Origin of the sequence: Ensifer sp. ENS08 (assembly GCF_014852195.1) — a bacterium.
Taxonomy (GTDB): Bacteria; Pseudomonadota; Alphaproteobacteria; order Rhizobiales; family Rhizobiaceae; genus Ensifer; species Ensifer adhaerens.
Window position 1 is genome coordinate 114,038 of sequence record NZ_JACVBF010000011.1, and the last position, 103,104, is coordinate 217,141.

Sequence of the window (103,104 nt, forward strand, 5' to 3'; positions counted from 1 at the left end):
TTCCCATGCCGATTTCGGCCACTCGCTACTGCCCGCGGATGCCGACATGCTGTCGCTTGCCGCCGCCGCCCGTGTCGAGCAGCAGCTTGCGCGCCGCCCCGACCATCGGCCGACGCCGCTTCATGCCTTGCCCGCATTGGCGGACGAACTCGGTATTGCGGGCGTCTTCGTCAAGGACGAAGGCCATCGCCTGGGTCTCGGCAGTTTCAAGGCGCTTGGCGGTTCCTATGCGGTGATCCGGCTGGTGGTCGAGGAGGCGGAACGGCGTCTCGGTCGCAGCATCGATCTCGACGATCTCGACCGGCCAGAGGTTCGGGCAATTGCCGCCGCCCAGACCTTCGGCTGCGCCACCGATGGCAATCACGGCCGCTCGGTTGCCATGGGCGCCCGGCTTGTCGGCGCGAAAGCGGTGATCTTCGTGCACGGAGGCGTCAGCGAAACGCGCATCGAGGCGATCGCGGCCTATGGCGCGGAGATCGTCCGCGTTGCCGGGACCTACGACGATTCCGTCCGGGAGGCCGCGCGGGTCTGTGACGAAAATGGCTGGACCGTCGTCTCGGACACCACCTGGCCGGGCTACGAATACATTCCCGGCCTGGTGATGCAGGGCTACACGGCGCTGCTGAGCGAGGCGCTGCGGCAGATGGAAGAGCCTCCGACGCATGTGTTCGTGCAGGCGGGCGTTGGCGGCATTGCGGCGGCGACCGCGGGGCATCTGGCGCTACGTTATGGCGCGGAGCGTCCACGTTTCGTCGTCGTCGATCCGGCGCGCGCCGCCTGCCTCTACGAAAGCGCCAGAGCCGGACATCCGGTCAAGGTGGCGCATGGCGAGCCGACGATCATGGCGATGCTCGAATGCTACGAGCCGTCGCTTGTCGCCTGGCGTATCCTGTCCCGCGTCGCCGATGCCTTCATGACCGTCGACGAGGAGGATGCCGTTTCGGTGATGAACCGGCTTGCGCGGCCGACAGGCTCTGACCCGGCGATCGTGTCCGGCGAAAGCGGCGGCGTCGGCCTGGCCGGGCTGCTTTCGGTTGCCCGCGATCCAGCGCTGCGGGAAACGCTCGGACTGACCGCGCAGTCGCGCGTCTTCGTCATCAATACCGAGGGTGCGACGGACCCAGAGCGTTATGCTGCCTTGGTCGGCCTGTCGCCCGAGACCGTCGCCAACACATCGAACGAAAGAGGATGACCATGGCGGGAATGGATTTTGACCGGCTTGTGAAGGACATGACCGCCTGGCGCCGCGACCTGCACGCGCACCCGGAATTCGGTTTCGAGGAACAACGCACCTCATCCTTCGTTGCGGCAAAGCTCAGGGAATTCGGGCTCGACGAGGTGGTGGAAGGTGTCGGTGGTACCGGCGTCGTCGGTCGGCTGAAACGCGGCAGCGGCAACCGCGCCATAGCGCTTCGGGCCGACATGGATGCGCTGCGGATACCGGAACAGGGAGAGCTTCCCTATCGCTCGACGAAGCCCGGCACCATGCATGCCTGCGGCCATGACGGTCACACGGCCATGCTGCTTGGCGCCGCCAAGATGCTCGCCGAAGACGGCGGCTTCGATGGTACCGCATGCTTTATCTTCCAGCCGGCCGAGGAGTGGGGCAAGGGCGCGCTGGCGATGCTCGACGACGGACTGATGGAACGTTTTCCCTTCGACGAAATCTACGGCCTGCACAACATGCCGGGGCTGCCGGTCGGCCGTTTCGAAACCCGCGTCGGCGCCATCATGTCGGCGGAGGACAATTTCGAGATCGTGCTCAAAGGCGTCGGCGGGCACGCGGCGCGGCCGCACTGGGGCAACGAGACGCTGGTCGCCGCCTGCGCCACCGTCGTCAATCTGCAGACGATCGTGTCGCGCCGCCTCTCGCCGACGGATATCGGTGTCGTTTCGGTCACCGAGCTTTTGACCGACGGCACGCGCAACGCGCTGCCCGGTCTCGCCCGCATCCTCGGCGATGCCCGCAGCTTCCGCCCGGAGGTCAGCGCCAAGATCGAAGCGGAGATGCGGGTGATCGCCAAGGGTACGGCGGATGCCTATGGCTGCGAGGTCGAGGTCAACTACACGCGCGAGTTCGTGCCACTGATCAATGACCCGGCCTTGACCGGCCACGCCTTTGCCGCAGCAGAAACGGTGTTCGGGACCGGGAATGTCGCAACGGCCGCCGAGCCGATGACCGGCTCGGAGGATTTCGCACGCTTCCTTGAGCACGTTCCGGGCTGCTTCGTCTTCATCGGCAATGGCGAGACATCGGCGCCGCTGCACAATCCGCGTTACGACTTCAACGACGACGCCCTGATCTTCGGCGCGCGTTATCACGCCGAGATTATCCGGCAGAGACTGGCGTTGGCTGATAGCCGGCCATGAACCAAAATCCGCATGAAAGCAGGAATAACATGTCATTTCCTTCCATCGACGCCGCGCGCCTCTTCGGGCGCATCCGCGAGCTTGGCGAAATCGGTCGCGATGCAGAAGGGCGACTGACCCGGCTGGCCGGCTCCGACAACGACAAGGCCGGCCGCAACCGCCTCGTCGCCTGGATCGAGGCGGCGGGCCTCGATGTGGCCGTGGATCAGATTGGTAACATCTTCGGCATCTGGCGCAGCGAGGAAAACAGCGGCGAAGCGCCGATCATGCTCGGCTCGCACATCGATACGGTCATCAATGCCGGCATCTATGACGGATGTTACGGCGTACTCGCCGCGCTCGAAGTAATCGAGACGCTGAAGGACCGTGGCGTGACGCCGGCCCGACCGATCGTCGTTGCCGCCTTTACCAATGAGGAGGGCGTGCGTTTTGCGCCCGACATGCTCGGCTCGCTCGTCTATGCCGGCGGCCTGCCGCTGGACGCAGCGCTCGCGACCATCGGCACGGATGGCTCGTCGCTGGGCGAGGAACTCGAGCGGATTGGCTATGCCGGCAACATCGAGCCGGGGTTCCTCAAGCCCCACGCCTATGTCGAGCTCCATATCGAGCAGGGGCCGGTGCTGCAGCGCGAGGGCTTTTCGATCGGTGCCGTCGAGAACCTGCAGGGCATTTCCTGGCAGCGCGTGACGATCGATGGCGTCGCCAACCATGCCGGCACCACGCCGATGGCAATGCGTTCCGACGCCGGTCTCGCGGCCGCGCGTGTCGGCCTCTTCCTGCGCGAGCATATTGCCCGGTCGAACGCGCCGAGTGTCGCGACCATTGGCACCATGCGTTTCGAGCCCGACGCGATCAACGTCATCCCATCGCGTGCCGCCTTCACCGTCGATCTGCGCGATCCGGACGAGGATCGGCTGCAGGCGCTCGAAGCGGCGCTTGCGGACTTTCTGGTGCGCATCGGCGCGGAAGAGGGGGTAACGATCTCGGTCGAGCGGCTGGCACGCTTCCAGCCCGTCGCCTTCGATCAGGGCATCGTCGCAGCGGTCGAGGCTTCGGCGAAGGCGCGAGGCCTCAAGAGCCGGCGCATGACTTCGGGCGCCGGTCATGACGCCCAGATGATCGCCCGCATCGCGCCGACGGCGATGATCTTCGTTCCGAGCCGCGACGGCATCAGCCATAATCCGCGCGAACACACGGAGCCGGATGATCTGGTCGCCGGCGCCAACGTGCTGCTCGATGTGGTCGAGCGGATGGTGAGTGGTCGCTAGAGGGCTATAGGGCTATAGGGACGTTGCGCGTTCGTTGATCGAACGGGATCGATAGCGCGCCTCCCGCTGCTCCGTCATGCCAGGGCTTGGCCCAAGCATCCAGGCGCAGACGCTTCTATGTCTGCGATAAACAGCACACGGCATCCTTCGGCGCGACGAAGCAGACATCTCTTCAGGGCTCTGTTCTGGTGTGACCCGCGCTTTTGCGGGATCCCGCATCGCTCTTCTGCCGGGTGGAAGACTCTGGCCCGCTCCCCTCGGGAGGCTCTTCCGGTGTCCGGCGAAAAAGATTGAGGAAACTGCTGCCGCCGTACCATACGCTGCCGGTTGGTCCGTAATCCCGCCCGTCGCGCGAAGAGGATGAGTGGCGCTCGCTGTCTCCGCCGCTCAGGCCGCTTCCGTCGATGACGCCGCCTCCACCGCCAGCCCCGGTCCCGCCGGGCTCGCCGCCCACGCCGCTACCATCGCCGGAGCCCCAATCGCCGCCACCCTCTGTGCCGTTGCTTCCGCCGCTCCCGACGTTTTCGCTACCTTGGTCGCTGCCGCCCGCGGCACCTTCACCATTCGTGCCGCCGGCATCGGCGTCGTCCGCATGGGCAGCGGAAATCCAGGAAAGGCCCCCGGCAAAGCCCCGGTCACCGTTGAGGCGCGGCAGATCTCCGCCGAATGCTGCAAGGGCTCCTATGGACAAGGCCGTCAGTCTCAACAGGCATGTCCTCAAGTCATTCTCCTTGTGCAAACGGCGTTCTTGCGTCGTCCTGCAGGACTTTTGCGCGGGTACAGTTCGGCTGCCCGCTGCGAATGAATTTCGCCGACAGCGACTTTTGCGTGCGCCTTGCATATCGTTCAATCGATGTGGGGACAAGCAATTGGGGGGACGGGCGACACGGAGCGCAAGGTGCGGGCCTCTGGCGGCGGCCACGACATACAGATGATCGCCCTCATCGCTGAGGCGTCGCGAGAGGGACAGAGGACGTTGCATGTTTGTTGATTGAACGGGGTCGTTGGCGCGCCTCCCACCCTCCGTCATGCTCGGCTCAAGCCCAAGCATGACGGAGGAGGAGAGCCTTGGCGATCGCCGCTTCCGCTTCCGAGGCGGGAGGCGGAGCCCTGAGTGAACTGAAGGGGCCGTGACTGGCCCCTTCAACGAGTCTCTGTCGTCTACTCGGCCGCGCCAGCCGCCCCTTCCACCGGCATATAGAGGTCGCCGCCCTCGCGGTATTTCGCGGCCATTGCCTCCAGGCCTTCCTTCTGCGCTTCTGCGCGGATGTCGTGCGAGATCCGCATCGAGCAGAATTTCGGGCCGCACATGGAGCAGAAATGCGCGACCTTGTGCGCTTCCTTCGGCAGTGTCTCGTCGTGGAAGTTACGGGCCGTCTCCGGGTCGAGTGAGAGGTTGAACTGGTCCTCCCAGCGGAATTCGAAGCGCGCGCGCGATAGCGCGTCGTCGCGCACCTGGGCGGCCGGATGGCCCTTGGCGAGATCGGCGGCATGGGCGGCGATCTTGTAGGTGATGACGCCGACCTTGACGTCGTTGCGATCGGGAAGACCGAGATGCTCCTTCGGCGTGACGTAGCAGAGCATGGCGGTGCCGAACCAGCCGATCATCGCCGCGCCGATGCCCGACGTGATGTGGTCGTAGCCGGGCGCAATGTCCGTCGTCAGCGGTCCGAGTGTGTAGAACGGCGCCTCGCCGCAGACGGCGAGTTGCTTGTCCATGTTCTCCTTGATCTTGTGCATCGGCACGTGGCCGGGGCCTTCGATCATCACCTGACAATCCTTGGCCCAGGCGATCTTGGTGAGCTCGCCGAGCGTTTCGAGTTCGGCGAATTGTGCCGCGTCGTTGGCATCGGCGATCGAGCCGGGGCGCAGGCCGTCGCCGAGCGAGAAGGAGACGTCATAGGCGCGGCAGATGTCGCAGATTTCCTCGAAATGCTCGTAAAGGAAGCTCTCGCGATGGTGATGCAGACACCACTTGGCCATGATCGAGCCGCCGCGCGAAACGATGCCGGTGACGCGATCGACGGTGAGCGGGATGTAGTGCAGCCGGACGCCGGCATGGATGGTGAAATAGTCGACGCCCTGTTCAGCCTGCTCGATCAGCGTGTCGCGATAGACTTCCCAGGTGAGGTCCTCGGCAATGCCGTTGACCTTTTCCAGCGCCTGGTAAAGCGGCACGGTGCCGATCGGAACCGGTGAGTTGCGGATGATCCATTCGCGGATGTTGTGGATGTTGCGGCCGGTCGAAAGGTCCATGACGGTGTCGGCGCCCCAGCGCGTCGCCCAGACCATCTTTTCGACCTCTTCCGCCATCGACGAGGTGACGGCGGAGTTGCCGATATTGGCGTTGATCTTCACCAGAAAGTTCCGGCCGATGATCATCGGCTCGGATTCCGGGTGGTTGATGTTGGCAGGCAGGATCGCCCGGCCGCTGGCGATTTCCTGGCGCACGAATTCGGGTGTCACGTGATCGGGGATGTGGGCGCCGAAGCTTTCGCCGTCCCGGACCTTCGCACGCGCCGCGTCGCGGCCGAGATTTTCGCGGATCGCCACGAACTCCATTTCCGGCGTGATGATGCCGGCGCGGGCATAGGCAAGCTGGGTCACCGCGCGGCCGCCCGTGGCCTTCAGCGGCGCATGCTGGAACGGGAAGGTCGGTGTCAGCCTGTCGCCGCTCACAAAGCCGTTGTCCTCGGGGCGGACCACGCGTCCCTCATAGGTTTCGACATCGCCGCGGTCGACGATCCAGTTGCGGCGCAGCCGCGGCAGGCCGTCCTCGATGCGGATCTCGGCGTCGTCGGCGGTGTAGGCGCCGGAGGAATCATAGACCGTAACCGGTTGCTCGCCCGACGTCGGGTGGAGCGCAATCTCGCGCATCGGCACGCGGATATCCGGATGAAGCACGCCCGGCTTGTGGATCTTGCGGGAGGCGGGAAGCGGTCCTTGCGTGACCGTGAGGGCTGCGGGTTTGGTGGCAATATTCATGACAAGGCTCCAAGTTTGCAATTGGAGACCCAGTTCTGATGCCGGAAGGATGAAAGACGCTCCGCCAGATGCTGGACGCACGGAATCCTGGCTTCGATATCTGCACCGTCCCTACGCCAGTATGAACTGGATCAGGTTCAACGGGTCACTGCGCCACAGCCGGCAATCCGGCCATCCAGCAGAATCTCAGCCCCTTGCGGGACCCCCCTGGTGAATGCCTAGATCATAGCCATCGATCGGCCCGGGTCGTCAAGCGTGAATTCGCCTGCCGACAAAGATGCACCTATTGCATGTGTTTGCGGATTCGGATTTGACGCTAGCGGCCGGCCTTTTCCGGTGCGGCCCGCTCGGCGTAATCGGCACGGTTGATGCCGTGGCGCTGGAGCTTATCGTAGAAGGTCTTGCGCGGAATGCCGAGCGCCTCGATCGTCGCCTTGACGTCGCCGCGCTGAGCCCGCAACACCTCTTTCAGGATCTCCGCCTCGTAGCGTTCGAGCCGTTCCGGGAGCGCAAATCCAGACTGTTCGGCGGGCGCAATCGGCTGTCCCAGCGGACCTTCGACACCAAGCGCCACGCGTTCTGCAAAGTGCGAGAGCTCGCGCACATTGCCCGGCCAGGCATGCGTCATCAGATGTCTCTGCACGGCCGATGTGACCACAGGCGCGTCGCGCTTGAAGCGCTCGGCCGCCCGGGTCAGGAAGTGCGAGAAGAGCAGCGGGATATCGTCTCGGCGTTCGCGCAGCGGCGGGATCGACAGCGTTACGACATTCAATCTAAAGTAGAGGTCTTCCCGGAAATCGCCGCGCTGCGCCGGGTCGCCAAGATCGATTTTGGCAGCCGCGATGACGCGGATATCGACCGGACGAACCTGGTTGGTGCCAAGCGGCGTGATTTCGCGCGCTTCCAGAACGCGCAGCATCTTCACCTGAGTCGCCGGTGGCATCGCCTCGATCTCGTCGAGGAACAGCGTGCCGCCGCTCGCATGCTCGATCCGGCCGATGCGCTTCTTCAAGGCGCCGGTGAAGGCGCCCTGTTCGTGGCCGAAGAGTTCGCTTTCGATCACCGTTTCGGGCAGCGCCCCGCAATTCAGCGCCACGAAGTTGCCGTTGCGGCGTCGGCTCCAATTGTGGAGCAGCGTCGCCACCACCTCCTTGCCGCTGCCCGTCTCGCCGGCGACGAGCACGTCGACATCGGTATCGGCAATGTGCCGGATCGTCTGGCGCAAACGTTCCATGACCGGCGTCTGGCCGATCAGCGGCAGGTTGTCGCCGGCCGTCTCGGCGGCCCGTTTCAGCGCGCGGTTTTCCATCACGAGCCGGCGTTTTTCCAGCGCGCGATGCACGCTCTGCACCAGCCGGTCGGCGGCAAAGGGTTTGGGGATGAAGTCGTAGACGCCATCCTGCAGCGCCTGCACTGCCATCGGGATATCGCCATGGCCGGTCACCAGGATCACCGGCAGATCCGCGTCGAAAGCTTCGATGCGGCGGAAGAAGGCGAGGCCGTCGATGCCCGGCATGCGGATATCGCTGACGACGACGCCGTCGAAATTCGCATCCAGCGTCTTCAACGCTTCGGCAGCGCTGGCAAAAGGGGTAACGGCGAGGCCGGCGAGTTCCAGCGTCTGCGTCATCGCCTTTCGCAGATGGTTGTCGTCGTCGACGAGATAGACGGTCGGCTGCATCGCTCAGGCCCTCTTCAGGCGAACCGTGAAGACGGTGCCCCTGTCGCTGGTTTCGACGGTGATATCGCCGCCATAGTCGGCGACGATCTCCTTGGAGATGGCAAGGCCGAGGCCGAGCCCTTCATCCTTCGAGGTGTTGAACGGCGTGAACAGATCCTCGTGGATGTGCAGGGGAATGCCTGGGCCGTTATCGGCAACGACGAGCAAAACCGTCCCGGAGGGACCGTCCTCGCAGCGCACGCGGATCTCGGCGCCGCTGCGCGTGCCGAGCGCTTCCAGGGCATTTTGCAAAAGGTTGATCAGCACCTGCTCGAGCCGGATGCGGCTGCCGAGGACGCTGAGGCCATTTTCCGGCAGGTCGATGACGATCGCATCCATGCGGCCGGCAAAGCGGCTGCGCAGCAACATCATCGCCCCCTCGATCACGTCGCGCATGGGCGTCGGCTCGGCGACGAAGCGGCCCTTGCGAGCGAAGCTTCTGAGTTCGTCGGTGATGGTGCCGACCCGATCGGTCAGTTCGGCGATGCTGACAAGGTTCTCGACCGCGGTCTGCTGCTGGCCGCGTTCGAGGAAGGTGCGGGCGTTGTCGGCATAGGCGCGGATGGTCGCGACCGGCTGGTTGATCTCGTGGGCGACGCCGGCCGCCACCTGGCCAAGGATCGCCAGCCGGTTCGCCTGAACCAGTTCCTGCTGCACCGCCTGCAGCTTCTCGCCAGTACGCCGGTGGTCGGCGATCTCCGTTTCGAGATGATCGCGGGCAAGGCTGAGGTCATGTGTGCGCTCCGCCACGCGGGTCTCCAGCTCGTCGCGCGCGGCGCGATCGCGCGCAGACACCAGTGCCAGCGTCTGGCGGCGGCGCAGGAGGACCGCGGTAAAAGCGAGCAGCGGTGCGAGGAGGGCCAGGGCAATCAGCCGGGCCTCGCGGGTTGCCGCCGAGATCGCGCCATCGAGCGGTGCTAGCTGCTCCAGCCGCCAGCTGGTGGTCGGAACCATGGTTTCGACCCGGAGGAACCGACGTTCGCTTTCGCCCGGCAACAGTGCGCGCAACTCGCTGGAGCCATCGCTGGTCGGCTCGATGTCGCGGAAGGGCAGCGGCAGCAGCGAGGCATCGCCAAATTGCAGGCTGTCGCGGATGGCGGCGACGCGGTCGCGTGGAATTGTTCTGGTCGTCATGAAGCGCCAGGAGGGGAAGCTGGTGATCAGCACGATGCCGCGCCGGTCGGTGACGTAGACCGGCTTGCCGGAGGCGAGCCATTCGGCTTCCACATCGTCGAATTCGAGCTTGGCGACGACGACGCCGATCGGGCCGTCAGGACCCTGGACCCGACGCGAAATGTAGAGGCCCGGCCGCTTGCTGACGTTGCCCATGGCGAAATGCTCGGCCTTGCCGTCGCGCATCGCCATGCGGAAATATTCGCGGAAGGCATAGTCGTTGCCAACGAAACTCGTCGGCTCGCGCCAGTTGCTGGCAGCGACGGCGACGCCATCGGGGCCGATCACGTAGATGACAGCGGCGTCCGTGTTGGTCGCCAGCGCCTGCAGCTTCTCGTTCAGCCGTTGCAGCGCCTCTGTGCCGCGGGTCGAAAGGGCTGCCATCACCTCGACATCGTCGGCCAGCACCAGCGGCGTCGAGCGTTGGCGTTCGAGTACGGCGCGCAGCAGCGAGGCCTTCAGATTGGCATCGATCCGGCTTTGGGCATCGACAGTTTCGAGCGCCTGGCTTCGGCCGTACTCGCCGGCAAGCAGGAGCGCGGCGACAAGCAGCGCGACGGCAAGGCCGGCAAAGACCAGCCAGGTGCGGCGCATCGACTGGTCGAGATCTGCCAGATTGAGGGGGGCGGACAGGGCGTTGAACATGGCCCAATTGTGCATTTTTTCGCTCAGTCTTCCAGATGGCTTGTGCGGAAATCCGCTCAACTCTTTGTGCGCACCGAGCCGCCTGCACAAAACATCCTCATCAATTCAAAGGCTTGGTTCCTGCCGCGGCCAACTGGCACGACCGTTGCAAATGACATCCTCATGACAGCCCGCGCTGTCGCGCATCGGAAATTGACCCGGGAGGCCCGGCATGACGCCGGACTGGGTCCAGTGGAGGATCTCATGATTATCGAACAATCCGCGGAACCGCGCGGCAAGACACCTTTCTATCGCCATCTCTATGTCCAGGTTCTGGTGGCGATCGCCGCCGGCATCCTGCTCGGCCATTTCTATCCGTCGCTCGGCACCGAGCTGAAGCCGCTCGGCGACGCCTTCATCCGTCTCGTCAAGATGATCATCGCGCCGGTCATCTTCCTGACAGTCGCGACCGGCATCGCCGGCATGACCGATCTTGCCAAGGTCGGCCGCGTCGCCGGCAAGGCGATGATCTATTTCCTGACCTTCTCGACGCTCGCGCTGATCATCGGCCTGATCGTCGCCAATGTCGTCCAGCCGGGCGCCGGCATGCACATCGATCCGGCCTCGCTCGACGTCAAGGCGGTGACCACCTATGCCGAAAAGGCGCATGAGCAGACGATCACCGGCTTCCTGATGGGCATCATCCCGACGACGCTCGTCGGCGCCTTTGCCGATGGCGACATCCTGCAGGTGTTGTTCATCTCCGTGCTCTTCGGTCTGTCGCTTGCCATGGTCGGCAAGAAGGCAGAGCCCGTCGTCGACTTCCTGCACGCGCTGACGCTGCCGGTCTTCAAGCTCGTCGGCATCCTGATGAAGGCCGCCCCGATCGGCGCCTTTGGCGCGATGGCGTTTACCATCGGCAAATACGGCGTCGGCTCGATCGCCAACCTGGCGATGCTGATCGGCACCTTCTACATCACGTCCTTCCTCTTCGTGTTCGTCGTTCTTGGCGCGGTCGCCCGCTACAATGGCTTCTCGATCGTTGCGCTGATCCGTTACATCAAGGAAGAACTGCTCCTGGTGCTCGGCACGTCCTCGTCGGAAGCCGCTCTTCCGGGTCTGATGAGCAAGATGGAAAAGGCCGGCTGCAAGCGCTCGGTCGTTGGTCTGGTCATCCCGACCGGCTATTCCTTCAACCTCGACGGCACCAACATCTACATGACGCTGGCCGCGCTCTTCATCGCCCAGGCGATGGATATCCCGCTGTCGCTCGGCGATCAGGTGCTGCTGCTTCTCGTCGCGATGTTGAGCTCCAAGGGTGCTGCCGGCATCACCGGCGCCGGTTTCATCACGCTGGCTGCGACGCTTTCGGTCGTCCCGGCGGTGCCGGTCGCCGGCATGGCGCTGATCCTCGGCATCGACCGCTTCATGTCGGAATGCCGCGCGCTCACCAACTTCGTCGGCAATGCGGTCGCCACGATCGTCGTTGCGAAGTGGGAAGGCGAACTGGATGAAGCGCAGATGGCCGCGGTCCTTGGCGGCCGTGCGCCGGAGGCGCTGCCGCAGCCGGCCTTGCAGCCGGCGGAATGAGTTTGCCTCCCAAGGCATGACTGCAAAAAAGCAGTCCGAACGCGGTCCGTGGCAACACGGGCCGCGTCGTCGTTTGCGGCTATTGGCCGCTCAGCGTCATCTTCGATGTGTCCGGCGCGCCAGCGTTCAAGAAGCCGATGAACTCCCGGAGCATCGGCACCCGACGCGGACGGAAGCTCTCCTCCGTCGTGCTGATATCGACGATGCGGTCGACGCGGAACTTGCGGTAACCTTCTCGAAGGCAGCACCAGGCGAGAAGCACCAGAACCCGTTCCAGATAGACGATGGCAAGCGGCAAAACCTGCCGGTCGGTCCGCTGCCCCAAGGCATCCACATAGCCGATGATGACGGCGCGTTCCTGCCAGGAGGCTTCGCGCAGCAGGGAGACATCGACGGTTGGCGGCCCTCTCCTGTCGAAGCGATAGACCTGCGAGACTGCATGAAGCGCCTGGCGTTGCAACCGATCGGGCAGTGTCGCCGTTATCTTGGAAAGGACGGCGCGTGCCGCCGCGGCAAGATCCGGCTCGCCCATGTGCTGCACCTCGGCAAGGCCGAGCACCAGCGCCTCGATCTCCAGGCGGGTAAAGGTTTGCGGCGGCAAGGCGATATCCTCCGTCAGCCGGTAGCCGAAGCCGCGCTCGCCATCGATGACGGCGCCGGCGGCGCGCAGGCTGTCGATGTCCCGATAGAGCGAGCGCAACGACACGCCGGTTTCCTCGGCAAGGCGGGCCGCCGTTACCGGGGAGGGGAGTGTGCGCAGCGCCTGGAGCAGGCAGAACAGACGATCACTACGGGCCATGGATGAAAGATAGACGAACCCTACTGACGAAAACTGGCAGTTGGCCGACTGTATAAGATCCGCATCGCCAAACGCAACCGAGGATCCAGACTATGCTGACACTCTTTCACGCCCCGCGCTCGCGCTCGTCGCGCATCATCACCCTGCTTCGCGAACTCGATGCTCTCGACAAGGTGGAAGTCGAGATCGTCGACATCACTCGCGGTGACGGCAGCGGTCGAAAGGATCCGGCGAACCCGCACCCGGAGGGTAAGGTGCCGCTGCTCGTTCATGACGGTGTGGTGCTCTGGGAAACCATTGCGATCATCCAATACCTGACCGACCTCTTCCCGGAAAAGGGGATGGCGCCGCATGCTGGCGATCCGCAGCGTGGCCGTTATCTCAGCTGGCTTGCCTGGTATGCCGGTGTGGTCGAGCCGGTGCTGATCGCGCAAGCCGCGGGGGTTTCGCATCCCTATTTCGACGCCACCTTCCGCGGCCCGACAGAGATGGCGGCACGCCTGGAAGACGCGTTGAAGGACAGTCCGTATCTGATGGGCGAGCACTACTCGGCGGCCGACCTGCTCTTGCATTCGCCCTTCGCCTGGTATCCCGCGGCAACGCCGGATAGCGCCGTCATCAAGGACTGGGTCGAGCGCTGTGGCGCGCGGCCGTCGCTACAATGGACCGCGGATTTCGATGCCCGGGTGGCAGCGGTAGCCTGACGGCGCCGGCAACGCGCCAACTCCGCCCCGGTTCCGGTCCGAAGGGGGCATGGTGGCCCAAGGCTATTTTCGCTTGAGATTGATCTCGCTCGTGACGATCCGCTTGCCGGAAGCGGGATCGACGTCGATCGTCTTCAACTGCATCCCGTTGGTGCCGACCTTGCGTAAGGTCAGGTCGGCACTGCGGTCGCCATTGACTTCCTTCGCCCATCGAATGGTGAGGTTGATCGCATCGCCGCGTCGTGTGCCGTTGAGCCCGGCGCGGCCGCCGCGGGGGCCGAGATAGGAGCCGCTATAGGTGGACCCGGTAAAGCGCAGCTTCGCGTCGATGGATCGCGAGATCAGCAGCATGCCGCGGCAGACGCCCTCCATCGATAGAGCGGCGTCGCTCGCCTTGGAACTGAAGTTGCAGGAAATGTTCATCGGAGACATGTGGGCACGGATGCGCACCGTTCCGGTGCCTGCCCAGTTGCCGCCGAGGGTCTTCAAGAACGCGCCCTCGTCTGCCCGTGAGGCACTCGTGGACGGCAAGATGAGTGCGGCCATCAGGAGCCATCGCCACATGCCTTGCACCTCCCATTTGCGTGGATGCTGCAACACCCCGTTGCCGCACATGAGCGTCAACGCAACATGTGGCGGCGAAGTTCCTCATTGGCTTCATTATCTGGCCGGATCTTACGATCGATCAACAATCGGGCACGCATCCGGGTAGCCATCAAAATGTGATCGCTGGCGCTGTTTTATCAGATTTGCCTGCACGTGCGCTGCTGTTTTCAATTTCCCGTATTAACGTTGATCTCTGAAACAGCGTCTCGTCGTCCCCATCCGTAAAAACGGGTAAAGACTTCGTTACCTTGTAAGTATAGACCTCGATCTGCGCTGTCTGTCCGATTTAGTTATTGGCCACCGGGGCGGGAGGGGGACTGGTTTATGTTCGGTGCTACGCGCTTTTTGCCTTTTTCAACCGATCCGGGTGCCCGGGTCCGCCTAAAGGCACCCGTCAGCCACCGGTTCATTTCACGCGGTCGCAAGCAACGAACAGCGGTTACGCTGTCTGGAGACTGCCCGTGACGGCGCGATCCGAATGTGTCCGATCCCCGGACGGCGAAATGCCGTTCACGCCTGCGCGGCTCGTCGGCGATCCGCTCTTTGGGGAGGCGTTGCGTCAGGCGGCCCTTCATATGGTTGCGATCCATGACGCCGCTCCGCGCATCGTGCGCTACACCGCCAGCCTGAGAAAATGGCTGCTCACCCAGGCCATCCTGACGCTGCATTTCGAGCGTCTGACCGACCCATCCCGCCCCGAACTGACGGCGGCAAGGCTGATCGACTTTATCGCCGGCAACAACGTAGCCAGCAAGAACACGGCAGCGGCGCACCTGGCCGAGATGCGCAACTATCGACTGCTTCTCGATGCGGAACAGGGCGGTGACAAGCGGATCAGGCCCCTGATCCTTTCCGATGTCGCCGAGGGCCTGATCCGGCAGTGGTTCGAGGGGCACCTTTCGTCGCTCGACAGGCTCGACGAGGGGACAAGGCTGGCGCAGTCGCAAACCGAGCCGACCTTGATGCATCATGCGCTCCCGCGTGCGATGCGGCGGCTCATCGCGGATCGCGCCTGGTGCGAGCCACCCGAAAGCATCGCCGCTTTCGTCTCGACGGAGTCAGGCAGCAACATCCTGCACGACCTGGTGGCGCGGCTGCCGACGGGCGTCCTGCCCGATCAGCGGATTTGGATCGGGCCCCTGAAGCCAGGTGAGATCTCCAGCCGCTACATCATCTCGCGCACCCATGCGCAGAGGGTTTTCGCGCGTGCCGGTGATCTCGGCGTTCTCGGCTGGGAGAGTTCCGGCAGCCGCGGTCCGCTCTGGATTTCGCGTGACCTGGTCGACGATTACCGCCATTGGCAAGCGGTCAAGTTTGCCGCACTCGATGAAGCCTTCGCCTGGGCAGCGTTGCAGGCAAGGTGAACGGCGGGCGCGGCCTGAGCGCGTGCAGATTGCTGCTTGCGACGCGTGCCGGTCGGCTGTCGCTTTCAGCAGGTGCTGACCCGCCCATGACGCTGGACGTGCGGCAGCAAGAAGCGGGACGGAAATCGGACCGCAGCCTGCCTACAGACTGTGCAGAACCTGCGTCGCCTTCACCGCGGCAGACGCCCGGTTCTCGACGCCGAGCTTCACATAGATCTGCTCCAGATGCTTGGTGACCGTGCGCGCGCTCAAGCCGAGGATCTCGCCGATGTCGCGGTTCGCCTTGCCCTTGGCGATCCACAGCAGCACCTCCGATTCCCTTGGGGTCAATGCGAAGTGCTGGCGCAACACCGCATCGTCGGAGCGGCGGTTTTCGGCGGTGAGGCGGAAGAGATGTTCATTCGGGCCGATCGAGCCGAGGAAGGATATCTGCAGGGACGACTGCTCGGGCTGGTCGAGCGTGAAGGTGCCGTCGTCGGGCGCTCCGGTGCGCAGGCGGTTTGCCATCCAGCCCGCGATGCGCCGGGTGACGATCGCCATGCCATCGTCGCGGCCGGTTGCGGCGTTGACGAGACGCGTCGCCTGCGGCGTCGACCAGCAGACGCTTCCGTCGCTGCGCACCGCGAGCAGATGGCGGCCGGCCGCGTCAAGTGCGACCCGTGCGCTCTGGGCCGAACGCGCGTTCGAGAGATGGACGCGAATGCGCGCCCTCAGCTCATCGATGTTGATCGGCTTGGTCAGATAGTCGACGCCGCCGGCCTCGAGCGCACGCACCACATGTTCGGTCTCGGTCAGCCCGGTCATGAACAGCACCGGCGTCTGGCCGACGGCGGCGTTGCCCTTGAGGCGTCGGCAGGTCTCGAAGCCATCGATCCCGGGCATGACGGCATCGAGCAGAATGACGTCGGGCGTGATGCGCTCGGCGATCGAAAGGGCGGCGCTGCCGGAGGTCGCGATCAGCACGGAAAAGCCGGATTGCTCCAGCGCTTCCGTCAAGAAACCAAGCGCCTCCGGGGAATCGTCGACGAGAAGCACGATGTCGCGGCGGTCGTTGGCCTCAGCCATGGGCGTCGTCTCCGTTGGCTGCGTTGTTCTTGAGGAAAGCGTCGTAGCCCGAGAGGTCGAAGGCCTGCACATAGGCGCGGGCGGCCTCAGCGAAGGGCTGGTGTTCGGGCTGCAGGGCAATCTCCGTCAGTTTGGCTTCGATGCCCCTGACATAGCCGATCTCTCCAAGGCGGATCAGCTCTTCCACGTGATAGGCGTCGGGGCGCGTCAACGGTTCGGCCGCCGGCGACGGGTGTGCTTGCTTCTCCTCTCCCTCGTGAACCCAAGTGAGGCCAAGGTGCACGGCGAGCTTGTCGGCGAGTTGCCCGACGGGGAAGGGCTTGGCGAGCGTGTCGTTGTGGCCGCGGAATGCTCCGGTCGCCGAGCCATCGCCGATATTGGCCGAAAGCATGATGATCGGCGCGATCTGCCCGCCCTGGCGCAGCCGCTCGACAAGCTCCCAGCCGCTCATGCCCGGCATCGAGATATCGATCAGGAAGAGGTCGGCGCCGAGGTCTTGAAGCAGCGCCAGACAATCGGCTCCGGACGCGGCCGTCAGCACCGTGAAGTCCATCGGCACGAGGATCTCGCGCATGAGGTCGCGATGGTCGGCATTGTCGTCGACGATGACGATGGTGCGGCGCGGGCCGAGATAGGAGGTGATACGGCGCGGGGCTGCGGGAGGTAGCGGACGATCTACCGCCGACAGCATCAGCCGGACGCGGAAGGTGGTGCCTTGCCCAGGCGTGCTGGTGACTGCGATTTCGCCGCCGAGCGTCTGCGTCAGGAGCCGCGTGATCGTCAGGCCGAGGCCGAGGCCCGGCATACTACCGAGATGTTCGGCCTCGCCGCGCTGGAACGGATCGAAGATGCGCGGCAAATCCTTGTCGGCAATGCCGCGGCCGCTGTCGGCAATCGTGAAGGTCGCCACCTGGCTGCGATAGGCGACATCCAGGCGGATGCCGCCACGCTCGGTGAACTTCAATGCGTTGGATAGGAGATTGACGAGGATCTGCCGCAGGCGCTTTTCGTCGGTCTTCACATGGCGTGGCAGGCCGCTAGCGCGCTCGTGCTCGAAGCTGATGCCCTTGGCCAATGCCTGCGGCCGAAACATTTCGACGATCTGGTCGAGGAAATCGTGAATGTTGATCTCATTGGAATAGACCTGCAGCTTGCCGGCCTCGATCTTCGAGATATCCAAGAGGCCGTCAATCAGGCCGGAAAGATGGTCGGCGCTGCGCTTGATCACCTTGATCGCGCCCTGACGCGCCGGGGGGATCGTCTCGTCGCGCTCCAGAACCTGGGCGTAGCCGAGCACGGCGTTGAGAGGCGTGCGAAGCTCATGGCTGAGGCCGACGACATAGCGGCTCTTGGCGCGGTTGGCTGCTTCCGCTGTTTCCTTTGCCTGCTGGAGTGCGGCGTCGGTCTTCTTGTGGGCGGCGATTTCCTTCAGAAGCAGGGTGTTCTGGCGCGAGGATTCTTCTTCGGCGACGACGCGGCTGTCATGGGCGAGCACGTAAAACCAGGAGACGATACCAGCGAGCACGGCAAAGACGAAGAAGACGACGGCGACCGTGCGCTCGACGACCGCAGCGATCTCGGGAGATGTGCCGGCGGTCTGGTGGGCGATCATCGCGAGGATGAGGCCGATGCCGGCGATCGACAGCACCGCAGAGATCGCGTAGCGGCCGAGCCGCGTCGCGAGCTTTTCCGTGACGGTGCGTGGAAGCAACGTGGTCGCGACGGTCGCGACCTGGGCGTTGAAGCGGGCCTTCGGCTTGCACATGTCGTGGCAGCGGCTGTCGAGCGAGCAGCAGAGCGAGCAGATCGGCGCTGCATAGGCGGGGCACCAGGCCATGTCCTCCGGCTCGAACGGATGCTCGCAGATCGAGCAGGTGATGTCCATCCGGTTGGCCCAGCTCCTGCGCGGCTTGCGCGCGAGATAGAACTTGCCGTCGGTGCCCCAGGCAATCAGCGGCGAGGCGATGAAGGCGACGACCAGCGCGATGTATGGCGCGAGCGAGGCGGCAATCTCGCCGAAGGCACCGAAATGCGCTGTCAGCGCCACGGTCGCCGAGATCGCCATCGCGCCGAGACCCACAGGGTTGATGTCGTAGAGATGGGCGCGCTTGAACTCGATGCCGGGAGGCGACAGGCCGAGCGGCTTGTTGACGAAAAGATCGGCCGAAATCGTGCAAAGCCAGGCCATGGCGATAATCGAGAAGACGCCAAGCGTTTCTTCAAGCAGCCGATAGATGCCGAGCTCCATCAAAAGGAGCGCGATCGCTACGTTGAAGACCAGCCAGACGACGCGGCCCGGGTGGCTGTGGGTCAATCGTGAAAAGAAGTTCGACCAGGCGAGCGACCCGGCATAGGCGTTCATGACGTTGATCTTCAACTGCGACACGACGACGAAGGCGACCATCAGGAGAAGTGCTGCCGTATCGGAGGGGATCATGTAGCCGAAGGCGGTGTAGTACATCTGCGCCGGATCGGCGGCTTTGGTCGAAGGCACACCGGCAGAAAGCGCCAGCACCACCAGGAACGAGCCGGCGAGCAGTTTGGGCGCGCCGACGATCACCCAGCCGGAACCGGCGAGAAAGACGGCGATGCGGTGGTGCAGCTTGCGCTGTCCGTCCGGCGGCAGGAAGCGCAGGAAGTCGACCTGTTCGCCGATCTGCGCCATCAGCGCGAAGATGACGGCAGAGGCCGCACCGAATTCGACGAGGTCAAAAGGCGCGAAGGTACCCGGAGGACCCGAGGCGTGATGCATGCCCGCATAGGCGAGCCAGGCGCCGACCTTCTCCCAATCGGCAAAGGCGATGAAGACGAAGGGCAGGACGTTGAGCACGATCCAGAACGGCTGCGTGATCAACTGGAACTTGCTGATCAGCCGCACGCCATGGGTGACGAGCGGGATCACGACGACGGCGCTCAGGATGTAGCCGATCCAGAGCGGTATGCCGAGCGCCAGTTCGAGTGCGCCCGACATGATCGAGGCCTCGATCGCAAAGAGGATGAAGGTGAAGCTGGCATAAATCAGCGAGGTCACCGTCGAGCCGATATAGCCGAAGCTGGCGCCGCGGGTGAGCAGATCGATGTCGACACCGTGGCGGATCGCATAGCGGCTGATCGGCAGGCCCACGGTCAGGATCATCAGGCTGGCGACGACGATCGCAACGATCGCATTGGTGGTGCCATAGGACATGGTGATGGCGCCACCGATCGCTTCCAGCGCCAGAAAGGAGATCGCGCCGATGGCGGTCTGGGAAATGCGTTCGGAAGAGAAGCGCCGGGCGCTCTTGGCGGTGAAGCGCAGCGCATAGTCTTCAAGCGTCTGGTTGGCGACCCAACGATTGTATTCCCGCCGGACGGGAATGATGCGCTGGCGTGCCGCCATGGGGGTCCTAACGTGCTGTCGCGGTAGTCTCTGCCTTTTTTCTTAGCACGGAAATTTTCTGCTTAAAATTGCTGCAATCGTAAAATGTGTCGGTAAAGCGGAAAATATGAGCGTGCCAAAATCGGATGCCCCATACTTTGAGAATGAGATCAGTTGCGGAGTGCAGCGGCCGTCAGTTGGGCCGGCAATAGATCGGATTGCTGATGGCCCGGCGGATCGTCTGTTTCGAGAGATCGTCCTCCGAGAGCGCCCAGGGCAAATTTTTGCCGTGGAGGGCCTCCCGGAATGTCTCGACGATCGCGCTCCGGTTGGCGGCCGCGGCGATTTCGGTCCGCAGGAACCGATCGGGCGAACCGGCATAGTGGGCGGTCCAGTCGTCAGCTTCGATGGTCTCTTCACCGACGATGCCGGAAGCGTCTAGCCACAGCAGCCGGTCGCCCTGGGCGCCGCGAGCCAAGGCCTCTGCGGTCACTGGGCCAACCACGGTCGATCCCATCGGTTGGCCGTTGGCGATCAGTTCGAGATGCGGGCCGGTGGGGCTTTCCGTCACGTAGCCGTGGCCCGATCTCATCGTGGCGAGCACGGCGTCTTCGGAGAGTTCATTGAGCCAGAGCACCGTCGTCGGGCGGGCGAGCACCAGCGGTCCCTCCGGCAATAGCCGCGCCGGTTGGTGGAAGTCGCTGCCGCCGATGGCGGAGATCTTCAGGCCCGAGGCGAGGCGCTGCTGGTAGCGCTCGAGCGACACCCAGTTCCAGGCGAGCCAATGGGATTGCCAGACCTCCATGCAGTCGATCTCAGGCAGTTCGTAGTCCCAGGGGATGGTCGGCTTGTCGTGGTTGACCGAGAGCAGGCCGCCGCGCTCATGCACCATGCTCGCGAGCGTGCGGGCATGCTCCGGCTTCGTCATGCGAAAATCGACCCAATCGTCGACGCCGAAGACATTGGCGTGGCCGACGGCGGTGGTGATTTCCATGGCGCGGATGAAGATGAGGTCGGCGGAGGAATGCGGATGGAAGTAGCGCCGCTGGGTGATGGTGTTGTGGTCGGCGACCGCAAGAAAATCGAGACCCGCCTGTTTGGCGGCGGCGTGCAGCAGTTCGGGCGAGCCAGCCGCATCCGAGTGGAAGGTGTGGCAGTGCAGATCGCCGCGATACCATCCGGACTGTTTGCGCACGGGGAACGTTCTTTCCGGCTGCGGCACGATGGAGCGCGGGCTTCTGTCGAAATCGACCGTCACGCTGACCTCGGCGCCTTCTTCGGGGATCTTGTAGAGGCCGAGCATCACCTTCCACTGGCCGGGCGGCATCTCGCCGTGAATGTAGCCGGGCGTGGCGTCGTCGGTAGCGATGAAGAAACGGTCACGCGCGCCACCGCTCCAGCCGCGAAAACCCTGGGCGGTCGGATACTCGGTCGCCCGCGGATCAAGCGCGCCGAGATCGATGATGCATGCCTCTGACTTCGGATAGCTGAGCGTCGCGTCGATGCGCGTTACACCTTCGGGCACCTCGAAGGGCAGATAGAAATAGGGATCGGCCGCCTGATGCTTACGGGTGATGCGCACGGCAAATTCCTGCATGGCGGCCTCAGCGTTCGTCTGCCGCGGGAATGCGGGCGCTGCTGTCATCGAAGAGGGTGATGTGCCTGGCGTCGAAGGCGAGATGGACTGAGGTTCCGACCTTGATCTCGTCGTCGGTGAAGATGCGCGCGGTGACGCGACCGTTGTCGCCGCGCTCCAACGTGACGAGGCTCTCCGGCCCCATGTTCTCGTTGGCGAAGAGTTCGCCGGAAACCACGTTCAGGTCGCCTGCGGCCGCGATACGCAAATGTTCGGGGCGGACACCGAGTGTCATCCTGGCTGATTTCGCCGCCTTGGCGATGGCGTCGGTGAGCGCGATCGGTGCGAGCTTCAGGCCATCGGCGCGCAGGTGCAGGGCGCCATCGCCGATGGATGCTTCGACGGGGACGAGGTTCATCGGCGGATTGCCGACGAAGTTGGCGACGAAGGTCGTTGCGGGCCGGCGGTAAATCTCGATCGGCGGCGCGAACTGCACGATCCGGCCCTTGTCCATGACGGCGATGCGGGTTGCGAGCGCCATGGCTTCGGCCTGGTCGTGCGTGACATAGACGGCGGTCATGCCCATGTCGCGCTGCAGGTGGTTGAGGAAGCCGCGCGCTTCGAGCCGCAGCTTGGCATCGAGGTTCGAAAGCGGTTCGTCGAAAAGATAGACCTCGCTCGGATAGACGAGCGCACGTGCCAGCGACGTGCGCTGCTGCTGGCCGCCGGAGATCTGGCTCGGCAGCCGCTTCATCAGGTCGCCGATCTTGAGGACGTCGGCCACTTCCTTGGCGCGGGCGTGGCGCTTGGTCTCCTGCTCGCCGCGCACCTTCAAGGGATAGGCGATGTTGTCGGCGATGTTCATGTGCGGGTAGAGCGCATAGTCCTGAAAGACCATGGAGATGCCGCGGTCCTTCGGATGCAGGTAGGTGACGTCGCGACCGCCGATCATCACCCGGCCAGAGGTTGGCGTTTCGAGACCCGCGATCATGCGCAGGCTCGTCGTCTTGCCGCAGCCCGACGGGCCGAGCAGGCAGATGAATTCGCCGTCGGCGATCTGGAAGCTGATGTCGGGCACGGCGACGAACGCGCCGAAGGTCTTGGAAATGTTCTGGAATTCGACAGAGGCCATGACGGGTTTCCGATTACGACTTGATGCCACCAAAGAACCGGAAACCGAATTTCCAATTCACGAAGAGATAGAGGGCGATGACCGGCAGCGAATAGATCAGCGAATAGGCGGCCAGCAGCGTGACGATCGGCGTGCCGGCCTCCGAATAGAAGGAGTAGATCGCGACGGATGCCGGCATCAGCTTGTCGCTGCGCAACAGGATGAAGGGGATGAGGAAGCTGCCCCAGATGTTGACGAAGGCCCAGACGACAACCACGACGATGCCCGGCCGGATGACCGGCAGCGCCACATCGAAGAACGCCTGGAGCGGAGAGGCGCCGGCGACCATCGCGCTCTCCTCATAGGAGCGCGGGATGGCGTCGATGAAATCACGAAGAATGAACATCGCCGTCGGCAACAGCCCGCCGGCAAAGACGAGAATGACGGCAAGATGGGTGTCGATCAGGCCTGCCGCGGAGATGATGAGGAAAATCGGCACCATCGCCGCCGAGCCTGAAACGACCGACGAGAAGAGCAGCAGGATATAGGTGACGGCGCCTTTGCCCGGGATCGGCGAGCGCGAGAGGGCATAGGCCGCAAGCGTCGCCGCCGCGCCGACCAGCACCACGCCGCCCGCCGCCTGGATGAGGCTGTTCAGCAGCGCCTGCATCGCGAAGGTGTTCTGGAAGACGGTGGCAAAATTAGAAAGCGTGAAGGGTGAGGGGATGGCAAGGCCGAGTTCGGCACGGGCATTGAAGGGCGCAAAGATGAACCAGACGAGCGGCAGTGCGAAGATCGTGCCGAGGAAGGTGGCGGCGGCGGCAAAGATCGCGCGCCGCACGAAGATGTTCTGAGTCTTCTGCATCATTCCGCCTCCACCGGCTTCTTGTGGGCAAGGCGAAGATAGACGAGCGCGAAGGCGAGATTGATCAGCATGATGACCACGCCGACGGCAGCGCCCTTGCCGAACTCGAAATCCTTGAACGCGATGCGGTAGGTGTAAATCGACAGGATCTCGGTGCGATAGGACGGCCCGCCATGGGTGAGCAGGAACGGCGTGAAGACGTTGAAGGTCCACATGGTGATGAGGATGAGGTCGGTGACGACATGGCCGCGGATCAGCGGCAGCGCGATGTCGCGCAGCTTCTGCCACGAGGTGGCGCCGGCGACATCGGCTGCCTGGAAGTAACTCGGCGGGATCGACTGGAAGGCCGAGTTGAACAGCATCATCGAGAAGGCGGCGCCCCGCCAGGTGTTGAAAGACACGATCACCCAGAACGGTTGTTGCAGCAGCCAGTCGCCCGGCGGCAGACCGAGGCCGCGCAGGATCATGTTGAGCGTGCCGTTGTCATAGTCGAGGAAGGCGAACCAGGCAAAGCCGATCACCACCTCCGGCAGGATCCAGGCGGCGATGACCGCGGTCTGCAGGAAGGATTTGAGCGTCGGCGTGACCGTCTGGCTGAGCCAGGCGAGCAGCAGCCCGAGCAGCGCCTGGCCGATCAGCGCCGAGAGCAGCACGAACTGGATCGTCAGGATCAGCGAAAACCCGAACTGGCCGCGGGTAAAGAAGGTCGCCGGATTGAAGAGCGCGAAATAGTTCTGCAGGCCGACGAAATCGGGGTCGACGGCCGTGCGGCCGAGCAGTGTGCGGTTGGTGAAGGAAACGAAAATCACCCAGAAGAAGGGAACGATGACGAAGACCCCGACGAGGGCCGTGGCCGGTGCCAGAAAAAGCGCGCCGGCGCGCGTCGAAAGCAGGGAGAATTTCTTCATGCGCGTTTCATGCCCATATCCTGGATCGGGAGCCCGGCCACGGATGGCAGCCGGGCGCTCTGTCGTTGGATCGAAGCGGGATGAGGGCACCGTTGCGGCCACATCCCGCATTGGCTTTAGAGCGTGCTGACGGTGTTTTCTTCGCCGACGATGGCGATGACGGCCGCCTTGTACTGGGCCATCGCGTCCTCAGGCGAGAGCTCGCCGGAAACGACGCTTTCGGTCATGCGCTGGATCTCGGTCGAGACCTTGTTGTAATTGGCGTCGTTCGGACGGGCCGTGGTGATCGGCAGCAGCGTCGTTGCCGTTTCCGTCAGGAACGGCGAGTTCGGGATCGCCACGTCGTCGCGGATGCGGATGGCGGGCTGGATTTCCTGGAACGCGTCGAGCTGCTCCTTGCTGTTCATGAACGAGAGCAGCGCCCAGGATTCGGCAGGCGCGTCCGTATGCGGATTGATGACGAAGCCGGTGCCGCCGGACATCGTGACGAAATCCTGGCCGCGTAAGCCCTTTCCGGGTGCTGCGGCGGGCATCTTCTTCCAGGTCATGGTGTTGTCGCGATCGGCGACGGCGAATTCGGCGCCGGGCGCTGTGACCGAGCGATAGAACCAGTCGCCCTCGACGAGCATCGCCGTCTTGCCATCGCGGAAATTGGCGAAGGTGCGGTTGCGGCCGTCGGCAAGCAGCTGCGCGCGCTGGTCGCCGAGCTTGTCGTCGACATAGATGGTCTTGTAGAGCTTCAGCGTGTCGAGGATGCCCTGGCTCGAAACGATATATTTGCCGCTGTCGTCGGTGACCTGTTCGCCGGTGCCGAGCAGCGCCATCCAGTAGCCCTGCATCGTGGTCGCCTCGCCCATGGAGACGCCGGCGTTGAGCTGCAACGGGAAGCTGTCGGGGGCGGCCGCCTTGATCTTGCGGGCGGCGTCGAGCAACTCATCCCAGGACTTCGGCTGCCAGCTGTCGGCATCGAGCCCAGCCGATTTGAAGAGGTCCTTGCGCACGAAGATCATGCGGGCGTCGGTGCCGAGCGCGATGCCATAGGGCTTGCCCTGGTAGCTCATCAGCGCCTTGGTGCCGTCGGAGATATGCTGCCAGCCCTCCCACTTCGGAACGTCTGGGCCGGCCACTTCCTCGAGCGACTTCAGGAGATTGCCCTGGACGAAGCTCGGGATCAGGAAGCCGTCGAAGCCGGAGACATCAGGGCCGGCGCCGGTGGAGAAATCGAGCGCGAGCTGCTGCGTCAGCTGCTCGTCCTCGCCGCCAAACTGGGTGAGCTTGACGGTGACGTCCTTGCCTTCGGCCTTCATCTTCTCGGTAAAGGCCGGAATGACCTTCTTTTCGATCCACTCGGCCATGCCGCTGTTTACGCCGCCGATGATGCAGCGGCAGGTGATGTTGAGTTCGGTGGCGCTCACTGGTGCTGCAAAGGCGATGGCCGCGGCTGCGCCGAGCAATAGGGAATGAAACCTGGTACGCATGTTTTCTCCTCCCGGTCAATCCACTCAAGGACCTATGTGTCTGGCTGCGACAGTCCGTCCCTCCTCCAGGTCCGGCGTCTCGACGACGGTCAAGAATGAACACGCTTTCATCTTTGTCAACATGGATCATGTGTTCCGTTGGTAAAAATCGGCGGAATACCTATTCCGCTTGACGAAATCGTCGCGTTGCTCTCTTTTGTGAATGAACACGTTTTCATTTTGTGACGGATAGATGAACGAGCGCGCCGACAAGAAAGCTGCCCGAGCCACCGCAGACCAGGTGGCGCGCGAGGCCAATGTTTCCCGTGTGGCGGTCTCGCGGGCCTTCAATCCGAATGCGTCGCTGAAGCCGGAAAAGCGCGACCGCATTCTGCAGGTGGCGCGGGAGCTGAACTACACGCCCGACATGGCGGCACGCTCGCTGGTGACCGGTCGCTCGCATCTCGTCGGCATGATCGTGCCCGACGTTTGCAGCCCCTGGGAGAGCCAGGAGATCGACGCGTTGACGACGGCGCTGCAGGCGGAGGGCTTCGCGACGCTGCTCTTCAAGGCCAAGGCTGATTTCAGCATGGATCCGCGCCTGCTCACCTACATGCGCGGCTTCAATCCGGATTCCGTGATCGCCTTTACCGAGAACATCCTGCCCGATGTGCTCTGCGGCTTTCTCGACCGCGCGGTGCCGATCTACGTGATCTACGACGACGTGAAGCAGTTTGCAGGCGCCGCATCCGGTACGCTCTATGACCGCCTGCTCGTCCGGCAGAAAAACGGCATCGAGCAGGCGGTGGCCCTGCTTCAGGGCTATGGCGCGCGCCGCATCGCCTATCTCGGCGGCAAGGCGCAGTCGCTCGCCAATGCCGAGCGCGAGCGCACACTGAAGGAGACGCTCGCGGAGCGCGGCATGGATGCGCCGATCGTGCTTGCCGGCGATTACACCTACGACACCGCCTACCAGGCGACGCTCGATCTGTTCCGCATCGGCGAAGGTGCCGATGCGATCTTTGCGGCCAATGACGTCGGCGCCTTCGGCGCGATCGACGCGCTGCGCCACGAGCTCGGGCTTTCCGTGCCTGAGGACGTCAAGGTCGTCGGTTTCGACGACATCCCGCAGGCGCACTGGAAGAGCTACAACCTCACCACCGTGCGCATCGACCTCGAAGAGCGCGTGCGTGCGCTCGTCCGCCTCATCCTGATGCGGCTTCGTGCGCCCGATGCCGAGCCGTTTACCGAGACACTCAACACCCGCCTGATCGTGCGGGGCACCGTCGGCTGAAGGTAGCGAACATGACCGAAAAACGCATCCACGTCGTCTTCAAGACCCATCTCGACATCGGCTTTACCGATCACGCCGAGAAGATCCGAAAGCAGTATCACGAGCGCTTCATCCCGCAGGCGATCGAGACCGGCGCGCACTTCTACAACGAGAACCCGCACGAGCCGCTGTTCGTCTGGACGACGGGCGCCTGGCTGATCTGGGATCACCTGAATTCTCGCTCGAAGGAAGAGGTCGCCCGCCTTGAGCAGGCGATCGAGCGCGGCCTGATCCGCTGGCACGCGCTGCCCTTCACCACCCATACGGAGCTGATGTCGCCGGATCTTTTCAAGGCGGGGCTTTCCTATGCGCAGGAGCTGGACCATCGCTTCGGTCTGAAGACGATCGCCGCCAAGATGACCGATGTGCCCGGCCATACGCTCGGCATGGTGCCGCTGCTGGCCGAAGCCGGCGTGCGCTTCCTGCATATCGGCGTGAACTCCGCTTCGCCGCCGCCGGAAATCCCGGATATTTTTCGCTGGCGAGCGGCGGGCGGCGAGGAAATCGTCGTCATGTACCAGCGCTCCTATGGCGAGACCTATTTCCCCGAGGGTCTCTCCGACGGCTTGAGCTTCGCCCATACCAGCGACAACATCGGCCCGCAGAGCGTGTCGCAGACGGCCGAAGCCTATCGCGAGATCCTGAAACACGAGCCAGGTGCCGCCGTGCGCGCGGCGACACTGGAGGACTACGGCAAGCTTATTTGGGAGGCGCGCGAGCGTTTCCCGGTGGTGGAAAAGGAACTCGGCGACAGCTGGATCCACGGCAGCGGCACCGATCCGGAAAAGATCGCCCGCTATCTGGCGCTGCAGCGGCTTTACGACCAATTTGCCGGCGAGCGGATGACCACAAGCCGCCAGGCCTTCGGCCGCAAGCTGGCGCTGGTCGCCGAACACACCTGCGGCGTCGACATCAAATCCTTCCTGCGCGACGAGAAGGCCTGGGCACGCCCCGCCTTCGAGGCGGCGCGAAAGACTGATCCTCGCTTCCACTATACCGAAGCGTCCTGGGCGGAGCAGCGGGCCTATCTCGACCAGGCGGTTGCAGAGCTGGACGGCGAGGATGCGGTCCGCGCCGAGGCGGCCCTTGCCGAGATTGCCGTTCCATCACGGCCCGAGGCGACCGAGGCTGCTACGCGGCTCGATGTCGGCGGCTGGATCATCGAGCTTGATCCGGTAACCGGCGACGTTTCCGCGCTGACTGCGCCCGACGGTCGGACGGTCCGTGGCGCCAACGGTTCGCTGATCGCCTATCGCTACGAAAGCTATGACGCCGGCGACGTTCGCCGCCACATGGATACGTACCTTACACATTGGATGGATTGGGCGGTGCTCGACCACGACAAGCCCGGGCTTGCGAAGGTTGCGGAAGCGCGCTCGCAGGCCTACGCGCCCAAGCTCTACGGCACGACCGCAACATCCGTCCTTGCAGTCATGCCGGCAGAAGCGGTGGAGCAATTGGGCGCGCCTGCCGAAATCGCCATCGAATTTTCCGCCGGCAAGGACGGGCTCGATGTCCGGCTGTCCCTCTATGGCAAGAACGCCAACCGTATGCCGGAAGCGAGCTTTCTGTCGTTCACGCCCGAGGGACGTTCCGCCTGGGATGTGTGCAAGATGGGGCACTGGCACGCCACCGACAATTTCGCCCGCGCGGGCGGTGCACAGCTGCAGGCGGTCACGGCGGTGAGGGGGCGCTCGGAACCGGGCGTCGAGCTGATGGTCGAAAACCTCGACACGCCGCTGGTGGCGCCGCAGTCCTGGCCGTTCATGGCCTTCTGCAAGGACCTGCCTGACTATTCCGCCGGTGTCCGCTTCAACATCCACAACAACAAATGGGGCACCAACTTCCCCATGTGGTGGGGCGGTGATTTCACCACGCGCTTCAAGCTTAGCTTCAGCGGTCGGTGATCGTCAGCGACTGCGGAGCGACGGAAGGCTCATCCTCGTTCGGGTGGGCTGAGCCGGTCTCCCGGTGAAGACACCAGATGTCGACCGGAAGGCGACGACCTGGCAGCACGACCGCCTCGTGCGATACCCATGCGGCTTCCGGTGCTGGTGCTTGGAGCCGGCACATCAACGAAGCGGAGACGACGAGCGGCACCTGCAGCGTCTTGGTCATGGATTCCAGGCGCTGGGCCACGTTGACGGCGTCGCCGATGACGGTGAACTCGCTGTGGCAGCCGCTGTCGAGAACGCCGCCGACGACCGTGCCATAGTGCAGGCCGATGCCGGCATCGAGGGCCGGGTGGTTGTTGCACGCGTTGTGGTTCTTCCAATCCGTGAGGATGTCGACGAGATCGAGCGCGCAGGCAAGTGCCCTGTCGGCGTCGTCTTCCTTCGGTCTCGGCTGGCCGAAGACCGCCATCACCCCATCGCCGATGAATTTGTCGACGGTGCCGCCGTGTTCGAAGATCGTCTGCGAGACGAGTTGGCGATATTCGGCGAGCACGAAGGCGAGCTCAGGCGCCGGTGCCGCCTCGGCAAAACGGGTGAAATCACGCAGGTCCACGAACATGATCGCGGCGCTGCGTCGCTCCAGCCCGAGCACATCGCCTTTCTCCTGCAGGGCGGAAACGACTAGCGGCGAGAAGAAGCGCGAGAGATTTTGTCGCCGCTGGTCGGCCTTCAAGGCTTCCTTGCGCGTCCGGTCGTGGTCGCGCGCAAGAAGATAGATGGCAAAGGCGGTGAAGCCGAAGCTCACGGTCAGGCCGAGATCCTGGTTGAAGAATGCCCCGAGCAGCGAAAGCGGTCCGGAGGCATCGTGCCTTGCAGCCGTCATCGCCAGCATCGTCACCCAGGCTATGAGCACGATGGCGGAAAAGAGGAGGACCAGGCGTCGCTCCAGCTTGAGTCCGACATGGACGAGCAGGATGAAGGCGACGACGAGGCTGGTCGTCGTCAGATTGTGGTTCGCTGTCACCGGGCCGGCCAGAATATGGGCGTAGAGCAGCAGCGCGACCAAGAGCGCATCGAGAACGACGAAGAGGGTCGTCAGCCAGGAGCGGCCGGGCAGATAGCGCGCCGTTGCCACCGACGCCACGCTGATGGCGAGATAGCTGACGACGACGACCGCGTGCATGCGTTCCGCGCCCGCGTTGCCGCCGAGCAGCAGACTTGCCAGCAGGATTGCGAAAGCAACGAAGCGCAGGGTGAGCGAACGCTTCTCCCGGGCCGTATCCCAATGCGGATGAAGTGAGGACGTCATGTCTTTCGGCATTCCCCCTGCGTCGACGGCCGGCGATAGCCGCTCTGCTACCAGTCGATTCGCGTCGAATATGTGGCGTGGCCGCAAGCCCGCTGACCTGCGGCCAGATTAGGTTCTAGGGCTTCCAACGATGGGAAGGTCAAGAAAGATACCATCGCTGCGCTGCAGCCGCCCGCGACCAGGTTATCAATCGCGTTCCTCTTTGCCCCCGGCGCCTACGTAGAATGACGTATGTGCAGTGCAGCGTGGCTGTCCGATGATCCCCTTAAGCAGCGGCTAGAAGCACCGAAGGGCCAGTTGCTCCAGAACGAGAGGGGTTCCATCAGATGACTATCAAGACAAGCGTGACCGGCGCATTCCTGGCCGCCATCCTGTCGACGACGGCTTTCAGCAGCGCTTTCGCCGCTGACGACACGATCAAGGTCGGCATCCTGCATTCGCTTTCCGGCACCATGGCGATCTCCGAGACGACGCTGAAGGACGCCATGCTGATGCTGATCGACGAGCAGAACAAGAAGGGCGGCCTGCTCGGCAAGAAGCTCGAGGCCGTCGTCGTCGATCCCGCGTCCGACTGGCCGCTCTTTGCTGAAAAGGCGCGCGAACTGGTCTCGGTCGACAAGGTCTCGGCGGTCTTCGGCTGCTGGACCTCGGTATCGCGCAAGTCGGTTCTGCCGGTGTTCGAGGAGTTGAACTCGATCCTTTTCTATCCCGTCCAGTATGAGGGCGAGGAAAGCCAGCGCAACGTCTTCTACACCGGGGCGGCGCCGAACCAGCAGGCGATCCCGGCCGTCGACTATCTGATGGAAAACGAGAGCGTCGAGCGTTGGGTGCTCGCGGGCACCGACTATGTCTATCCGCGCACGACCAACAAGATCCTCGAAGCTTATCTGATCTCCAAGGGCGTGAAGCCCGAGGACATCATGATCAACTACACGCCCTTCGGTCATTCCGATTGGCAGACCATCGTTTCTGACATCAAGAAGTTCGGCTCGGCCGGCAAGAAGACCGCCGTGGTCTCGACCATCAATGGCGACGCCAACGTGCCGTTCTACAAGGAACTGGCGAACCAGGGCGTCAAGGCGGAGGATATTCCGGTCGTCGCCTTCTCGGTCGGCGAAGAGGAACTCGCCGGGCTCGATACCACGCCGCTCGTGGGGCATCTGGCAGCCTGGAACTATTTCCAGTCGGTCGACACACCCGCCAATGCCGAGTTCATCAAGACCTGGAAGGCCTATACCAAGAACGACAAGCGCGTGACAAACGATCCGATGGAAGCGCATTACATCGGCTTCAACATGTGGCTGAAGGCGGTCGAAAAGGCCGGCACGACCGATACGGACGCCGTTCTCGACGCGATGATCGGCGTCTCCGTCCCCAATCTTTCGGGCGGCTACTCGACGATGATGCCGAACCACCACATTACCAAGCCGGTGCTGATCGGCGAGATCCAGGGCGACGGCCAGTTCGAGACCGTCTGGGAAACACCCGGCCTCGTCGTCGGCGACGAATGGTCCGATTATCTGCCGGACTCCAAAGACCTGATCTCCGATTGGCGCGCGCCGATGTCCTGCGGCAACTTCAACGTCGCCACCGGCAAGTGCGGCGGCAAGGGCTCCTGATTTCATCACCTAGTCATAGACCGGGCGGCGTGCCACCCGGACAGTGATTGCATGACGAAAACTTGAGGCAAGCATGCCCTTCGTTCGGCGGCGCGCACGAGCGAAGGGAGCTTGCTTGGGCTATGACGGGTTTGTGCATGCGCCGCATGACAGGACCCGCATGAGGGGGCCATGTACCGAATTCTGCAGATCCTGTTCGTTGCGCTGTGTCTGGTGATATCGGCCCATGTGGTCGGTTCTCGCGCAGCCGAAGACCTCGGCCCGCTGATCGATCAGCTGGGCAGCGCTAAGCTTTCCGACATGGACGACCACATAACGGCGCTGGCCGAGACCGGCGACGCGAAGGTCGTTCCGGTGCTTGAGGCGCTGGGCGAGGGGGAACTTTATCAGCGCAAGTCCGACGGCAGGGTCTTTCTGGTCAAGGCGCAGGGCGCAGACCTGCTGCTCGTCGATCCCGTGACCGGGGCTGACGCCGGAGCGGCACCGAAGGCGGCGATGCAGAAGGTCAAGGTCAACAATGCGGTGCGTCGCGCGGTTCGCAGCGCGCTCGGAGGTCTCACGCTCTTCAGCGACGATACCAGTGCGCGCATAAAGGCGGCGCAATCCATGCTGCAGACGCCGAATGCCGATGCGCTCGAGGCGATCGAAACGGCGATCGCGGCCGAGAAAGACGGGACCGTGCGCAAGGTTCTCGATGAGGCCCGCGCGGTGACGCTGCTCGTCTCGGATCGCCCGGACGATCAGAAGCGTCAGGCGATCGCGCTGCTTGCCGAAGGTAACGGGCGAAACGGCCTTGCCGTTCTGACCTCCGCTCTGGCCACAGCCGATGCTTCCCTTAAACCCGATATCGAGGCGGCGATCGCCCGGATCGAGCAGACCCAGGCCTTCTGGAGCGCCGGCCAGAACATTTGGTACGGCCTGTCGCTCGGCTCGGTCCTCTTGCTGGCGGCGATCGGCCTTGCCATCACCTTCGGCGTCATGGGCATCATCAACATGGCCCATGGCGAGATGGTCATGCTCGGCGCCTACACGACCTTCCTGGTGCAGGAGGTGGTGCGCAATTCCTATCCTGACCTCTTCGACTGGTCGCTGGCGATCGCGCTGCCGCTCGCCTTTCTCGTGACCGGCGCGGTTGGCCTTGCAATCGAGCGCGGCGTCATCCGCTTTCTCTACGGGCGACCGCTCGAAACGCTGCTTGCCACCTGGGGCATCTCGCTGATCCTGCAGCAGGCGGTGCGCTCGATCTTCGGGCCGACCAATCGAGAGGTCGGCAATCCCTCGTGGATGTCCGGCGCCTTCGAGTTTGGCGGGCTGACCATCACCTGGAACCGCCTGTGGATCATCGTTTTCGCGCTGGCGGTATTTGCGGCGCTGCTGTTCCTGCTCAAGAGGACGTCGATGGGCCTTAAGATGCGGGCCGTAACCCAGAACCGGCGCATGGCGTCGTCGATGGGCATCCGCACCCCCTGGGTGGACGCGCTCACCTTCGCGCTCGGCTCCGGCATCGCCGGCATGGCGGGCGTGGCGCTCTCGCAGATCGACAACGTCTCGCCCAATCTCGGCCAGGGCTACATCATCGACAGCTTCATGGTCGTCGTCTTCGGCGGCGTCGGCAATCTCTGGGGGACGCTCGTCGGCGCCTTCTCGCTCGGCATCCTCAACAAGTTCCTGGAACCCTATGCCGGCGCGGTGCTCGGCAAAATCCTCGTGCTGGTGCTGATCATCCTCTTCATCCAGAAGAAACCGCGCGGCCTCTTCGCACTCAAGGGAAGGGCGGTGGAAGCATGATCACGTCATTTCTGATGCGGTCGTTCGACCGCAGCATTCTGATCGCCGTTGCGATCCTTGTCGGCCTCGCGATGCTTGTCCCGGCGCTCAACCTTTTGACCGCGCCCGATCATCCACTGCACGTGCCGACCTATCTTGTGTCGCTGTTCGGCAAGTACCTGACCTATGCGCTGCTGGCGCTGGCGCTCGATCTCGTCTGGGGTTTCTGCGGCATCCTTTCTCTCGGGCATGCGGCTTTCTTCGCGCTCGGCGGTTACGCCATGGGCATGTACCTGATGCGCCAGATCGGGGCGCGCGGCTCCTACGGCAACCCGCTGCTGCCGGATTTCATGGTGTTCCTCAACTGGAAGGAGCTGCCGTGGTTCTGGCATGGCTTCGACATGTTCTGGTTTGCCGCGCTCATGGTGGTCCTTGTCCCGGGGCTGCTCGCCTTCGTCTTCGGCTGGTTCGCCTTCCGCTCGCGGGTCAACGGCGTCTATCTCTCGATCATCACTCAGGCGATGACCTACGCACTGCTGCTTGCGTTCTTCCGCAACGACATGGGCTTCGGCGGCAACAACGGCCTCACCGACTTCAAGGACATCCTCGGCTTCAACATCCAGGCTAACGGCACGCGCGCCGCCTTGTTCGCTGCCTCGGCGCTGATGCTGGCGCTCTGCCTGATCCTGACGTCGGCGATCGTACGTTCCAAGTACGGCAAGGTGCTCGTGGCAGTCCGCGACGCGGAAAGCCGGACGCGCTTCCTCGGCTACCGCGTCGAGCACATCAAGCTCTTTGCCTTCACCCTATCGGCGATGATGGCCGGCATTGCCGGCGCGCTCTATGTGCCCCAGGTCGGCATCATCAATCCCGGCGAGTTCGAGCCCGGCAATTCGATCGAAGTGGTGATCTGGACGGCGGTCGGCGGGCGCGGCACGCTGATTGGCCCGATCGTCGGCGCCATTCTCGTCAATGGCGGCAAGAGCATCTTCACCGCAGCGTTCCCGGAATTCTGGCTCTTTGCGCTTGGCGGCCTCTTCGTGCTCGTCACCCTGTTCCTGCCGAAGGGCGTCGTCGGAACGGCTGGCGCGTACTTCGCCCGCCGGCGTGCGGAGCGTCAGACGCGGGCGGCTGAAACACCGGACAATCTGGCCGTTGAACCCATGGCGGCGGAGTAACGACATGAACCAGACAATCGGGCAGACCAAGCCGACCAGCCTTCTCTATCTCGACGGCGTCTCCGTCTCCTTCGACGGCTTCAAGGCGTTGAATGCGCTCTCCTTCGTCATCGAACCCGGCGAGCTACGAGCGATCATCGGCCCGAACGGCGCCGGCAAGACGACGATGATGGACATCATCACCGGCAAGACGCGGCCGGACGAGGGGCAGGTGTTCTTCAAGGGCGAGATCGATCTCACGAAGAAGGACGAGGCGGAGATCGCTTCGCTCGGCATCGGCCGCAAATTCCAGAAGCCGACGGTGTTTGAAAGCCACACGGTCTGGGACAATCTCGAGCTGGCGCTCAACCGCAAGCGCGGCGTGTTTCCGACACTCTTTTACCGACTGACGGCAGAGGACAAGGCTCGGATCGAGGAGATCCTTGCGACCATCCGCATGTCGTCGCGCAGCAGCGATCTCGCCGCCAACCTTTCGCACGGGCAGAAGCAATGGCTGGAGATCGGCATGCTGCTTGCCCAGGAGCCGGAACTGCTGCTGGTCGACGAACCGGTCGCCGGCATGACCGACGCGGAAACTGCCGAGACAGCCATCCTGCTGAAGGAGATCGCCAAGACCCGATCGGTCGTGGTTGTCGAGCACGACATGGGCTTCATCCGTGAACTCGGCGTCAAGGTCACCTGCCTTGCTGAAGGGGCGGTGCTGGCGGAAGGCTCGATCGACTTTGTCAGCAGCGATCCGAAGGTGATCGAGAACTACCTTGGCCGGTGATGACCCACACCGAAAATCCAAAAGGAGGGCGCGCCATGCTCAGCGTCGAAAACGTCAATCTTCACTACGGCGCCGCGCAGGCGCTGCGAAACGTGTCGATCACGGCCGAGATGGGCAAGATCACCTGCGTGCTCGGGCGCAATGGCGTCGGCAAGTCGAGCCTGCTTCGGGCGATCACCGGTCAGCATCCGGTCAGCGCCGGCGCGATCGACTTCAACGGCGCAGCACTCGCCGGCATGGCGCCCTATCGGCGGGCAAAAGAAGGCATCGGCTACGTCCCCCAGGGGCGTGAAATCTTCCCGCTGCTGACGGTCAAGGAGAACCTGGAGACCGGCTATGCGCCCCTGAAGCGCGGCGACCGCTCGATACCCGAGGACGTCTTCAACCTCTTTCCGGTGTTGCGCTCGATGCTTGGTCGCCGTGGCGGCGACCTCTCCGGCGGTCAGCAGCAGCAACTGGCGATCGGCCGAGCGCTGGTGACGCGACCGAAGATCCTTGTGCTCGACGAGCCGACCGAAGGCATCCAGCCCTCGATCATCAAGGATATCGGCCGGGCTATCCGCTATCTCAGGGATTCGACCGGCATGGCGATCCTCTTGGTCGAGCAGTATCTCGATTTCTGTCGCGAACTCGCCGACCACGTCTACATCCTCGATCGGGGCGCTGTGGTCCACGAGGGCGCAGCCGAAACGCTGGACACATCAGAGGCGCGCCGCCATCTGACGGTGTGATCGCATCCTGAACAGTTACACCTGCGGTGCTCCGGCGTCGGGTTTCGCGGCGTCCGAGGCAAGCGACTGCTGGCTCTTGAGGCAAAGCCACCTTCTCAAGGGAGCGGAAGTTCTCCCCCCTGCCATAAAAGCGCCTTCTAAAATCACTAAATCTATGCAGTAACTGACGTATTTTATTGAGAATGGTGCAGTTTGGGTGTAGGACATCCTAAGCGAAAGAGTGCGGCCGTCACAACCCGTTACCCCCGGTAAATGCCGCGGGAAGGGGCGTTGTGGCGGCTTTCCTTGTTCAGGAAAGTGAAGTGACATGTTGACCAAAAAAGGAAAATACGGGCTCAAGGCCCTTGTCGACCTGGCTCAACTGGAGCCCGGAGAGACCGCCTTCATCACCGAGATCGCCACGCGGAACAATATTCCGAAAAAGTTCCTGGACGCGATCCTGCTCGAACTGCGCAATGCCGGCATCCTGCGCTCGAAGAAGGGCCCGGGCGGCGGCTATTCGCTCTCCCGGCCAGCCTCCGACATCCGCATCGGCCAGGTCATCCGCACGCTCGACGGTCCCCTGGCACCGATCCGCTGCGCCAGCCGCACCGCGTTCGAGGCCTGCGACGACTGTGCCGATCCGGTCAACTGTCATGTGCGCAAGTCGATGAGCAACGTTCGCGACGCGATCGCCTCGATCCTCGACAACATGACGTTGGAGCAGTTCGCCGCCAACGACAACGCGTCCGAGATCGTCGCCTTGAGGGACGCGGAGGCTGGCTAACCTTCACGCAAAGGCCCGCTGTGGGGCCTGCGATCGCAAGATGCCGCTTGAGAACTGCAGCGTCACAGCTTTCTGATGATCGCGGCGGCTGCAGGCGGCGCTATGATTTCGAGCAGGCGCAGCAATCGCGCCTTGCCGACATGGATGCGGGTTGCGCCCGGCTCGAGCGCACGCAGGATTTCCTTCGCCGCATAGGCCGCGCTGACCTTGTCCTTTCCCCGCCCTGATGTCATCGGGGTATCGACGAGCGGCAGCACCACATCAACCACTTTGACTGCGCCTGCCTGGTGCTGGACGGAAAGTGCTTCCGAAAACATGCGCAGCCCCGCCTTGGTGGCGCTGTAGACCGCCGCCGTCGTTTTCGGATAACGGGCGAGTGCTGAGCCGACATTGACGATGACGAAGGGGCGCCCGGGCGTCTTCGGCAGAAGCAGCCGCGACAACAGCATCGGCGCGACGAGATTGGTATCGACTTCGTCCGCGATTTGTCCGGCGTCGTAATGCGGGTCGTCGAACCGGACATTGTGCTGGATGGCCGCGTTGTTGATGAGACCGTCGATCGGATCGCCCGCCATCTTGGCTCCGCAGGCGATGGTTGCGGCCCGATCGCAGAGATCGAGCACCCGCGTTTCGATCCTCCGGTTTCGCAGCGTCAAGTCCTCCAGTCGCTCCCGGTCGCGGCCAAGTGCTAAGACATCGTGCCCTCTCGCGGCCAGTTGCAGTGCGATCTCCCTGCCGATTCCCGAGCTTGCCCCGGTGACGACGTAGCGTGCCATGTGATCTATTTCCCGTTGTTGCGCAGTCGAATCTGCAACGGGAGGACGGGGATGGCATTAACCGAAGTTAAGCGCGCAGAGGGCGCTGCGATTTCGCTGTTCGAGCGCATCGCCCGGCATCCGCTGGCGCAGGCGGAGCGCCTGGCCGAGGCGATGCAGGTGCGCAGCGTGAGGGCTGGCGAAACGGTCTTCCATCAGGATGAGCCGCATCCCTATGTCTATGTGATCGAGCGCGGCCTGGTGAAGCTCACCTATCTGCGTGCCAATGGCGAGGAGTGGATCAAGTCCTTCGCCATCGAAGGGCGGTTCTTTGCGAGCCTCTCGGCGCTGGTGCCCGCCGGGCGGGCGAGCTTTTCGGCAATTGCGGTCGAGGAGAGCCGCCTCGAGAGAATTCCGTTCGTGACGCTGCAGGCGCTGGCCGACACCGACCTTGGCTGGTCGCGGATGATCCGAAGTGCGCTGATGATGCTTGCCGAGCGCAAGGAGCGCCGTGAACGCCAGTTCCTGACGCTTGATCCCGAGGAGCGCTATCGCGCACTGCTCGTCGAGGAACCGGAGGTGGTCGCACGGGTGCCGCAGAAGGACCTCGCCGGCTATCTCGGCATCACCCCGGTCGGCCTCAGCCGCATCGCCAAGCGAGTGCGGGCGGAGGCCGACACCAGGCTTAACCCGGGTTAATGCGCGGCATCCGACAAGGAGCGATACCAGGCACCGTTGCAACAACGGAGGCGCGACTTGACCAAACAGAAAACGGCATCGGATTTCCTGCTCTTCCTCAGATCCTGGGCGGCGAGACCGCTGGAGGTCGCGGCGATCGCGCCTTCGAGCAGACGGCTGGCGGTCGCCATGACCACCGAGATCGGACCGCTCTCCGGCAATGTGCTCGAACTTGGGCCTGGCACCGGAGCCTTCACGCGGGCACTGCTTCGCAACGGCGTTTACGAGGACAATCTCATCCTGGTGGAGCGCAATCCGGCTTTCGCCATGCTGTTGCGGGAGCGGTTCCCGAGCGCGACGCTGATCGAGGGCGACGCCCAGCACCTGGCCCTGCCGGCGGTGAAGTCCGTCGGGGCGGCGATCAGCGGCCTGCCACTTCTGTCCATGCCGGCGCAGACCGTGCGGGCGATCCTCGCCTCGGTCTTTCATCACCTTGCCGAGGATGGAAGCCTGTTCCAGTTCACCTATGGACCGCGATGCCCGATCTCGCTCCAGGTTCTGCGCGAGCTTGGGCTCAAGGCCTCCTTTCGGCGCTGGGTGCCGCTCAACTTGCCGCCTGCCAGCGTCTATCGCATTTCCCGGAATAGTGCCTGAGCGCGATGGCCCCGTTTCCCGCCGGCGCGTGGGCGGCACCGGGTGACAGGTAAGACTTTCTCGGGCTTCCGCCCAAGTCAAAATCCATTTGCTGTCATTGTCTATAGAATAAGTTCATTATTACGCCTCAACCAAGGAGAGGCGGATGAGCAACGTACACTTCCTCAGAGAACCGGCGCCGGTGAACGCCGAACATGACGAAAGGCGACGGGAGCTTTTTGCCCGTGCCGAGGCGCTGTCAACCGATCTTGCCCGTCGGGGCGCCGAACTCGACCGGGTGGGCGCGCCGCCGCGCGAGGAGATCGAGGCGCTCCGCCAGGCTGGTCTGTTGACGGCGTTGCATTCGCCGGAGATCGGTGGGGCCGGCTTGAGCTGGATCGACGGGCTGCGGCTGGTGCGCATCGTCGCGCGCGGCGAAAGCTCGATCGGGCAATTGCTGGGCTACCACTACGTCAACAGCCAATACGTCTATTGGGCCGCCGCCGATCCCCGGCAAGCCTGGGTGCTGGGCGCCGAAACGGTCGAGCGGCAGCTCTACTGGGGTGCAGCCGTCAACCCGCGCGACCCCGGCCTGACGCTCGAGCGGCGCGGCGCGCACTACGTCTTGAACGGCCGCAAGACGTTTTCGACCGGCGCGCATGTCTCCGACCGCATCAACGTCAATGCCACGCTCGACGGCAAGATCGCCAATTTCGTCGTGCCCACCGACCGTCCCGGCTATATCGCGAACGACGACTGGGACAATATCGGCCAGCGCCTGTCGGACAGCGGCAGCGTCGAGTTCCGCGACTTTCCGGTTTATGGGCGAGACTTCATCCAGGCGCTTGCCGAACCCTTAGATCCGCCACCGGTGCAAGCGACCTTCAACACGCCGCTGATCCAGCTCGTCTTCGTCAATTTCTATCTCGGCACGGCGCAGGGGGCGCTGGCAGCAGCGCTCGACTACGTCCGCAGCACAACGCGTCCCTGGGTGACGTCCGGCGTCGAGCGTGCCGGCGACGACCCCTATATCCTTGAGGCGATCGGCGAGCTCCAGACGAACCTGAAGGCGTCGGTCGCGCTGGCTGATGCGGCTGCGGCAGCGGTCGAAGCGGCCTTGTCCGAGGGCAGCTCGGTAACGGCCGAGGCGCGGGGCGCGGCGGCGATCGAGGCCTATGCGGCCAAGGTGCATTCCACCCACGTGGCGCTCGACGTGACGGCAAGGGTGTTCGAATTGATGGGCGCGCGCGCCACGGCTGGGCACTATCGCTTCGACCGCTACTGGCGCAATGTCCGCACCCACACGCTGCATGACCCGGTCGCCTACAAGGCGCGCGAGGTCGGCGACTTTGCGCTCAACGGTCGGATCCCGCCGATAAGCCTTTACAGCTGAACCTGACGCACAGGGTGACTGTGCGTGGAAAAACGCCGCCTGAACAAAGGTTCCGGCGGCGTTTCTTTGATGTCTTCGCTTAAGCGGAGGCCGCGATCGTCTGCCGCTGGCCGGCGAGGTCGCGATAGCCGGCGCCCGGATGCGGCGCTGCAAGCCTCGGACCGGCGCCGAAGAGCTTTTCGCGGAGCGTGCCTTCGCGGTAGCCGGTCTTGTAGACGTCGCGTCTTTGCAGTTCCGGCACCAGCAGGTCGACGGCGTCTTCGAAGGTCCCGGGCGTGATGGCATAGGCAAGGTTGAAGCCGTCGACATCGGTGTCCTCGACCCATTCCTGCAGGAGATCGGCGACCGTCGAGGGCGAGCCGACGAAGACGGGGCCGAAGCCGCCGATACCCACCCAGTCGGCCATTTCGCGCACGGTCCACACCCGATCCGGGTCGATGGTCGTAAAGGTCTCGACGGCCGATTGCACCGCGTTGGTGTAACGGTGGCGAAGCGGCTCGTCCGGGGCGAACTGGCCGAAATCGATGCCTGTCCAGCCGGAGATCAGCGCCAGGGCACCCTCGTAGGACACGTGGCTGCGGTATTCGTCGAACTTCTTCTTCGCCTCCGCGTCGGTTTCGCCGAGGATCACCGTCTGCAGATTGAAGGCGAGGATTTCGCGTGGGTTGCGGCCGGCGCGCGCGGCTGCCTCGCGGACATTGGCGACATAGCGCTTCAATACGGTTTTGGATGGCGCGGCGACGAAGATGCATTCGGCGTGCGCCCCGGCAAAGTCCTTGCCGCGGCTCGAAGAGCCGGCCTGGTAGAGCACGGGCGTGCGCTGCGGCGACGGTTCGCTCAGGTGAATGCCGGGAACCGTGAAGTGGCGGCCGTGATGGTTGATCGGATGCACCTTTTCCGGATGGGTGAAGATACCGCTTGCCCGATCGCGCACGACGGCGCCGTCCTCCCAGCTTCCTTCCCAGAGCTTGTAGCAGACCTCCAGATATTCCTCGGCGAGATCATAGCGGTCGTCGTGGCGCGCCTGCTGCGCCTGGCCGATGTTGAGCGCGCCGCTGTTGAGGTAGGAGGTGACGATGTTCCAGCCGACACGCCCCCGGGTCAGATGGTCGAGCGTCGAGATGCGGCGGGCGAAGGTATAGGGATGCTCGAAGGAGAGCGACGCCGTCAGCCCGAAGCCGAGATGCTCGGTCTCGTAGGCCATGGTCGGCACCAGTTGCAGCGGGTCGTTGACCGGGACCTGGGCCGAATGCCGAAGGGCTGCATCCGCATTGCCGTTCAGCACGTCATAGACGCCCAGCACGTCGGCGATGAACAGGCCGTCGAACTTGCCGCGCTCGAGCGTTTTTGCCAGATGCACCCAGTAATCGAGATCCTTGTAGCGCCAGGACTGGTCGCGCGGATGGGTCCAGAGCCCTGGCGACTGGTGGCCGACGCAGTTCATGTCAAAGGCATTCAGCCGGATTTCGCGGCTCATGGGGCTCTCCTTCGGGCAAGGTTGGGCGTTGCCCAAAGCGCCGGTCACGCCTCGGGACGATCGCGCGCGGTCGATGGGCTCAGAGTGCGCCGTTCTTCGGCGGCTTGATGCCGTTCAGGTGGTAGTTGCCGACAACGTGATGCTTCCAGCGCACCGGGTCGTGCAGCGTGTGGGTGCGGGCGTTTCGCCAATGGCGGTCGAGGTTGAGGCCGATCTTCGTCGATGCGGTGCCGGCGAGTTCGAAGAGCGTGTTGCTCGCTTCCAAGGCGATTTCGGTCGTCAGGACCTTTGCCGCGGCAACGGCAAGCGTCGCTTCGATCACGCTTTCCTCGGTACCGTTGATCTGGGCGACGTCGACCTTTTTGCCGGCACGCTCCAGCGTGGCCGTTGCCGCCTCCAGGCGGATGGCAAGCTGGCCGATGCGGGCGATCGTCAACGGATCGTCGGCCGCCCGTTCGGCGCCACTGTCCATCCAGGGGCGCGCATGATTGCGGACAAAGTCGAGGGTTTCGGCAAAGGCTGCCCGGGCAATGCCGAGATCGATGCCGGCATGGATGATCTGGCCGACGCTACCGATCGTCGTCGGCCTTTCGAAGCCGCGGTGATGGCGCACCACCGCATCGGCGGCCACATAGACGTTCTGCAGCACGGTCGTGCCGCTGCCGGTCGTGCGCTGGCCGAAGCCGTCCCAGTCGTCGATGATCTGCAAGCCCTCCGCGCCGCGCGGCACGAAGGCCATGGTCAGCTTGTCGTTCGGATCAAGGGCGAAGATGACGATCCATTCGGCAAACAACACGCCGGTCGAATAATATTTGCGCCCGTTCAGACGGAAGCCGGGGCCGTCGGAGGAAAGCCGGGTCTCATAGTCGCCGACGGTTTTCGTGCCACGCTCCGAAAGGGCGTTGCCGAAACGGTCGCCGGCAAGCGCCCGGCCGAAGAAAAAGGCCTTTTGCTCCTCGGTGCCATCGGTGCGCAGCGCCTCGAGAATGTAGAAATGGTTCTGCGGGATCTGGCCGATCGAGGAATCCGCTTCCGAAAGGATGGCGGTGACTTCGGCAAGAACGGCATTGGAGACGTCTATGCCGTCATACTCCGGCGGCACGGTGATCGCCAGCAGGCCGGATTGGGCGAGCGCATCGAGCTCGTCGAAGGGCAGAATGCGATCCGTGTCCCGCTCGTTGGCACTCCCTGCAAATTCCGCCGCCAGCTCACGCGCGATCGACAGCGCTTCCTCTTCGCTTTCGATCCGGTGCGCCGGGGCTCTAGTTTTCTCGGAAAGCCGCGAGATCGTTCCCATGTGACTGCTCCCTGTCGATTGAGGTGCATATCAGTGAATTATCTGGCCTGATCGGGTAAGATAGTATATTCTATAGAAATTATCGATTTGAGTATTTCGTTTCGGCCTTGATGGCGACTTGGTGTTTACCTTCGGGTCGGGATGGGTAAGATCGATTCGGGGGAAGGCCAGGGAAGAGGACCCTGGTGATGCTCGGCGGCGTGTATGCTCACCGATTTCCCGCCAAAATTGACTGCGGCTCAGGGAACCAGCGCCCGATTTGTGCATTTGCCTCATCGCCTGCAGTTTGACCCGTCGTGTGGCCCCAGAGTATCGGCCACCCGGCACGAACACAAACATATGCTGACAGAATTGGCCATTCGCGTTTCCCGGCCTTAACCACTGAAGGAGACACAAATGACGAATTTCCTGCCTGCTCTCCATGAAGGGCACGCCTCCATCACGCTGCAGAACCTGTTTCGTGATGCTCTGGAGGCCTATGATGACTGGGGCGCCAACATGCCCGAGCCCATCGTTGCGTTCGAAGGCAAGCGCATTCCCATCAGCGAGGTCTTCGACTGGATGAAACCTTGCAGCGACATCATGCCGGCAAACCTCATCGGCATCGTAACCGACCGACTGAACAAGCCGTGGAGCGGTGAAGGGCCGCTCGACGCCATGACCGTCTCGACGGCCGCGCGTGTCATGTCGGTGCTGACGCGGCGGCAGCTGCGCAGCTTCGGTCGCGGCTCGATCGAGATCTTCGCCGACCGCTTCAACCATCCGGTCCACGCCAGCGCGTGAGACCGGTGACCTCAGAGGAGCGCGCGTGCGCGCTCCTCGTTCCCGGCGGGTATCCGTCACGGATTTCCCCGCACCTTGCCGACCCCTTCCTTGAAGCATCGCCTTCCCGTAAACACGAGGGGAGAGCAAGCGGATGTTCGAGCGGACCGGGGGCGGCGTGAATTTTCGACAATTGGAAGTGCTGCGCACGCTGTTGGCGACCGGATCGACGATTGCGGCCGCCAAGACGATGGGGCTCAGCCAGTCCGGCGTCAGCCGGCTGTTGCAGCAGCTCGAGGAAGAGCTGTCGCTGACGCTTTTTGCCCGTGACAAGGGCCGGCTGATTGCGACGCCCGAGGCGATGAAGCTCGCCGAGGATGCGGAGCATATCTTGCTCGGCATCGACCGGTTCACCAATCTGGCGCAGGACCTGCGCAGCGGCGCAGTCGGCCCAGAGGTCGTGCGCATCGGCCTGCCGAACAGCATGTCCGAGACCTTCGCCCCGGCGATGCTCGCCGACTATGCCAAGGATTTTCCCGGCGTGCGCGTCGAAACCTTCTTCGACACGACCGTTGCGATCGCCCGCCTCGTCGAGCAGCGCATCATCGATTTCGGCTTCCTGCGTTATGAGGGGCAGCTGAGCGCCGGTCTCGAAATGCAGCCGGTCGCAACCGGCCTCAGCGTCTGCGTCATGGAAAAGGGGCACACGCTTTCGCAGCACGAAACCGTGACGCCGAAGGAACTGCGCGGCGTGCCCTTGATCCTGATCGGCCGCCGCCGGCCGACGCGGGTCATGCTCGACGAGATCTTCCGCAAGGCCGGCGTGCCGCAAAAGGTCAAGATCGAGACCCACAGCAACAGCTCGGCCTGCGCCTACGCGGCCTACGGCCTTGGGGTCGCGATCATCAGCAGCTTCTTTGCCAATCTGCACCGGCACCTACCGATCGAGATCCGTCCGTTTTCGCCGCACCTCACCCAGGATTTCGGCGTCGCGACGGCGGCTGGCGTACCGCTGTCGCTTGCAGCCCAAGCCATGATTGACTGCCTCAAAAGGCAGGTCGCCGCTTCGCAGCAGCCGTGAGACAATGGCCTCAAGGTTGCGGCCATTGGCAATGGGACGGGCGCGACACTACATTGCCGGCCGATACGAACATTAGAGCGGATAAGATCATGTTTCAGGCAGCCACCATCGACACAGGCGACAAGCGCGCTTTCTATGCGGAGTTGGCCCAGCAGCTCGAATCGCTGCTTCATGGCGAGCCGAACCTGATCGCCAACGCGGCCAATACGTCGGCGCTGATGTTCCAGACCATGCCGAGCCTCAATTGGGCGGGGTTTTATTTCCTCGAAACCGACGACGAACTCGTGCTGGGACCGTTCCAGGGCAAGCCTGCCTGTGTGCGCATCGCCGTCGGCCGCGGGGTCTGCGGAACGGCCGTCAAGGAAGACCGCTCGATCCTTGTGGAAGACGTCCATGCCTTTCCGGGGCACATCGCCTGCGATGCGGCCTCGCGCTCGGAACTCGTGGTTCCGGTGCGGCGTGACGGCCGGGTGATCGGCGTCATCGATCTCGACAGCCCGGAGCCTGCACGCTTCGACCGCGACGACCAGATCGGCATCGAAAAACTTGCGGCGATCTTCGCAGCGGCAATTGCATAGGGCCGCCGCCGTGGATGATCTGGCAAGGACTGACAGGCTTTTGCTTCGGGCCGCACCATGACGGATGCGGCTCAGCCTGTCGATGTCGAAACGCATGCGCGCGTGGCCCGCAAGATCGACATCGTCGTCATCGGCGCCGGGCAGGCGGGATTGTCTTCGGCCTATCACCTGGGCCGGCTCGGGCTGGCGCCTCACAGGCAATATGTCGTCATCGACCGGTCGCCGCAGCCGGGCGGGGCCTGGCAGTTTCGCTGGCCGTCGCTGACCTTGAATACGGTCAACGGTATTCACGATCTTCCCGGCATGAGATTTTCCGAAGCGGTCGATACCAGCAAGGGCGAGGTTCACGCGGCCGTCGCCGTGCCGCAGTATTACGGCGCCTATGAGAAGGCATTCGGTCTGCCGGTCCGCCGGGCGGTGGCCGTCAAGGTCGTGTGTGACCGGGGCGAGCGCTTCAGGGTCGAGACGGACGACGGGGCTTATGCTGCCCGCGGCATCATCAACGCGACCGGCACCTGGGAGGCCCCCTATATCCCGCCCTATCCGGGAGCGGAGCGCTTCAAGGGGCACCAGCTGCACACGAAGGATTATCAGTCGGCAGCGCAATTCGCGGGGCAGCATGTGCTGGTCGTCGGCGGCGGCATCTCCGCCATCCAGCTGCTCGATGAAATATCGCAGGTGACATCGACCACGTGGGTAACGCGGGAGGAGCCGGCCTTCCGCGACGAACCGTTTACGCCAGAGGTTGGACGCGCCGCCGTAGCCATGGTCGAGGACCGGGTTCGCCGCGGCCTGCCGCCGGGCTCGGTCGTCTCGGTGACGGGCATTCCGGTGACACCTGCGATCATGGCCGCACGTGCACGCGGCGCGCTCGAGCGCCAGCCGATGTTTGCCGAAATGACCGAAAACGGCGTGCGCTGGTCCGACGGGCGCGAACTGGCCGTCGACGTCATCCTCTGGAGCACCGGCTTCAGAAGCGCGCTCGATCACCTGGCGCCGCTGCAACTGCGCAATGCTGACGGCGGTATCCTGATGACCGGTCGGCTGGCGACTCAGGTGGCAAAAGACCCGCGCATCCATCTCGTCGGCTACGGGCCGTCGGCTTCCACCATCGGTGCGAACCGGGCAGGAGGCGCTGCCGCCCGCGAACTGGCCGATTTTCTTCATCTGACCTGAGGAAGCCGGCGCGATCGCGCCGGCTTCCTCGCCAGCGAGCAGCCGGGCAGCGCCCACCCGGTCGCGATGAAGTTGCATGCCCTTTTCATAGATGTATGACATTTACTCATAATATTGCGCGATTTTTTCCAATCGATCATAGTCCCTGCAACAAGAGAGCCGACGGGCAGGAGAATCGCGGTAACGCGTGCGGCCTGCCTCAGTACGGGGAACCCATGATCAAATTCATTCTCAATCGTCTCGTGATGGCGATACCGACGATCGTGATCGTCTCGGTTGCCGTCTTCACGCTTATCCGCCTCATTCCCGGTGATCCGGCAGCGCTGATGCTCGGCGATATGGCCGAACCGCAGCAGATTGCCGCGTTGCGCGCGGAGCTCGGTCTCGACCGCAGCATCCCGGAGCAATTCGTCATCTGGGCCGGCAACATCCTCTCCGGCGATTTCGGCACCTCGATCGTCACCGGCGAGCCGGTGCTGCATCTGGTCGTCAGCCGCTTCTTCGTCAGCGCCGAAATCGTCGTCATCGCCGTGCTTCTCGCGAGCCTGATCGCGGTTCCGGCCGGCGTCATCGCCGCCTGGCGGCAGAACAGCCTGACCGACCTGGCGCTTGTCGGTTCGGCGACCGTGCTTCTGTCGATCCCAACCTTCTGGCTCGGTCTTCTCTTGCTGCTCGCCTTCGGCCTGAAGCTCGGCTGGCTGCCGGTGCTTGGCTACGTGCCGATCTCGGAGAACTGGAAGGCCGGCCTTCTCTATCTGGTGCTGCCGGTCATGACGCTTGTCATCCACGAGATGGGCGTGATCATCCGCATGGCCCGCGCCTCTACGCTCGAAGTGCTGCGGCTCGATTACATCACCCATGCCCGTGCCAAGGGGCTTTCGGAAAGTGCCGTTCTCTGGCGCCACGCCTTCAAGAACGCCTTCGGCCCGACCTGGACGATGATTGGCCTGATCCTCGGCAACCTGCTCGGCGGCATCGCCGTCATCGAGACGGTGTTCACCATTCCGGGTCTTGGCCGTCTAATGGTCGATGCGATCTTCCAGCGCGACTATCCGGTGATCCAGGGCTGCCTGCTGCTCGTCGCCTTCTCCTATGTCGTCGTCAATCTGGTGGTCGACCTCCTCTATCCTCTCTTCGATCCGCGGGTGGTGGCAGAATGAGAAAGCTCACTTTCAACGGCGCCATCGGCGGCGGCCTGATCGGCCTGCTGGTCATCACCGCCCTCATCGGCCTTTTCTGGACGCCTTATGATCCGATGGCGCTCGGCTTCACCGCGCGGCTTGCCGCACCCGGTGCAGCGCACTGGCTCGGCACCGACGAGTTCGGCCGCGATGTCGCCAGCCGCCTGATGGTCGGCGCCCGTGCCAGCGTCTGGATCGGCTTCCTGACCGTCACCTTCGCCGTCGTCTTCGGCACCTTCATCGGCATCGTCAGCGGCTATGCGCGCGGCTGGGTCGATGGCGTGATCATGGCGATCAACAACGCGCTCCTGGCCTTCCCCGGCATCCTGCTGGCGCTCGGCCTGCTCGCCGTCTTCGGCGCCAACCAGTACGGCATCATCTTCGCGCTCGGCATCGCCTATACGCCGTCAATGGCCCGCGTGGTGCGCGGAGCGGTGCTGTCGCTGCGCGAACGCGAGTTCATCGAGGCGTCGCGGGTGATGGGCAATGGCGAGATATATACGATGCTGCGCCATATCCTGCCGAACTGCGTCGCGCCGATCACGGTGCTTGCCACCTCGATGTTCGGCTGGGCGATCCTCTCGGAAAGCGCGCTTTCCTTCCTCGGTCTCGGCGTGCCGCCACCGGCACCCACCTGGGGAAACATGCTCGCCGCCGGCCGCCCCTTCATAGAACAGGCCGTCTGGCTCGGTTTCTTCCCTGGTCTCTGCATCGCTCTCACTTTGCTCGGCATCAACCTTCTGGGCGACGCGCTACGCGACCGTCTCGACCCCCGCATGCGAGGCCTGAAATGACCGGCAATCCTCTTCTCAGTGTCCAGCGCCTTTCGCTTGCCGTCACTCACTCCGGCAACCAGGTAGTGAAGAACGTCAGCTTTGACGTCGCGCCCGGCGAAATCGTCGGCATCGTCGGCGAAAGCGGCTCCGGCAAGACACTGGCGACACGCGCGATCATCGGGCTCATTCCGCCGGCCGTCCGCCGTATCGGCGGCACGATCCTCTACCGGGGTAAGGATGTGCTCGGCATGAAGGACCGGGATCTCCGCCAGCTTCGCGGCGGGGAGGTCGGCGTCGTCTTCCAGGAGCCGATGACCTCGCTCAACCCGTCGATGACCATCGGCCGGCAGCTCGAGGAAGGGCTGATCCTGCACACAAAGATGTCGGTCGAGGAGCGCCGCACGGCGATCCTTTCAATGCTGCAGCGTGTCGGCATACGCGAGCCGGAGCGGGCGTTGACCGCCTATCCGCACGAGTTCTCCGGCGGCATGCGCCAGCGCATCATGCTCGCCTCGGTGATGCTGTTGAAGCCAGCCTTGCTGATCGCAGACGAGCCTACGACCGCGCTCGATGCCGTCGTCCAGCGCGACGTCATGGAGCTGATGGTCGAGTTGACCCAGGCCGAGGGCACTGCAGTGCTGCTCATCAGCCACGACCTGCCGATGGTCGCCCGCTACACCAACCGTTTCGTGGTGATGGAAAAGGGCGTCGTCGTCGAGCAAGGGCTGACCGAAGAGATACTACAGGCGCCGCAGCATCCCTATACCCGCAAGCTGCTTTCGTCGCTGCCGTTCCGTGGTGCTGCGCGTGAGCTCGACATGACCCGCACGCCGATGGTTTCGGCGCGCAATATTGTCGTCGAGTATCCCGGCCGCAAGGGTCTCTTCCGCAGGCACGAGCCGAAGCGCGCGCTGCACGGCGTCAGCGTCGATATCCATGTCGGCGAGGTCGTGGCACTGGTCGGCGGTTCCGGCTCTGGCAAGACGACGCTCGGCCGCACCATCGCAGGCCTCGTCCAGCAGGCCGAAGGCGACATCCTGTTCCAGGGCCGCGAGCGCAGCGCCGACTGGCGCGATTATAGGCTGAACTGCCAGATGGTCTTCCAGGATCCCTATTCGTCGCTCGATCCGCGCATGACCATTCAGGCGCTCGTCGAGGAAGCGCTGCGGCTGGTGCCGGACCTCGATACGCCGGCCAAGCGTCGCCGTGCGCTCGAAACGCTTGAGGAAGTCGGGCTCAGCGCCGATTTCGCCAATCGCTATCCGCATGAGCTCTCGGGCGGCCAGCGCCAGCGTGTGGCTATCGCCCGCGCCATCGCACGGCGGCCAAAATTCCTGATCGCCGACGAGCCGGTGTCGGCGCTCGACGTAACCGTTCGCTCTCAGGTGCTGGAACTCTTCTCGAACCTGCAGAAGCGCTACGGCTTCTCGTGCCTGTTCATCAGCCACGACCTCGGCGTCGTCGAGCAGGTCGCCGACCGCGTCATCGTCATGCAGGACGGGCGCATCATCGAAGAAGGCGACCGCGACCGGATCTTCGATGCGCCGAAGGATGCCTATACCCGCAAGCTGCTTTCGGCGATCCCGGCGCTCGATCTCAACCAGACCGGTGGCGTCACCCTCAAATGGCGGCTGGAGGCCTGAGATGAGCACGGAAATCAAGACCGGTGCGATCGCGGCCGAACTCCACGCGATCGCCGACGCGGAGCCCTTCGTCACCCGCTTCCTCGTGCGCAATCTCCAGACCGGTGAAACCATCGGCCGTGGCGAGGGTGAGGAAACACCATCTGCCAGCACCCGCAAAACCTCGATCATGATGGCGGCGCTGAAGGCGGTGGCAGAAGGCCGGCTTCATCTTGACGAGCGCATCACCTACGAAGCACGGCTCGCCCAGGAAGTGGCGAGCGGCATGTTCCGCTACCTGACGCCTGGAATCGTCATTTCGCTGCGCGACGCGATCGTCGGCATGATGGTTCTGAGCGACAATGTCTGCACCAAGATGGTGTTCGAGCGGCTGACGCTTGAAGAGGTCGACGGCTATTGCAAGGCGCTCGGCATGGTGGGCACGCACCATCGCTTCCTCATTCCGCCGCTGGCGCTCAAACCCGATCATTCGCTGGCCGACGTCACGACGACGACGGCTGCCGACCAGGTGATGCTGCTGGAACTGATCCTCGCCGCCGAGCACGATGCCGCTGCCGCCGCCAGGCTTGGCATCACGGTCGAGCTCGCCGCCTTCGCTGTGCAGACGCTGAAGAACCAGGTTTTGCGCTATGGCATCCGCTCGCGGCTGCCCTTCGATACGGTCGTCGCCTGCAAGGGGGGTCGCGGCAAACGCGGCCGCATGGATGCCGGCGTCGTCTATCGCGACGGCAAGCCGCTCTATGCGATCGCCGCCTTCACCGACGGCGTACCCGCGCTGATGCCCGACGGCACGCCCGGCTACACCATCGCGCTCGAAACCATCGGCAAGCTGTCACAGGTCTGCTGGCGCGCCTTTTGAACCGACAACACCAACAATCAGAAAAGAGAGAGGAACCATGAAAACCATACTTCTTGCCGGAACCATGCTGATGAGCGCGATCGCGCTCGGCCATGCGCGTGACCTGACGGTCGCCCAGAGCTCGGACATCCGCAGCAACGAGCCCGGCGTCAACCGCGACGGCAACACCGACTCGGTGATCTTCCACATCGTCGAAGGTCTGGTCGGCTACGCCGAGAACGGCGAAGTGAAGCCGCTGCTCGCGAAAAGCTTCGAGGTTTCGCCCGATGGCCTGACCTATACGTTCAAGCTGCGAGACGACGTGAAGTTCCACAACGGTAAGGCGCTGACCGCGGAAGACGTGGTCTGGAACTGGAACCGCTACATGAAGCCGGAGACCAAGTGGACCTGCGCCGGCGACTTCGACGGCAGCAAGTCGATCAAGGTGACGAGCGTCGCCGCAGCCGACGCCTCCACCGTCACCATGAGTATCGAGAAGCCTTCGGCCGTCTTTCTCGGCCTGATGGCCCGGCCGGAATGCGGCTACACCGGCATCGTCTCCCAAGATTCCGTCGGCGCAGACGGCGCTTACACTGCGCCCATCGGCACCGGCCCGTTCAAGTGGGCGGAATGGAAGAAGGGCGAATATGTCCGGCTCGAAAAGAACGCCGACTACGTCTCACCCGCCAATGACGGCAAGCCCGATGGCATGGTCGGCTCGAAGCGGCCGCTCGTCGACGGCATCAAGTTCATGGTGATCCCGGACGCCTCGACCGTGAAGACCGGCCTGCTTTCGGGCGCGCTCGACACCGCCGAAGTCTCGGCCGATCTCATTGCCGAGTTCAAGGACAGCGACACGATGCAACTCATCGTCAAGCGCAACAACGGCAAAAACCTGCTTTACTTCCAGACCCGCGACAAGATCCTGAGCAACGTTGCGGTTCGTCGCGCGATGGCCGAAGCGCTCGACCTCGACCAGCTCGTCGCCGCTGTTTCCAACGGCACCGGCGAAGCCAACGCATCGATGGTCTCGGCCGACTCGATCTTCTACTCCGACGTCCAGAAGAAGAAGATCCCGATGGATCTCGAAAAAGCGAAGAAGAACCTGGCTGATGCCGGCTACAACGGCGAGCCGATCACCATCATCGCCAACAAGCGCGGCAACGTGCCGAGCTTCCCCGCTGCCGTCGTCGCCCAGGCGATGATGCAGCAGGTGGGCCTCAACGTGCAGATCGAAGTGCTCGACTATGCGACCCAGGTCGATCGCCGCCGCTCCGGCAACTATCAGGTGATCTCGCAGTCGGTGTCGCCGCGTCTCGATCCGGCGCTGATGTACAGCTTCTATGTCGGCAACAAGGACAAGAACGCCTCGCTGATGTGGGACAACCCGAAGGCGGTTGAACTGATGAAGGCAGCCTATGTCGAGGCCGACCAGGCCAAGCGCCAGGCGATCTTCGACGAGTTCCACCGGCTGATGCTCGACGAGGTCCCCGGCATCTTCATGTACGACATGGTCGACATCTGGGGCGCCACCAAGAAGCTGCACGGCCAGCCGGTCTGGCAGTCCAACACCCGCCTCTGGGAAGTGACGCTCGACGACTGATGCGGGCGTAGTCCTTTCTCTCCAGCGGATGGCGGCCGTTTGTCGCCCTCCGCACCTCCTTAAACAAAACTGCTGATGCGACCGCGCCCCGCGCCGTCGCAAAAGGATGATTGATGCCAAATCCAGCCGCCCGGACCGCCCTTGTCGACACGATCGAAGCGCTGAAGCCCGAATTCGCCGAAATGAGCGACGCGATCTGGGACCATGCGGAACTGAGTTTTCATGAGGAAAAGTCGGTAGCGACGCAGATCGCCATGCTGGAGAAGCATGGGTTTCGCGTGTCGCGCGGACTGGCGGACATCGATACCGCCTTCGTCGGCGAGAGCGGGCAGGGCCTGCCGGTGATCGCCTTTCTTGGTGAGTTCGACGCGCTTGCGGGTCTGAGCCAGGTGGCCGGCGTCGCCGAGGCGAAAGCGCTCACTGAGGGCGGTACGGGCCATGGTTGCGGTCACAATCTGCTCGGCACGGGTTCGCTGCTCGCTGCCGTCGCGCTTGCCCGCTACCTCAAGGAAAACGACTTGCCGGGTACGGTGCGCTATTACGGCTGCCCCGGCGAGGAGGGCGGTTCCGGCAAGACCTTCATGGCACGCGCCGGCATCTTCGCGGATGTCGATACGGCGCTGACCTGGCACCCGGCACCCTTCAACGGCGTACGCTCGACCAACAATCTCGCCGTTCTTGAAATCTATTACCGCTTCAAGGGCGTCGCCGCGCACGCATCGAACGGTGCCCATCTCGGCCGCAGCGCGCTCGACGCGCTGGAACTGATGAATGTCGGCGTCAACTTCCTGAGGGAGCATATGCCGCAGGATTGCCGCGTGCACTATGCGATCACCGATGCCGGCGGCAAGGCGGCAAACGTCGTCCAGGCCCGCGCCGAGGCGCTCTATCTCGTGCGGGCGCCGCAGATGCCGGAGGCCTTAGCGCTCGCTGCCCGCATCGACAAGATCGCCAAGGGGGCGGCGATGATGACCGAAACCGAGGTCGAGATCGTCTTTGACCGGGCGGCGACCAACCTGCTGCCCAACATCGCGCTGGAAACGGCGATCCACGACAACATGGTGGCGCTCGGGCCGGTTCCCTTCGACGAGGCCGATATCGCCTTTGCCAAGGACATCCAGAAGACGCTGACGCAGGAAGCAATCTCGAGCAGCATCCGGCTTTACCAAATCAAGGGCGATGTTTTTGCGAACAGCCGCATGGACGGTTCGACCGGTCTGCATCTCGGCCTTCGCGATTTCGAGGGCCAGTCGCATTTCCGCGCCGGCTCGACCGATGTCGGCGACGTCAGCTGGATCACGCCGACCGCGCAATGCTGGGCGCCCGCCTGGGCGATCGGCACGGCGCCGCACACCTGGCAGGTGGTGGCGCAGGGCAAGAGCCCGGCCGCCCACAAGGCTTTCGCCCACGCGGCAAAATCACTGGCCACGACCGGCCTCGACCTGATCCTCGATGCCGATCTTTTGGCACGGGCAAAGGCCGAGTGGCGTGAAAAGACCGAGGGCAAGCCCTACCAATGCCCGATCCCGGATCATATCGGTCCGAAACTCTGAAATCATTTTTTCGATGCCTGCAAACGCCCGCGCCACCCCGCGGGCGTTTCGTTTTGTCGGCGTCCGGAACGTCTGCCCGGCGAGTGCACGCGCCTTTGAATGGCGCCAGACTCTTGACGCGAATCGCAGGCTCCGGCATCTCTGTTACGGAGTTTTCCGAATAAGTGCCGATTGGCCGTATTTGAATTGAATCTCTGTTAGCGTGATGTGGCGCCGTTGGGCCGCTGACACGCGCAAGGAGTATGGCAGAATGAATATGACGGCAACCCAGGCAAGACAGGACGCGGGTCACTCCCAGGCACGCCGTCCGGCCGACGAAGCGATCGCGGCCGATGCCCGCGCGCTTTCCGAACAGTTGAAGGCGATGCGCGAGCGCCTGTTCGCGCCGACGGCGATGAAGACATTGCGCAGCTTCACCTCGGGCGAGGCGGCCAAGCTGATCGGCGTTTCTGACGGCTATCTGCGCCAGCTCTCGCTTGCCGGTGAAGGCCCGCAGCCCGATACCGGGCTTGGCGGCCGCCGCTCCTATTCACTCTCCGACATCAATGCGCTTCGCCGGCACTTGGCCGAACAGGCGCTTGCCAAGGGCAACGCCGCCAAGGCGCGCAGCTATCTCAAGTGGCGCGATGCGGAAGCAGGCGAACACCTGCAGGTGATCTCGGTCACCAACTTCAAGGGCGGCTCCGGCAAGACCACATCGTCGGTGCATATCGCGCAATATCTGGCGTTGACCGGCCACCGCGTGCTCGCCGTCGACCTCGACCCGCAGGCCTCGCTGTCCGCACTCTTCGGTTACCAGCCGGAACTCGACCTTACCGGCAACGACACGCTCTATGGCGCGATCCGCTACGACGCCGAGGCGCGGCCGTTGAAGGACATCATCCGCAAGACCTATTTCGACGGCCTCGATCTCGTGCCGGGAAATCTCGAACTGCAGGAGTTCGAGCACACGACGCCGCAGGCACTGAGCGCCCGTCACAATGGCACGGACGCTGGCCCGCTGTTCTTCGCCCGCGTGCAGGCCGCCCTTGCGAGCGTCGCCGACGACTATGACGTCGTCATCATCGACTGCCCGCCGCAGCTCGGCTATCTGACGCTGTCAGCGCTCTGCGCCTCGACGTCCGTCGTCGTCACCGTGCATCCGCAGATGCTCGACGTCGCCTCGATGAACCAGTTTCTCTACATGACGTCGGACCTCCTGAGCGTCGTGCGCGAGGCCGGTGGCGAACTCAACTTCGACTTCCTGCGCTACCTCGTCACCCGCTTCGAGCCGAACGACGGGCCGCAGGCCCAGATTGTCGGCTTCATGCGTTCGCTCTTCGGCGACCGGGTGTTGACCTCGGCCATGGTGAAGTCCACCGCGGTTTCCGATGCCGGCCTGACGAAGCAGACGCTCTACGAGGTCGGACGCGAGAATTTTACCCGCGCCACCTATGACCGCGCGATCGAATCGCTGAACGCCGTCAACGGCGAGATCGAAACGCTCATTCACGCGGCCTGGGGGCGCTGACCGACATGGCTGGCAACCGCAAGAACGAACTGCGCGCACTCTTTTCCGGCAATGTCGCCCCGGCGGCGCCTGCCGCGGAAGCGGATGACAAGGCGCCCGCCGCACCAAGCGTGCAGCCGGCAAAGCCAGTCGTGGTCCCCGCCGCCCAGGCCGACGTGCCGCGGGCCGCCTCCGGCGCGATCAAGGCCATGGGGCTTTCGCTTGGGAGTATCACCCGCGAGGCGGAAGAGGCCCGCGCGCTGCGCGAGGCCCTGCATCAGGGCGAGCGCGTCGTCGAGCTTGATCCGGAGCTGATCGATGCGTCTTTCGTCGGCGACCGCCTGACCGACGGCGAGACCGACGATCCGGAATTCCTGGCGCTCGCCGACAGTATCCGCGACAGCGGCCAGCAGTCGCCGATCCTCGTGCGCCCGCACCCGCAGAAGCAAGGCCGCTACCAGACCGCCTACGGCCATCGTCGTCTCAATGCCGTGCGCAGCCTCGGCACCAAGGTCAAGGCCATCGTCCGGCCGCTGACTGACGACGAGCTGGTGCTGGCGCAGGGCAAGGAAAACGCCGAGCGGCGCAACCTGTCCTTCATCGAGCGTGCCATGTTTGCGTCGGCGCTCGCCGACCGCGGCTTCGACCGGAAGGTGATCGGCGAGGCGCTCGCCGTGCAGAAGAGCGAGCTGTCGCGCCTCCTGCAGGTGGCCGAAGGCGTGCCGCCGGCGATTGCCCGCGCGATCGGCCCGGCACCGAAGGTCGGCCGCGAACGCTGGATGGCCTTCGGCGCGCTGCTTGAGGACATGGTGACCGTCGAACTGGCGCAGGAGGAGTGCCGCTCGCGCCGCTTCCTCGAAGCCGAAAGCGACCAGCGGTTCCAGATCGTCTTCGCGCGCCTGTCGCGCAAACCGAAGCCGGACGCAGCGGCCAAGCCGGAGACGCTGGTCGACGCCGGCGGACGCGCCTTTGCCAAGCTCAAGCGCGACGGCAAGAATGCCCGCATCGAGTTCTCAGTCGATGTCGATCCAGCCTTCATCGACGAGGTCGTCGAACTGCTTTCCAAGCAGCATGCGGTGTTCGCGGCGGGCCGCGAAGGCTGAACGAAGTCTGCCCTTCTGAAAGTTCCAATCGGGCCTGCGTGACGCTCTCACGCAGGCCCGATTCGTTTTCCCGGCGGAGCCGATGGTAGGCCGCCGCGAGCATCCCCGTGCGATCGCCGCTGTCGCCCCCATCCAAGAAATATTTTCGGCCGTGTGAGGCCGGCGACGGGATGTCGCGGCGGCCTTGGGGCGTCGGGCATTGCCGTTGCATGGAGCCCACAGAAAGGCAGCAATCGACCACGGATCCCGGTTCGAAACGGGGCGTTGGAAGGGACTTGTTAACCTTCATTTCCTATCGCTTAGAAGGCCCCGCGGCGATGTCTCTAGCTCTTCCAGGACCCATGCGTATTCCCAGGACAAACTTCTCACAGGCTGCTTTGCATGATGCAAACCAGGCGGATTATTTCGATGGTCCGCAGGATGATGCGTTGAGCGGTATGCCCACCCATGAGGCGGAACCCGCCGACCCCTATCAGTTGTACGAGGCGCCGGCGGCGCCTCGCCGGCCGGCGAACCAGCAGGCTGAAACCACGAGCCGTGCGACCCGCCTCTATGGGCAGGGTTCCGCCTACGCTCCTGCACAGGTGACGTCGACGATGAGCGAACCCTTGCCGACCCTTTCGGAGATTGCCGGCCACTACGGCGATTCCACCTGGGAGAGCCATTTCTTCCTGGCGCCGAACGTGCGCTTCACCCGCACGCCCGAGCGCGAATTCATGAAGCGACGCGCGCCGCAGGTCGAAGAAGGCGAAACGGCAACCGAAGTCGAAGAGGCGATCGTCGCGGTGGCGGCGGAGCCTCCTCCGGTCTTGGTGGAAACCGTTGAGCCCGTCGCGACGGCCACGGTCGAGCCGGTACAGACGGAAGCTTCGGCCGTTGCTGCTGACGAGGCGCCGCTGGCCGAGGTCGCGCTGCCGTCCTACAGCCCGTCCGAACTGTTGCGCATGCTGACCAACCAGTTGCCCACTTGGACCGCCGCGCAAAACACGATCGAGCCGGCCATGCTCGCGCGTGTCGAAGCTCCGGCCGACGAGGGCGTAGCCCTTGCGCCCGTTCTGACGACGCAGATCGCCGTTTCCGCGCCGGTCGCCGAAGTCCAACCCGCGCCCGCTCAGGCAGGCGACGCTTCCGTCGATCAGGGCGCTGCGCATTCTGTCTTCCTGTCGGATTTCGCCTTCTTCGAATTCGGCCCGGCCGACGATGCTGAGGTTGCCGGCACGGAAGCCACCCATCCGAAGCCCTTTGTCGAGACGCCAGCCCCGGTTGCGATGACGCCCGCCATCGCTCCCGTCGCCGTTGCGCCTATTGCGGTCACGCCGCCAGCGCCCGTGCGCCCGGTTGAAATCCGCCGTATGCCGCCGACGGCGATCACTTCGCTGTTCCGTGTTGTCGATGTCCGCGGCGCAAAGCCGGAGGATGTGCCAGCCCAGCAACCGCCCGCCGCCGCTGAGGCCGTTGCCGACGCTGCGCCGGCACCCGTTGCCGCGGCTGAAGAACCGGTGACTGTAGCCGCCGCTGAAATCATTGACGCCGAACCGGTCGAAATCGAACAGCCGGCGCCGGTTGCCACGAAGGCGGCCATCACCATGCCGGCGCAGGTCACCCGCGCGCCCAGCAACATGCCGGCGATCGGCTCGACCGACCGCGCGCCGAGCGCCGACGGCTACGAGTTCCCATCCGAGGAACTGCTGCAGGAAGCGCCCGTCGGTCAGGGCTTCTTCATGACGCAGGAGCAGCTGGAACAGAATGCCGGCCTGCTTGAAAGCGTGCTCGAAGATTTCGGCGTCAAGGGTGAAATCATCCATGTTCGCCCCGGCCCGGTCGTCACGCTCTATGAATTCGAGCCGGCGCCCGGTGTGAAATCGTCGCGCGTCATCAACCTTGCCGACGATATCGCCCGCTCCATGTCGGCGCTTTCGGCCCGCGTCGCGGTCGTGCCCGGCCGCAACGTCATCGGTATCGAACTGCCGAATGCCACCCGCGAGACCGTCTATTTCCGCGAGCTGATCGAATCTGTCGATTTCCGCAAGACCGGCTACAAGCTGGCGCTTTGCCTGGGCAAGACGATCGGCGGCGAGCCTGTCATCGCAGAGCTTGCGAAGATGCCGCATCTGCTCGTCGCCGGCACCACCGGCTCGGGCAAGTCGGTCGCGATCAACACCATGATCCTGTCGCTGCTCTATCGGTTGAGCCCGGATCAGTGCCGCCTGATCATGGTCGATCCGAAGATGCTCGAACTCTCCGTCTATGACGGCATCCCGCATCTGCTCACCCCCGTCGTTACCGACCCCAAGAAGGCGGTCATGGCGCTGAAGTGGGCCGTTCGCGAGATGGAAGACCGCTACCGCAAGATGTCGCGGCTCGGTGTGCGCAATATCGACGGCTACAACCAGCGCGCCGCCGCTGCCCGTGAAAAGGGCGAACCGGTGATGTGCACGGTGCAGACCGGTTTCGAAAAGGGCACCGGCGAGCCGCTGTTCGAACAGCAGGAAATGGACCTGGCGCCGATGCCTTACATCGTCGTCATCGTCGACGAGATGGCCGACCTGATGATGGTCGCCGGCAAGGAAATCGAAGGCGCGATCCAGCGGCTGGCGCAGATGGCGCGTGCTGCCGGTATCCACCTGATCATGGCGACGCAGCGTCCTTCGGTCGATGTCATCACCGGCACGATCAAGGCGAACTTCCCGACCCGCATCTCGTTCCAGGTGACGTCGAAGATCGACAGCCGCACGATCCTTGGCGAGCAGGGGGCCGAGCAGCTGCTCGGCCAGGGCGACATGCTGCACATGCAGGGCGGCGGACGTATAGCCCGTGTCCATGGCCCGTTCGTTTCGGATCTTGAGGTTGAACACGTCGTCGCACATCTGAAGACGCAGGGACGCCCGGAATATCTCGACACCGTCACGGCGGAAGAAGAGGAAGAAGAGCCGCAGGAAGAGACCCCGGTCTTCGACAAGAGCGCGCTTGCGTCGGAAGACGGCAACGAACTCTACGACCAGGCCGTCAAGGTGGTCCTGCGCGACAAGAAGTGCTCGACCTCCTACATCCAGCGCCGCCTTGGCGTCGGCTACAACCGTGCGGCCTCGCTGGTCGAGCGCATGGAAAAGGAAGGCCTCGTCGGGTCGGCGAACCACGTCGGCAAGCGCGAGATCATCTACGGCAACCGCGACCATATGAGCTCGCCCGACAACGACGACATGGATTGATACCGGGCGTAGCCCCAGGCCAGGATTTCGAGCCGTCGCTGACAGGTTGTTGGCGACGGCTTTTCTATCTTCAAGTTGCTGGTAGTGTCGCCTGCACCAGGAGCGGTCGTGACCCTTCCGGCCCTAATGTCGCGCATGGGATGATCTGATCGGTGCAAGCAGTAAAGCATCGTCGCAATGAGACACCGATCTGGCCAAGCCTGACGCTTGCTCTCATCCTTCATGCGCTCGTCGTGTTGGCGCTTTTCCTCCTCCCGTCACCGCGGCCACCTGTTCCGAGCCCGGACGAGGGGATCGCCGTTCAGATACTGGAATTGCCGCTCCCACGCCCTGAGGTGGTGCAGCCCGTGCTCGGACCGCAAGATGCGCCGCCCGTCGCGCATTCCGTCCCGGAGACGGCGCCTGCCGCGGAAACAGCCACGCTGCCGCCAGCTGCCCAGCCGATGGTGCAAGCGAAGCGGTTCTTCTCGGCGGCGATACTGGCTGATCCACGCAGCAGACAGGCGCTGGAAGGGCTGTCACAGCTCGCCGCCGATGAACAGATTGTCCAGCTCTGCAATCTCGAGGCGATGGAGCAGGTTCATCGCTGGCGCGTTGACTTTACCCCCGACCTGCTCGTCGCCTACGCCACGTCGGATATCGTTTTGGCTGGGCGGAACCTCCGTGCGGATGGCGCCGCCTTTCGCAGCAAGGGTCGCTGGTTCAATATCAAGTTTGGCTGCGCCGTGGCGCCGGATATCAAAAGCGTCGCCGCATTTGAGTTTCAGGTTGGTGACGAAATTCCGGAAAGTGAGTGGGAGGCAAATTTCCTCTCCGCTGGCGCCGCAGCCCACTGATCGTGGCCATCGATCGAAGTCCGTTCCCTGCGCCCTTTGGCGAAGGACGTGACGAGAAGCAGGCTGCGGAGCCGGATCACGCCGGGGCCGTTCCGCCTTTGGCGTGGCCTGCGCGGCAGCAGTGCTTCAGTTGCTTGCCAGATCCGCAGGGGCAGGGGTCGTTGCCGCGCAGTTGCAGACGACCAACAAGCGGCAAGAGCGCTGCGGAGGGAAGGAGGCCCGCCATCAGGATTGCCAGCCTGGCGGAAATGCCGGGAATGACCAGCCGCCGCCGGGCCTTGAAGCCGTGCCAGGCACTTCTTGCCACGTATTCCGGAGTGGCTTTCGGGAGCGCTTTGAACAAGGCAGCCCTGTTGGCGCCGGATTTTTCGAGGAACTCGGTCGATACCGGTCCCGGCGCAACGCAGGTCACGGTTACGCCCGTCCTTCGCGTCTCCTGGTATAGCGCCTCGGAGAACGAACGAACGAAGGCTTTGCTCGCATAATACATTGCCATGTACGGGCCGGGCGTAAAACTCGCGACCGAGGCTAGATTGATGACGCCGCCGCGGCCGCGCGCGACCATGCCCGGCAACAGGTGCAAAGTCAGGGCCGCAAGCGCACGCACATTGACGTCGATCATACCAATCTGGTCGGCAATCGGCAAAGCGGTCGCCGCGCCCCGCAGGCCATAGCCGGCACTGTTGACAAGAACGTCGCAGACGAGGCCTTCGCGCGAAAGAAATTCGTCGAGAATGCGCGTGGCATCGGGCGCGGCAAGATCGACCGGCAGGGAGAATGCCTCGCCGCCCGCCTGTTCGATCGCGGCTTGCACGACGTGCAAGCTTTCGATGGATCGCGCGACCAGAACGACCGGCGCGCCGTCTCGTGCGGCAAGCTCTGCAATTGCCCTGCCTATGCCCCGGGACGCTCCGATAACGACAATGGCGGGTCGTGGTGACTGCTGCGATGTCATGCCGATGGCTCCGGCGTAGCGATTGGCGGCTGGTCGAGTTCGGAAAGCTCTGCCACCTCGTCGGCGATTTCGCCGTTCAATATTTCCTCGAAACGAGCCAGGGCTCGCGCGACATTGGCGCCGTCCATGACACGGTGGTCATAGTGGATCCTGACCGTGACCGATCCGTCGTCACCGATCGGCCCATAGTTGAAGATGGTCGTCAAAGGCGTCAGCGGATTGAGCGACTCCGCACCCAGGCCGGAATAGACCGACAATTGGAAGGTGCCGAAGCGGTGGCCGCGCTGGCGCCCCATGTTCAGGCTGAGCCACATCAGCAGCCGCCGCAACGGCGCGGGCAGGCGTGCAATCTTCAACGCCCGCCGGAATTCCCTGATCTCGAGCACGGGGCGGGACCGGGCCTCCTGGAGCAGGGCGCTCAATTCGGCAAGGGACCGCCTCTCGGGTTGCTTGATCGTGCTGAGAAGGACGACCCGTTCGCCTTCGTGCTCGCGCTCGTGCGCCACGGACGCGATGCTTCCGGGATACTCATAGAGTTGCGGTCTCGGAAGCTTGACATAAGCCCGGCGAAACTCGGGTGTCTCCATCGAGAGTAACCCGTAACCCTTGAGAAACAACACCATCCACGATGGCCGGTCGGATCGGCTTGCACGGGCTTTGTGCAACGCGCGGATATCCATCTGCCGCTGCACCGTGACCCGCGGCACGCCGATGGAAAATCGCATCAGATCGCCGACGAGGCGTCGTGCGGCGGAAAGCTTGATCGGTCGGCCCCGCATAGTGCCACCTCTAATAGATAAAGGGGATAATTCGCTTCGTCCTGTCCATGTAAGCGCGATATTCGGGCCCGAAGAATTCCAGCATCAGGCGCTCCTCCTTGCCCACACGCAGGAAGAAAAGAACAGCGAATCCAAGAAGCCCTGCAAGTCCAACCACCCAGTTCGACAGCAACAGCATCTGACCGATCCCCATAAGCAGGAAGCTCGTATACATCGGGTGCCGGACGGCGGCGTAAGGGCCTGTACTAATCAGCTTGTGTTTTTCGCGGATTTCCAGCGAGATGGACCAGTTGCGGCCGAGTTCCTTGTGCGTTCGACGGAAGGTCCAGAGCGCTGCGGCGAAGACAAGCGCCCCAAGTCCGACCAGCCATAGATGGGCGCCATAGTCGGCAAATCGCGGGATTCCTGTCGCAACATAAAGCGCGGGCACAATCGCAAGGCCCAGCGAAGCAGCAGCAAGGCCAATCGTATCGGTCGTCGATCGTCGGTTGCTCATCACCCGCACACGCTTTGCACGGCGTTCGAACGGGTAACGCACCACATACCAGGCAATTATGCCCACGACCCAGACGATTTCGCCGATGGAAGCGGCAGATATGTTCACGTTGGCTCACCCAAGCTTTTCTGTGCGGCTGCTGGTCCGCAAAACGGCAATCACGCACGAGACTGCCATGCGTCGCTCGGACCTGACAAGGCAATAAAACTGCAGCGGTCGAGAAGGCGGTTGGCGGCCGATGGAAGTGTTTCTCTGGCGCCTGATCAGGTGTGGCGTGGTGCGCTCGTCCGCCTAGCCGCCGTTCATCTCACGTAGCCTCGTGATGAACTGCTGCGGCCTCAGCCAGATGCCAGGTGTCTTGTACCCCATGGAACGCGCGATGTCGGCGACGAAAGCGTTGCAGTTGTAGATTGACGCCTGCCAGAAACGGGCTTCGGACTTGAGCTTTCGGATCTTGGCAACGACGTCGCGATATTGCGTCTCCGTCAACATGACGCGCCAGCTCGCGGACCTGTATTGTTCCTCCAGATCACCGTCGCTGGCGCCAGTTTCGGCCGGAACCGGCAAAAGGTGGCCAATAACATAGGGAGCAGTGTCGCTTGTCGCGGGTGCAAGCCCCGCAACTTCTGGACTGATCATCGCTCCAGACTTGCTGAGCCGGCCAAAAATTACGTAGGAGTGACCGTAACTGAGCGCATAACGAGAGCGGAATTCAATGAAATAGCCCTGATCGCGCTGTTGTGACGTGGTGCCCGCATAGCTTGAGACGAATCGCGGCTGAGGGCCCTTGTCCTGCGATTGACACGCCGTAACCGCGATTGCGGCTAGGACGGCGAACGAAATACGACCTCGTGAACGAGTCATTTCTGCGCCATCTCTCCCAAATTCTGATCAGGCTGCGAATGCGCCACTGGTGGCTTTCGATCCGCGTCGCGAAATGTGGCCAGCCGGCCACGGTCAGACAGGGCGGGAAGGACCGTGAGGTCCTCCCCGAACTAAGGTCGGTAGTTATTTGTAAACGGGCGCTGGCTCTTCAGCCACCGGTGGTGGCGCCTTGCCTTTGCCTTTACCGATTGTTCCACAAGCGGCGAGGCTGGCAACGGAAAGCAACGCAACTGTCACGATTAGAATTCTGCTCATCAATATTTCCTTTCCTCTGTTGTCGGAATGGTTATTCGAAGGCAACATTCACAGTATTACCGGCAATTCGAGATTCGTCCTAGTGCAGAAATAACACGCTCGTCGGTCGGTTTATCGTTACCGAAGGTTAAATAATCCATCAAAGCGTGCTGACCCTACTCCAATGTGAAACTCAGATAGAGTAGGGCTTCAAATGATCAATACCGGAGTTCCAATTGGCGTGCGGGCGTAAAGATCGACGACGTCATCGTTGGTGAGTCGGATGCAGCCGTTGGAAACTGCCTGGCCTATAGTCCAGGGTGCATTTGTGCCGTGGAGCCGGAACTTGGTGTCCTGTCCGTTGCGATAAAGGTATAGAGCCGACGCCCCTAGCGGGTTGTGAGGGCCGCCTGTAACGCCACCGGCGTATTGCGCCAATTCCGGTTTGCGCCGGATCATGCTTGCGGTCGGCGTCCATGACGGCCACTCGGCCTTTCTGCCGACGACGGCTCGCCCTTTGAGTGTAAGCCCTTCCTCTCCGACGCCGATCCCATAACGCATCGCCCACCCGCCATTTTCGATCGAATAGAGATAGCGTTGCGATGTATCGACGAGAATCGTTCCGGCCGGTTCCTTGCCGTCATACCGGACGTGTCTCTTTCGGTAGCGTGGATCCACGCCCGGTGTACCACCGTACAGCGATGGGAATGAAATGCCCTGCCAGCTTGAACTGCACCCGGCCAGCAAGCCAAGGCTGCTGATAACCAGGGCCCTCCGAGTAATGCGCTGATTGTCCATCTTTACCTGCTGAGAAAAATGGTACACCCCGACTCGCTTTTAGCATTACAATATTTGCCGACAAAGTTCCGATCAGTCAAACTAAACCATGCGTCATCGTACGCGACCGGAACAGGAGATATTTATGCACGCTCCGCGGGAAAGTCCGCGGAAGAATTATGTATTTGTGAGGACGAATCTGAATGGTGCATCGGAACTTCGTTAAAATTGCTGGCGATTTTCGCGACTTTCTGTGGACGGTTGATCGATAAATCTGTGCCGCGCGTCAAATGCATGAAATGATTTGCGATGTCGTGCACGCTCGATTGGTCGAGCGTGACAATTGGAAATAACGGTATGAATTTAGGCTTCACTGGCAAAGTCGCTCTGGTGACAGGCGCCGGTTCAGGAATCGGCGCGGCCGTATGTCGACAACTCGCAGCCGAGGGCGCGGAAGTCATTGCTACCGATGTTGATGCTGACGCAGTGCGTCTTGTCGTCGAAGACATTTGCACGAATGGAGGCAAGGCTCATCACGCCGCGTTGGACGTTGCGGATTCAGGCGCCGTTGAAAGGCTGGTGGCGTTCGCCGTTCAGACTTGTGGCGGCCTCCATCTCGCAGTCAACAATGCCGGGATCGACGGCGTGCGCAAGGCGACTGCCGACTATCCAATCGACAACTGGCACGCGCTGATGGACGTCAACCTTCACGGCGTTTTCTATTGTATGAAGTATGAGATCGCGGCCATGGCGGCGCAGGGTGGAGGGGCGATCGTAAACACGACGTCCATTCTCGGTTCCGTCGCTCTGCCGACAGCCGCCGCTTACACGGCGGCCAAGCACGCAGTGGTCGGGCTGACGAAGGCCGCTGCGATCGAGTACGCCCGCAGCGGTATTCGCATCAATGCCGTTGCGCCCGGCTGGATCGACACGCCGCTATCGACCGAAAATGCCGACGTGGCGAGCAGCAGGCGCATGATGTCGCTGCAGCCGATGGGACGTCGCGGCACCCCGCAGGAAGTCGCGGCTCTGATCTGTTTCCTGTTGTCGGAACAGGCAAGCTTCATCACGGGAAGCGTTCACCTCGTTGATGGCGCCTACACTGCTCACTAGCAGCCGCCGTATTCACCCTTCCAATCATCTCCCCATGGTTCTGGGCACGTAGATGCGCGCGGCCGGCTTCGCGCAAGGCTTGCCGCAAAAGAAGAAATAAAAACGTTTTTATTTTTCTTGAAAACGTTTTTATTGGCTGCTACCTCTATGTTCAGGAGAGGTCGACGCCTGGGAGGGTGCATGGCGACTGAGATGCACAGGGCGCGGCGCGCGCCGACGCCGACGATCAAGACCCTGGCCGAGATGACGGGCTATTCCATCGCAACGATCTCGAAGGCCTTGCGCGAATCTCCCGTGGTCGCGCCGGCGACCAGAGACATCATCTACAAGGCAGCCCGTGAGGTCGGCTATCAGGCCAACGCCCGCGGCATGGCGCTTCGCACCGGCAAGAGCTTTCAGGCCGCCGTACTGATGCCGGTGACCGCGGCACGCGACTATGAATGGGACGGCGTCGAATACACCCAGACCCTGAGTGGCATCAGCCAGGCACTCGATGGCACCGACTACCGCATGTCGGTGCACGTGATCCGCGACGCGGCCGATGGCGCGGACGCGGCGCGCCGCATCGTCGATCAGGGGCTAGCCGATGGCCTGATCTTCTCCGGTATTCTCGCCGATGACCCGCGCATCGACCTGCTCGTCGCTGAGGATTTCCCCTTCGTCTCGATGGGGCGTTGCCGCGGGGATCTCGACTATGCCCATGTCGACATCGACAACGAATGGGCAGCGCATGCGGCGACCGCGCGGCTGATCGCCGGCGGCCACCGGCGGATCGCGCTCGTCAATCCGGAGCGGCGGCTTTCCTACGCGCTCGACAGGATCGACGGTTTCGTCCGGGCGTTTCGCGAGGCCGGCCTGGAAGCCCCGATGGATCTGATTGCCGAAGGCGACCTCTCGACCCATTTCGGCCGGCAGACGGTGATCGATTTCCTGCAGCTCGACGACGCTCCGACCGCCTTCGTCTGCATCAACGAATCCACCACGCTCGGCGTGCTCTCGGGGCTCGGCAGCCTCGGACGCCAGGTCGGCGTCGATGTTGACGTCATCGCCTATGACGACATCAACGTCAGCGCCTACTTCACGCCGCCGATCACGACTTTCTATCAACCGATCGAGGTGCTCGGTCGCACGCTCGGGCAATTCCTGCTGCGCCGTATGGAGGGGGAGGACCCTGGGGTGTTGCGGCAGGTCTTCAGGCCGACACTGATCGCGCGCCAGCCCGATAATCTCGGTGGCCGCCTGATCCAAAGTTAATCATCCAAGGAGGAGAACCATGAAGAAACTGATGATTGCCCTGGCTGTAGCAGCCCTTGCTTCGAGCGTGTCCCACGCCGCCGATCTCGGCGGCAAACTGCTGAAGGTCGGATCCGACACGACCTCGCCGCCGATGGAGAGCATCGATCCGGCAACCGGACAGGTGGTCGGTTTCGATGTCGACGTGGTCAATGCCGTCTGCGCCAAGATCAACTGCCAGGCCGAATTCATCACGACCGGCTGGGACGGCATCTTCGCAGCCCTCGACCAGGGCAGCTTCGACCTCGTCGCCTCCGGCGTCTCGATCACCGAGGAACGCAAGAAGGCGATGGACTTCTCCGATCCGTACATCGTCAACAGCCAGGCTGTGCTGATGCGCGCTGACGACCAGGGCATCACACTCGACGCCTTCAAGGACGCCGGCAGAAAGCTCTCCGCCCAGGCAAACACGACGGACGCCCAGGTCGCCGAAAGCGTCGTCGGCAAAGAGAACGTCGCCGCTTACGACACGTTCAGTGCCGCCATCATCGCGTTGAAAAACAAGGATGTCGACGGCGTCGTCATCAACGGCGCCAATGCGGCTGCCTACGAGCGCGAGTTCGCCGGCGAGCTCGTCGTTGCAATCAAGGACCTCGAATCCGATCCGCTCGGCCTCGTCTTCCGCAAGGGCGACGAGAATGTTGCGGCTTTCAACGAAGGCCTGAAGATGATCAAGGACGACGGCACGCTCGACCAGCTGATCAGCAAATACTGGGGCCTTAAGTAAGCCCAGAGTGCCGATCGGGCCCGGAGCATGCTCCGGGTCCTCCGTCTGTCTAATCTATGCCCCCGGAGGAATGAATGTCGTTCCTGAGAAGCGTGCGTCCGAGCAATCTGATCATCCTGACCGCGCTGCCCTTCATCATCTATCTGTTTATTTCCTCCGGCGACTATCAGCGCTCGCTGCGGGCGATCCTCGGTGTCGAAAACGGTTCGTCGGCCTTCGTGCCTGGCTTTCTGGCGCTGGCGATCGCATTTACTTCGGGCATCGCGGTGCTCGTATTCTCGCGCGCCAAGGCGCCGCGTCCGCGCCTCGCCAATGTGGCGGCGCTGCTCAATCTCGCTGCCGCCGCCGTTCTCGTTATCGGCCACAGTATCCATCCCTTCATCGCGTCCGTCGTCGCCAATGGCGTCGATCCGTTCAAGTCGACATTGATCGCAAAGGGCGTGACGCCGCGGCAATTGACCGAGGCTGCGGATCTCATGGTGCAGGGCGTCGAGGCCTGGCTGTTTCCCGCCTATCTGGGGGTCACGCTGATTGGTCTTGGTCTTCATTTCTGGAGCAGACGTCCCGATGCTCCTCCTGACGGAAGGTCGCGCCGCATCGCGCGCTGGATCATCGGCCTCGTCAACGGTGCGGGTCTCGTCTTCATCTTCTTCTTCGCCCATATCGCCTTTGCGGCCGGTGTGGCGACCACCATCCGCGCGGCGATCGCAGCTTATATCCTGGCGGCGCTCATGGGCCTTGTCTGGGTTGGGCTGTTGCAACTGCACTCGACGGTGAGGACCAGCCTCTATTTTGCGATCGCCACCCTGGTGCTGGCGGTTGCGGCCGGCTGGTTCCTCATGCAGCCGCGCGACACCTACGTGCTCGCCGGCACGCTGGACGGCAAGGTCGGCATCATCACCAATACGCCGGCGGGGCTCATCAGCGCCGTGCGTTTCGGTCAGTATGACGGCGCGCCGCAGACGGAAACGCCGGTCCGCACCTTCGTCGGCCCGACCGAGGCGCTGGCGTCGATCGCCAAGGGCGAGGGCGTTTCCGGGGCCTTGCTGCCGGCTGCCTCCGCTCCGGCAGACATGCCGGTCCTGTGGAAGACCGAGGCGCTCAACGACCGCGACCGTGCCGCCGGTGTCACCGTCGCCGTGCTTGCGATCATCCTTGGCCTTCTCACTTTCGGCGGCTATCTGCACCAGCGCCATCCTCTGGCGATCGGCTCGGAGTTCATCGTCGATACGATCCGCGGCATTCCGATGCTGGTGATCGTGCTTTATGTCGGCCTGCCCTTGAGCGGGGCGTTGAAGGACGCGACGCAAGGGGTGCTCGACCCGCCAAACCTGATGCGCGGCATCGTCGCGATGGCACTCGCCTATTCGGCCTATCTCGCCGAAATCTTCCGCTCGGGCATCAATGCGATCCCGGTCGGCCAGGTCGAAGCGGCGCGCAGCATCGGCCTCAACCGTTGGCAGACGGCGCGTCTCGTCGTGCTGCCGCAGGCTTTCCGCATCATCATCCCGCCGCTTGGCAACGAACTGATCGCGATCCTCAAGGACACGTCGCTGCTGTCGATCCTGTCGATCCGCGACATCACCCAGCGCATGCGGGAGTTCCAGTCGGCAAGCTTCCTGCCGTTCGCGCCCTATAACTCGGCGGCGATCTTCTACATCTTCCTGACGTTGGCGGCGGCCAGCCTCGTCAACATGATCGAGCGGAAATATGACATCAAGCACCGCTAAATCTCGCACGGTGCTGATATCAGGTACCTCCCGCGGCCTCGGCTCGGAACTCGCGCGGCTTTACGCCGAAGACGGCTGGCGGGTGATCGCCTGCCAGCGGGGACCGGTCGCGAGCGAAGGTTCGGCGGATCGGTTGGTGCTGGACGTTGCCGATCCCGCATCGATCGAGGCTCTCGGTCAGTCGCTGCAAGGCGTCGCGATCGATCTGCTGATCAACAATGCGGCCGTGCGCGGCGATACCGGCGGCCTCGCGACGCTTGAACCGGGCGAGTTTCTCGATGTTATGCGCGTCAATGCGCTGGCGCCGCTGCTGGTGACGCGGGCGCTCCTTGCGAACCTGCGCGCCGGCGAACATCGCGTCGTCGCCAATATCAGCAGCCGCGCCGGCTCCCTTGCCGAAGGCACGCTCGACGATGATGACGGCGACTATGCCTATCGCTGCTCCAAGGCGGCCCTGAACATGGCGACGGTCAAGCTGGCGCAGGATCTGAAGGGCGACGGGATTTCCGTCGTCTCGCTGCATCCTGGTTGGGTGCAGACGGATATGGGCGGCAGCGAAGCCGTCGTTTCGGTGGCGACAAGTGCTGCCGGGCTGAAGGCGATCATCGACGGCACAGGTTTGGCCGATAGCGGCAGTTTCCGCGCCTATGACGGGCGCCGGGTTTCGTGGTGACAGGACAGTGAAATGGCAGACAGAGATTTGAGAACCGAGCAGGAATTGGCAACGATCCGGATCTGGCTCATTGAGACCTACGGCATCGAGGCAAGCCTCTCGCCGCTGCAGGGCGAGCACGATCTCAACTATCGTGTCTCGGCTGCCGATGGCCAGGAGTATCTGTTGAAGCTGCACGCTGCCGGCGATGCGGACGAACTCGAGATGCAGATTGCGGTGCTCGAACACATCGCCGCCAAGGATTCGGGGCTGCCGATCTCACGGACGTTTCGCGATCGCTCGGGTGGCGTCACCAGCAAGATCGAACTTCGAGGCCCGCGCACCGCACGGCTGCTCGCCTGGCTGCCCGGCGATATCTGGGCGAAGGCGCCGCTTCGCCACATGGCGAGCGCCGAAAGCCTCGGGCGCCTGCTCGCCGGTCTTGACCGCGGCCTCGAAGATTTCTCCCATGCGGGCGCCAAGCGGCTCTATGCCTGGGACATCGGCCGCGCCGACATGCACGCTTGCCATGTGGAACTGATCGACGGCGCCGACAAGCGGGAAGCGGTTCAGGCGATCCTCGAGCACTTTTCTTCGACGGTCCTTCCGCGTCTTGCCTCCTGCCCGAAGCAGGTCATTCACAACGACGCCAACGACTACAACGTGCTGCTCGACAAGGATGGCGTTGTCAGCGGCTTGCTCGACTTCGGTGATATGGTCGAGACCTGGCGCGTGATCGAGATCGCCGTCGCCTCTGCCTATGCGCTGATCGGGTCTCCCAATCCGGTCGGCACGGTTGCAGCCCTTGCCGGCGCCTACCATCAGGTCAATCCGTTAAGCGAGGCGGAAGTCGACCTGGTCTTCGATCTGGTCAAGACCCGCTATGCCGTCAGCATGTGCATGGCGCCAAAGCAGATCCGGGACAATCCTGAGAATACCTATCTGCTCGTCAGCCAGGAGGATGTCTGGCGCGAGCTCAATCGTCTGCAGGGCGAAAACCGCGCAATCGCCATCGCGCGCATCCGCGATGCATGCGGCTTTGCGCCGATCCCGCATGCCGCTGCCGTGGTTCGCTGGCTCGAAAAGAACGCGCATGACTTCGCGCCGATCGTTCGGCCCTCGGTCAAAAAACCGAAGGTGACGGTGTTCGATTTCTCCGCCGCCGGCCCGGAGGCCGCGCGATGGTCAAGCCTCGATGCGGCGGAAGCTGAAGCCCGCATCATGGCCCAGATCGGCAGCGAAGGCGCCGCCTTCGGCATCGGCCTCTACGGCGAGGATCGCGGGATCTACCAGGGCGACGCCTATGAGACCGCGATCGAAGGCGCGCGGCGCTCGGTGCATCTCGGCGTCGACATCTTCGCGCCGGCGGGCGAGCCGGTCTCGGCACCCTTCGCCGGCAAGGTCGCCTACATACACGACGACGCGGTTGCCTTTGGTTTCGGTCCGACCGTACTTCTCGAGCACGAGGTCGAAGGCGGTCTGCGCTTCTGGACGCTCTACGGTCATCTTTCGCGCAACAGCGTTGCCAAGCTCGCCAAGGGGCAGGCGATCGCCAAGGGCGAGGTTTTTGCCGCCTTCGGTTCCGCTGACGAAAACGGCAACTGGGCGCCGCATCTGCATTTCCAGATCGTCACCGATCATCTCGGTCTCGCCGGACAGATGCTTGGCGTCGGCGTGCGCGATCAATGGCAGGTCTGGCGCGAAGTGAGCCCGGACCCGAGCGTCGTGCTTGGCCTTTCGGTGCCGGTCTCTGTGATCGTCCCGCGCGACAAGGCCTTTCTTGTGCGTGAACGCCATCGTCGCATTGGTCGGTCGCTGAGCATCGCCTATAGCGCGACACCCTTGAAGATCGTCGGTGGCGAGGGCGCGCATCTGATCGACGAGGACGGCACGCGCTGGCTCGACATGGTCAACAATGTCTGCCACGTCGGCCATTGCCACCCGCGCGTCGTCAAGGCCGCACAGGCGCAGATGCAGCGGCTGAACACCAATTCGCGCTACCTGCACGATTCGCTGGTCGAATATTCCCGCAGGCTCGCCGCGCAGTTTCCCGATCCGCTCAACGTCTGCTTCTTCGTCAATTCCGGCAGCGAGGCGAACGACCTCGCGATCCGGCTCGCGCGTGCCTATACCGGCAATCGCGACATCATCACCGTCGACCACGCCTATCACGGCCACCTGTCGAGCCTGATCGACGTCAGCCCCTACAAGTTCGCCGGCAAGGGCGGGGAGGGGCAGGCGTTGCATGTGAGGGTCGCCGAGATGCCGGACCTCTATCGCGGGCGCTATCGCTATGGTGACGCGGATGCGGGCCGGAAATATGCCGAGGATGTGCGCAACCAGGTTGCGGCTCTTGCTGCCGATGGTCGCCGCCCGGCGCTTTTCTTCAGCGAAGGCATTCTTGGGACCGGTGGGCAATTGTCGCTTCCGGAAAGGTATCTGCGCGAAGCCTATGCGCATGTTCGCGCCGCCGGCGGCCTCTGCCTCGCCGACGAGGTGCAGGTGGGCTTCGGCCGCGTGGGCAGCCACATGTGGGCGCATGAACTCCAGGGCGTCGTGCCTGACATCGTCACCATGGGCAAGCCGATAGGCAACGGCCACCCGATGGCGGCCGTCGTCACGACCGAAGCGATCGCGGCCTCCTTTGCCAACGGCATGGAGTATTTCAACACCTTCGGCGGCAATCCGGTCTCGGCCGAGATCGGCCTTGCCGTGCTCGATGTCATCCGCGACGAGCGGCTAATGAACCATTGCCGCGTCGTCGGTGACAGGCTGATGGACGGGGCGCGGACGCTCGCCGGCAAACACGCGATCATCGGTGATGTCAGAGGCCACGGCCTCTTCAACGGCATCGAACTGGTGCGCAACCGCGAGACGCTGGAGCCGGCAGCGCGCGAGCTTGATTTCGTCATTGCCGAGATGAAGCGCAAGCACCGCATTCTCTTGAGCAGCGAGGGACCGCACCACAATGTGCTGAAGGTGAAGCCGCCGGCGCCCTTCAGCGCCGAGGATTGCGACCGCTTCCTCGATGCGCTGGACGATACGCTTCAGCGTCTAAGCGTCTGAGACAAAAGACCAAAAACGGCCGCCTCCGGGCGGCCGTTTTGTCATTGCTCTCTGCTCTCAACAGCAAAATCGGATCGATGCGATTTTCCGCTTTACAAGAAAGTTAAACGTTTTTATCGTGCATATAAACGTTTAACTTGGTGCTGCAACTCGGCCGTTGGCCGCAGCAGTGCTCCGCCGGCAGGGAGGGCCCGTTGGCAGCGATCCGCATCGACAATTTGCGCAAAGGCTTTGGTTCGCTCGAAGTCTTGAAGGGTATCAACCTCGATATCGCCGACGGCGAGTTCGTCTGCTTCCTCGGTCCGTCCGGCTGCGGCAAGAGCACGCTGCTGCGCTCGATCGCCGGCCTCGAGGATCTCGACGGCGGCTCGATCCATCTCGGCGATCGCGATATCACCGACGTCGCTTCGGCCAAGCGCGACATCGCCATGGTCTTCCAGAACTACGCGCTTTATCCGCACATGAACGTGCGCAAGAACCTGTCCTTCGGTCTGGCGCTGAACGGCATGAAACGCGACGAGATCGACCGCCGCGTCGAGAGCGCTGCCGACATCCTGCGCATCAAGGAACTGCTGGCCCGCAAGCCGCGCCAGCTTTCCGGCGGCCAGCGCCAGCGGGTGGCGATCGGCCGCGCGATCGTGCGTGAGCCAAAGCTCTTCCTGCTCGACGAGCCGCTGTCGAACCTCGACGCGGGCCTGCGCGTCACCATGCGCGTCGAACTTGCGGCGCTGCATGAACGTCTCGGCGTGACGATGATCTATGTGACCCACGACCAGGTGGAAGCGATGACGCTGTCCGATCGTGTCGTTGTGCTCGACAAGGGCAAGGTCAGCCAGTTCGGTACGCCGCTCGAACTCTTCTATCAGCCGGCCAACCTGTTCGTCGCCGGCTTCATCGGCTCGCCGCGCATGAACTTCGTGACCACCGAAGTGACGTCGCAGGTCGATACGGCGGTGACGCTCAACGGCGGTGGTCTCGCCCATCCGCTCACGCTCGAAATGCTCTCGGCCGCACCGGTCGCCAAGCCCAAGTCGGTGACGCTCGGCATTCGCCCGGACAAGATCGAGCTGGTTTCGGCCGAGGAGGGTCACCTCGTCGGCGACGTGCGCCTCGTCGAGCGGCTCGGCACGGAAAGCCACGTCCATATCAGCCTTCAGAATGGTGGCGACATGACCGCGGTCGTGCGCGGCACGCATCCGGTTTCCGCCCGCGAGCGCGTGCATCTGCGTCTGCCGGCCGAGCATTGCCATCTGTTCGACGGCGATGGCCAGGCGGTTGCCCGACGTCTCGATGGCGAGACGCAGGCGCTCATCAATCAGGAAAAGGCAAAGCGGGTCGCGTAACCCGAAGGAGGAGGAGAAACATGCTCAACAGGAAGTCGATCATCGGCTCGCTGATGGTTCTGGCGATCGCCGGAACCGCCACGGCTCGCGCAGAAGAGACCTTGCGTTTTGCGACCTGGGATACGGACGAAAGCCTGGCGATCCAGCAGGAAATCGCCAAGAAGTTCGAGGAAAAGCATCCAGGCGTGAAGGTTCAGGTCGAACCCTACGCCGATGGCTACGATCAGAAGCTGATCGCCGCCTTCGGTGCCGGCAACCCGCCTGATGTCATGTATATGTGGAACTTCCCGCAATACTACACGTCGCTGAAGCCGCTCGACGATCTGATCGCCAAGGATGCGGCCGAGATCAAGCCGGACGATTTCCCGAAGGGCCTGATGAACACGGTTCGTGTCGAGGGCAAGACCTACGGCATGCCGTCGGGCTTCACCACCCAGGTGGTGTTCTACAACAAGGACATGTTCGCCAGGGCCGGCGTCGAGGAACCGAAGGACGGCTGGACCTGGGACGACCTGCGCGCCAAGGCTGCCAAGTTCCGCGACGAGCCAAACAAGGTCTATGGCTTTGCCGTCGACGCCAAGCCCGACCCTTATGATTTCGAGCAGTTCCTCTGGTCGAACGGCACCAAGTACATTTCCGACGATGGCAAAAAGATCAACGGCTACATGAACAGCGACGCCGCCGCCCAAGTCCTCGACATGTTCGGCGACATGGCCAAGAAGCAGGAAGCCATCACGCTGAACCTCGGCGACGACACGTCGGGCAGCACGCTGTTCAAGGGCGGCAAGATCGCGATGTTCCAGAGCGCCATGTGGTCGAAGTCCGGCATCGATGCATCCGGCATCAAGTATGGCGTAGCACCACTGCCGAAGTTCGGCGACAAGACCGCCCACTCGGCGCTCGGCGTTTCGGCGATCTCGATCGCCAAGGATGCGGCCCATCCGGACCTCGCCTGGGAATTCGTCAAGTTCTTCTCCTCGCCGGAAGCGGTTGCCATGCGCATCAACGACCTGCCGGTGCGCACCAGCGTTGCGGAAGAAAAGGGCATGACCAAGGACCCGATCTACAAGCCGTTCTTCGACATTCTCGCGACCTCCAACACCGAAACCCATGCGTTCCTGAAGAACGCCAACTGGGGCAAGGTCCAGGACAATCTCGCTCGCGCCATCGAGGCGACGATGATCGACCAGGGCAATGCCAAGCAGCATCTCGACGAGGCGGTTGCCCGCTCGAAGCGGCTGATCAAGTAAGACAAGGGAGCCCGGGGAGATGGACATGACCTATGCAACAGCCGCAGTGCCGGCCGCGGCCAAGCGCAAGCGCTCGGCCTTCGCCCGCCACATCGCGGCCTATCTGTTCATTTCCCCGTGGATCCTCGGGTTTCTGTTCTTCACGCTTGGCCCGCTCGTCTTCTCGTTGACAATGAGCTTCTACGACTGGCCCGTCGTCGGTGAACGCACGTTCGTCGGGCTCGAAAACTATCGTTCCATGCTGTTCGAGGATCCGCAGTTCTGGGAAAGCCTCTGGATTACCGTCAAGTTTGCGGCAATCTATGTGCCCTTCAACATCGTCATGTCGTTCCTGCTGGCGCTGATGTTGCATAACATTACCTTCGCCAGCGGCTTCTTCCGCACCGCCTTCTACCTGCCGAGCGTCATTTCCGGCGTCGCGCTGGTGACGATCTGGAGCTGGATCTACAGCCGGGAATACGGGCTTTTGAACTTCATGCTCTCCTTCGTCGGCATCGACGGGCCGAACTGGCTCGGCGATCCCAACCTCGCGATCGTCGCCATCATCATCGCCAGCCTCTGGGGGCTCGGCGGCACGATGCTGATCCTCTTGACGGGCCTGAAAGCCATCCCGAAGGAGCTCTACGAGGCCGCAACCGTTTCGGGCGTTCCCGGCTGGGCGCAGATGGTCTTCATCACCCTGCCGATGCTCGGGCCGATGCTGCTCTTCACCTTCATCACCTCGATCATCTCGGCCTTCCAGCAGCTGACGATCGCGCTGCTTCTGACCAAGGGCGGACCGCTCGGCTCCACCTATTTCTTCGCCATGTACATCTACGACAACGCCTTCAAGTATTTCGACATGGGCTATGCCGCCGCCGGCTCCTGGGTGATGTTCATCATCGTGCTCCTGCTCAGCCTCGGCGTCATGCGCTGGTCGGCTGCCTGGGTCTATTACGAAGGCGAAGTCCGCCAGAACGATGGAGAGCACAATGCGTAAGACGCTGCTCTATTCCGCGCTCATCCTGCTCTCGGCGCTGTTCATCGCGCCGTTCTACTGGACCTTCATGACGGCGATCAAAAGCTCCGCCGAGCTCTACCAGTTCCCGCCAGTCTTCTGGCCGTCGGAATGGCACTGGGAGAACTTTGCCGCCGCCTGGAACAAGCAGCCCTTCGGCACCTACCTCACCAATTCGGTGATCGTCGTGGTGCTGTCGACGATCGGCCAGCTGATCTCGTCGTCGCTGGTTGCCTATGGCTTTGCCCGCTTCCGCTTCCCCGGCCGCGACCCGCTGTTCATCCTGCTGCTCGCCACCATGATGATCCCGTGGGACGTGAAGATGATCCCGCTCTACATGGAGTTCAACCTGCTCGGCTGGATCAACACGCTGAAGCCCTTGATCGTGCCCGCCTATTTCGCCGATGCTTTCTTCGTCTTCCTTTTGCGCCAGTACATCATGACTGTGCCCATGGAGATCGACGAGGCGGCCCGCATGGATGGCGCCAACGCTTTCGACATCTACTGGCGCATCCATCTGCCGCTGATGATGCCGGCCCTGGTGCTGGTCGGCACCTTCCACTTCATGAATGCCTGGAACGACTATCTCGGCCCGTTGATCTTCCTCAACGACCAGTCGAAATACACCCTCACGCTCGGCCTCTCCATGTTCAAGGGCCTGCACGAGGTGGACGTGACCTCGATCGCCGCGATCACGGTCATCCTCTGCCTGCCGCCGCTCGCCCTCTTCTTCGTCGCCCAGCGCTACATCATGGATGGCGCAGTCGGCTCGTCGGTGAAGGGATAACGGCATGCTGTTCGACATCGATACCGTGCCCTTCAGCCGCAGGGGCCGGTTCCTGACGCTCTCGATGATGCGCGTGCCGGGCCGCGACGGCGAGCGGGCACTTTATCTCCGCCACGTGGCAGGCGGCGACGAGCGGCCATCGCTCGGTCGCCTCTGCCGCGTGGAATTTCTCGATGCGGAAGGCAGGGCCGTGGCCCCGGTGCTCGTGCTTTCACCCGAACGACTCGACGCACGCGTCGGTGACGGCGAAGTCACCTTCGTCATCGGCGAAGGGGAGCGGCTGCACATATCCGGCAGACAAGCCGGCGTACGCTTTCATCTCGAAGGCTCGCGTTACGATTATGTCTACCGCACGCCGAACGGAGAGGATTGCCTCGTCGCTGCGGTCGAAAACGTCAAGTTCATCCCGCGGGCGATCACCGGCGACCTGAAGGTCACCGGCGCCTGGCAGCGCGATCATTCCGAAGACGTGTCCTTCGCCTTTTCGGGGACCGGTGCCTTCGAGGGCAATGTCGACTTCTTCCGCACCGTGCCGCCGGCTGATCGGCCCGGTCGGTTCGCCGAGGCGCTTTCGGATGCGAAGGCAGAATTCTCTGTGTGGCACGCGCGCGTTCCCGGAGGTGTTGACGGCCAGGGCGAGGCGCATCGGCTGGCAAGCTATCTGCTCTGGGCGAACGGCGTGCCGGCCGGTGGCGCGTTGACGCGGCCGGCGATCTACATGTCCAAGAACCACATGATCAACATCTGGAGCTGGGACAACGCCTTTTCGGCGCTGGGCGTTGCGGCCTTCGATCAGGATCTCGCCTTCGATCAGTTCGCAGCAATCTTCGACCACCAGGACGCCTCCGGCCTGCTGCCGGATTACATCAACGACCGCGACGTGCTCTTTGCCTTCACCAAGCCGCCGGTGCACGGTTGGGCGGTGTCGCTGATCGCAGCTGCCAATCCGGGCTTCCTGACAGCGGAGCGCAAGTCCTACCTGCGCGACGCCATCGGCCGACAGGTCGATTACTGGCTGACCCATGGACGCAAAGATGCCACGAGCCTGCCGTCCTATTTCCACGGCAACGACAGCGGCTGGGACAACGCCACCTTCTTTGCCGAAGGCGGCCCGGTGATCTCGCCGGATCTGCCGGTTTTCCTGATCCTTGCCTGCGAGGCATTGGCCGAGCTTCTTGAAGACGATCGAGAACGCCGGGCGGTGTGGCGGCAGAAGGCAGACGACCTGCAGGTGCTGCTGTTCGAGCGCCTCTGGACCGGCGACACCTTTGGCGCCCGGCTCGCTGCGGATCCGGAGCGGATACTGCCGGGCGAAAACCTCATCCAGTTCATGCCGCTGCTGCTCGGTTCGCGGCTGACGCCCGACATGCGCGAGAAGCTGGCCGCGCGGCTCGTCGCTGGCGGCTTCATCACCGAATGGGGCCCGGCGACGGAAAGCCCGAAGAGTTCCTTCTACGAAGACGACGGTTACTGGCGCGGGCCGATTTGGGCGCCGACCACACTGCTTCTCTGGGATGGACTGCGCCGGCAAGGGAAGATTGAGCTCGCGCGCGAAGTCGCGGAAAAGTTCTGTTCACTTGCGAGCAAAAGCGGTATGGCCGAAAACTTCGACGCGCGCTCGGGGAGGGGCCTTCGCGATCGCGCATTCGCCTGGACATCCGCAGTCTATCTTGTGCTGGCAGCATCGCTCAGCGCTGACAACCCGTGACGAGCAGAACCGCCATGCAGAGACCGACGATCAAGACCATTGCGCAGGAGACGGGGCTTTCCATCGCCACCGTTTCCAAGGCCCTGAAGCATTCGCCTCAGGTTCGTCCGGAGACGCGCGCGATCGTGATCGAAGCGGCGGAACGCGTCGGCTACGAACTGAACATGCATGGCGTGCAGTTACGCACCGGCAAGACCTATCAGGTCGCAGCCATCATGACCGCGCCGGGTCCGAAGCAGAACGAATGGGAAGGCGTCGAATACGCCCAGCTCCTGAGCGGCATTTCCTGGGCGCTGGAAGACAGTCCCTATCGCGTCTCGCTCTATGCGGTCCGCAATTTCGAGGAGAGCCAGGCGGTCATCAAGCAGATCGTTTCGCTGAAGAAGGCCGATGGCATCATCATCTCGGGCACCCGCGCCGACGATCCCCGCATCCGCACGATGCAGGCGGCCGATTTCCCCTTCGTCACCTATGGCACCAGCATTCACAATGCGCCGCATGCCTATGTCGATGCCGACAACGAGCAGATGATCCGGGTGTCGATGGCGCGGCTCACCGAGCGCGGTCATCGCCGCATCGCGCTGCTCAACCCGCTCTCGGACTTAAGCTACGGCATCACCCGGCACGAAGCCTACAGGCATGCGCTTGATGTCGCGGGGCTTCCCTATGATCCGGCGCTCGTCGCCCATGGCCGTCTGACGCCGGCTTTCGGCCGCGAGAACGTGCTGACCATGTCGGAGCTCGGCAACCCGCCGACCGCCTATATCTGCGCCAATGAAGCCTCCGCGCTCGGCGCCTTCTCGGGCTTCCACGAGCGCGGGCTGGTGCATGGCCGCGATGCGGTGATCAACGCCACCGACGATCTCAACGTCAGCCAGTATTTCGCGCCGCCGATCACCACCTATTACCTGCCGATCAGCGAGCCGAGCAGCCTGCTCGGCGCCTATATCCTCAGGCGCATGGAGGGTGAGCCGCCGGAAGCGCTGCAGACGCTGCTCATGCCGAACCTGATCGAGCGTTGCGACGACCGCTTGAACCCGAACCGTTGACGAATTTCACGCCCGCTCAGGGCGCTCATTCATGCCCTTGAATATAAACGTTTATATTCGAGGGCGCACAGACAAAACCCGAGGTCGGACCCAACCGGCCGTAAGACATGACGAAGGACCGGAACCCGTGCACATGCCCCTGACGAGATCGAACCGCTTCAACGCCAAAGAACAGCAGACGGACATGCTGGAACTCGGCGTCTGCTACTATCCGGAGCAGTGGCCGCGCGAAAAATGGGAAGAGGATGCCCGCCGCATGGTCGAGCTCGGCCTTGCCTGGGTGCGCATCGGCGAATTCGCCTGGGCGAAGATCGAGCCCCGCTCGGGCGAATTCCACTGGGAGTGGCTGGACGACGCGATCAAGGTGCTCGGCAAGGCCGGTCTTAAGGTCATTCTGGGAACACCGACCGCCGCACCTCCGAAGTGGCTGATCGACCGCTACCCGGACATCCTGCCCGTCGACGTCAAGGGTGTGGTGCGCAAGTTCGGCGCCCGCCGTCACTACTGCTTCTCCAGCCGCCGCTACCGCATCGAGGCGGCGCGGATTTCCGAAGCCATGGCCGAGCGCTACGGCAAAAACGCCTTCGTCCATGCCTGGCAAACCGATAACGAGTACGGCGACCACGACACGATCTACAGCTATTCCGACGAGGCGCTGCGCGCCTTCCGCGAATGGCTTGAGGCCCGCTATGGCACGGTCGACGAGCTGAACCGCGCCTGGGGTACGGCCTTCTGGGCGATGAACTATCTGAGCTTCGACGAGGTCGAGCTTCCGAACAACCTCGTCGAAGAGCCGAGCCCGACCCATATCGTCGACTACATCCGCTTCTCCTCAGACCAGGTGAAGAGCTTCAACAAGGCGCAGGTCGACATCATCCGCAAGCACTCGCCGGGCCGTCCGGTGACGCACAACTTCATGTCGCAGAACACCGACTTCGACCATTACAAGGTCGGCGAGGACATCGATATCGCGTCGTGGGACGTCTATCCGATGGGTGGCCTGCTCAATGGTCGTCTCTCGTCGGAAGACAAGGGCCGGTATCTGCGCGTCGGCGATCCCGACCAACCGGCCTTCAACCACGATCTCTACCGCGCCGTCGGCAACGGCCGCGTCTGGGTGATGGAGCAGCAGCCGGGCCCGGTAAACTGGGCCTCGCACAATCAGTCGCCGGCCGACGGCATGGTGCGGCTCTGGACCTGGCTCGCCTATGCCCACGGCGTCGACATGGTCTCCTATTTCCGCTGGCGCCAGGTGCCGTTTGCGCAGGAACAGTTCCATGCGGGTCTGCTGCTTCCGAACAGCGAGGCTGACCAGGGCTATCTCGAAGTCGCGCAGGTTGCCGAGGAAATGAAGCGTCTGCCGAAGGGTGAGCGCCGCGAGAAGGCGAAAGTCGCGATCCTGCTCGACTACAATTCGCGCTGGGCGACCCGGGCGCTGCCGCAGGGCCGCACCTATCTGGCTTCGCAGATCGCGCTCGACTGGTATTCGACCGTCGCCCGCCTCGGCGTCGATGTCGACATCATCGGCCAGCACTCGGACCTCGAAGGCTACCAGCTGGTGCTGGCACCCGACCTCGTGATCCCCGAACAGGCCTTTGTCGAAAAGCTTGCGGCGTCGGGTGCCAAGGTGCTTTTCGGACCGCGCAGTGGCAGCAAGACCGAGGACATGCATATTCCGGAGGGCCTGCCGCCGGGTCCGCTCGCCGCGCTGATCGACGTCAGCGTCGCGCGTGTCGAGTCGCTGCCGGAATTCCACGGCGAGAGTGTGCTTTACGGCAACGAGACCTATCCGGCCGGCGTCTGGCGCGAGACGGTTCGCACCAACGAAACCGTGCTTGCGACCTTCGAGGGCGACTATCGCAATGGCGCTCCGGCGCTCGTCGGCAACGACAAGGCACGCTACATGGCAACGGGTGCACGCGGCGAGCTCTTGGACAAGGTGATTGGCGATGCGCTCGGCTGGGCTTCGGTCGAGGCGCTCGCCGATCTTGGCGATCTGCGCATCACCCGCCGCGGCAAGCTCACTTTCGCCTTCAACTACGGCAAGACGGCCGTGGACGTGCCGGCGTCTGCGGGCGCAACCTTCCATGTCGGTGGCCGCAAGCTCGGCCCGGTCGACGTCGCGATCTGGTCGGAGTGACCGGAAGGCAGATTATCGCCCGCCGACCGACGCAGCACCCAAAAGCAAAGAGCCCGGCCTTGGAAACAGGCCGGGCTCTTTGCGTTTCATACGGTACTTTTTCCGTGGTCAGACCCGTTCCAGCGCTACGGCGATGCCCTGGCCGACGCCGATGCACATGGTCGACAGCGAATAGCGCCCACCGGTCTCGTGCAGTTCGAGTGCCGCCGTGCCGGTGACGCGGGCGCCAGACATGCCGAGGGGGTGGCCGAGTGCGATCGCGCCGCCGTTGCGGTTAACGCGCGGGTCGTCGTCGGCAATGCCGAGGTCGCGAAGCGTGGCGAGCCCTTGCGAGGCGAAGGCCTCGTTGAGTTCGATCACGTCGAATTGCGCCTGCGTGAGACCGAGGCGGGCCATCAGCTTCTTCGATGCCGGAGCCGGGCCGAAGCCCATGATGCGCGGCGGTACGCCGGCGGTAGCCCCACCGAGGATGCGGGCGATCGGCCTGAGGCCGTATTTCTTCGCTGCCGCTTCCGAGGCGATGATCAGGGCCGTTGCGCCATCGTTGACGCCGGAGGCGTTGCCGGCGGTCACCGTGCCGCCTTCTTGTCTGAAGGGCGTGCCGAGCTTGGCAAGCACCTCCATCGTCGTCGCGCGCGGGTGCTCGTCGCGATCGACAATAACGGGCTCGCCCTTGCGCTGCGGGATCGTCACCGAAACGATCTCTTTCGCCAGCCGGCCATTGGCCTGCGCAGCCGCTGCCTTTGCCTGGCTGCGCACAGCAAACGCATCCTGGTCTTCGCGGCTGACGTGAAAGTCAGCCGCGACGTTCTCGCCCGTCTCTGGCATCGAATCGACGCCATATTGCTTCTTCATCAGGGGATTGATGAAGCGCCAGCCGATGGTCGTGTCGTAGATTTCGGCGTTGCGGGAGAAGGCGGCATCGGCCTTCGGCATCACGAAGGGCGCGCGTGACATGCTCTCGACGCCACCGGCGATCATCAGCTCGGCTTCGCCCGATTTGATGGCGCGGGCTGCCGTGATGACCGCATCCATGCCGGAGCCGCAAAGCCGGTTGATCGTCGTGCCGGTGACGCCGACCGGCAGGCCGGCCAGGAGCAGTGACATGCGGGCGACGTTGCGGTTGTCCTCGCCCGCCTGGTTGGCACAGCCGAAGATCACGTCGTTGACGGCGTCCCAGTCGACATCGGCATTACGCTCCATCAGGGCGCGAAGTGGGACCGCGCCGAGATCGTCGGCCCTGACCGATGAGAGTGAGCCGCCGAACCGGCCGATCGGGGTGCGGATGTAGTCGCAGATGAAAGCCTCGGCCATCACGCAGCCTCCTTGTCGCCCTGATGCGCCTTCTTGGTGCGAGCGTTGATGTCACGAAGGGTCTTGAGTTCGAGTTCGGACGGGGCCGGCGTCTCGATCACTTCCTCGGCGAACCTGATCGCCCAGCCGCAATTCTCGACGATCTGCTCGCGCGTGACGCCGGGATGGATCGAAACGACGGTCAGTTCCTTGGTTTGCGGATGCGGCTCCAGGATGCAGAGGTCGGTGATGACGCGCGTCGGTCCCTTGGTCTTCATGCCCAACCGTTCGCGGTGGTCGCCGCCGTCGCCGTGGCCCATGGAGGTAATGAAGGGCAGCTTCTCGACGAAGCCGCGCCTGGAGAGCGCCATGGTGATGAAGATGCGGCCGCAATTGGAGGCAATCTCCGGAGCGCCGCCACCACCGGGCAGACGCACCTTCGGGTGGTCATAGGGGCCGACGACCGTGGTGTTGAGGTTCGCGAACTTGTCGATCTGGGCGCCACCGAGGAAGCCTGTCGTGATACGCCCGCCCTGCAGCCAGTAGCGGAACATCTCCGGCACCGACACGGTGAAAAGGGCCGTGTCGCAGAGTTCGCCATCGCCGATCGAAAGCGGCAGCACATCCGGCTTGGTGCCGACCGTGCCGCTCTCGTAGATCAGCGTGATATCGGGTGCATGCGTCAGCCGCGCGACGTTGCAGGCGGCCGAGGGCGCGCCGATGCCAACGAAGCAGACGTCGTCGTTGGAGAGCGCCCGGGAAGCGGCGATGGTCATCATTTCGGTGGGGGTAAAATCGCTCATCCTATCCTCCCTCAGGCCGCTTTTGCCGGTTTGTTGCCGGCATGCTTGGCGAAATCTTCCGGCCCGGCGTCGAGCACGTTTTCCTTGATCCAGGCGGTGAAGCTATCGCGGTCGCGGGCGATCTCGTCCCAGCCGATGTAGAAGGCGTTGGAGCGCGGAAAGTAACCGTGCGCATAGGACGGGAAGGCGCCACCCGGAACGTGGGCAACCGATGTGACGGCCCAGCTCGGCAGTACGAGGGAATTGGGCGACGGAGGGTCGAGTTCGTCGACGATCTCCTCGACCGTGACGATCGAGCGCTTGGCGGCAAGAACCGCCTCCTTCTGCACGCCGACGATGCCTTCGATCAGCACGTTGCCCTTCCTGTCGGCGCGCTGGGCGTGGATGATCGTGACGTCAGGGCGGATCGCCGGTACGGCCGCAAGCACTTCGCCGGTAAACGGGCAGGTGACCGACTTGATGTTGGGGTTTACCTTCGGCAGGTCGGCGCCGATGTAACCACGCAGCGTCGCAAACGGCAGGTTGGCGGCACCCGCCTCATAGGCGTTGGCCATCGCCGCGTGGGAATGCTCTTCGATCTCGAGCGGCCGCGGCCACTGGTTTTCGACGGCGTCGCGGAAGCGATGTAGCGAGCCGACGCCGGGATTGCCGCCCCAGGAAAACTTCATGCCACGCGCCGCACCCACGCCGATCAGCTGGTCATAGAGAATGTCCGGCGTCATGCGCACCAGATAGAGGTCCTTGCGACCCTGGCGGATCACCTCATGCCCCGCGGCATAGGGGATCAGATGGGTGAAGCCTTCCATGGCGACGGTGTCGCCATCCCTGACATTGTCGCCGACAGCCTCGGCGAGCGAAACGATCTTCGCCATGTTTCCTCTCTTGGTCTCAGTGATCTGTTCGTGGCCTTCGTCGCCCCACGGGCAGCCGGCGCCTTCCTCTTCCGGATGCCAATAAGCGCCGATCGAAACGCTCGGTCAAATATTTTGTGCGATATTTGACTTTTGTTCGTATATCGCACAAAATCGTTGGCGATGATTTGGGAGGCAAGGATGCGTGAAACGGACTTCGTCAGCGGCTTTGCGCGCGGGTTGGCAGTGATCGAAGCCTTCGATGAAACCCGGCCGAAACTGTCGATCGCCGAGGCGTCAAAGATTACCGGGCTTGACCGGGCGACGGTGCGCCGGTCGCTGCTGACCCTCTCCGAGCTCGGCTATGCAGACTATGACGGCAAGTTCTTCGCGCTGACGCCGAAGATCCTGCGCGTTGGCCATGCCTATCTCTCGGCAACGCCGCTGCCGACGATCATCCAACCTTATCTCGACCAATTGTCCGACCGCGCCGGGCAGAGCGCCTCGGCCTCGGTCTTGGATGGAACCGAGATCGTCTACATCGCCCGCGCCTCGCAAAAGCGGGTGATGTCGATCAACCTGACGACGGGGTCGCGCCTGCCGGCCTATTGCGCCTCCATGGGGCGGGTATGGCTCGCGGCACTGCCGGAGCATGAGGCACGAGAGATCCTTTCCCGATCGAACCTCAAGACAAACACGCCCTATACGAAGACCGATCCGGAGGACCTGATCGCCGAGTTTCGCCGTGTGCGCGACCAGGGCTATGCGCTGATTGATCAGGAACTGGAACTCGGTCTCTGTTCGATCGCAGTGCCGCTCGAAAACGACCGCGGCCGGATCGTTGCGGCGCTGAACATCGGCGCGCCGGCAGCCCACGTGGCCGCAGCGGAGATGGTCGAGCGTTACCTGCCGCTGCTCAAGGAAACGCAAGCGGCGCTCCGGCTGGTGCTGAGATAACAACTTTTGAAGCTGCGCTTGACCTTCCGCCGTCGCGCCCTTCTTACTTTCGCTTGGCGAGTGAATTCGGGGTTGGGGAGGAGAGCATCATGACCGACGACGCGCATCCGCCGGAAACCAAGCTCACGACGACGAAGCGGCGCTGGGCCGCCGATGGCAAGTTCCTGACGGGGCGGATCGTGCGCCCCGAGGACGAGCGCCTTCCGCCCGGGCAACATCTGGTCAAGGACTGGCCGGTGCTCGACCTCGGCCAGCAGCCGATCATCCGGACGGAAAGCTGGCGGCTCGATATCACCGGTCACGTCGAGCATCCCCTGTCGCTCGACTGGGCCGCCTTCAAGGCTTTGCCGCAGAGCGACCGTCTCTCCGACATGCATTGCGTGACGACGTGGTCGCGCTACGACAACCGCTGGCAAGGCGTGACCACACGTGATCTGCTCGACCAGGTGATGCCGAAGGCTGAGGCGAGCCATGTCATGCTGACGAGTTATGACGGCTACACCACGAACATGCCACTTGCGGATTTCGCCTCCGAAGACGCGATCCTTGCGACCGACTGGGAGGGCCAACCGATCGGCCGCACCCATGGCGGACCGATGCGGCTCGTCGTTCCACATCTTTATCTGTGGAAGAGTGCCAAGTGGCTGACGCGTATCGATTTTCGCGAAGGCGACATGCCCGGCTTCTGGGAGCGGAACGGCTACCACATGCGCGGCGACCCGTGGCGCGAAGAGCGCTATTCGGACGACTGATCGGGGCCTGTGAAGGCTTGACGATCACCGCCCAACGCGTCCGGGTCCAGAAGCGATTGCAGCCCCGCAAGCTGGTAGCGCCAGAAGAGGGAAATGGCCGACTGGATAGACGGGGCGTCGCTGTATTCGCTGAGCGTATCGGCAATGGTGTCCAGCGTTCGAGTGAAGGTTCGCTCGAGCATGAAACCCATCAAAGGCGTCAGGGCTTGCTCGCCGCCCTTGTCGGTCAGGTAGCCGGAAGCCAGCCGCACCATCTCCCGGATCATCAGCTTGCGGACATGGGCGTAGCGCGTCCCATCGGCCCCGCGAAGCAGGATCAGCACCACGAGCCGCTGGTCGATCCAGAAGGACAGCAGCGCCCGGGCACGTTCGGATCCGGAAGCATCGGCCTGCAGCCAATCGCCGATCGATCGCAGTTCTCGTACACGGGCGCGCAGCAAGCGCAACAATCGCCCGGCGAGCGCCGGTGTCACGATCTCATAAAACAGCGCTTCCTTGTCGGCGACGTACTTGTAGATGTTGCTCGAACTCGTACCCGCCCGTTCCGCCACATCGGCCAGCCGGGCCTTTTCGAACCCTTGCTCGGCAAACACCGCTGCCGCTGCCGCAAGCAGACGCTCGCGCACTTCCTGCTTCAGGCGCTGGGGCATGCGAGCCTTTCTGCAAGCTCGGTGAGCCTTGGTTGCCAGGGGGCAGCTTCTTCCAGCTGGAAGGCGAGTGAGAAGAGCAGCGCGTCCTCGCCCGTTGCTGCAGCGAAATGGCAGCCGACCGGCAGCCCCTCGCGCGACCAGCAAAGCGGCACCGACATGGCGGGCCATCCGGCAAAGGACGCCACATTGGTGAAGCCGGCGAGGCGTTCCGTAAACGCGATGAGTTGGTCTGCATCCTCGGTCGGTCCTTGCGTCCCCAGCGGAAAGGCCGTGAAGGGGACGGTGGGCGAAAGCAGCACGTCATAGCCGGAGATCGTCTGATTTGCGCTCGCCTCGGCCCTCTTCGTCGCGCCGATCGCCTCCATGATTGCCGCCTCCGGCAGCCGCCTCGCGCGGCGGACGAGCTCGACCGTGTAGGGCTCGAACAAGGTCTCGTCGAAGGCGCCGCCCATTGCGGCCGCGACCTGGTCGAACAGGCCGGACAGAACGATCCCGGTCAGATTGAAAAAGGCGCGGCTGGTTTCCTGCGCGTTGACGTCAGGCCCCGCGCATTCGACGACCTCGTGCCCCAAAACCGTGCACAACGTGATCGCCGCGTTGAGCGCGTCCTCGACCGCTTCAGACACGCCGCGCCCGAAAACATCATGGCGATAGACGCCAATGCGCAGCCGCTTCTGCGGGCCGCGGCGCATATCGTCGATCGCAGGCATTGGCCGCGCCAGGTCCTGCCGCTCGGTCGCCGCCAGCCACGCGGCGCTGTCGCGCACGGAACGGCTGACGCAATGGTCGCTGATCAGCCGCGCCGTCGGCATCGCCGGCGGCAGGCCGGCATTCACCGTGCGGTCCCGGCTCGGCTTGAAACCGAATAGCCCGCAGAACGAGGAGGGGCCACGGATCGAGCCGCCGCCGTCGGACGCGTGGGCGATCGGCACCATGCTGGAGGCAACGGCCGCCACCGCGCCGCCGGACGAGCCGCCGGTCGAAAGGGCAAAATTCCAGGGGTTGCGCGTCGCGCCATGGGCGAGGGTTTCGGTGGTGCCGAGCAGGCCGAACTCCGATGTGGTCGTCTTTCCAAGAACGATCAGACCGGCCTTGTCGATCGCGTCCGTGTAATCCGATCCGGCTGGGGCGGGCTGTCCCTTGAAGAGGCGAGAGCCGAAGCCGGCCTGATGGCCGGGATAGGCAAGCAGATCCTTGAGCAGGGTCGGTACGCCCGGGAACGGCATGTCCGCGTGCGGCCGAAGAGCTCCGGCGCACTTGCGCGCGTGGTCGAAATTCGCGGATGCAAGGGCGTTGACGTGCGGCTCGACCCGCTCGATGCGCCGGATGGCGGCATCGACGAGTTCGAGCGGCGAGGCTTGGCCCGTCGAGACGAGACGCGCCTGTTCCGTTGCGTCCAGCGCGGAAAAGTCGTCCGTTTCCTGTTGCGAAAATTCGGGATTGGGGGCGCGCATCTGTCCAGCTTCCATTGACGATGAAAAGAGAATGCTGGATTCTCTTTTCATCGTCAATGAGCGGTTGCATCCGCAAGCGACTGATTGCATCTTCCCGTCTCCTGCAATGCTGGTGCAACCCACCCCCCGCAAAGCTCGTGCAACGTTTCAACAAAGGACGTTGTCGATGCGCCTGGCCATTTTACCGATGTGGATGATCCTCTTCAGCGCGAGCCCGAGCCATGCCGAAGAAAAGGGAATGTGGATTGCGGACAATCCGTATCGGACCGTGCAGCCTTTGTACGATCCCTGTCGTGATGGTCGGCTAAGTGATGGAACGCCGCGAACCTGCGCCGAGATCAGACGCATGTACCGGCATGGACGAGGCGGCTGGTCCGAGCAGGACCATCGCCTGGATGCATGCAGCAACGGACGCGTCAGCGACGGTCGGCCGCGCACATGCCGGGAACTGCTTGAATGGATGGAGCATCGTTGATGAAGGCAGAGCGCAGAGCCACCGTGTCGAGGCTCGGACAGGTTTTCAGATTAGTGCTTGGGTATCTGTCCTGGCCGCTGGTGCTTTTCGGTGGACTGCTCGGCGCCTACTACGCGTTCGCGAGCGCAGAGCCTATGGTCGGATTCGTGGCGGTCTATGCGGCTGCCGTCTTCATCTTGTTTCTTCTCGAACGCTACATTCCCTACGAGCGGGGCTGGCTGCAATCGGATGGCGAAACGGTGAACGATATCGGCCACACGCTGGCGACGAAGGGCCTGCTGCAGGCGGCTGGCCTGATCGCCGCCGTCTTTCCCATGTATGCCGCCAACATCCTGCAGCCGCTCGCAGCGCTCAAGTTTGGTCTCTGGCCATCGGATTGGCCGATGGTGTTTCAGGTGGCTATCGCCGTGGTCGTTGCCGAATTCGGCCTCTATTGGTCGCATCGGATCGCCCACGAAAAGCTGTTCTTCTGGCGGTTTCACGCGCTGCATCACAGCGTCGTTCGGCTCTGGGTCATCAATACCGGCCGCTTCCACGTGGCCGATTCGCTGTTCAAGATCGCCATGAGCCAGATCCCGCTCTATTGCCTGGGCGCTCCGTTGCACGTTTTCTGGTGGCTCGGCGCGGTCACGGCCTTCATGGGCATTCTTACCCATTGCAACGTCGACATGCGCACCGGCCCCTTCGACTATCTCTTCAGCACGCCGCGGCTGCACCGCTGGCATCACTCGAAGGACCTTCGCGAAGGCAACATGAACTACGGCGAGAACGTCGTGGTCTGGGACCTTTTGTTCGGCACGTACTACAACCCTGACCGTCCGTCCTCCACTAACATCGGCATCAAAGGCCAGATCGCCCAAGGCTTCCTGGCACAACTGGCGCAGCCCTTCACCAAGAACGGCGTTCGCGAAATCCTCGGCCTCCCGAAGAAAAACTGAAAATGCGACAGCATGCCCGGTGTTGAACCGGGCATGCTGCGCAATAACTAGGCCGCAAAGGCCGGCTTGCGTGCGCCGATCCTTAAGACGTAGTAGATCGCCCCGCCGATGGCGACGCCGAAGAACCAGCCATAGATTCCCCACCAGGCGGGCAGGATGTTGGTGAAGGTCGGCAGGATCGAGGAGAACAGCGCGCCGATGGCAAAGGCGATAAAGGCGCTGCCGTGCCAGCCGCCCTGGAAGCGGAACTCGCCCTCCTCGTGATAGAGTGCTTCGACATTCAGCTGGCCGCGGCGGATCAAATAATAATCCACCATCATCACCCCGAAGATCGGCCCCATCGTCGAGCCGATGAAGTTGACGAAATGCGCAGCCCCCGTTTCCCAAGGGGCGAACGGATAGAGGATGAGCGCAATCAGCGCCGCAATGTAGCCGCCGCGCTTGAAGTTGATCTGCCGCGGAAAGACGTTGGCAAAGTCGAAGGCCGGCGACACGAAGTTCGCCACCACGTTGATGCCGAGCGTCGCGACGGCGAAGGTAAGGGCTGCAAGCAGCGCCAGGAACCAGCTGTCGAATTTCGCCGAAATCTGGTCCGGATGCAGCAGCACTTCGCCATAGACGGCAAAGGCGGCGGTCGTCGTCACGCCGGCGACCAGGCAGAAGGCGAGCAGGTTGATCGGCAGGCCCCAGAGATTGCCCTTGCGTAGCGTCTTCACGTCGGTTGCATAGCGCGAGAAGTCGCAGAAGTTCAGATAGAGCGCTGCGAAGTAGGTGATCCAGGTGGCGGCGACCGCGGCCAGCGCCGGGAAGCTGCCGGGCTCCCACGGAACGCCTGCGTCCTTGGTCTTTTCGACGAGCACGTCGCGCGGGATTTCCGAACCGAACGAGAACGTCCCTGATTTGACGATCAGGTAGACGGCAAGGATCAGCATCATGATCCAGACGGCCGGGCCTGCCCAATCCTGGAATTTGCGAACGGTCTCCATGCCGCGCTGGATGATAAGCAATTGCAGCGACCAGACGACGACGTAGCAGATGACCTCAAGCGTCGAGTGGCCGAGCATGTGGCTGTTTTGATGGAAGGCCAGCATGCTTTCGTTGCGAATGAGAAGCGCCACGATCGCGCCGGAGGCAGCCGCTGTCTGGGCGCCGTACCAGAAACAGGCGACGACGGCGCGCACCAGCGCCGGAACGTTGGCGCCGAAGGTACCGAAGGAGGCGCGGGCGAGAACGGGGAAGGGCACGCCGGTGCGTACGCCCGCATTGCCGACAAGGCTCATCAGGAAGAAGATCACCAGCGAGCCGATGCCGATCGCGATGACGAAGTTTATGAAGCTGCCGCAGAGCAGGAACAGGCTTGCTGCGAGGTAGTATCCCCACAGGCTATGCACGTCGGATGTCCACACATTGAAGATGCTGAAAGCGCCCCACCGGCGCTCCTCGGCCGGTGCCAGATCCTCGTTGTACAACGAGGGCGACGGATCGCGTACTGCCATGTCTTCCTCCGTATTTCCTCCGGATCCCCCTCGGACCCGATCTTGATTCTGCTCCCGTTTTGAGTCGTTGCAAAAAGCTTTTTGGATCGTCGAGGTGGGGATGCAGTGGCACCGAACGTGACAAAGCGGCCTCGCAGAACTGCGATCGGCAGCCGCGAAAGGTCGCGTATATCCCATTGACATATCCTGTGGCTGAAACCATCTTGGATATATTCAAGGTATATCCCGGAGGCGACAATGTCGGAACAGGGCGCAGTTTTTCTCACCAATCGTAGTCAGGCGATCCGGCTGCCGAGGGCCGTAGCGCTTCCGGAGGACGTCAAACGCGTCGATATCGTCGCGGTGGGGCGAACGCGCATCATTACACCCGCAGGCGAGGCCTGGGACAGTTGGTTCGACGGCGAGCTCGTCACAGCCGATTTCATGGTGCAGAGAGAGCAGCCGGAGGCCCAGGAACGCGAGCCACTCTGATGTTGAAATACATGCTCGACACCAATATCTGCATCTACACGGTCAAGAACCGGCCGCAGCAGGTTCGTGAGGCGTTCAACAGGCATCACGGCCAACTGTGCATCAGCTCGGTCAGCCTGATGGAGTTGATCTACGGCGCGGAAAGATCCGCAATGCCCGAGCGTAACCTATCGGTCATAGAGGGGTTTGCCGCGCGTCTTGAGGTTCTCAACTACGATCAGGCGGCAGCCAGCCATACCGGACAGTTGCGCGCCGAACTCGCCCGCAGTGGCACGCCGATAGGGCCTTACGATCAGTTGATCGCGGGTCATGCACGGTCTCAAGGCTTGATCCTCGTGACCAACAACCGGCGGGAGTTCGATCGTGTGCCCGGCTTGCGAGTCGAGGACTGGACCGCGGCGCCCTGACCCCGCCTTCCTACGCACCGAGCCTGTCTCGTTCCGCAAGCCGCCAGGCGCGGGGCGTCACGCCCGTCTGGCGCAGGAAAAAGCGGGAGAAATACGCGGGGTCTGCGAAGCCGAGGCGGAAGCTGATTTCCTGGACGTTGGCGCGGGTGAAAACGAGCTCGCGCTTTGCTTCGCCGACGAGCTTTCGCGAAATCATCTCGTGCGCGCTGAGGCCGGCAACGGCGCGCGTGATCCGGTTGAGATGGGTTTGCGACAGGCCGAGTTCGCGGGCATAGGCGGCGGCCGGCCAATGCGAGCGGAGGTGCTGCTGCAAAAGCGCCTGGAAGCGCTGGACCCGCCGCTCGTTTTCACTCTGGCTGCTATCATCCCGGTCGTCGCTCGTCTCGTCGAGACGGGCCGTCAGCGTCAGCGCGGCGGTCAGGTAGGCGTCCAGAAGATCGGCGCGGTTGCCGCGGCTGGTTTCCCATTCCCTGGCAAGACGTGTGAGGGTTGCTGCGATGTAGGCAGCATCTTCGCGGCCGTCGAGCCGGATCAGGTGCGGGACGGCGAGCCAGGCGCCAAGGCGGCTGCGCTCGCCGGGCGTTGTCTTCAAGTGCGAAGCAAGGATGGTGAAGACGAAGCCGTCAGTGTCGCGCGAGAAGCGGAAGCCGTGGCTGAGCGCCGGCGGAACGGTAATGACCATCGGCGGTTCGATCATGTTGACCGCATTGCCAAAGACCGCATCGCCGGAGCCGCCGGCAATGTACAAGATCTGAAAGAAGCTCTCGTGCCGGTGCAGCCCGATCTCCCAGTGGTAGAGGCTGCTTCGTGACGGAATAGTCTCGCAATGCAGCCAGAAATCCGGCCGTTCTCCGGTCTTTTCGCCGTAGAGTTCGTAGGTCGGAACCGTCTTCTTCATACCGCACATCCTGAAGCCATGTTCGATTTGTGCAATTTCATGGCGGATTTGTCCATTGAGAGCGAAGCCGGCCCGGCGCAGATTTTGCCAAAAGACAATTCTGACAAAGAGCAATTCCGGAGGAGAGCATGCGCACCAAGGTCGTCATCATCGGGTCGGGCCCGTCAGGGCTTTTGCTCGGGCAGTTGCTGACGGAAGCGGGCATCGACAATGTCATTGTCGACCGTGTCAGCAAGGACTACATCCTCGGGCGCGTGCGCGCCGGCGTGCTGGAGGAAGGCACGGTCGGCCTGATGGATCGCGCTCAAGCCGGGGCGCGCATGCATCAGGAGGGCCTGCCGCATGACGGCTTCTCGCTCGCCTTCGATGGCCGCGATCACCGCATCGATCTCAGGCAACTGACCGGGGGCAAGCGCGTCATGGTTTATGGCCAGACGGAGCTGACGCGCGACTTGATGGAGCATCGCGAGCGCTCAGGGGCTGTCACGATCTACGAGGCGGCCAATGTCCAACCGCATGATTTCGACGGTCATCTGCCCTATGTGACCTTCGAGAAGGATGGCACGGCGCAGCGCATCGACTGCGACTTCATCGCCGGCTGCGACGGCTTTCACGGGATCAGCCGCAAGTCGGTACCGGAAAAGGCGCTCAAGACCTTCGAGAAGGTCTATCCCTTCGGTTGGCTCGGCATTCTCGCCGACGTGCCGCCGGTCGACCACGAACTGATCTATGCCAACCATCCGCGCGGTTTCGCGCTTTGCTCGATGCGTTCGACGACGCGCAGCCGCTACTACATCCAGTGCGCGGTGAGCGAAAAGATCGAGGATTGGTCCGACACGCGCTTCTGGGACGAACTTCGCCGGCGGCTGCCGTCGCATCATGCCGAAGCAATGGTAACGGGACCGTCCTTTGAAAAATCAATCGCGCCGCTGCGCTCTTTCGTTGCCGAGCCGATGCGTTTCGGCCGGCTGTTCCTGGTCGGCGATGCCGCCCATATCGTGCCGCCAACCGGCGCGAAGGGTCTGAACCTTGCCGCCAGCGACGTGCATTATCTCTTCGAGGGGCTGCGCGAACACTACCAGGATCGCTCGAATGCCGGCATCGACGCCTATTCGGCGCGGGCGCTGGCGCGCGTGTGGAAGGCGGTGCGCTTCTCCTGGTGGATGACGACGATGCTGCACCGTTTTCCGGATACCGGCGATTTCGACCAGCGCATCCAGGAAGCCGAACTCGACTACCTCACCCATTCGGTGGCGGCAGAAACGGCGCTGGCGGAGAACTATGTCGGCTTGCCTTACTGAGCGGCGGCGGTGCGGTCGGCCCATTCGCCTCTAAGCATGCCATAAATCGCTGTGTCCCACCTGGCATCTCCGACCTTGGCGGAGGAGCGTCTGACGCCTTCCTCGTAAAAGCCGAGGCTTCGGTAGGTGCGGATCGCCGCCTCGTTGAACGTGTAGACGTTGAGCTCCAGCCGCTCGAAGGCGGGGTCGGCGAAAAAGCGGCGGGTGACTTCGCTGAGGAAAGGCTGGGCGAGGCCCTGGCCGCGCATGCGTGGATTGATGGCAACCCGGGCGAGGCGGCCGACGCCGTTTGCCCAGTCGAGCGCCACCTGCGCATGGCCGGCGAGCTTGCCGTCGGCGACGCCTGCAAACATCAAGCGCTCAGGTTCGGCACCCTTGGTTCCGGCGAGCATCGCTTCGAGCTGTGCCGCTTGCAGCGGAAAGGAGAGGCCGGGGCCGCCCCATTGCACCAGCGCCTCCAGGCTTGAAAACCAGTCGAGCATCTCGGGGATATGCGCTTCGGAAAATGCGTCAACAAGGAGGGGAGCGGTCGGCATGGTTCACCATTTTGTCGGGGCCGCAAATCTCGGCTGTGGGGCGGGGCTTGTAAAGCCGCGAAATCCCACGGGCCGCCGACAGGGCCTCAGCTCGCCTCCATCGCCAGCCGCATATCCTGCACCGTGGCGCGGGTCGCCTCGACATAGGCGTCGACCAGGTGGCGGTTTCTCGTTTCGCGGAGCCAGCAGAGGCTGAGATCCGACGCGATGCTGGGGAGAAACGGCTTGATTGTCAGCCGGTCGCGCTGGCCGAAGGCGAACACCGGATCGACGATCGCGATCCCCAGTCCGTTGGCGACCATTTCGCAGACCGCCGGCGCAAGGGTCGCATCCATAATGTAGTTCAACCGCGTGCCATAGCCATCGAGCGTGCTTTCGATCTTCTGCCGGATGCGGTTGTCCGCGGCAAAGCCGATATAGGGCTCGCCGTGGATGTCGGCGGGCACGATCTCCTGTTTCGCAGCGAAGCGATGGTCGCGCGGCGCAATGCAGACGAGGTCTCCGCCGCGCAAGGGAACGCACTCGATGTAGGGGTTGTCCGTATTGCGGTTGATGAGGCCGATATCGACCTGCTTGGAAAGCAGCCACTCGACGATGAACTGCGAACTGCGGATCACGACCGAGATGTAGGCGTCGCCGTGCCCCGCAAGAAAGCGCTTGTTGGTGTCGCTGATGAAGAGGCCGGAAAGCGCCGGCATCACACCGACCGAGATCTGCCCCAGTTCCTCGCGCCGGATCAGGTCGACGGCGCGCTCGATCTGCTTGATGCCGGCGAAGACACGATCGATCTCCTTGTAGAGCCGCATGCCATGCTCCGAAGGAATGAGCCGCCCCTTGATGCGGTCGAAGAGTTCAAGCTCCGTATCTTCTTCCAGATGCGCCAGGAGCTTGCTCACGGCGGGTTGCGAGATATGCAGCACTTCCGCGGCACGGCTGACCGTGCCGCATTCGATCACGGCTTTAAGAGCCTCGATTTGTCGCAGGTTCGGTGCGCGCTTCATTTCATAACTTCATTCGGGGCAAACTTGCCCATACCCTAGCTTTGCGCGCGGAGGTTGACAATCCGGCCGACCAAGACCCCCGCAAAATATCGCCGTTTGCCGTGCCGGCTTAAATTCTGGGCTATAACCTTTTGGAATGGATGCAGGCTCAAAAACAATTAGACGGACCAAATTTGCTGCGCCAATCTTTATGCAGGCTGCAACTGGATCGATCCGGCTGCGCGATCGGCGACGGGATCAGAAGCGCGTATGCGCGCTCTGGCGCCATCAAGTCACGCTGGGAGGCGAGAGGAGAAACAAATGATTATCGGGCAGAAGATCAATCGCAGGAACGCGCTCAAGCTGTTGGGGGCAGGCGGTGCAACGGTGCTCACCGCGCCTTACCTCATCCGGTCGGCGCGTGCTGAGAGCTCGGTTCTCAACATCACCACCTATGACAAGTTCCTGCCGCAGGATTTCATCGAGCAGTTCCAGAAGGACACAGGCATCGAGGTTCGCATCCGCCTGACCGACGACCAGGGCAAGCAGTACAATCTCTTGACGGCGGAAGGCGCAAACCCGACCACGGACATCGTGACGGTCGCCGGCCACCGCTACGGCCAGTTCATCGGCTCCAAGCTGGTGCAGGCGCTGGATACGGCAAAGCTGCGTAATTGGGCGAACCTCAACCCCGCCTATCAGGACGCCGCCTGGGCGCGCTTCGAGGGCAACCTTTGGGGATTGCCGATCCTTGCCGGCTACGAAGGCCTCGTGCGCAACACCGACTACGTGTCGGAGGCCGACAGCTGGGGCATCATGTTCGACGAGAAGTACGAAGGCCTGACCGCCTATATGGCGGGCGACTTCATGTCGATCACCATGAAGTATCTGGGCCATGACGGCGACTTCGTCACCTACACCGACAAGGTCGAGGAGGCTCAGAAGGCCGCCAGCCAAGCGCGCGACCACCTGATCAAGCACAAGCACATGGTTCGCAAATACTACGATGCGGCGAGCGAAGTGCAGCAGATGTTCATCAACGAGGACATCCATCTGGCGCAGGCCTGGTCGGGCCCGGCCGCCAAGCTGATCATGGACGGCGTGCCGGTCAAGCTCTCCGTGCCGAAGGAAGGCACCTACGGCTTCTGCTACACGCTGAACATCGTCAACAACGCGCCGAACGCCGAGAACGCCTACAAGCTGTTCGACGCGATCCTGGCGAACCCCGAGGTCGGGGCGGCGATGACGCGCACCTCCGGCTTCAGCTCGACGATATCGGGTGTCGAAAAGCTGCTCGACGAGAGGGAGCGGCTGGCATCGACCCTGCCGCAGGACGAGCTCGAGCGCGTCACCTTCTTCAGCTCGCTCAACCGCTCGATGAAGAACGAGATCATCGATCGCGCCGTCGCCGAACTGAAAGCGGCCTAAGCAATCGCATTGCGATGACTGACTGACTGACCTCGCCGTGGCGGCGGGGTCAGAACGGTGACGCATGTTCTGCCAACGCCCGTCGGGTCGCGGACAAGCTTTGGGATAATTCAATGGCCGTGGGAACACATACGGCAGGTGGCGGTCTCCCCGTCCGTGCTGCGCACATGAAATACTCGACCGGTGTCGCGAGGGTGATCAACTCACTGCTCTATCGCTACACCTTGGGCGCCGTTGCCGAGTGGCGATACGGACGCATCCTGCTTTTGGCCGGCGTGCCGGTCGTCTGGATGCTGATGATGCATATCGGCCCCATCTACGAGATGCTGCGCATCAGCCTCCTGTCCAGCTATCCGCCGCAGCCGGGCGTCGAGGCCGAATTCACGTTCGACAACTACGCGCTCTTCTTCAGTGAAAAGCTCTACTGGATGCCGCTGCTGCGCAGCTTCATCTATGCCTCCATCGCAACCGCCGTCACCCTGGTCGTGGTCTATCCGGTTGCCTATTACGTGGCGAAGGTGGTTGCGACCGGCAACAGGTCACGGGCGCTGCTCCTGCTCTTGGCCCCGTTCTGGGCCGGTGAAATCATCCGTATCTTCTCGGTCATCATGCTTCTCGCCAATCGCGGTGCCGTTAACGTGCTGCTCAGGGAAATCGGGCTGACCGAGCGTCCGATCCAGATGCTCTACACCTCGTTTTCGATCAGCTTCGGCCTCGTCTACATGGTCTGCCTTTACATGCTGCTGCCGCTCTATTCGGCGATCGAGAAGATCCCGAAGTCGCTGCTCGATGCCTCAGCCGATCTCGGGGCAGGGCCGTTCACGCGCTTCCGCCGCATCATCCTGCCGCTTTCGCGCGACGGCATCGTGTCCGGATGCTCGCTGGTCTTCCTCACCTGCATGGGCGTGTTTGCCGCTCCCATTCTGCTCGGCGGGCCGACCACCAGCATGTTCTCCGAGACGATCAGCAGTTTCTTCCACGGCGCCAGCAGCCGTTGGCCGGCCGGTGCCGCCTTCGCGATGATCATGCTTGCCGCATCCCTCGTCACCGTCGGTCTGTTCATGCGGGTCGTCGGCGGCTCGAAGCAAAGGACATTCTGATGCGCGCCCTGTTTCACGATTGGCCCGGGCTGGCCCTCAAGTCCTTCTACTGGCTGTTTGTCCTGTACCTGTTTCTGCCGTTGTCGCTGATGGTGGCGGTCAGCTTCAAGGACGCGAGCTTCATTTCGTTTCCGCTCGGAAACCTGACGATCGACTGGTACGCCAAGGTAATAAAGGACAAGCAGTTCCTGGACGCCTGTCTCTACACCATCATGATCGCCGCGGCGACGACGGCCATTGCAACGGTGATCGGTGTCTGGATCGCGATGCTGATCGGGTCGCTGCGCGGGGCCGCTCAATACGTGGCCTTTGCGGTGGCCTGCCTGCCGGCCGTGGTGCCGGGCATGATCTCGGCGATTTCGCTGCGCATCTTCATCACCACCATCGATCTGCCGACGGGCACGGTCGCCATCATCCTCGGCCACGTCGTCCACGCCGTGCCTTTCGTGGTGGTCATGGTGCTGACGCGGCTGCGCTCGATGCCGGGCAATCTGGTCGATGCCGCGCGCGATCTCGGTGCCGACAGTATCGTAACCTTCTTCCGCGTCACGCTTCCCTATCTGGGACCGGCCATCTTCGGCGGCATGATCTTCTGCCTGCTGCTGTCGAGCGACGACTTCGTCCGCACCTTCTTCCTCGGCGGCTATCGCCCGACGCTGCCGATGCTGATCTTCGCTCGGGTGCAGTCCGGCATGTCTCCGGAGATCAACGTCATGGCGACGCTCGTCCTGGTCGTGACCGCCGTGGTCGGGCTCTACGCAGAATATCTCACACGTCGTTCGAGGATCCGCTGATGCAACCGGTTGTTCAGTTCGAAAATATCCGCAAGAGCTTCGGCAGCTTTGTCGCCGTCGATAATCTCAATCTCAACATCGAGCGCGGCAAGTTCGTCACCCTGCTCGGCCCCTCCGGCTGCGGCAAGTCGACAACGCTACGCATGCTGGGCGGGTTCGAAACGCCGACGGAGGGCCGCATCCTGCTCTCCGGCCGCGACGTGACAATGGTTCCGCCGAACCGGCGCAACGTCAACATCGTGTTCCAGGATTACGCGCTGTTCCCGCACATGTCGGTCGCGAAGAACATCGCCTTCGGCCTGGAGTTGAAGGGTGTCGACAACCGCCAGATCCAGCGGCGCGTATCGGAGCTTCTGGAACTCGTGCAGCTGCAGGATTTTGCCGGACGTCTTCCGTCCGAGCTGTCGGGCGGCCAGCGTCAGCGCGTCGCGCTGATGCGCGCCTTGGCGCCCGATCCCGACGTTCTGCTTCTGGACGAGCCGCTTTCCGCCCTCGACGCCAAGCTTCGCCAGACGATGCAGATCGAGCTCAAGGCGATCCAGGAACAGACCGGCAAGACCTTCATGTTCGTGACCCACGACCAGGAAGAGGCGCTCACCATGTCGGATACGATCGTGGTCATGAACAATGGCCGGATCGAGCAGATGGGCGATCCGGCGACCCTCTACAAGCGCCCCGGCTCCGCCTTCGTGGCGACCTTCCTCGGCGAAACCAATCTGTTGCATTCCGACGTCGTCGGTACTGACGCCGGCGAAGCGGCGGTGCGGTGGAACGGCATGACGATCAAGGCGTCCGCCGGCGCGCTCTCGCCCAAGGCCGGCGACGCGATCTACGTCGTCCTGCGGCCGGAAGCGATCCAATGCTCGGCGCAGGAACCGGGTGTCGCCAACCGGATCCGTGGACGGATCCGCCAGCGGGTTTTCAAGGGCAACCACACATCGCTCAAGGTCGAGATCGGCGAGGGGCATCTGCTCAACGCGCTCGTTCATCCGAGCGAGGTGGAAGGCCTAAGCCGCGACGACATCTGGGTCGGCTGGTCGTCCGAAGCGACCACGCTCATCCCCGCCCGAAACGCGGCTTAGCCGCAACACCTCGACAGCGGGCGCCCCGGCTGCGCCCGTCACCCGATATCAATGAAAGTGGAAAACGACATGCGCGTAGGTATCGCAGGTGCTGGCTCTATTGCCTTTGGCACCGCTGCACTTCTTGAAAAACTGGGACACAAGGCAACGCTCTGGTCGCCGTCCGGCACCGGCACTGTGGCACTCGCAGAGGGAGGGCGCCTCACGGCCGAGGGCGCCATCGAAGGCACCTTCCTTCCGGCCGTTGCCAAGCGTGCGGAAGATCTCGTCCACGATACCGATGCGATCCTCATCGCGCTGCCGGCCTATGGTCACCGCTTCGTGCTGGACGCAATCGCGCCGCATCTGACTGCCGGTCAAGTGGTGATCTTCAGCTCGCACACCTCGTTCGGAGCGCTTTATCTCTCGTCGCTTCTGGCAGCACGCGGCATCACCTTGCCGATCGTTGCCTGGGGCACGACGATCGTCAGCGGCCGGAAGCTCGGCCCTGCGCTGGTGCAGGTGAACACCATCCGCAAGCAGGTCGATCTCGCGACCGTTCCGGCATCGGAAAGTGCGCGCGGCCATGCGGTCTGCACGGCACTCTTCGGCGAACATTTTGTCGATCGCGGCAGCCTTCTGGCGATCGCGCTTTCAAACCTCAATCCGCAAAACCACCTCGGGATCGCGCTCGGCAACATGTCGCGCATGGAGCGCGGCGAGACCTGGGTTCAGGCCCAGAACGTCACCCCCAATATCGGTCGTCTCCTGGAGACACTCGACCTCGAACGCCTGGCTGTCGCCGAGAAGCTGCAGCTGAAGGTGCGCGACATTTTTCAGCATTTCCACCTGTCGTTCCATGTGCCGGTCAGCACGATCTCGCAGATGAACCAGGAAATGCATGAGGCCGGACATAACGGCACGGGTCCTGCGACGGCCGACAGCCGCTACGTGACGGAGGATGTTCCCTTCGGTCTGGTCGTGACGGCGCAGCTCGCGCGCCTTGCCGGATGCCCGGCAGACCTGCACGAGGCCGGTATCCGCATCTTCTCGGCCATGTACGGCCGGGACTTCGAAGGCGAGAACGACCTCCTTCCGGAACTGGGCCTCGAGCGACTGGATCTCGAAGGTCTCGATGCCCTGTGCCGCACCGGGTTTCCGCCTGTTGCTGCCGCCGATCGAGCCGAGGGACGTGCCTGAATGAGCGACCGCTACCTCACCCATCTCCGTTCAGAACTCGAGGGCCTGAAGACGGCCGGGTTGTACAAGTCGGAGCGTGTGATCACCTCGAAGCAGGCGGGTGAGATCGAAGTCGCCTCGGGCGAGCGGGTGCTCAACTTCTGCGCCAACAACTATCTCGGCCTTGCCGACAACGCGGAACTGGCCGAGGCCGGCAAACAGGCGCTCGACCGTTACGGTTACGGCATGGCCTCGGTGCGTTTCATCTGCGGCACGCAGGAGGAGCATAGACAGCTGGAGGCACGCATTTCGTCCTTCCTCGGGCTGG

At 63.2% G+C, this 103,104-nt stretch carries 87 protein-coding genes, 2 pseudogenes and 1 riboswitch (1 of these 90 running past the window's edge); of the genes and pseudogenes, 57 read left to right on the forward strand and 32 right to left on the reverse strand.

What is annotated here, in order from left to right; genetic code table 11:
• The 3 genes in view from IB272_RS22140 to IB272_RS22150 are tightly spaced (at most 29 nt apart) and all read left to right on the forward strand, a layout consistent with a single transcriptional unit that may run on beyond the window.
• Nucleotides 1-1,192, forward strand: partial view of a diaminopropionate ammonia-lyase gene (locus IB272_RS22140; protein ID WP_060644651.1) — the 3' portion only. The gene continues 14 nt to the left of window position 1, outside the view; the window shows 1,192 of its 1,206 coding nt (coding positions 15-1,206); its start codon lies off the left edge, out of view; the stop codon is at nucleotides 1,190-1,192.
• Between the two features lie 2 nt (nucleotides 1,193-1,194).
• Complete coding sequence (locus tag IB272_RS22145) at nucleotides 1,195-2,370, forward strand: M20 aminoacylase family protein (RefSeq protein ID WP_060530423.1); 1,176 nt, start codon at nucleotides 1,195-1,197, stop codon at nucleotides 2,368-2,370.
• Between the two features lie 29 nt (nucleotides 2,371-2,399).
• Nucleotides 2,400-3,638 (forward strand): Zn-dependent hydrolase, encoded by a 1,239-nt coding sequence (locus IB272_RS22150; protein WP_060530424.1) that lies wholly within the window; start codon nucleotides 2,400-2,402, stop codon nucleotides 3,636-3,638.
• A 172-nt stretch (nucleotides 3,639-3,810) separates the two neighbouring features.
• Here IB272_RS22150 and IB272_RS35400 read toward each other — a convergent pair whose 3' ends face one another.
• From IB272_RS35400 to IB272_RS22170, 4 genes are all read right to left on the reverse strand, one after another.
• Nucleotides 3,811-4,344, reverse strand: a complete 534-nt coding sequence (locus IB272_RS35400; protein ID WP_162731772.1) for a hypothetical protein — start codon at nucleotides 4,342-4,344, stop codon at nucleotides 3,811-3,813.
• Nucleotides 4,345-4,799: 455 nt separating this feature from the next.
• Nucleotides 4,800-6,623 carry a phosphomethylpyrimidine synthase ThiC gene (thiC, locus tag IB272_RS22160; protein ID WP_034805694.1) on the reverse strand — a complete coding sequence of 608 codons (1,824 nt, stop codon included), beginning with the start codon at nucleotides 6,621-6,623 and terminating at the stop codon, nucleotides 4,800-4,802.
• A 90-nt stretch (nucleotides 6,624-6,713) separates the two neighbouring features.
• A riboswitch (TPP riboswitch) is annotated at nucleotides 6,714-6,842 on the reverse strand.
• Nucleotides 6,843-6,939: 97 nt separating this feature from the next.
• Nucleotides 6,940-8,304, reverse strand: a complete 1,365-nt coding sequence (locus IB272_RS22165) for a sigma-54 dependent transcriptional regulator (RefSeq protein ID WP_034805697.1) — start codon at nucleotides 8,302-8,304, stop codon at nucleotides 6,940-6,942.
• Nucleotides 8,305-8,307: 3 nt separating this feature from the next.
• Nucleotides 8,308-10,161, reverse strand: coding sequence for an ATP-binding protein (locus tag IB272_RS22170; protein WP_051659720.1), 1,854 nt, complete (start codon nucleotides 10,159-10,161; stop codon nucleotides 8,308-8,310).
• Nucleotides 10,162-10,404: 243 nt separating this feature from the next.
• On the opposite strand from IB272_RS22170, the gene IB272_RS22175 reads away from it, so the two are divergent.
• Nucleotides 10,405-11,730 (forward strand): dicarboxylate/amino acid:cation symporter, encoded by a 1,326-nt coding sequence (locus IB272_RS22175; RefSeq protein ID WP_034805703.1) that lies wholly within the window; start codon nucleotides 10,405-10,407, stop codon nucleotides 11,728-11,730.
• Nucleotides 11,731-11,809: 79 nt separating this feature from the next.
• Here IB272_RS22175 and IB272_RS22180 read toward each other — a convergent pair whose 3' ends face one another.
• Complete coding sequence (locus IB272_RS22180; protein ID WP_060601706.1) at nucleotides 11,810-12,529, reverse strand: YafY family protein; 720 nt, start codon at nucleotides 12,527-12,529, stop codon at nucleotides 11,810-11,812.
• 92 nt (nucleotides 12,530-12,621) lie between these two features.
• On the opposite strand from IB272_RS22180, the gene IB272_RS22185 reads away from it, so the two are divergent.
• Nucleotides 12,622-13,233 carry a glutathione S-transferase family protein gene (locus IB272_RS22185; protein ID WP_060644662.1) on the forward strand — a complete coding sequence of 204 codons (612 nt, stop codon included), beginning with the start codon at nucleotides 12,622-12,624 and terminating at the stop codon, nucleotides 13,231-13,233.
• A gap of 63 nt (nucleotides 13,234-13,296) precedes the next feature.
• Here IB272_RS22185 and IB272_RS22190 read toward each other — a convergent pair whose 3' ends face one another.
• On the reverse strand, nucleotides 13,297-13,797 hold the full coding sequence (locus IB272_RS22190; RefSeq protein WP_034805724.1) for a hypothetical protein: 501 nt from the start codon (nucleotides 13,795-13,797) through the stop codon (nucleotides 13,297-13,299).
• A 545-nt stretch (nucleotides 13,798-14,342) separates the two neighbouring features.
• On the opposite strand from IB272_RS22190, the gene IB272_RS22195 reads away from it, so the two are divergent.
• Nucleotides 14,343-15,203 carry a hypothetical protein gene (locus IB272_RS22195; RefSeq protein WP_112985498.1) on the forward strand — a complete coding sequence of 287 codons (861 nt, stop codon included), beginning with the start codon at nucleotides 14,343-14,345 and terminating at the stop codon, nucleotides 15,201-15,203.
• Between the two features lie 141 nt (nucleotides 15,204-15,344).
• Here the strand turns inward: IB272_RS22195 and IB272_RS22200 are convergent, their stop codons facing one another.
• The 7 genes from IB272_RS22200 to IB272_RS22230 all read right to left on the reverse strand — a co-directional run bounded on the left by IB272_RS22200 (nucleotide 15,345) and on the right by IB272_RS22230 (nucleotide 25,564).
• Nucleotides 15,345-16,268, reverse strand: coding sequence for a response regulator transcription factor (locus IB272_RS22200; RefSeq protein WP_060601704.1), 924 nt, complete (start codon nucleotides 16,266-16,268; stop codon nucleotides 15,345-15,347).
• Nucleotides 16,261-19,647 (reverse strand): ATP-binding protein, encoded by a 3,387-nt coding sequence (locus IB272_RS22205; protein WP_034805730.1) that lies wholly within the window; start codon nucleotides 19,645-19,647, stop codon nucleotides 16,261-16,263. The genes IB272_RS22200 and IB272_RS22205 overlap by 8 nt, the downstream gene beginning before the upstream one ends.
• A gap of 172 nt (nucleotides 19,648-19,819) precedes the next feature.
• Nucleotides 19,820-21,223 carry a CehA/McbA family metallohydrolase gene (locus IB272_RS22210; protein ID WP_029742804.1) on the reverse strand — a complete coding sequence of 468 codons (1,404 nt, stop codon included), beginning with the start codon at nucleotides 21,221-21,223 and terminating at the stop codon, nucleotides 19,820-19,822.
• A 7-nt stretch (nucleotides 21,224-21,230) separates the two neighbouring features.
• Nucleotides 21,231-22,334: an ABC transporter ATP-binding protein gene (locus tag IB272_RS22215; RefSeq protein WP_029742803.1), complete on the reverse strand. Its 1,104-nt coding sequence runs from the start codon at nucleotides 22,332-22,334 to the stop codon at nucleotides 21,231-21,233.
• Nucleotides 22,335-22,347: 13 nt separating this feature from the next.
• The gene (locus tag IB272_RS22220) at nucleotides 22,348-23,178 is read right to left on the reverse strand and encodes a carbohydrate ABC transporter permease (RefSeq protein ID WP_029742802.1); all 831 of its coding nucleotides are present in this window, start codon (nucleotides 23,176-23,178) and stop codon (nucleotides 22,348-22,350) included.
• Entirely contained in the window at nucleotides 23,178-24,086 is a 909-nt protein-coding gene (locus IB272_RS22225; protein WP_029742800.1) for a sugar ABC transporter permease, read from the reverse strand. Before IB272_RS22225 ends, IB272_RS22220 begins: the two co-directional genes overlap by 1 nt.
• 116 nt (nucleotides 24,087-24,202) lie before the next feature.
• Entirely contained in the window at nucleotides 24,203-25,564 is a 1,362-nt protein-coding gene (locus IB272_RS22230) for an extracellular solute-binding protein (RefSeq protein WP_029742799.1), read from the reverse strand.
• A 232-nt stretch (nucleotides 25,565-25,796) separates the two neighbouring features.
• Here IB272_RS22230 and IB272_RS22235 point away from each other — a divergent pair, with 232 nt between their 5' ends.
• Nucleotides 25,797-26,837, forward strand: a complete 1,041-nt coding sequence (locus IB272_RS22235; RefSeq protein ID WP_029742798.1) for a LacI family DNA-binding transcriptional regulator — start codon at nucleotides 25,797-25,799, stop codon at nucleotides 26,835-26,837.
• A gap of 11 nt (nucleotides 26,838-26,848) precedes the next feature.
• Nucleotides 26,849-28,783, forward strand: a complete 1,935-nt coding sequence (locus IB272_RS22240) for a DUF5054 domain-containing protein (protein ID WP_060581027.1) — start codon at nucleotides 26,849-26,851, stop codon at nucleotides 28,781-28,783.
• Here IB272_RS22240 and IB272_RS22245 read toward each other — a convergent pair.
• On the reverse strand, nucleotides 28,770-30,080 hold the full coding sequence (locus IB272_RS22245) for an adenylate/guanylate cyclase domain-containing protein (RefSeq protein WP_049810994.1): 1,311 nt from the start codon (nucleotides 30,078-30,080) through the stop codon (nucleotides 28,770-28,772). The genes IB272_RS22240 and IB272_RS22245 overlap by 14 nt on opposite strands.
• Nucleotides 30,081-30,406: 326 nt before the next feature.
• Here IB272_RS22245 and urtA point away from each other — a divergent pair, with 326 nt between their 5' ends.
• From urtA to IB272_RS22275, 6 genes are all read left to right on the forward strand, one after another.
• Nucleotides 30,407-31,699, forward strand: a complete 1,293-nt coding sequence (urtA, locus tag IB272_RS22250; protein WP_029742795.1) for an urea ABC transporter substrate-binding protein — start codon at nucleotides 30,407-30,409, stop codon at nucleotides 31,697-31,699.
• 171 nt (nucleotides 31,700-31,870) lie between these two features.
• Nucleotides 31,871-33,487 carry an urea ABC transporter permease subunit UrtB gene (gene urtB / locus IB272_RS22255; RefSeq protein ID WP_112985496.1) on the forward strand — a complete coding sequence of 539 codons (1,617 nt, stop codon included), beginning with the start codon at nucleotides 31,871-31,873 and terminating at the stop codon, nucleotides 33,485-33,487.
• Nucleotides 33,484-34,644 (forward strand): urea ABC transporter permease subunit UrtC, encoded by a 1,161-nt coding sequence (gene urtC / locus IB272_RS22260; RefSeq protein WP_034805744.1) that lies wholly within the window; start codon nucleotides 33,484-33,486, stop codon nucleotides 34,642-34,644. The genes urtB and urtC overlap by 4 nt, the downstream gene beginning before the upstream one ends.
• A 4-nt stretch (nucleotides 34,645-34,648) precedes the next feature.
• Nucleotides 34,649-35,413 carry an urea ABC transporter ATP-binding protein UrtD gene (urtD, locus tag IB272_RS22265; protein WP_029742911.1) on the forward strand — a complete coding sequence of 255 codons (765 nt, stop codon included), beginning with the start codon at nucleotides 34,649-34,651 and terminating at the stop codon, nucleotides 35,411-35,413.
• A gap of 35 nt (nucleotides 35,414-35,448) precedes the next feature.
• Nucleotides 35,449-36,144: an urea ABC transporter ATP-binding subunit UrtE gene (urtE, locus tag IB272_RS22270; RefSeq protein WP_029742910.1), complete on the forward strand. Its 696-nt coding sequence runs from the start codon at nucleotides 35,449-35,451 to the stop codon at nucleotides 36,142-36,144.
• Between the two features lie 307 nt (nucleotides 36,145-36,451).
• On the forward strand, nucleotides 36,452-36,910 hold the full coding sequence (locus IB272_RS22275) for an Rrf2 family transcriptional regulator (RefSeq protein ID WP_029742909.1): 459 nt from the start codon (nucleotides 36,452-36,454) through the stop codon (nucleotides 36,908-36,910).
• Between the two features lie 62 nt (nucleotides 36,911-36,972).
• Here IB272_RS22275 and IB272_RS22280 read toward each other — a convergent pair whose 3' ends face one another.
• Nucleotides 36,973-37,686 carry an SDR family NAD(P)-dependent oxidoreductase gene (locus IB272_RS22280; RefSeq protein ID WP_192438683.1) on the reverse strand — a complete coding sequence of 238 codons (714 nt, stop codon included), beginning with the start codon at nucleotides 37,684-37,686 and terminating at the stop codon, nucleotides 36,973-36,975.
• A 51-nt stretch (nucleotides 37,687-37,737) separates the two neighbouring features.
• On the opposite strand from IB272_RS22280, the gene IB272_RS22285 reads away from it, so the two are divergent.
• The 3 genes from IB272_RS22285 to IB272_RS22295 all read left to right on the forward strand — a co-directional run bounded on the left by IB272_RS22285 (nucleotide 37,738) and on the right by IB272_RS22295 (nucleotide 40,369).
• A complete protein-coding gene (locus IB272_RS22285) occupies nucleotides 37,738-38,364 on the forward strand; it encodes a Crp/Fnr family transcriptional regulator (protein ID WP_051659708.1) in 627 nt (208 codons plus the stop codon).
• Between the two features lie 57 nt (nucleotides 38,365-38,421).
• Entirely contained in the window at nucleotides 38,422-38,997 is a 576-nt protein-coding gene (locus IB272_RS22290; protein ID WP_034805750.1) for a methyltransferase domain-containing protein, read from the forward strand.
• 145 nt (nucleotides 38,998-39,142) lie between these two features.
• Nucleotides 39,143-40,369, forward strand: a complete 1,227-nt coding sequence (locus tag IB272_RS22295; protein ID WP_051659709.1) for an acyl-CoA dehydrogenase family protein — start codon at nucleotides 39,143-39,145, stop codon at nucleotides 40,367-40,369.
• 79 nt (nucleotides 40,370-40,448) lie between these two features.
• On the opposite strand, the gene IB272_RS22300 is transcribed toward IB272_RS22295, so the two are convergent.
• Together IB272_RS22300 and IB272_RS22305 are read right to left on the reverse strand one after the other, a co-directional pair.
• Entirely contained in the window at nucleotides 40,449-41,846 is a 1,398-nt protein-coding gene (locus IB272_RS22300) for an LLM class flavin-dependent oxidoreductase (RefSeq protein ID WP_192445059.1), read from the reverse strand.
• 79 nt (nucleotides 41,847-41,925) lie between these two features.
• Nucleotides 41,926-43,143, reverse strand: coding sequence for an SfnB family sulfur acquisition oxidoreductase (locus IB272_RS22305; RefSeq protein WP_034805765.1), 1,218 nt, complete (start codon nucleotides 43,141-43,143; stop codon nucleotides 41,926-41,928).
• 396 nt (nucleotides 43,144-43,539) lie between these two features.
• Between IB272_RS22305 and IB272_RS22310 the strand changes: the two genes are divergently transcribed.
• From IB272_RS22310 to IB272_RS35620, 14 genes are all read left to right on the forward strand, one after another.
• Entirely contained in the window at nucleotides 43,540-43,926 is a 387-nt protein-coding gene (locus tag IB272_RS22310) for a hypothetical protein (RefSeq protein WP_034805768.1), read from the forward strand.
• A gap of 157 nt (nucleotides 43,927-44,083) precedes the next feature.
• Nucleotides 44,084-44,986, forward strand: a complete 903-nt coding sequence (locus tag IB272_RS22315; RefSeq protein WP_034805970.1) for a LysR family transcriptional regulator — start codon at nucleotides 44,084-44,086, stop codon at nucleotides 44,984-44,986.
• An 89-nt stretch (nucleotides 44,987-45,075) separates the two neighbouring features.
• On the forward strand, nucleotides 45,076-45,564 hold the full coding sequence (locus IB272_RS22320) for a GAF domain-containing protein (protein ID WP_034805770.1): 489 nt from the start codon (nucleotides 45,076-45,078) through the stop codon (nucleotides 45,562-45,564).
• 57 nt (nucleotides 45,565-45,621) lie between these two features.
• The gene (locus IB272_RS22325) at nucleotides 45,622-46,740 is read left to right on the forward strand and encodes an NAD(P)-binding domain-containing protein (protein ID WP_051659710.1); all 1,119 of its coding nucleotides are present in this window, start codon (nucleotides 45,622-45,624) and stop codon (nucleotides 46,738-46,740) included.
• Nucleotides 46,741-46,955: 215 nt separating this feature from the next.
• Nucleotides 46,956-47,900 (forward strand): ABC transporter permease, encoded by a 945-nt coding sequence (locus IB272_RS22330; RefSeq protein WP_034805773.1) that lies wholly within the window; start codon nucleotides 46,956-46,958, stop codon nucleotides 47,898-47,900.
• Nucleotides 47,897-48,715, forward strand: coding sequence for an ABC transporter permease (locus tag IB272_RS22335; protein WP_034805777.1), 819 nt, complete (start codon nucleotides 47,897-47,899; stop codon nucleotides 48,713-48,715). The genes IB272_RS22330 and IB272_RS22335 overlap by 4 nt, the downstream gene beginning before the upstream one ends.
• Nucleotides 48,712-50,340, forward strand: a complete 1,629-nt coding sequence (locus tag IB272_RS22340; protein WP_192445061.1) for an ABC transporter ATP-binding protein — start codon at nucleotides 48,712-48,714, stop codon at nucleotides 50,338-50,340. Before IB272_RS22335 ends, IB272_RS22340 begins: the two co-directional genes overlap by 4 nt.
• 1 nt (nucleotide 50,341) lies before the next feature.
• On the forward strand, nucleotides 50,342-51,199 hold the full coding sequence (locus IB272_RS22345) for a serine hydrolase (protein ID WP_034805783.1): 858 nt from the start codon (nucleotides 50,342-50,344) through the stop codon (nucleotides 51,197-51,199).
• Between the two features lie 37 nt (nucleotides 51,200-51,236).
• A complete protein-coding gene (locus IB272_RS22350) occupies nucleotides 51,237-52,781 on the forward strand; it encodes an ABC transporter substrate-binding protein (protein ID WP_192438685.1) in 1,545 nt (514 codons plus the stop codon).
• A gap of 113 nt (nucleotides 52,782-52,894) precedes the next feature.
• Entirely contained in the window at nucleotides 52,895-54,334 is a 1,440-nt protein-coding gene (locus IB272_RS22355) for a M20 family metallopeptidase (protein WP_060601676.1), read from the forward strand.
• A 250-nt stretch (nucleotides 54,335-54,584) separates the two neighbouring features.
• The gene (gene repA, locus IB272_RS22360) at nucleotides 54,585-55,844 is read left to right on the forward strand and encodes a plasmid partitioning protein RepA (protein WP_034805794.1); all 1,260 of its coding nucleotides are present in this window, start codon (nucleotides 54,585-54,587) and stop codon (nucleotides 55,842-55,844) included.
• A gap of 5 nt (nucleotides 55,845-55,849) precedes the next feature.
• Nucleotides 55,850-56,926, forward strand: a complete 1,077-nt coding sequence (gene repB, locus IB272_RS22365) for a plasmid partitioning protein RepB (RefSeq protein WP_192445063.1) — start codon at nucleotides 55,850-55,852, stop codon at nucleotides 56,924-56,926.
• A gap of 341 nt (nucleotides 56,927-57,267) precedes the next feature.
• Nucleotides 57,268-60,135: a DNA translocase FtsK gene (locus tag IB272_RS22370; protein ID WP_192445065.1), complete on the forward strand. Its 2,868-nt coding sequence runs from the start codon at nucleotides 57,268-57,270 to the stop codon at nucleotides 60,133-60,135.
• Between the two features lie 152 nt (nucleotides 60,136-60,287).
• Nucleotides 60,288-60,971, forward strand: coding sequence for a DUF930 domain-containing protein (locus IB272_RS35620; RefSeq protein ID WP_226020774.1), 684 nt, complete (start codon nucleotides 60,288-60,290; stop codon nucleotides 60,969-60,971).
• Between the two features lie 76 nt (nucleotides 60,972-61,047).
• Here the strand turns inward: IB272_RS35620 and IB272_RS22380 are convergent, their stop codons facing one another.
• The 6 genes from IB272_RS22380 to IB272_RS22405 form a co-directional block, all read right to left on the reverse strand.
• Nucleotides 61,048-61,926, reverse strand: coding sequence for an SDR family NAD(P)-dependent oxidoreductase (locus tag IB272_RS22380; RefSeq protein ID WP_192445068.1), 879 nt, complete (start codon nucleotides 61,924-61,926; stop codon nucleotides 61,048-61,050).
• A complete protein-coding gene (locus IB272_RS22385; RefSeq protein ID WP_060601663.1) occupies nucleotides 61,923-62,705 on the reverse strand; it encodes a hypothetical protein in 783 nt (260 codons plus the stop codon). Before IB272_RS22385 ends, IB272_RS22380 begins: the two co-directional genes overlap by 4 nt.
• A gap of 10 nt (nucleotides 62,706-62,715) precedes the next feature.
• Nucleotides 62,716-63,303, reverse strand: coding sequence for a protein-S-isoprenylcysteine O-methyltransferase (locus IB272_RS22390; RefSeq protein WP_060601697.1), 588 nt, complete (start codon nucleotides 63,301-63,303; stop codon nucleotides 62,716-62,718).
• Between the two features lie 189 nt (nucleotides 63,304-63,492).
• Nucleotides 63,493-64,065: a hypothetical protein gene (locus IB272_RS22395; protein WP_060601659.1), complete on the reverse strand. Its 573-nt coding sequence runs from the start codon at nucleotides 64,063-64,065 to the stop codon at nucleotides 63,493-63,495.
• 144 nt (nucleotides 64,066-64,209) lie between these two features.
• Nucleotides 64,210-64,341, reverse strand: coding sequence for an ABC transporter (locus tag IB272_RS22400; protein WP_077963089.1), 132 nt, complete (start codon nucleotides 64,339-64,341; stop codon nucleotides 64,210-64,212).
• 189 nt (nucleotides 64,342-64,530) lie between these two features.
• Nucleotides 64,531-65,118 carry a L,D-transpeptidase gene (locus IB272_RS22405; protein ID WP_060522029.1) on the reverse strand — a complete coding sequence of 196 codons (588 nt, stop codon included), beginning with the start codon at nucleotides 65,116-65,118 and terminating at the stop codon, nucleotides 64,531-64,533.
• Nucleotides 65,119-65,454: 336 nt separating this feature from the next.
• On the opposite strand from IB272_RS22405, the gene IB272_RS22410 reads away from it, so the two are divergent.
• The 13 genes and pseudogenes from IB272_RS22410 (at nucleotide 65,455) to IB272_RS22470 (ending at nucleotide 82,952) form a co-directional block, all read left to right on the forward strand.
• Entirely contained in the window at nucleotides 65,455-66,210 is a 756-nt protein-coding gene (locus IB272_RS22410; RefSeq protein ID WP_090296915.1) for an SDR family NAD(P)-dependent oxidoreductase, read from the forward strand.
• A 180-nt stretch (nucleotides 66,211-66,390) separates the two neighbouring features.
• Entirely contained in the window at nucleotides 66,391-67,464 is a 1,074-nt protein-coding gene (locus tag IB272_RS22415; protein ID WP_060530452.1) for a LacI family DNA-binding transcriptional regulator, read from the forward strand.
• Nucleotides 67,465-67,483: 19 nt separating this feature from the next.
• Nucleotides 67,484-68,230, forward strand: a complete 747-nt coding sequence (locus tag IB272_RS22420) for a transporter substrate-binding domain-containing protein (RefSeq protein WP_060522032.1) — start codon at nucleotides 67,484-67,486, stop codon at nucleotides 68,228-68,230.
• Between the two features lie 74 nt (nucleotides 68,231-68,304).
• Nucleotides 68,305-69,960 (forward strand): amino acid ABC transporter permease, encoded by a 1,656-nt coding sequence (locus IB272_RS22425; protein ID WP_060530453.1) that lies wholly within the window; start codon nucleotides 68,305-68,307, stop codon nucleotides 69,958-69,960.
• Between the two features lie 10 nt (nucleotides 69,961-69,970).
• Nucleotides 69,971-70,633: an SDR family oxidoreductase gene (locus IB272_RS22430; protein WP_060522034.1), complete on the forward strand. Its 663-nt coding sequence runs from the start codon at nucleotides 69,971-69,973 to the stop codon at nucleotides 70,631-70,633.
• A gap of 12 nt (nucleotides 70,634-70,645) precedes the next feature.
• On the forward strand, nucleotides 70,646-73,678 hold the full coding sequence (locus tag IB272_RS22435) for an aminotransferase class III-fold pyridoxal phosphate-dependent enzyme (protein ID WP_192445070.1): 3,033 nt from the start codon (nucleotides 70,646-70,648) through the stop codon (nucleotides 73,676-73,678).
• A 194-nt stretch (nucleotides 73,679-73,872) separates the two neighbouring features.
• A pseudogene (ugpC, locus tag IB272_RS22440) lies at nucleotides 73,873-75,046 on the forward strand (sn-glycerol-3-phosphate ABC transporter ATP-binding protein UgpC); the annotation flags it as partial.
• Nucleotides 75,042-76,271 (forward strand): sugar ABC transporter substrate-binding protein, encoded by a 1,230-nt coding sequence (locus IB272_RS22445; RefSeq protein ID WP_192445072.1) that lies wholly within the window; start codon nucleotides 75,042-75,044, stop codon nucleotides 76,269-76,271. The pseudogene ugpC and the gene IB272_RS22445, both read left to right, overlap by 5 nt.
• A gap of 25 nt (nucleotides 76,272-76,296) precedes the next feature.
• On the forward strand, nucleotides 76,297-77,250 hold the full coding sequence (locus tag IB272_RS22450) for a sugar ABC transporter permease (protein ID WP_234798784.1): 954 nt from the start codon (nucleotides 76,297-76,299) through the stop codon (nucleotides 77,248-77,250).
• Nucleotides 77,243-78,055 (forward strand): carbohydrate ABC transporter permease, encoded by an 813-nt coding sequence (locus IB272_RS22455; RefSeq protein ID WP_034805833.1) that lies wholly within the window; start codon nucleotides 77,243-77,245, stop codon nucleotides 78,053-78,055. Before IB272_RS22450 ends, IB272_RS22455 begins: the two co-directional genes overlap by 8 nt.
• Nucleotides 78,056-78,059: 4 nt before the next feature.
• On the forward strand, nucleotides 78,060-79,763 hold the full coding sequence (locus IB272_RS22460; RefSeq protein ID WP_113079284.1) for a glycoside hydrolase family 37: 1,704 nt from the start codon (nucleotides 78,060-78,062) through the stop codon (nucleotides 79,761-79,763).
• Nucleotides 79,764-79,777: 14 nt separating this feature from the next.
• Nucleotides 79,778-80,812 (forward strand): LacI family DNA-binding transcriptional regulator, encoded by a 1,035-nt coding sequence (locus IB272_RS22465; protein ID WP_034805837.1) that lies wholly within the window; start codon nucleotides 79,778-79,780, stop codon nucleotides 80,810-80,812.
• A gap of 127 nt (nucleotides 80,813-80,939) precedes the next feature.
• Nucleotides 80,940-82,952, forward strand: a complete 2,013-nt coding sequence (locus tag IB272_RS22470; RefSeq protein ID WP_192445074.1) for a beta-galactosidase — start codon at nucleotides 80,940-80,942, stop codon at nucleotides 82,950-82,952.
• 108 nt (nucleotides 82,953-83,060) lie between these two features.
• Here the strand turns inward: IB272_RS22470 and pcaF are convergent, their stop codons facing one another.
• The 3 genes from pcaF to IB272_RS22485 are packed head-to-tail and all read right to left on the reverse strand — an operon-like array spanning nucleotide 83,061 to nucleotide 85,920.
• Complete coding sequence (gene pcaF / locus IB272_RS22475) at nucleotides 83,061-84,266, reverse strand: 3-oxoadipyl-CoA thiolase (RefSeq protein ID WP_113079285.1); 1,206 nt, start codon at nucleotides 84,264-84,266, stop codon at nucleotides 83,061-83,063.
• On the reverse strand, nucleotides 84,266-85,048 hold the full coding sequence (locus IB272_RS22480) for a CoA-transferase subunit beta (RefSeq protein WP_060522042.1): 783 nt from the start codon (nucleotides 85,046-85,048) through the stop codon (nucleotides 84,266-84,268). The genes pcaF and IB272_RS22480 overlap by 1 nt, the downstream gene beginning before the upstream one ends.
• A gap of 11 nt (nucleotides 85,049-85,059) precedes the next feature.
• Entirely contained in the window at nucleotides 85,060-85,920 is an 861-nt protein-coding gene (locus tag IB272_RS22485; protein ID WP_192445076.1) for a CoA transferase subunit A, read from the reverse strand.
• A gap of 180 nt (nucleotides 85,921-86,100) precedes the next feature.
• Between IB272_RS22485 and IB272_RS22490 the strand changes: the two genes are divergently transcribed.
• Nucleotides 86,101-86,856: an IclR family transcriptional regulator gene (locus tag IB272_RS22490; protein WP_060530464.1), complete on the forward strand. Its 756-nt coding sequence runs from the start codon at nucleotides 86,101-86,103 to the stop codon at nucleotides 86,854-86,856.
• Between the two features lie 89 nt (nucleotides 86,857-86,945).
• Nucleotides 86,946-87,608, forward strand: a complete 663-nt coding sequence (locus tag IB272_RS22495; protein ID WP_113079287.1) for a sulfite oxidase-like oxidoreductase — start codon at nucleotides 86,946-86,948, stop codon at nucleotides 87,606-87,608.
• Here IB272_RS22495 and IB272_RS22500 read toward each other — a convergent pair.
• Together IB272_RS22500 and IB272_RS22505 are read right to left on the reverse strand one after the other, a co-directional pair.
• Nucleotides 87,593-88,258: a TetR/AcrR family transcriptional regulator gene (locus IB272_RS22500; protein WP_060530466.1), complete on the reverse strand. Its 666-nt coding sequence runs from the start codon at nucleotides 88,256-88,258 to the stop codon at nucleotides 87,593-87,595. The genes IB272_RS22495 and IB272_RS22500 overlap by 16 nt on opposite strands.
• Nucleotides 88,243-89,712: an amidase family protein gene (locus IB272_RS22505; protein WP_113079295.1), complete on the reverse strand. Its 1,470-nt coding sequence runs from the start codon at nucleotides 89,710-89,712 to the stop codon at nucleotides 88,243-88,245. The genes IB272_RS22500 and IB272_RS22505 overlap by 16 nt, the downstream gene beginning before the upstream one ends.
• Before the next feature lie 31 nt (nucleotides 89,713-89,743).
• Here IB272_RS22505 and IB272_RS22510 point away from each other — a divergent pair, with 31 nt between their 5' ends.
• Both IB272_RS22510 and IB272_RS22515 read left to right on the forward strand, forming a co-directional pair.
• Nucleotides 89,744-90,187 carry a hypothetical protein gene (locus IB272_RS22510; RefSeq protein WP_060530467.1) on the forward strand — a complete coding sequence of 148 codons (444 nt, stop codon included), beginning with the start codon at nucleotides 89,744-89,746 and terminating at the stop codon, nucleotides 90,185-90,187.
• On the forward strand, nucleotides 90,187-91,125 hold the full coding sequence (locus IB272_RS22515) for a sterol desaturase family protein (protein WP_060530468.1): 939 nt from the start codon (nucleotides 90,187-90,189) through the stop codon (nucleotides 91,123-91,125). The genes IB272_RS22510 and IB272_RS22515 overlap by 1 nt, the downstream gene beginning before the upstream one ends.
• A gap of 47 nt (nucleotides 91,126-91,172) precedes the next feature.
• Here IB272_RS22515 and IB272_RS22520 read toward each other — a convergent pair whose 3' ends face one another.
• A complete protein-coding gene (locus IB272_RS22520) occupies nucleotides 91,173-92,621 on the reverse strand; it encodes an NCS1 family nucleobase:cation symporter-1 (RefSeq protein ID WP_060530469.1) in 1,449 nt (482 codons plus the stop codon).
• Between the two features lie 237 nt (nucleotides 92,622-92,858).
• On the opposite strand from IB272_RS22520, the gene vapB reads away from it, so the two are divergent.
• A complete protein-coding gene (gene vapB / locus IB272_RS22525) occupies nucleotides 92,859-93,092 on the forward strand; it encodes a type II toxin-antitoxin system VapB family antitoxin (RefSeq protein ID WP_034805861.1) in 234 nt (77 codons plus the stop codon).
• Nucleotides 93,092-93,499: a tRNA(fMet)-specific endonuclease VapC gene (vapC, locus tag IB272_RS22530; protein WP_060530470.1), complete on the forward strand. Its 408-nt coding sequence runs from the start codon at nucleotides 93,092-93,094 to the stop codon at nucleotides 93,497-93,499. The genes vapB and vapC overlap by 1 nt, the downstream gene beginning before the upstream one ends.
• Nucleotides 93,500-93,509: 10 nt before the next feature.
• Here the strand turns inward: vapC and IB272_RS22535 are convergent, their stop codons facing one another.
• A complete protein-coding gene (locus IB272_RS22535; protein WP_060580989.1) occupies nucleotides 93,510-94,397 on the reverse strand; it encodes a helix-turn-helix domain-containing protein in 888 nt (295 codons plus the stop codon).
• Nucleotides 94,398-94,525: 128 nt separating this feature from the next.
• Here IB272_RS22535 and pobA point away from each other — a divergent pair, with 128 nt between their 5' ends.
• Nucleotides 94,526-95,698 carry a 4-hydroxybenzoate 3-monooxygenase gene (pobA, locus tag IB272_RS22540; RefSeq protein WP_060580988.1) on the forward strand — a complete coding sequence of 391 codons (1,173 nt, stop codon included), beginning with the start codon at nucleotides 94,526-94,528 and terminating at the stop codon, nucleotides 95,696-95,698.
• On the opposite strand, the gene IB272_RS22545 is transcribed toward pobA, so the two are convergent.
• Nucleotides 95,692-96,234, reverse strand: coding sequence for a GNAT family protein (locus tag IB272_RS22545; RefSeq protein ID WP_060522057.1), 543 nt, complete (start codon nucleotides 96,232-96,234; stop codon nucleotides 95,692-95,694). The genes pobA and IB272_RS22545 overlap by 7 nt on opposite strands.
• A gap of 86 nt (nucleotides 96,235-96,320) precedes the next feature.
• A complete protein-coding gene (locus IB272_RS22550; RefSeq protein ID WP_060580987.1) occupies nucleotides 96,321-97,235 on the reverse strand; it encodes a LysR substrate-binding domain-containing protein in 915 nt (304 codons plus the stop codon).
• A 300-nt stretch (nucleotides 97,236-97,535) separates the two neighbouring features.
• Here IB272_RS22550 and IB272_RS22555 point away from each other — a divergent pair, with 300 nt between their 5' ends.
• The 6 genes and pseudogenes from IB272_RS22555 to IB272_RS22580 all read left to right on the forward strand — a co-directional run.
• Nucleotides 97,536-98,642: an extracellular solute-binding protein gene (locus tag IB272_RS22555; RefSeq protein ID WP_060522058.1), complete on the forward strand. Its 1,107-nt coding sequence runs from the start codon at nucleotides 97,536-97,538 to the stop codon at nucleotides 98,640-98,642.
• A 113-nt stretch (nucleotides 98,643-98,755) separates the two neighbouring features.
• On the forward strand, nucleotides 98,756-99,742 hold the full coding sequence (locus tag IB272_RS22560; protein ID WP_051659715.1) for an ABC transporter permease: 987 nt from the start codon (nucleotides 98,756-98,758) through the stop codon (nucleotides 99,740-99,742).
• Nucleotides 99,742-100,536: an ABC transporter permease gene (locus tag IB272_RS22565; RefSeq protein WP_034805885.1), complete on the forward strand. Its 795-nt coding sequence runs from the start codon at nucleotides 99,742-99,744 to the stop codon at nucleotides 100,534-100,536. Before IB272_RS22560 ends, IB272_RS22565 begins: the two co-directional genes overlap by 1 nt.
• A complete protein-coding gene (locus IB272_RS22570) occupies nucleotides 100,536-101,618 on the forward strand; it encodes an ABC transporter ATP-binding protein (RefSeq protein ID WP_060580985.1) in 1,083 nt (360 codons plus the stop codon). The genes IB272_RS22565 and IB272_RS22570 overlap by 1 nt, the downstream gene beginning before the upstream one ends.
• Nucleotides 101,619-101,687: 69 nt before the next feature.
• Nucleotides 101,688-102,797: an NAD/NADP octopine/nopaline dehydrogenase family protein gene (locus IB272_RS22575; RefSeq protein WP_176960305.1), complete on the forward strand. Its 1,110-nt coding sequence runs from the start codon at nucleotides 101,688-101,690 to the stop codon at nucleotides 102,795-102,797.
• Nucleotides 102,798-103,104, forward strand: a pseudogene (locus IB272_RS22580) (glycine C-acetyltransferase); the annotation flags it as partial.

Coding starts and splice junctions, on each gene's coding strand:
- IB272_RS22145 (WP_060530423.1), top strand. CDS start 1,195: ATGGCGGGAATGGATTTTGACCGGCTTGTGAAGGACATGACCGCCTGG.
- IB272_RS22150 (WP_060530424.1), top strand. CDS start 2,400: ATGTCATTTCCTTCCATCGACGCCGCGCGCCTCTTCGGGCGCATCCGC.
- thiC (WP_034805694.1), bottom strand. CDS start 6,623: ATGAATATTGCCACCAAACCCGCAGCCCTCACGGTCACGCAAGGACCG.
- IB272_RS22165 (WP_034805697.1), bottom strand. CDS start 8,304: ATGCAGCCGACCGTCTATCTCGTCGACGACGACAACCATCTGCGAAAG.
- IB272_RS22170 (WP_051659720.1), bottom strand. CDS start 10,161: ATGTTCAACGCCCTGTCCGCCCCCCTCAATCTGGCAGATCTCGACCAG.
- IB272_RS22175 (WP_034805703.1), top strand. CDS start 10,405: ATGATTATCGAACAATCCGCGGAACCGCGCGGCAAGACACCTTTCTAT.
- IB272_RS22180 (WP_060601706.1), bottom strand. CDS start 12,529: ATGGCCCGTAGTGATCGTCTGTTCTGCCTGCTCCAGGCGCTGCGCACA.
- IB272_RS22185 (WP_060644662.1), top strand. CDS start 12,622: ATGCTGACACTCTTTCACGCCCCGCGCTCGCGCTCGTCGCGCATCATC.
- IB272_RS22190 (WP_034805724.1), bottom strand. CDS start 13,797: ATGTGGCGATGGCTCCTGATGGCCGCACTCATCTTGCCGTCCACGAGT.
- IB272_RS22195 (WP_112985498.1), top strand. CDS start 14,343: ATGCCGTTCACGCCTGCGCGGCTCGTCGGCGATCCGCTCTTTGGGGAG.
- IB272_RS22200 (WP_060601704.1), bottom strand. CDS start 16,268: ATGGCTGAGGCCAACGACCGCCGCGACATCGTGCTTCTCGTCGACGAT.
- IB272_RS22205 (WP_034805730.1), bottom strand. CDS start 19,647: ATGGCGGCACGCCAGCGCATCATTCCCGTCCGGCGGGAATACAATCGT.
- IB272_RS22210 (WP_029742804.1), bottom strand. CDS start 21,223: ATGCAGGAATTTGCCGTGCGCATCACCCGTAAGCATCAGGCGGCCGAT.
- IB272_RS22215 (WP_029742803.1), bottom strand. CDS start 22,334: ATGGCCTCTGTCGAATTCCAGAACATTTCCAAGACCTTCGGCGCGTTC.
- IB272_RS22220 (WP_029742802.1), bottom strand. CDS start 23,178: ATGCAGAAGACTCAGAACATCTTCGTGCGGCGCGCGATCTTTGCCGCC.
- IB272_RS22225 (WP_029742800.1), bottom strand. CDS start 24,086: ATGAAGAAATTCTCCCTGCTTTCGACGCGCGCCGGCGCGCTTTTTCTG.
- IB272_RS22230 (WP_029742799.1), bottom strand. CDS start 25,564: ATGCGTACCAGGTTTCATTCCCTATTGCTCGGCGCAGCCGCGGCCATC.
- IB272_RS22235 (WP_029742798.1), top strand. CDS start 25,797: ATGAACGAGCGCGCCGACAAGAAAGCTGCCCGAGCCACCGCAGACCAG.
- IB272_RS22240 (WP_060581027.1), top strand. CDS start 26,849: ATGACCGAAAAACGCATCCACGTCGTCTTCAAGACCCATCTCGACATC.
- IB272_RS22245 (WP_049810994.1), bottom strand. CDS start 30,080: ATGACGTCCTCACTTCATCCGCATTGGGATACGGCCCGGGAGAAGCGT.
- urtA (WP_029742795.1), top strand. CDS start 30,407: ATGACTATCAAGACAAGCGTGACCGGCGCATTCCTGGCCGCCATCCTG.
- urtB (WP_112985496.1), top strand. CDS start 31,871: ATGTACCGAATTCTGCAGATCCTGTTCGTTGCGCTGTGTCTGGTGATA.
- urtC (WP_034805744.1), top strand. CDS start 33,484: ATGATCACGTCATTTCTGATGCGGTCGTTCGACCGCAGCATTCTGATC.
- urtD (WP_029742911.1), top strand. CDS start 34,649: ATGAACCAGACAATCGGGCAGACCAAGCCGACCAGCCTTCTCTATCTC.
- urtE (WP_029742910.1), top strand. CDS start 35,449: ATGCTCAGCGTCGAAAACGTCAATCTTCACTACGGCGCCGCGCAGGCG.
- IB272_RS22275 (WP_029742909.1), top strand. CDS start 36,452: ATGTTGACCAAAAAAGGAAAATACGGGCTCAAGGCCCTTGTCGACCTG.
- IB272_RS22280 (WP_192438683.1), bottom strand. CDS start 37,686: ATGGCACGCTACGTCGTCACCGGGGCAAGCTCGGGAATCGGCAGGGAG.
- IB272_RS22285 (WP_051659708.1), top strand. CDS start 37,738: ATGGCATTAACCGAAGTTAAGCGCGCAGAGGGCGCTGCGATTTCGCTG.
- IB272_RS22295 (WP_051659709.1), top strand. CDS start 39,143: ATGAGCAACGTACACTTCCTCAGAGAACCGGCGCCGGTGAACGCCGAA.
- IB272_RS22300 (WP_192445059.1), bottom strand. CDS start 41,846: ATGAGCCGCGAAATCCGGCTGAATGCCTTTGACATGAACTGCGTCGGC.
- IB272_RS22305 (WP_034805765.1), bottom strand. CDS start 43,143: ATGGGAACGATCTCGCGGCTTTCCGAGAAAACTAGAGCCCCGGCGCAC.
- IB272_RS22310 (WP_034805768.1), top strand. CDS start 43,540: ATGACGAATTTCCTGCCTGCTCTCCATGAAGGGCACGCCTCCATCACG.
- IB272_RS22320 (WP_034805770.1), top strand. CDS start 45,076: ATGTTTCAGGCAGCCACCATCGACACAGGCGACAAGCGCGCTTTCTAT.
- IB272_RS22325 (WP_051659710.1), top strand. CDS start 45,622: ATGACGGATGCGGCTCAGCCTGTCGATGTCGAAACGCATGCGCGCGTG.
- IB272_RS22330 (WP_034805773.1), top strand. CDS start 46,956: ATGATCAAATTCATTCTCAATCGTCTCGTGATGGCGATACCGACGATC.
- IB272_RS22335 (WP_034805777.1), top strand. CDS start 47,897: ATGAGAAAGCTCACTTTCAACGGCGCCATCGGCGGCGGCCTGATCGGC.
- IB272_RS22340 (WP_192445061.1), top strand. CDS start 48,712: ATGACCGGCAATCCTCTTCTCAGTGTCCAGCGCCTTTCGCTTGCCGTC.
- IB272_RS22345 (WP_034805783.1), top strand. CDS start 50,342: ATGAGCACGGAAATCAAGACCGGTGCGATCGCGGCCGAACTCCACGCG.
- IB272_RS22350 (WP_192438685.1), top strand. CDS start 51,237: ATGAAAACCATACTTCTTGCCGGAACCATGCTGATGAGCGCGATCGCG.
- IB272_RS22355 (WP_060601676.1), top strand. CDS start 52,895: ATGCCAAATCCAGCCGCCCGGACCGCCCTTGTCGACACGATCGAAGCG.
- repA (WP_034805794.1), top strand. CDS start 54,585: ATGAATATGACGGCAACCCAGGCAAGACAGGACGCGGGTCACTCCCAG.
- repB (WP_192445063.1), top strand. CDS start 55,850: ATGGCTGGCAACCGCAAGAACGAACTGCGCGCACTCTTTTCCGGCAAT.
- IB272_RS22370 (WP_192445065.1), top strand. CDS start 57,268: ATGCGTATTCCCAGGACAAACTTCTCACAGGCTGCTTTGCATGATGCA.
- IB272_RS22380 (WP_192445068.1), bottom strand. CDS start 61,926: ATGACATCGCAGCAGTCACCACGACCCGCCATTGTCGTTATCGGAGCG.
- IB272_RS22385 (WP_060601663.1), bottom strand. CDS start 62,705: ATGCGGGGCCGACCGATCAAGCTTTCCGCCGCACGACGCCTCGTCGGC.
- IB272_RS22395 (WP_060601659.1), bottom strand. CDS start 64,065: ATGACTCGTTCACGAGGTCGTATTTCGTTCGCCGTCCTAGCCGCAATC.
- IB272_RS22400 (WP_077963089.1), bottom strand. CDS start 64,341: ATGAGCAGAATTCTAATCGTGACAGTTGCGTTGCTTTCCGTTGCCAGC.
- IB272_RS22405 (WP_060522029.1), bottom strand. CDS start 65,118: ATGGACAATCAGCGCATTACTCGGAGGGCCCTGGTTATCAGCAGCCTT.
- IB272_RS22410 (WP_090296915.1), top strand. CDS start 65,455: ATGAATTTAGGCTTCACTGGCAAAGTCGCTCTGGTGACAGGCGCCGGT.
- IB272_RS22415 (WP_060530452.1), top strand. CDS start 66,391: ATGGCGACTGAGATGCACAGGGCGCGGCGCGCGCCGACGCCGACGATC.
- IB272_RS22420 (WP_060522032.1), top strand. CDS start 67,484: ATGAAGAAACTGATGATTGCCCTGGCTGTAGCAGCCCTTGCTTCGAGC.
- IB272_RS22425 (WP_060530453.1), top strand. CDS start 68,305: ATGTCGTTCCTGAGAAGCGTGCGTCCGAGCAATCTGATCATCCTGACC.
- IB272_RS22435 (WP_192445070.1), top strand. CDS start 70,646: ATGGCAGACAGAGATTTGAGAACCGAGCAGGAATTGGCAACGATCCGG.
- IB272_RS22445 (WP_192445072.1), top strand. CDS start 75,042: ATGCTCAACAGGAAGTCGATCATCGGCTCGCTGATGGTTCTGGCGATC.
- IB272_RS22450 (WP_234798784.1), top strand. CDS start 76,297: ATGACCTATGCAACAGCCGCAGTGCCGGCCGCGGCCAAGCGCAAGCGC.
- IB272_RS22455 (WP_034805833.1), top strand. CDS start 77,243: ATGCGTAAGACGCTGCTCTATTCCGCGCTCATCCTGCTCTCGGCGCTG.
- IB272_RS22460 (WP_113079284.1), top strand. CDS start 78,060: ATGCTGTTCGACATCGATACCGTGCCCTTCAGCCGCAGGGGCCGGTTC.
- IB272_RS22465 (WP_034805837.1), top strand. CDS start 79,778: ATGCAGAGACCGACGATCAAGACCATTGCGCAGGAGACGGGGCTTTCC.
- pcaF (WP_113079285.1), bottom strand. CDS start 84,266: ATGGCCGAGGCTTTCATCTGCGACTACATCCGCACCCCGATCGGCCGG.
- IB272_RS22480 (WP_060522042.1), bottom strand. CDS start 85,048: ATGAGCGATTTTACCCCCACCGAAATGATGACCATCGCCGCTTCCCGG.
- IB272_RS22485 (WP_192445076.1), bottom strand. CDS start 85,920: ATGGCGAAGATCGTTTCGCTCGCCGAGGCTGTCGGCGACAATGTCAGG.
- IB272_RS22490 (WP_060530464.1), top strand. CDS start 86,101: ATGCGTGAAACGGACTTCGTCAGCGGCTTTGCGCGCGGGTTGGCAGTG.
- IB272_RS22495 (WP_113079287.1), top strand. CDS start 86,946: ATGACCGACGACGCGCATCCGCCGGAAACCAAGCTCACGACGACGAAG.
- IB272_RS22500 (WP_060530466.1), bottom strand. CDS start 88,258: ATGCCCCAGCGCCTGAAGCAGGAAGTGCGCGAGCGTCTGCTTGCGGCA.
- IB272_RS22505 (WP_113079295.1), bottom strand. CDS start 89,712: ATGCGCGCCCCCAATCCCGAATTTTCGCAACAGGAAACGGACGACTTT.
- IB272_RS22510 (WP_060530467.1), top strand. CDS start 89,744: ATGCTGGATTCTCTTTTCATCGTCAATGAGCGGTTGCATCCGCAAGCG.
- IB272_RS22515 (WP_060530468.1), top strand. CDS start 90,187: ATGAAGGCAGAGCGCAGAGCCACCGTGTCGAGGCTCGGACAGGTTTTC.
- IB272_RS22520 (WP_060530469.1), bottom strand. CDS start 92,621: ATGGCAGTACGCGATCCGTCGCCCTCGTTGTACAACGAGGATCTGGCA.
- vapB (WP_034805861.1), top strand. CDS start 92,859: ATGTCGGAACAGGGCGCAGTTTTTCTCACCAATCGTAGTCAGGCGATC.
- vapC (WP_060530470.1), top strand. CDS start 93,092: ATGTTGAAATACATGCTCGACACCAATATCTGCATCTACACGGTCAAG.
- IB272_RS22535 (WP_060580989.1), bottom strand. CDS start 94,397: ATGAAGAAGACGGTTCCGACCTACGAACTCTACGGCGAAAAGACCGGA.
- pobA (WP_060580988.1), top strand. CDS start 94,526: ATGCGCACCAAGGTCGTCATCATCGGGTCGGGCCCGTCAGGGCTTTTG.
- IB272_RS22545 (WP_060522057.1), bottom strand. CDS start 96,234: ATGCCGACCGCTCCCCTCCTTGTTGACGCATTTTCCGAAGCGCATATC.
- IB272_RS22550 (WP_060580987.1), bottom strand. CDS start 97,235: ATGAAGCGCGCACCGAACCTGCGACAAATCGAGGCTCTTAAAGCCGTG.
- IB272_RS22555 (WP_060522058.1), top strand. CDS start 97,536: ATGATTATCGGGCAGAAGATCAATCGCAGGAACGCGCTCAAGCTGTTG.
- IB272_RS22560 (WP_051659715.1), top strand. CDS start 98,756: ATGGCCGTGGGAACACATACGGCAGGTGGCGGTCTCCCCGTCCGTGCT.
- IB272_RS22565 (WP_034805885.1), top strand. CDS start 99,742: ATGCGCGCCCTGTTTCACGATTGGCCCGGGCTGGCCCTCAAGTCCTTC.
- IB272_RS22570 (WP_060580985.1), top strand. CDS start 100,536: ATGCAACCGGTTGTTCAGTTCGAAAATATCCGCAAGAGCTTCGGCAGC.
- IB272_RS22575 (WP_176960305.1), top strand. CDS start 101,688: ATGCGCGTAGGTATCGCAGGTGCTGGCTCTATTGCCTTTGGCACCGCT.